Below are 112,014 nucleotides of genomic sequence, written 5' to 3' on the forward strand. Positions count from 1 at the left end.
TGCCACGTCTTTTTGATGCCGCGTTAACCGCGATGGCGTGGGGCGGATTTCTGTTTTTCCTGTATGCCAGGCTGTGGATGCAGTTAACCGAGGAGAGCGACCACCGGTGGAGCGTGATTATTGCCTCCTTTAATACGGTGTTGATCTATTTGCTGTTCGCTGCGCTCAACGGCTGGCTGCTGATTTTGTGGTATCAGTACAACCGCCGCCGCACGCACGCAAGGCGCCGCCAGCCGGGCTATTTTCGCCAGGAGGAGCTGGCCCGCAGCTTTAATGTCTCACCGCAGATCATCTCCGAGATGAGCCAGTACAACCTGCTGACGGTGTATCATGACCAGATTGGACGCATCATCGATCTGAAGACCAGCGAGCAGCAGGACGGGGAAGCGCAGTAACAAAAGGCCCCCACAGAGAATACTCTGCGGGGGCTTTTTTTGCCGCTGGATTTATCCAGCAGTTCGTCCTGAGCGCTGATGAGAGCGATATTGCTGCCGCAGCGACCAGCAACAGGTTTCACGACATAGCCGGTCTGTTTCAGCAGATCGCGCTCGCTCACTAATGGCGCCTGTTGTTCACCCATCCAATGATTTTTATCGAGTTCGTGATGCAGTACCTCTGAAAAATTTTTTAATTATCTGATTGGGCGCTTCTCTGAGGCTAAAATTAAAATAAGAAAAATTCCCATATATATATTTATACAAAGATGAATGTATAAATTATTTACTATAGCACGTTAAGTTTACTTTTGATGTGATAGAAATAATTTCAAAATAAACCAAGTGTCCAAATGAAGACAGTTCGGATGGTTTCAAATCGAAACACTAACTCTTAATATATACTAGCTCGCTTCTTAAAGAGCGATAGTAATAAAATCAACTTTATTGTATTTTTTAAGGGTTATTGAAATGAAAAAAATCATTCAGCTCGGAATTTTAGCTGCGGCTATCACTGCATCCTGTGGCGCTTTTGCTGCAGGCACTGAAGGCGTTGCTGTCGAGTTTGGCGGTACGCTGACAACATCTTCCTGTAACGTTTCCGTAAATGGTGGTCAGTCTATTGATATGGGTAGTGTTGATACCTCTGGTTTGAAAATCGGCGAAACAACGACAGCAGTTCCGTTCACCGTTGATATTAAAGATTGTCCGTCAAGTATTCAGACTGCTGCCCTGGATTTTGAGGGAAATGCATTTTCTGGCGACAACACTGCTTTCGCTTTGACCTCATCAGTTGGTAATGCTGCAGAGCAGGTTGCCCTGATGATTGAGAATACGGCCAGTGGTACTTACTTCAGTCCAAACGTTTCCGGCTCAACAGAAAGTTTAGATAGTGGTGCTGTATCCATCCCTCTGGCTGCTTTATTGAAAATGAAAAGCTCCTCTGTAGACGAAGGCCAATTTGCAGTATCGACTTCCCTTCATGTGATTTATAACTGATTATGAATAACGTAAAGCCGTGAATTATTTCACGGCTTTTTTTTTGAACAAAATTAAATCATGGATAAAGAATATGCAGATTTGCAGTGGCATTAAAAGCACCAGCTTGTGGTACTCCAGTACTCAATAGCTTTGCCAGGAATACGAAATTACCTGTTTGTGGGACGATTTTTATCCGCTTATTGACTGGCATTGGCGTGCCATTTTGCTGCTGTATGCTCAGCGCGATATTGTTTTTCCTCATCACCGAAGAAAGTAAATATCCATTCTTGTCTGATATTCCCTCCCAGCGCATAGCCAGATGGTCCTGAAGTGGGCATGAGTATGATAAGGAGAACTCCCGGGTCGCCAGAACGGTACCCACTTTTGCTTTGTCTGGAATATTCACATCGCCGAAGTTCACCGTTTTGCTTTCAATATGGCAAGATTCTCCGTGCACCCTAACTGGATGCTGTAATGAAATCAGCACCGATTTATTGCCGCCATCTGGGCGTATTACGCCATAAACTCCTGGTTTTATCGTATCTTGAATTTGAAGAACAGATGATGTCTGGACCAACTCGAAAGTAAGACGGGGCGTGACGGGCCAGGGCAGACGGCACCGAAAACCGCCACACCGCAGATTTGTTCTCCAGGGAAAGGGCTGAGTATCAAGATAGAGACGATAGCCAATCCCTGCTACCCCGGTTGCGTAAACCCCTTGGCCATTTTTACTCATGAATCCAGGAAATGCCGTAAGGTGCCCATTGCCATTGCAAATAAATGGCTGTTTATCAGAACCATCATTTAAGCTCATTGTTTTCTGAGAAAGAATGGTGCCGGGCCCTGATGATGAGGAAAGGGTTATGTCTGGCAATGAAAAATCTAGCTTCAGCGATTCAGCCAGGCGACATTCAGCATTCACAGATGCCACTGGGAATGACAGGATAAAAACTATGAATAACCTAATGAGCCATGATGCTTTATCGGCAGATAAGTGATAGTGCATAGAGATGCTTCCTTGATTGTTTTTGGATCTGATATGGCGCCTTGCACTCCTGGTTGGCATCACCCCATTTTGCTGTGATAGCACCCTTAGCAGGTGCGCCGATTAAATAGACATTCCCATTCTCATCAACGATACCTTCGTTACTTTCATCACCAGCAGTGACCGTTGCACCAAACGGTACGGGTGTTCCAGCAGGCGTTACCAGTGTCAGCAAAAGCTTTTGTCCAATATGAGGAGCGAATTCTGCGAGAACAATGGCACCTTCGGTCGGAACACGAAATACAGAGGTATTCCCTAACTCAATATCCGAATCGGTTTCTTTATCTTTACCGATTGCGATACGGTCCTGCCTGTAGGGTTGTAGGTAAGGTACGATGGTATAACCGCGGAAATCGGTGGTCACGCCCGTTTGATTTTCGATTTTCAGCCCAGGGGCATGTTCTGCTTTAATCAGGGCAACAGCATCATTCGGGTTGAAATATTGGCCAGCCGTCAAGCCATATGAAGAACCGACAAGAGAGCCTTTTATCTGGTAGCTTAGACTTTGCTGTTGGGAAGAGTGACTGTAGTTCGTGCGATACTCGCCATAGCTACCTTTATAATCAAGAGCCAAGCCTTGTGAGGTAGTTTGTGAATCACCATTCATCGCACTCAACTCCCAGCTTAATGCGTCGTTTTCTAAGGCATTGCCGTTAAGACCTACGGATTGTGTCGGCGAGCCAGGTTTCTGTAGTAAGTTAGAAAGTGAAATCCATGCATCATCAGAAAAAATTGAAAATGGTATTTGTACGTTAAGAGAGAGCTGCTGATCGGAGCTACCATCACTTTCCTGTGTCCATGCCCAACCGACGTTCAAGCTGGCGCTATTGATCGAAAAGTTATCCGTTAACGATACGCTTTCTTCCGTATTTTTATACCAGTACGCGGTACGAAGAAGCGAAAGTATAACCGTGTTGATTTCGCCAAGAGGCTGGTTAACCGACAGCTGCAGTTGATTCCTCTGGAACATAGAGCCTTCATCAACGTCTTTATCAGAATCGGTGATGGCATCAGGATAAGAAATAAAATTTGGTGCTGGCGAAAATGCCCATGACATCGATAAATCGGTATCCGAGCCGGGAACATTTTTCACATATTGCAGGCGATAATTCTGTCCTTGCGTATCCAGCGTTTCATATGGATGAGCCTGCATAAATTTCATGTCGGCCGAGATCGAACCAAACTGAGCTAAGCCAAGGGCGTAGCCGATATCGAATGCGTGATAGCTGTTTGTTAAAAATGAACCACCAAATACTGTCATATCGGCAGGAAGACCATAGAAAAAAGTCAATTGGCTAAAATTTTCATTTTTAGCGTTACTATTTTTAGTACGACCTGCGTTAAGGCTATATTTCAGAAAACCCTGACGCTGCATTGCTGAAACCGTCCCCCAGGATTGCGTGAAATGGTGCTCGCTTCCGTCCGCCTCGGTGATTTTAACCTTCAACTGTCCACCACCGGTTTGAGGATATAAATCATTAATCAGAAACTGACCAGCGGATACGTAACGCTTATAAATTACACTACCATTCTGACTAATTTCGACCAGTGCGTTTGATGTACGTGCTATCCCACGAATGACAGGCGCATAGCCTTGTGCTTTGTCATCGTACATTGAACTATCGGTAGCAAGAGAAAGACCTGAATAATCAATTCCATCAAAAAGGGAGGTATCGCTGCTGTTATCTCCGATGCTCAATAGCCCCCGAAGTGCGGGAATATCGCGCTGAAGCCAGGTCTTAGTGCTCTCCCAGGATACCGAGCCTTCCGCTGGCTTATCTGCAGTACCCATATTTCGTAAACGCCACGCCCCTATATTTAACCCGCTATTCAGTCGGATGTATTGGTCATCAGCGGTAAAGCTTTTTCCTGAGTCACTTTTCTGGGCACCATTAAAATCATAATTCAGACTTAATGCGGAGATACCGTTATCCCATTGATTTGATGGAACACTGAGATCATCATCAGGCCCGGCTTTCAAATAGGCCTGAGGGATATTGATATCCAGTAAAAGCTTCTTTTCATTAAATGAAAACGTCATCCCATTGAGTTCGCCAGGGAGGGCGTAAGCTTCATTACTGTTAATTTGCTGCTTAAGAAAATAAACACCTAACTCATGCATTTTTGCGACAGTAATCTCAGGTTGTAACTTACCGCTTTTATCTAGCACGAAATTAATGTCGCTGGTGGTTATGAGCTTTTGATTGACGCGAATGGAGACATGGTAAATCCCCCCCTGGCTGTCACTTTTATTGAACTGGCTAATATCAACGTTTTGTGCCGAAATCTGCCCGGTATTTTCGACAGCGGATGAATCAAAAACAAAATCATCAGCCTGTACCCCTAAAGAACAAAGCAGTAGCGTTAGGGCTGAAAATGATAAATGTTGGCTATGAGGCATTTCTTGTTGCAGGCCTTTTATAAGGTTGTTGATTTTTCCGAGGTTATGCCCCCTTGGTCGGTTAACGCGCTCCAGTTTACGGAATGTACAGATGTAGTGACTGGAATTGATTTTTCAGAAAATGGTGAGACCATCAAATTTTTAACGGAACTGTTGGCTTGACTATCAATAGACAATTTATGCAGGGTAACAAAATAGGGAGTTGGGTTTTTTATTGTGACCGATTTCCCATGTTTAGTGAATACTATTTTCTCCCATGCGCTGGCGGCCTCTTCATCAGTCAATTTCTCCGGGCGGTAAAACAATTTCATCGATGAACTGACTGAAACCATGAGGGAACTTGATGAACTTTTGGCTAGTCCGGGAATGGCTTTGAAATTGAAATAAAATATAGACTCCCTATCCTGAGGTAGGGTGCTGGTATCTGTTTTTACGATGTTTATCGTGTTCGTATCTCCAGGATTCATTCGAAACAACGGTGGAGTAACGACAAATGGAATTTTGGCTAAATTGCTGTTGATTTTCTTATCTGTTTTCTCGTTATATGGCGAGAACCAGGATTGAACCAAATAAGGAATATTGTCGCGGTCATATGCGGAGATAGAAAGGCTATCCTGTGATTCATGGTAAATAAACCTGGTGCCGCCCAATGTTACAGAGGCAACAGCTGTATTCAGACATAAGACGCTGGATGCAATAAGGAAAGAAAATGAAAGAATGTAATTTGATTTTAACATAACAAGAAAACCTAATTATAAAAAAACAATTACAACGTGAATTTAAGGTTCATTCAATGTCCTCAAAAGGACACCGACCGCCATTGTATTAACCTTCGATGAGTGGTGTTTCTTTTTTGCATAGAAAGGTGTATCAAAAAGGACACACCCTCCTGTTGTTCTTTCGTGATTAATTTAGCGATAATGCGAACACACCGAGTTTGTGCTGAATTAAAAGTTATTGAACAGGCTTGGATTGCTAATTCAACTTTCATTCGTGAAACGTTGTGTGTTTGAGAATTAATTATCTACTTTATTTTTTTGAGGTTTACATGAAAAAGCAACTGGCTGTAGCCGTAGCAATGTTATTTACTACTGGTATGGGTATGGTTCATGCAGCAGACGGTACAATTAACTTCACCGGGACCGTAACTGCGGATACCTGTACTGTTGCAATCAATGATCAAACTAATCCAACTCTGAACCTTGGCACTGTTAACACTGCAGACCTTGCTGCTTCAGGCGATACTGGCCCGGCGACTAATTTCACCCTGAATCTGACATCTTGCCCAGAAACAGTAACAGGAGCAAGCATTACGTTTAGCGGTAACGCAGACAGTACGCTGAATACCGCGTTCACCAACGAAGCGAACGCAAGCGATGCAGCTAAGAACGTTGGCGTTCAATTGTATGACTCATCTCTGAAAACGGTAACGCCTGACGCTGCCCTGGATGTGACCAGCTTCCTGACCGAGAACGCTGATCAGACTGCAAAATCTGCATCAATTCCATTTACTGCTCGTATGATCGCTGTTGCTGATGTTGCGACTGCTGGTTCTATTATTTCCCACGCTGACTACACCGTCAGCTACCAGTAATAAAATAAGCTTCCCATGGATGAATACAGGGTAAGGATGCCCTGGTTTTTCTATTTCTAATATTAAGAGAGTTTACGCATGAAAATGTCAGTAAAATATTGCTTGCTAACGGCATGTATGTCGTTTGCTGTATCTGCTAACGCTGGCGTTAATATTAATGGCACTCGTTTAATTTACCATGGGGAAAAGAAAGAGGCGTCGATTAATGTGAGAAGTGGAGCAGATGACAAATATCCATACCTCATTCAAAGCTTTGTTGATAATAAAGGACCAAAGGGTGACCAACCTGAAGGCACAGGTAAACAGCCATTTACCGTTACACCACCATTATTCCGCCTCGAACCTGGTGCACAAAATGCGGTACGCGTCATTCGTACTGGTGGTGATCTTCCTACTGATCGAGAAACCGTTTATTGGTTAGATGTTAAGGCTATTCCAGCGAATGATCCAAAGGATGATGGGAAAAATGTTCTGCGTTTTTCTCTTAAAAACAGGGTGAAAATATATTATCGTCCCGCAGGTCTGGCCGATCCAACTATTGATGATTACAAAGCAGTATCATTCAAGATATCGGGTAGCGATTTAGTTGTAACCAACCCAACACCATGGTTTTTGACATTCTATAAGTTAAATGTTGGTTCTAGCCTGGTGAATACTGAATTCACAATGGTTCCGCCACGCGGTACGCATACGTATAAAATCCCGGCGGGTGCATCAGGAAAAGTGACCTGGTCATATATTAATGACTATGGCGCAGCGTCTCCAGTCATGGGGGATGTTTCCAGATGAGTTTAGGTGCTGCAAGACGAAATCAAAATGCAAAAAAAAGATTATATCGATTCAGGCCATTAACCTGTTTGGTGTTAATGGCCTTACAAAGTACCCACTACGCATTTGCCCGGGATGAATTTGATATGGCCGCTCTGGAAACGAGCGGGCCAAAGGTCAACGTTAACCTCAGTCAGTTTGCTAATTCAGGCTCTCAGCTGCCAGGGAGTTATCACGTTGATGTTTATATTGATCATGCGCAGGTAGATACGCGATCGCTGGATTTCGTGCAGAACAAAGACGGTCTTTTGGTGGCGGAGTTGACTCCCGATCTATTAAAAGATTGGGGGGTGAATGTCGATGATATTGATGGCCTTGTCGAAGCGAAAAAAATCGAGGACTTACCAAAATTTATTCCTCAAGCCACTGAAAATCTTGATTATAGTCAGATGCGTTTAGACTTAACCATCCCTCAAGCTTATGTGAATAGTAATGCGCAGGGTTATGTTAGCCCCGAACTCTGGGATGAAGGTATACCCGCCTTATTGCTTGGATACGACTTCAATGGTTCAAACACCTGGCGCAACAATGATAATGCGTCAGGTACCGAAGATAACTATTTTCTGAGTTTACATAGCGGGTTGAATCTGGGGGCATGGCGTCTGCGTAATTACAGTACCTGGACGTATACCAAGACACCTGAAAGTTCAGTTGATGGGTACACCAACAGCGGGGATAGCCAAAACCATTGGGACTCGGTCAACACGTTTTTACAACGAGACCTTCCAGGAATAGATGGGATGCTGACCATGGGCGATGCAACAACGCCCTCTGATGTCTATGATGGGTTCTCGTTCCGTGGTGCACAAATAACATCTGACGATAATATGTTACCGGACAGCCTGCGTAACTTTGCGCCGACGGTGCATGGTATTGCGACCAGCAATGCAACGGTAACGATCCGCCAGAACAACACCGTTATTTATCAAAAACAAGTTCCGCCAGGAGCATTTGAAATTAAGGATTTATATCCTAACTCAACTAACGGTGATCTTGTTGTAACGGTGAAAGAATCAGATGGCCATGAGCATACATTTGTTCAGCCTTTCTCCAGCGTGGCAATTATGCAACGTGAAGGTCATCTGAAATATGCATTTACTGGCGGCGAATACCGCAGTAACTCGGAAGGTGACGAACCTAAGTTTGGCCAGCTTACTGCGGTTTATGGTCTTCCGCATGACATGACCATCTATGGCGGAACTCAATTATCCGACAATTATCAGAACGGATTGGCTGGTTTAGGCTTTACTCTGGGGGATATTGGTTCTCTTTCCGTGGATACGTCCTATTCCTCTGCAGATTTAAGTACTGGCGAACATAAAAATGGGGAATCTTACCGTGCGCAATACTCGAAAAGTGTGCTGAGTACGGGCTCCACCGTGACGCTTGCAGCATATCGGTATTCCACCAAAGGCTATTATAGTTTTCAGGATGCCGCCGATCTACAGGTAAATAATGACTTAACTGATGACGAAAACGAGAATAATGATTTTAACCTCACCAATAACAAACGCTCGCGCTGGCAGGCGTCTTTAAGCCAGGACCTTCCCGAAGATTGGGGACAAATTTATCTTAATGGCTACCAGCAAGATTACTGGAGCGATAATGGCTATGAAAGAAATCTAAGCGTTGGTTATAACAATACATGGTCCGGAATTAGCTATGGGGTTACCTACAACTTTACCAGCATGCCGGATATGGAAAACGATCATCAAATCGCAATGAATATTAGTGTTCCCCTGGATAAATGGCTACACGGTGCTTATGCCTCATACAATACGAATACGAACCGTCATGGTGATACCACACAGCAGGTAAGCCTGTATGGTTCAGCACTTGAAGATGGAAATCTTAACTATACCCTGATGGAAGGCTATCGAAATCATGAGGATTCTGGCTCGAATGGATCCGTTAACCTGGATTATACCGGCAGCATGGGTGAAGCTAACGTGGGTTATAACTACGATCCTGACAGCCATCAGGTTAACTATGGCTTACAGGGCGGAGTTGTTGTCCACCAGCATGGAGTGACACTCTCGCAGGCGCTTAACCAGGATATCCAGTCCATCGCGTTGGTCAGCGCACGAGGCAGTGATGGTACAAAAATCCTTAACGGCACGGATGTCAGAACTGACTGGCAGGGCTACGCCGTGGTTCCTTACCTTACGCCGTATAAAAGAACCATGGTCAATCTGGATACGGGTACCCTTGCAGAGAATGCTGATGTAGACAGCTCGTCTGTTAATGTTGTCCCAACGGAAGGGGCGGTAGTTCTGGCGAAATTTAATACCCATATTGGCGCCCATGCGTTAATTCGTTTGCAGCATCAGGGTTCAGCCATTCCTTTCGGTGCGACGGTAAGCCTGATTCAGGATGATAGCGTGACAGGTATTGTGGGTGATGGTGGCGATGTCTATTTGACCGGTGTTCCAATGGAAGGTGATTTACTGGTGCAGTGGGGTAAAGAGGCGAATACCCAATGTAAGGCAAAGTTCGCGTTACCAGAGAATCAATCTAATTCCAGCGTGATTAATGTCAGTGCCGTTTGTTATTAAAAATAAAACACCGCCACTGGCAAGCAAGATAAAGGTAAACAAATGAAAATTAAAAATAAACAGCGAAATTATATCCATGCGGGAAGAGGTTTATTTTGTCTGACCGCCATTGCTATTTATTTTTTAGCTGCACCCGCTTATGCGGCAAGCGCTGCAACCTGTACGGCTAATGAGGCGATGATACCAATGTTTTCTTTGAGCGGAACTGTCACTTTCCCTCCGGATATCGCCATAGGGGCTCCAGCTAGCTTCGGTTCATATACGACCAGTCAGGTGACTGGTCTGGTGACGTGTAAATATTCAGGTGATACCTCTGCTAACAGAGAACTTGATTATATGATCGGTTCGGATAACAGCATTGCTGGCACATACCAGGACAGGACCACGTTTGATACAAATCTTAAAGGCCTTGGTATACAACTCGGCGGTTCTTTTGGTTTAAATTCTACCTATTCTGCGGATACCCAGAACATACCTGGCACTTGGATTTCTGGGGGTGATACGAAGAGCGGAGGTATCGCCAAGATATCAAGTTCAAATGAAACGGTAACCATTGATACAACTGTGCAGATGTATTTCGTTAAGACAGCCGGAGACGTTGCGAGTGGCACTGCCTCAGGTCAAGTAGGTTATGTGAGAATTATGCCTGACCGCGTACCTGCTAATTTAATAACAGTACCTATTGTTCTTGCGGGAGTAACGGTTGCTGCCTCCGGCTGTGATGTGAGTAGCACTAAAGAGATCAATATTGTACTTGATGATGTACAGAAGAGTGATTTACCTGATGTGAATAGCACATGGGGCCAAAGCAGTCCGCAAAATATCCAGCTTGCCTGTAGTAAAGGCACCTCGGTAGGCATTACGTTTTCAGGCACCCAGTCTTCTGATTCAGCGGATGCAAGCGTATTGCAAAATAATGGTTCAGCCCAGGGTATTGGCGTTCAGCTGTTAAAATCTGATGGTACGCCCTATGTGCTAGGCACCCGAGTTGCAGTCAGTAGCTCCTCCGGCGAGACCGTTAACATTCCAGTATCGGCACGTTATATCCGAACGGGGGATATGGTCGCAGGGTCTGTCACATCAAGTGCGACTTATACCTTAGATTATGAGTAACATTAAGCGAAACTATGATGAAAAAAATCGGGTTTACTCTATTTGGTGTGTTGTCTATTTTAACTTTAGCCAGGGCTTATGCTGGCACGGGATATGAAACGGGAACGGTGAATGTTACCGGGAATCTCTTGCCATCTACGTGTAGTATATCGGGTGTAACGGATTTAACGTTCGCTCTAGGTAACGTTTCAGCGTCAGACCTGCCTGGAGTCAACTCTACCTTTGGTCGTACAGAGCAAAGTATTAATTTAACATGTACTACTGAGACGGGCGTGTATATGACCGTCAACGGAGATAGTATAGCCGATTCACCGACGGTTATAGAAAACAAAGGCACGGGGAAAGGTGTTGGGCTTCAATTGCTTGATGTATCTAACAGTGATAATCCCATTTCGCTAGGGCAGCGTTGGATGGTTATTCAAGCCTCTGAGGGAAGTGCAGTTATTCCTCTTGCCGCACAATATATTCGCACTGGGTCAATAAGCAGCGGTACGGTGACAGCGTCAGTCACTTACACTTTAGATTACCAATAGTATAAATATTACATAACATAGATATTTATATTTATTATTATCTTCCCAGAATAAAAAACCACCTCATCGCAGGTGGTTTTTTATTCTTCAATACGCACCCGGTAACTTAGATACTGAAGTCAATTTACCTGAATTGATTGTGATATATTCTCCTTTTTTAAGATCCATAAGGATTTTCATAATTCGGCTTCTGGAAAGCCCCGTTCTTTTTTGTATAAAAGAAGGTAGATTAATGTTAGTTCTATATTCTTCAGGATAAGACCATACCTCGAGTATTATGTTTTTAATTTTAAGGTAAGAATTGTTTTTTAAATTCTCAGATTCTCTATCTATCATGAGCATAAGACGATGTGCCAGAATTCTGGCCACATCGTGCCAAAGGTTTTGTGCATCTATTGCGGCAACAAAATCCTGAAGTTGTACAAAAAATAAAGTGATATCCGTTTCGGCACATAAATTAACCTCTTGAGATAATGTGTTTGGAATCTCATAAAATGAGGAATAACCATGAACAAGGCCCAGGATCGATGGCGGATAAACGGTAGAGGAATAAAGTCCGCTACTAGCATATGTCAGCGTAGCAATACCCTCAGCGAACAATATAACCCCTTTACTCCCTTTTTCTTCATTTAGCTTGTAATTTTTATTTTTTGGAATTATTATTTTTTGGCTGTATGGCAAAAGAGCCACGAATAATGAGTCAATTGATTTCATAGGTTTAGTTTTCATAACAAAACTATACTTATGATCAAATTCATTATTATCGCTTATATGAGTTGCCACTTTTAAAAATTCTCCTTGCCCTTGACACAAAGATAATAGTACACCAGTGATTGAGCAATAACATTGATTAAATCAAGGTTATGATGCAACTTTAGTACATTGTTTAATATTTTCCATTTTATTTTGCTTATGCATTAACATAATCTGAAATAAGGTTATGTATACAAAATACTGCTGATGTTAATTGTTTGTTGTAATTTGAAAATGCTATTCAACGCCTGGGGCGGTACTCGCGGTGAGCCACGCTGGCCGGTACATCTCAACAGTCTTACGGGCAACAACTCCCTGGAACGAATGACCGCACTATTTGCGGCTGCAGATAACACGCCCTGCGTAACCTGCTGGCGTGCGCATTGCACGTAATCAGGGCTCAGTTGTACTCTATCTGTGCTTAACAGCATGTATGCATCCCGCTGCTTGTATAGAAAAACCAGCCTACGGGCTGTTTTTTTGCTTTCTGGGGTTCCCTCCCCCTCTGCAACCTATTAATCCTTCACCACAATCAGCGGCTCGATATCGCTCTCTTTTTTCACCACCAGCGAATCGTCGCCGCGCAGGCAGGTCCCGCCGTAGTTTCCGCCCACGGTAAAAGTGCAGACCTGAATGTACTTGCCGTCGACGTTCGGCAGACACCACAGCTGCTGGTAGATGTTTTTACGGTCAACAAACTTGCCGCTGGATTTATCCAGCAGCTCGTCCTGGGCGCTGATGAGATCGATATTGCTGCCGCAGCGGCCGGCAATCGGCTTAACGGCGTATCCGGTCTGCTTCAGCAGGTCGTTAACCTCAAAATCGGTATCGAGCAGGTAGCGGTGGTTCGGGAACAGCTGCCACAGTACCGGAAGAATCGCTTTGTTACCGGGAATAACGGTCCACAGCGGTTCGAAGACCAGCACCTCCGGGCGCAGCAGAACATCAATCAGGCGCACCTCGCCCTCAGGATGTCCGGTGCGGATCGGCACGGCGGCGTATTCGGTTTCGCTCACCTCGCGGATCTGCTCTATCGCCGTTTCCCACGCCCAGGTTTTCCACACGCAGTTGACGTGGCGGCCCTCGTCGTCAATCAGCTGCCCGGCGGCATCCCAGCTCAGCGCGCCCAGCCCGTGCAGGATTTTAGTCTCGAACCCGGCCTGTATCAGCGAACGCTGAATAAAGAGCGCGTGATAGTCCTCTTCCACATCGTTGTCCTGCATGATGTGGACGAACGGCCGCGCGTGGCTGTGCTTCCATGCGCCGGTAAGCTCTTCCAGCAGCCCTTCTGCCGGGTTATGCCCGTTGCCGCGATAGCCGTTTTTCACCCACTCTTCAAGAATGAGCCCGCCTTCAGTGTGACAGGACGCGGAGTCGGCGTTGTATTCGTAAACCTTAATGCCGCGCTCATCCATACAGAAATCCATACGACCGGTGATCATATGGTGGCGACGCCACTGCCAGGAGAGGCGCAGGCGCGGCCAGAGGATTTTCGGGATGTCGAACAGCGCCAGCAGGCTGTCGTCTTTCAGCACTTTGTCGGTGGCGTGCAGGTACATCAGATGCAGTTCGTTGGTGGCCTTGATCAGCTCCTGCTCGGCGCTTTCGGTGATGGTGAAATACTGGCAGGGATCTTTGTTGATTACATGACCGTTCGCGCGGATATACGCCTGCTGAAGCGCATCGTCCTCGTTGAGCCATTTCCCGTCGAACTGACGTTTGTTTTTCAGCCGCGCGCCGCGGATTTTCAGCAGTTCGCCGTCAGGTTCAGGCTGGGGAATGCTGTGCTCCGTGTCATCCGTCTGGATCATCCAGCCGAGAATTTCGGTATCGCTGAAGGTGTCATGGAGGGTGTAGCAGCCGTTTTCCACGGTCATGCGCAGCTCCCGCGTCCACTGCTGCCCGAGCGGCAGTGGGGAGTGAATCACGTTCTGCTCCGCAATACGCACCTTATCGTCCAGAAGCTGGGTAATCACCGCCACGTGGCCGGTCTCGTGAAACTCTCCGCCCTTTTGCCAGATCAGCAGCGCGCCCGCGCGCGGCGCGCGTTTTGAGCCATTGGCAAAAGCCTGAAGGGGCAGAATGTTATCGTTCACCACCTGGCGTAAAAAGCGCAGGGAAAAGATCTCCCACGCCATGCCGACGTCGGTAAACACGAAGCCATAGTTGAGAAACAGGAAACGGCGGGCAAACTCAACACACTGCCACTTGTGGCCCATGTATTCGTTGCCGATATAGCTGCGAAAATCCGCGTCTTCGGGGTATTTGCGCGGATCCAGACTGCCGTAATTTGAAGAGTAAATCGCCACGCCACCGGGCGCATAGCCTAACAATGTCCCAAATGGCGCATCACTGCTTAACGTTCCTTTACGCATGTATCCAACCTAAAACAGGCAGGCGGCAATTTTTTAAGGGTTGTCGTCGTCTGCACGTTGTAATTAACCTGACAGAGGAGGATTTATCATACACCTACACTGACCGTTGCGCTCACATCGTTAAACGGTCGCTTCATCTCCTGCTAAACTCCCTCAACACATCACTCAAAAGGCAGGCCAACATGTCAGACAACACGTATCAGCCACCCAAAGTGTGGGAATGGAAAAAGAACGGCGGCGGCGCATTCGCCAACATTAACCGCCCAATTTCCGGTGCAACGCATGAGAAAGATCTGCCCGTGGGCTCCCACCCGCTGCAGCTTTACTCTCTCGGGACACCGAACGGCCAGAAGGTGACGATCATGCTCGAAGAGCTGCTTGCGCTGGGCGTGACGGGCGCGGAGTATGACGCGTGGTTGATCCGCATCGGTGAGGGCGATCAGTTCTCCAGCGGGTTTGTAGAGGTGAACCCGAACTCGAAAATTCCGGCGCTGCGTGACCACTCCACGAACCCGCCAACACGCGTCTTTGAATCCGGCAATATTCTGCTTTATCTGGCAGAGAAATTTGGTCACTTCCTGCCGAAAGACCCGGCGGGACGCACCGAAACCCTGAACTGGCTCTTCTGGCTGCAGGGTGCGGCGCCGTTCCTCGGCGGCGGCTTTGGCCACTTCTACAACTATGCGCCGGTAAAAATCGAGTACGCAATTGACCGCTTCACCATGGAAGCCAAGCGCCTGTTCGACGTGCTGGATAAACAGCTGGCGCGCGGTCGCTACGTCGCGGGTGAGGAGTACACCATCGCGGATATGGCGATCTGGCCGTGGTTCGGCTGCGTGGCGCTGGGCAGTGTCTATAACGCCGCCGAGTTCCTGGACGCCGAAAAGTATACCAACGTCCAGCGCTGGGCGAAGGACGTGGCGAACCGCCATGCGGTTAAGCGCGGTCGCATCGTTAACCGCACCAGCGGCGAGCTGAACGAGCAGCTCCACGAACGCCACGCGGCGAGCGACTTCGAAACCAATACGGAAGACAAGCGTCAGGCGTAACGTTCCGCCGGGCGGAGCCCCGCCCGGCAACCGGGATCCTTACCCAGGGCATGATTCGCCTAAAGGTTGAGTCGGTATTGCTGGCACTATCTGGACGTTTTTCTCCCCTCAGCGCGAGAAACGACGTATCAACCGACAGCAGTCACAAAGGATCTGTTATGAAACTTATTAAAACAACGCTGGTTATCAGCGCCCTCATGTTTTCCACCTCTGGAATGGCCATCGACAAAACCGCTGCCGGCGCGGTAGCAGGCGCTGCCATTGGCGCAGCCACGGGCAAAGATCTGAAATCGACCGTGGGCGGTGCCGTGGTGGGCGCAGGTACGGGGGCGATGTTCAAAAAAGGCGAAAAAGGCAAAGACGCACGTAAGGGCGGTGCCGTGGGTGCCGTCGTTGGCGCGGGTGCGGCTGCGGTGACGGGCAATAGCGTGCTGAAAGGTGCGGCCGTTGGTGCGGGCACGGGCGCGCTGATTGGTGAAGCGACGCACTGATAGGGTGTTCTACCTTGTGAACCAATATGAATAATAAACCCAGCGATCGCGCTGGGTTTTTTGTGTTGTCTGAATCAGATACGCGCACGTTCGAACAACCGACGCACGGCTGGCGTTAACCCAGTCATATGAATGCAGGCGTGCACCATGCCCGGCAGCCGTTCGCAGCGTACTGGTACCCCCGCCTCGTCAAGCCGCCGCGCATACGCTTCAGCCTCATCGCGCAGGGGATCGTATTCACAGCTCAGGATGGTTGCCGGCGGTAACCCCCTCAGCGAGGCCATATGCAGCGGTTCGGCACAGGGATGACGACGGTCTCCCAGATAATGTTCCCAGCAAAACGCCATCGCATCACGCGTTAAAAAATAACCTTCAGCAAATTCACAATAGCTTTCGGTCGACATCTCGCGACTTAACGCCGGGTAGAGCAGCAACTGATGCTCTATATGAGGTCCGCCGCGATCCCGGGCCAGCAGCGTTGCCGCGGCAGCAAGATTACCGCCTGCACTGTCACCGCCCACCGCCAGACGGGTCGCATCTATCCCCAGAGCTGCGGCCTGTTCACTGGCCCAGCACAGTGCCTGATAAACATCTTCTAACGGTCTTGGAAAGGGGAACTCCGGCGCCAGACGGTAATCCACGGAGAGTATTTTCCGGCCAGTAGCATTAGCCAGTGCCTGACAGGGCCGATCGTACAGCGACAGCGACCCCAGACACCATCCGCCGCCGTGAGCAAACAGCATTGCAGGCTGCGCGATATCTGCGTTTGAGGCAGCAGGCGTATAGGCGCGAAGGCCGATAGCGTAGCCATCATCGGCGATAACAACGTAATGTTGAATGGCGTCACCGGTTTCCTCCTCGCCCTGTAGCCGCAACAAACCCACGTCGGTGGCGACACGCAGGTCGGCTAACGACGCTGGCTGTGGCGCGCCCGATGATGCAGCCAGAAAGTCAGCAATGTGTTTATCAAGCGGCACGATCGGTGTCCTCTGAGAGAAAGGGTACAATCAGCCCAATAAACGCCTCATAGCACTCTTCGGTAATAAAATGCCCGCAGTCAGCCACCGTCTCGCCCCGTAGATCCAGGGCATTACCCTGCAGGGTTGTCAGCGGCGCATCGCGCGTCGCATGTTCCGCTCCCACCGTCAGTACCGGCATGGTTAAAGGCGTTTGCGCGCGGAGCTGGTTTTGCCTGATGGTTTCCGGGATCGCACGATAATAGTCAAAGCCTGCACGCAGTCCTCCCGGTGTCGAATAGGCGTCGATATACACCTGAGCAGCCACCCGCTCCCGGCGATGTGCCCAGCGGTCGAAAATAAAGCTGAGATAGTGTGATTCACGCCCGCAGGTCAGGGTTTCGGGTAAATCCGCCAGCTGATTAAACATGAAATGCCAAAGAAAAATGTTCTCTTCCGGTGCGACGAAAATCGGCGGCGGAGGAGCCAGGCCTGGGATAACCGCTTCGGTCAGCACAAGACGCTCCACCGCATCAGGAAAATCGCTTGCCATGGCGTAACCAACCCACATGCCAATATCGTGGCCCACTATGCGGTACTGTGAATGCCCCAGTTGCGCCATCAGTGTATGCAGGATGGCGCCAACGCGTCCGGTGTCATAGCCGTCGCGCGGTTTATCGGAATCCCCGATGCCGGGTGGATCAACCGCTATCGCCTGAAACCCCGCCTGCGCCAGCGCCTGCATGACGTAGCGCCACGTATACCAGGTTTGAGGCCAACCGGGTATCAGCAGGACCGGATGACCTTTGCCCGCTACGACGCAGTGAATACGTTGTCCATCCACTTTCGTATAGACATGTTCTGCCCTGAGATCCTGATTCAGGATCCCATCATATTGCTGTTCCATAAGAATTCCCTGTGATGTGACGGTTTAGCGAATGCCGAGTAATGCGTTGATTTGCTGAGCATTGACCGGAGCACCGGCGAAGTCATCGAAGACTTTATCGGTGATGTGTATAATGTGGTCGCGGATGAACGCTGCCCCTTCTCTGGCACCGTCCTGCGGGTTTTTCAGACAGCATTCCCACTCCAGGGTTGCCCAGCCAGCATAATCGTATTGGGTCAGCTTCGAGAAAATAGCCCTGAAATCAACCTGACCGTCGCCCAGTGAGCGAAAACGCCCTGCGCGTTCGAGCCATGACTGATACCCACCATAAATCCCCTGACGACCGGTTGGATTAAATTCAGCATCTTTGACGTGAAACATGCTGATAACGTCCTTATATATATCAATAAATTCCAGATAGTTAAGCTGCTGAAGCACCATGTGGCTCGGGTCAAAAAGTATCCGGCAGCGTGGATGCGCCTTCACCCGCTGATAAAACATTTCAAACGTCACGCCATCGTGCAGATCTTCACTCGGATGAATTTCATAGCACAGGTTAATGCCATGTTCGTCGCAGGCGTTGAGCACCGGCATCCAGCGTCTGGCCAGCTCGTCAAAAGCGGTTTCAATTAACCCTTCCGGGCGCTGCGGGAACGGGAACAGATAAGGCCATGCCAGCGAGCCTGAGAATGTCCCCAGATCGCTGAGACCAAGCCGGGCGGAAGCCTTCACCGCCATCAGCAGCTGTTGCCGTGCCCACTCGCCGCGTGCTTGCGGGTTGCCGTGTATTTCCGGCGGCGCGAAGCTGTCGCACAGGCTGTCATACGCCGGATGGACCGCCATTAGCTGGCCAAAGATATGGCTGGTCAGCTCACTCACGACCAGGCCATGTTCCGCCAGCATGCCGGTAAGATCGTCACAATAGGTCTGGCTTTCCGCCGCCGTCGAAACGTCGAACAGCCGACGGTCCCAGGCCGGGATTTGTAATGCCTTAAAACCGGTTTCCGCGGCCCACCGGGCTATTGTCGGTAAACTGTTAAACGGGGCAACCTCGTCACTGAACTGTGCGAGATGAAGAGAGGGTCCTTTGAGGGTTTTCATCGTAAACTCCTATTGTTTGTCGATTGACAAACAATAGGAGTAAAATCAGTTAACCGCAAGCAAAACTTATAAATTCATTGGTAATCCCAACGAATTAAGCGATCCTGTTTGCAGTGAACAGAAGACAAACCGGAGCAACAAAATGGCAGGAAGACCGCGCCAGTTCGATCGCGACCAGGCGCTTATCAAAGCGCGTAACCTGTTCTGGCGACAAGGGTACGAAGGGACCTCAATGTCAGATTTGGTGGCTGAGCTGGGCATCGCTTCGGCGCGCATTTACAAGGCGTTCGGTTCAAAAGAACAGCTCTTTCGGGAAGCGATTGCTCATTATGAAAACGAAGAAGGCAGCTTCGCGGATCGCGCATTAACCACCGAGGGTGATGTACGGCAGGCAATCAAAACGCTGCTGAGTGATGCCATTACGCTTTATAGCCAACCTGGCAAGCCGCATGGGTGCATGGTGGTTGCTACAGCCGCTAGCGTCAGTGCGGAAAATGACGGCATTAAATCCTGGCTGGCTGAGCATCGCCTGCAGCGCACGCAGCAGATCATTGACCGGCTGCGGCTGGCGGTGCAAAACGGTGAATTGCCCGAAACGACCGATCCTGACAGTCTGGGAGACTTTTTTGCCGTCTTTTTACATGGCTTATCCGTTCAGGCTCGTGACGGCGTGCCGTCATCACGATTGCTGGCGTCCGCTGAGCAGGCGATGAGCATCCTGCCGCCCAAAGAGTGAGATCCAACAGACGAAAAAGCAGAAAGGCCGCACGGAGCGGCCTTAGCAGAAGGCTCACGCCGTCAGGCGGAACTTTTGCACCGAGCGCTGAAGCTCTTCGGTCTGGCGCTCAAGCGCCGCCGCTGCCGCAGAAACCTCTTCAACCAGCGAGGCGTTCTGCTGAGTGACGCCGTCCATCTGGGTAATGGCAATCCCGACCTGCGAAATGCCCTTGCTTTGCTCCTCAGAAGCCGATGCGATTTGCTTCATAATGGTCGTCACTTCCGTCACGTCGCGCAAAATCGCATCCATAGTGGTGCCCGTGTCGCCCACCAGCTGCGCTCCCTGCTCGACGCGGGTAACGGAATCAGCGATCAGCCCCTCAATTTCTTTTGCCGCGTTGGCGCTGCGGCTTGCCAGGTTACGGACTTCACCCGCCACCACGGCGAAACCACGCCCCTGCTCGCCCGCGCGTGCGGCTTCTACGGCCGCATTGAGCGCCAGAATATTGGTCTGGAAGGCGATGCTGTTGATCACGTTGGTGATTTCAGCAATTTTCTTCGAGCTTTCCGAAATACCGCTCATGGTGGTGACTACCTCTTCCACCAGCGAGCCGCCGCGGCTGGCGGTGGTTGAGGCCACATCGGCAAGCTGGCTGGCCTGACGCGCGCTTTCCGCGTTCAGTTTCACGGTAGCGGTGAGCTGTTCCATGCTGGCAGCCGTCTCTTCCAGCGCGGCAGCCTGCTCTTCGGTGCGGGAAGAGAGGTCGTTGTTGCCGCTGGAAATTTCCGTCGCGCCGCGCCAGATATTTTCACTGCCGGAGCGGATGGTGCTGACGGCTTCACGCAGGCTGTCCTGCATAGCGCTCAATAGCGGCACCAGCTGTCCCACACAGTTGCGGCCGAAAGGCTCAATGGGCTGGCTGAGATCGCCCTGGGCAATCTGGCGGAACTGCTGGCGAATACGCTCCAGCGGTTTGACCAGCATCGCCACCAGGTAGCGGTCGGTAAAAAGCAGGATCAGCAGGCCGATAATGGTGGCGACAATAATGACCGTGCGGGTCATGCTGGTCAGGCCGTCGACCACCACGCGGGTGCTGTCGAGCGTCTTCGCCGCGGCATTGTTGAACTCCTCGGCGGCCGCACCGAACGCACGGCTCAGCGGCGGAGTGACGTTGTTGGCCTGCTGGCGGTAGCCGTCCAGGGTCGCCTGCTTCGCCTGCTCCATTTGCGGCGTCACGCCCTGCTCAAGCAGCGCCTGCCAGGCGCCGATCACCCGGGATGAGATCTGCTCATCCATCGGGCCTGGTGAGATCGCCTTCATCTCGACCAGTTTTTTACCCATGTTGTCCAGCGCCTGTTGGGCAGAGGACAAATCCGGCGTGCCGCCAGCGGCTTTGACCTCCATGGCGCGGCTCAGACGGGTGACAAAGCGGAAATACTGATCGTTGCCCTGGCTGAGCACCATCATCTGTTTGACCAGTTGGCGATCGACTTCATTACCATCTGATACCCGTGAAAGGGACCAGGTGCTGTACAGCCCGACGCCCGCCCACATTAAACAAAAGATTCCGAGGATCGTCAGCATGACGAAACGGATCGTGAAATTACGAAGCATATTCATAAGTCTTCCTTGCCGTGAGGGTGAATTCGCCCAGAGGCGAGTGCTACTCTCGTTATCGGCAGGGTGCAGGGAAATTATAACGTTTTGTGATTATTTTTAGTTAGCATGGCTTCACAGGTAACGCAGTCATGGTTAAGCATTACCTTTCCACATCACAGGGTTTGGGCATGTCGTCGCTTCTCTGCTTAATTTATGATTTGATAAACACAGAATAAAAACGCTGTTTCGAAAATCCATTAAATAAGAAAGGAGACATCATGTCCTGGTACCCTGACGCTACCCGCTACGAGAATATGCAGTACCGCTATTGCGGCAAGAGCGGCCTGCGCCTGCCTGCGCTGTCGCTGGGTCTGTGGCATAGCTTCGGCCACATCCAGCCTCTTGATTCCCAGCGCGCGCTGCTGCATAAAGCCTTCGACCTCGGTATTACCCATTTCGATCTTGCCAACAACTACGGCCCGCCAGCGGGTAGCGCGGAAGAGAACTTTGGCCGCCTGCTGCGTGAGGACTTTGCCGCGTACCGCGACGAGCTGATTATCTCCACCAAAGCCGGCTACGACATGTGGCCGGGGCCGTATGGTTCGGGGGGATCACGTAAATATCTGCTCGCCAGTCTCGACCAGAGCCTGAAACGCATGGGCGTTGAGTATGTGGATATTTTCTACTCCCACCGCGTGGATGAAAATACGCCGATGGAAGAGACAGCCTCCGCGCTGGCTCACGCGGTTCAGAGTGGAAAAGCGCTATACGTGGGCATTTCCTCCTACTCTACCGAGCGCACACAAAAAATGGCCGCGCTGCTTCACGAGTGGAAGATCCCGCTGCTGATCCACCAGCCGTCCTATAACCTGCTTAACCGCTGGGTCGATAAGACCGGCTTGCTGGATGCGCTGGAAGCAAACGGCACGGGGTGTATCGCCTTTACCCCGCTGGCGCAGGGTCTGCTGACCGGAAAATACCTGAACGGTATTCCTGAAGGTTCTCGCATGCAGCGCGAAGGGAACAAAGTGCGCGGCCTGACGCAGAAAATGCTGACTGAAGCTAACCTGAAAAGTCTTCGTCTGCTTAATGAGATGGCGCAGGCGCGCGGGCAGACGATGGCGCAGATGGCGCTAAGCTGGTTGTTGAAAGATGAACGCGTGACGTCAGTGCTGATAGGCGCGAGCCGTCCGGAACAGCTGGAGGAGAACGTTCAGGCGCTGGAAAATCTGCGCTTTACTGATGACGAACTCAAGCGGATTGACCAGCACGTTGCGGATGGAGAGTTGAATCTGTGGCAGGCGTCATCGGATAAATAGTGCGGTCTGACGCCCTCACCCTGCCCTCTCCCCAGAGGGGAGAGGGTATTCAAGTTCCCTCTCCCCTCTGGGGAGAGGGTTAGGGTGAGGGGTAAGGTGTCTCTACTTCTTACTGATCTTATCCAGATACCCCATCACAAACGCCGACAGCACAAACGTCAGATGGATAATCACATACCACATCAGCTTATTATCCGGCACGTTTTTCGCGTCCATAAACACGCGTAACAGGTGGATAGAGGAGATCGCCACTATAGATGCCGCAACTTTATTCTTCAGCGATGATGCGTCCATTTTTCCGAGCCAGCTGAGCTTTTCTTTATGCTCGGCGATATCAAGCTGAGAGACGAAGTTCTCATAACCGGAGAACATCACCATCACCAGTAAGCCGCCCACCAGCGTCATATCCACCAGCGACAGCAGAACCAGAATCAAATCTGCTTCCGCCACGGAGAAAATGTTAGGCAAGACGTGGAAAATCTCCTGGAAGAACTTGATCGTCAGGGCGACCAGCGCCAGGGAAAGACCGAAATAGACGGGTGCGAGCAGCCAGCGAGAGGCATACATTGCGTTTTCAAAGAAGCGTTCCATAAAATCCTGTCTGCAAACGAAACCAGCGCTCAGTATATCTCAACGGCGCTGACTGTTTGCAAGAACTAACCCGCACGTCACTCAGACGTTGTCCGGGTTGACCTCCGGACGCGCATACTCCGGCCAGACCAGCGCCACAAGCTCGGGGTAGGCTTCCAGACTGAACTCGCGAAAACACTGCCGCAAATTTAATACGTCCAGATCGGAACAGGAAACCTTCTCACCGTTAAGACAGCGCTTTTTGATATTGTCATAATATTTATAAACCGCCGAATTGAGGTCGCTACAGCGACGCTGAGCCTCAAACAGACCGGGGGTATCATTAATTTCCGACATTTTCATACGTTTAATTGTCGCGTGTAAGAAGTCGATATATTCATGATTCACCCGCCAGTACCAGACAGGCGTAACGGAGTTCATCAGAACAGAGAAATGGTCTTCTCCTTCCTCTTTTGTCATCAGCTCAGGCTGTGGCGGTTCACTGGTGTCTTTCGACACTTTCGTTTTATTGAACTCCTGCATCAATAAAAGCACACCAGCGGTCAGTAATAGTAATGTGATGACCGTAAAAAAAATGCTGTTCATGGGTTGGCTCCATTTTTTTTGATTTTAAAATTGCCTCATGATATTGTCAACGAATCTCACGCCTTTACCAACCCCACCCTGTTGAAAATAAAGGAAATTAAAATGCTGCCCGACTATCTCGTCCCGGCTAAGTACCACATTGCGCCTGTGGAACAGCAACCGATGGAAGAAGAAAAAAAGGCCAGTTTAACTCAGGGGAAAAGAAAGCTCTCTGATTTCGAGCCAGATATATTAATTGGCGTTTCCCACACTGGCAAATCCCGTAATATGTTGCTGGAAGAGCACGATCGCCATATAAAAGACCGCTTATTTCGCGCTATAAAAATTGAAGCCTTCGTCCACCTGCTGAATGACCTGCAGGCCGAAGGTGAAATAGATGCCCAGAAACTAAGTCAAATAATGGCTGAAAAAACAAAAGAAATAAATGATGCCGGCAATGAAATTTGGCTTAATCTAATTACGCGAGAAAAAAACAACCCTATTTTTTATACCCTGGGGGAAGATTAACGTGAAAGAAGTTAAAGACAATGACGTTTATTTGACTTTAGATGATAAAAAAAGTGATGAATTTATCTTAAAGCAAAATATCGAGGCACTGAGAAATGCAAAAAATGCCGAGATGACGCGTATTACACAAGACATGGTATCGATCCCGGCAACGCTGGTGCGTCTGAAATGGCAGAATCGCCGCGAGATTTATCCGTTACAGGTCAAAGAAGAAATTTACGGTGCTGTGATGAACGCCATCATCGAACAGCAACCAGAATTGAAAGAGAAACTGCTGGGACGTCTTGAGGCCAACTATCAGTATCTGCTTGCCAGAGAAGTCGCCACCCTGCGCCTGACGCGCAAACTGTCAGCCGGTGAATACCGTACGTCAAACGTCACCTGCGTTGCGCTCGATGAGGATGCGCTTGCAACCTCCTCTACCGCACCGACGGACGACAAAAACGCATAAACCGACAGGCATAAAAAAAGCCGGCTTTCGCCAGCTTCTGTATCACTTCGAGGCCGCTTTCTCTTCCCCGACCAGCCCAATCTTCAGATAACCCGCCTGATGCAGCGTGTCCATTACCTTCATCATGGTTTCGTAGTCGACGGTTTTGTCCGCCCGGAAGAAAACGGTGGTGTCTTTCTTGCCGCCGGTAAGCCGATCCAGCGCCGGAATAACGGAAGCATCCGTTACCGGGTCGTTACCCAGGAACATGGATTTATCCGCTTTCACCGACAGATAGATAGGCTTTTCCGGACGCGGCTGCGGCTGGCTGGAGGAGGCAGGCAGATTCACCTTCACGTCGACCGTCGCCAGCGGCGCAGCCACCATGAAGATAATCAGCAGCACCAGCATGACGTCGATAAACGGCGTCACGTTGATTTCGTGCATTTCGCCGTTATCGTCCAGATTTTCGTTGAGACGCATCGCCATACTATTAACCTACGCGCAGTTTAGACGCCGCATGGACCGGCTTCACGGCGCTGGCATTCAGGTCGAGATCGCGGCTTTGCAGCAGCAGAACCTGGGCGGCAACGTCTCCGAGAGTCGCTTTGTAGCTGCCAATCATACGCGCGAAGATGTTGTAGATAACCACCGCAGGGATAGCGGCAACCAGACCGATTGCCGTCGCCAGCAGCGCTTCCGCGATACCCGGCGCAACCACCGCGAGGTTAGTGGTTTGGGTCTGCGCAATACCGATAAAGCTGTTCATGATGCCCCAGACCGTACCGAACAGACCAATGAACGGCGAAATCGCGCCGATGGTCGCCAGATAACCATTGCCGCGTCCCATGTGTCGACCAACGGCCGCAACACGACGCTCCAGACGGAAACCGGTACGCTCTTTAATGCCTTCGTTATCTTCACTGCCGGCGGAGAGTTCCAGCTCGTTCTGAGCTTCATTCACTAACAGGGTGGTCAGGCTTTTCGCGTGGAAGGATGAGGTCATCTCAGAAGCCTGATCCAGAGAGCGGGCTTCTGCCAGCTGCTGCTGTTCCCGCTTGAGGCGACGCTTCTGCGAAAGCAGCTCGGCGCTTTTGCTGAAGAAGATAGCCCAGGTGACAACGGACGCCAGAATCAGGCCGATCATCACAATCTTAACCACGATGTCAGCATGATGATACATGCCCCAAACGGAGAGATCCGTCTGCATCAAATTATTACCCACTCTGTATCTCCAGGACGCAAATCACAAAATCTGAACGTAATAATATCAAAAAGTCGTCGAATTGATAGTCGTTCTCATTAGTATTTACATGGTGCCTTAATTTTCGCTCACTTTCCTTGCGCTTACGCAGTAAAAATTTCTTATGCGCTTTTTTGCTAATATTTTCTGCTTATTCGATAAGCATGCGGGTGCAGTTTTTTACAATCGTGGTAGTCTGGACGTCCAGACGTATAAAAACAGGGTTTGCAAATATGACGAAGAAGCATCTTGATACCACGCTGGTACAGGCTGGACGCAGCAAAAAATATACTCAGGGTTCGGTTAACAGCGTGATTCAACGCGCCTCTTCCCTGGTGTTTGACACCGTTGAGGAGAAAAAAATCGCCACGCGCAACCGCGCGAAAGGCGGGTTGTTCTATGGTCGTCGCGGCACCCTAACCCACTTTTCTCTGCAGGAGGCGATGTGCGAGCTGGAAGGCGGCGTGGGCTGCGCGCTGTTCCCGTGCGGGGCGGCGGCGGTTGCTAACACCATTCTGGCGTTTGTGGAACAGGGCGACCATATCCTGATGACCAACACGGCCTATGAACCCAGCCAGGATTTCTGCACCAAAATCCTCAGCAAGCTCGGCGTAACGACCGGCTGGTTTGACCCGCTGATTGGTGAAGGCATTGCTGAACTTATCCAGCCAAACACGCGCATTGTGTTCTTGGAATCTCCCGGTTCTATCACCATGGAAGTGCACGACGTGCCGGCTATCGTTAAGGCCGTACGCAGCAAAGCGCCAGAGGCGATTATCATGATCGACAACACCTGGGCGGCGGGCGTGCTGTTTAAGGCGCTGGAATTCGACATTGATATCTCGATTCAGGCGGCAACGAAATACCTGATTGGCCACTCTGACGGGATGATTGGCACCGCGGTATCCAACGCGCGCTGCTGGGACCAGCTGCGTGAAAATGCCTACCTGATGGGCCAGATGGTGGATGCAGACACGGCATACATGACCAGCCGTGGTATCCGCACGCTGGGGGTTCGCCTGCGTCAGCATCATGAAAGTAGTCTGAAAATCGCTGAGTGGCTGGCGCAGCATCCGCAGGTTGAGCGCGTGAACCATCCGGCACTGCCGGGCAGTAAGGGCCATGAGTTCTGGCAGCGTGACTTTACGGGCAGCAGCGGGCTGTTCTCGTTTGTGCTTAAAAAACGGCTCAATAATGACGAGCTGGCGAGCTATCTGGATAATTTTACCCTCTTCAGCATGGCCTACTCCTGGGGCGGTTTTGAATCCCTGATCCTGCCGAATCAGCCGGAGCAGATCGCGGCCCTGCGCCCCGGCGGTGAAGTGGACTTCAGCGGCACCCTCATTAGATTGCATATCGGTTTAGAAAACGTGGACGATTTAATTGCGGATTTATCTGCAGGGTTTGAACGTATCGTGTAGAGTGCGGGCTGAAAATGTACTCTCCGGACGCTTTTGTGAACACTGCAAGCAGAAAAGTCTGCATGAGTTGCGCCTGCGATCAATCCCGGCAGGTAAAATTGGGAGTACAATAGCGTTATCTCTGCTGTTCCACAGGAAAGTCCATGGCTGTTATTCAAGATATTATCGCGGCGCTCTGGCAACATGATTTTGCCGCCCTGGCGGATCCTCACGTCATAGGCGTCGTCTATTTTGTGATGTTCGCAACGCTGTTTCTGGAAAATGGATTACTGCCAGCCTCGTTTTTACCCGGTGACAGTTTGCTTTTACTTGCCGGGGCCTTGATTGGCAAAGGCGTCATGGACTTTACGCCCACGATGGTTATCCTCACCTCCGCCGCGAGCCTGGGCTGCTGGCTGAGCTATCTGCAGGGCCGCTGGCTTGGAAACACGCGCGTGGTAAAAAGCTGGCTGGCGCAGTTGCCCCATAAATACCATCAGCGTGCGACCTGTATGTTTGACCGACACGGCCTGCTGGCACTGCTGGCCGGGCGTTTTCTGGCGTTTGTTCGCACTCTTCTGCCCACCATGGCGGGTATTTCCGGGCTGTCTAACCGCCGGTTTCAGTTCTTCAACTGGCTGAGCGGCCTGCTGTGGGTCGGTGTCGTAACCACGTTCGGCTATGCGCTGAACATGATCCCGTTTGTGAAACATCACGAAGATCAGGTAATGACCTTCCTGATGATCCTGCCGATTTTCCTGCTGGTGGCAGGGCTGGTAGGGACGATTGCGGTGGTGATCAAGAAAAAGTATTGCAGTGCCTGATCCCCTCACCCTGACCCTCTCCCCATTGGGGAGAGGGAAAAAAGCCTAAGCTCCCTGCATGGTTCGGATGCGTGATGCATCTTCTCCCGGCGTGACGCCGAAATAGCGCTTAAACTCCCGACTGAACTGCGACGCGCTTTCGTAACCCACCCGCATGGCCGCCGCGCTGGCCTTCATGCCGTCGTGGATCATCAGCATGCGCGCCTTATGCAGCCGGTAGGTTTTGAGGTACTGCAGCGGCGAAGTGCTGGTCACCGACTTAAAGTTATGGTGAAACGCCGAGACGCTCATGTTCGCTTCCGCGGCCAGCTGGTCAACGCTGAGGTTTTCCGTGTACTGACTCTCAATACGCTTGAGCACGCGGCTGATCAGGCTGAAGTGGGTCTGTCGGCTCACCAGGGCGAGTAACGCCCCGCCGCCCGGGCCCAGCAGCACGTGGTAAAGAATTTCGCGAACGATCTGCTTGCCGAGAATACGCGCGTCCAGCGGCCTCTCCATGACATCCAGCAGGCGCTCAATGGCGCAGAGGATCTCTTCCGACAGCGTCGCCGAGTTAATCCCGCTGGAGGCCATCGACGGCTGGAAGAGCTCGTCTTCGCCAATCTCCATCAGCAGCTCCTGCAGCTGAAGAATATCAACGTTGACGCGAATACCCGCCAGCGGGACCTCCTCTGTCGCGAAGGTTTCACATTCGAAGGGTAAAGGTACCGTCAGGAGCAGATATTCATTGGTGTCGTAGCGGAACACGCGCTCGTTGATATAGCCAATTTTATGGCCAGAGAAGAGAAAAACGATGCCCGGCTGGTACATCACCGGCGTGCGCGTCCCGGGTTGCGTGCCGTAAAGCAGGCGAATGTCCGGCAGCAGGTCGCTGACGTTATTTTCTTTATCTATCAGTATTTTAATCTGCGCCGTGAGCTGGTGGCAGATCGCTTCGCGGTTCATTTTACGTTACTCCGGGTACGGTTTCCGACCCTTACAGTCTGCGCATTTTTCCGAAGTTTCTCCAGCGCTCTGTAGAAATGGGCAAGACATCGGCAGGAATGTGCATTGAGGGCCTGGTCCCGGACGGCCACAATGAGCAGCATCAGGTAGCCATCAGCGCCACCACGGTTTTTCACCCACTAAAGGGAACGAGCAATGAACAACTTTAATCTTCATACCCCAACCCGCATTCTGTTTGGTAAAGACGCTATCGCCGATCTGCGCGCGCAGATCCCTGCTGATGCTCGCGTGCTGATCACCTACGGTGGCGGCAGCGTGAAAAAAACCGGCGTGCTGGATCAGGTTTACAGCGCCCTGAGCGGCCTGGACGTGCGTGAGTTCGGCGGTATCGAGCCAAACCCGTCTTACGAAACGCTGATGAACGCGGTGAAAATCGCCCGCGAAGAAAATATCACCTTCCTGCTGGCGGTCGGCGGCGGCTCCGTGCTGGACGGCACTAAGTTCATCGCGGCGGCAGCGCACTACGCTGACGGCGTTGACCCATGGCACATCCTGGAAACCCGCGGCAGCGACATCAAAAGCGCGATCCCGATGGGCTCCGTGCTAACCCTCCCGGCCACCGGCTCTGAATCCAACAAGGGGGCGGTGATCTCCCGCAAAACCACCGGCGACAAGCAGGCCTTTATGAACGAACACGTTCAGCCTGTCTTCGCTATTCTGGATCCGGTGTACACCTACACCCTGCCCGCGCGTCAGGTGGCGAACGGCGTGGTCGATGCCTTTGTTCACACCGTGGAGCAGTACGTGACCTACCCGGTGAATGCAAAAATTCAGGATCGCTTCGCAGAAGGCATTCTGCTGACGCTGATTGAAGAGGGCCCGAAAGCGCTGAAAGAGCCGGAGAACTATGACGTTCGCGCCAACGTCATGTGGGCCGCAACGCAGGCGCTGAACGGCCTGATCGGCGCTGGCGTGCCTCAGGACTGGGCGACCCACATGCTCGGCCATGAGCTGACGGCGATGCACGGTCTGGACCACGCTCAGACCCTGGCCGTTGTGCTGCCCGCGCTGTGGAACGAAAAACGCGACACCAAGCGCGCCAAACTGCTGCAGTACGCCGAGCGCGTGTGGAACATCACCGAGGGTTCTGACGATGCGCGTATTGATGCTGCCATTGAAGCGACCCGCAGCTTCTTTGAAAGCCTGGGCGTGCCAACGCGTCTGTCCGGCTACGGCCTGGACGGCAGCTCCATCCCTGCCCTGCTGGCAAAACTCGAAGAGCACGGCATGACCCAGCTCGGCGAGCACGGGGACATTACGCTGGACGTGAGCCGTCGTATCTACGAAGCAGCACGCTAAGCGTTTTTGCCCTCCCGACTTTCGTTTTTTGACATTTCGTCCAGACTTAATGCACACCCCATCGTCGGAGTCCCCCTCCGACGATGCGCACCTGAAGGAGGAAAAATGGCAAACCAAACCGTAATCAAGCTGCAGGACGGCAACGTGATGCCCCAGCTGGGGCTAGGTGTATGGAAAGCCGGTAACGACGAGGTCGTCTCCGCCATTCATAAAGCACTGGAAGTCGGCTATCGGTCGATTGATACCGCCGCCGCGTACAAAAACGAGGACGGCGTGGGTACCGCGCTGGCCAGCGCCGGCGTACCCCGCGATGAGCTATTTATCACCACTAAACTGTGGAACGACGATCAAAAGCGCCCCCGTGAAGCGTTGCAGGAGAGCCTGGAGAAACTCCAGCTCGATTTCGTCGATCTGTACCTGATGCACTGGCCAGTTCCGGCCATCGACCATTACGTTGACGCCTGGAAAGGGATGATTGAACTGCAGAAAGAGGGGCTGGTGAAAAGCATCGGCGTCTGTAACTTCCAGGTACATCACCTGCAGCGTCTGATTGATGAAACGGGCGTCGCACCGGTGATTAACCAGATCGAGCTGCACCCGCTACTGCAGCAGCGTCAGCTTCATGCCTGGAACGCCACCCACAAGATCCAAACCGAATCCTGGAGCCCGCTGGCGCAGGGTGGTGAAGGCGTGTTCGATCAGAAAATTATCCGCGACCTGGCGGATAAATACGGTAAAACCCCGGCGCAAATCGTCATTCGCTGGCATCTGGACAACGGCCTGGTGGTCATTCCGAAATCGGTCACGCCGTCGCGCATCGCCGAGAACTTTGACGTCTGGGATTTCCGGCTGGACAAAGACGAGCTGGGTGAAATTGCGAAGCTTGATAAGGGCAAGCGTTTAGGGCCCGATCCGGATCAGTTTGGCGGGTAATCCCCCCACCCGGCCCTCGCCCCATTGGGGTGTGGGTGTTCATGTGCCGTCTCCCCTTTGGGGAGAGGGTTAGGGTGAGGGGTGAGGGGTGAGGACATCATCGTTATCCAATCTTACGCTTTGCGCTCTTCTTCGTCCCCGCACCACCGTTCGAACGCTGATGGACAATCGGCGTGTGCTTTGTCAGCGCGGGGCGCGTATTGCGGTTCTGGCGACGCGCTTCGCGCATCTCATCCAGCGTCGGGGCCGGTACCAGGCAGTCACGGCGCGAGCCAATCAGGTGTTTTTTACCCATCTCTTCCAGCGCCTGGCGGATCAGCGGCCAGTTTTTCGGATCGTGATAGCGCAGCAGCGCCTTATGCAGACGGCGCTGTTTATCCCCTTTCGGTACCACCACCTCTTCACTCTTGTAGCCAATCTTACTCAGCGGGTTCTTGCCGGTGTAATACATGGTCGTCGAGTTGGCGAGCGGCGACGGATAGAAGTTCTGCACCTGATCCAGACGGAAGCGACGCTGCTTCAGCCACAGCGCCAGGTTGACCATGTCTTCATCGCGCGTGCCCGGGTGCGCGGAGATGAAGTACGGGATCAGATACTGCTCTTTGCCCGCCTGTTTCGAGTAGGTGTCGAACAGCTGCTTAAAGCGATCGTAACTGCCCATGCCCGGCTTCATCATCTTCGACAGCGGGCCTTCTTCGGTGTGCTCCGGCGCAATCTTCAGATAGCCGCCAACGTGGTGCGTCGCCAGCTCTTTGATGTAGCGCGGATCTTCCACGGCAATGTCGTAACGTACTCCGGAGGCGATGAGGATCTTCTTGATGCCCTTCAGGTCGCGCGCGCGGCGGTAGAGGTTGATCGTCGGTTCGTGGTTGGTGTCCATGTGCTCGCAAATGCTCGGGTAGACGCACGAGAGACGACGGCAGGTCTGCTCCGCGCGCGGCGATTTGCAGCGCAGCATATACATGTTCGCGGTTGGGCCGCCGAGATCGGAGATCACCCCGGTAAAGCCCGGCACCGAGTCGCGAATGGCTTCGATCTCATTGATGATCGAATCTTCAGAGCGGCTCTGGATAATGCGCCCCTCGTGCTCGGTAATTGAGCAGAAGGAACAGCCGCCGAAGCAGCCGCGCATGATGTTGATCGAGAAGCGGATCATCTCATACGCCGGGATACGGGCGTTGCCGTACGCCGGGTGCGGCACGCGCTTGTAAGGCAGCGCAAAGACGCTGTCCATCTCTTCGGTGGAGAGCGGGATCGCCGGCGGGTTGATCCAGATAAAGCGCTCGCCGTGCTTCTGCATCAACGCGCGGGCGCAGCCCGGGTTGGTTTCGTGGTGCAGAATACGGGACGCGTGCGCGTAGAGCACCTTGTCGGCTTTTACCTTCTCGTAGGACGGCAGCAGCACATAGGTCTTTTCCCACGGCTTCGGACGCGGCGGCTGCACAACGATAGCCTTCGCTTCCGCTTTCTTCGGCTCAACCGGCTTGTTATCCGCACACGGCAGATCTTCACCATACGGGTGCGGGATCGGATCGATTTTGCCCGGCATATCGATGATACGGGAATCTACCCCGCTCCAGCCCGGCAGCGCCTCTTTCACCATGATCGCGGTGTTGCGCACGTCACGGATGCTGCTCACCGGCTCGCCCTGCGACAGACGGTGCGCAACTTCCACCAGCGGACGCTCGCCGTTACCGTAAATCAGCATGTCGGCCTTGGAGTCCACCAGCACCGAGCGGCGAACCGTATCCGACCAGTAGTCATAGTGCGCGGTGCGGCGCAGGCTCGCCTCGATGCCGCCCAGAATCACCGGCACGTCTTTCCAGGCTTCTTTGCAGCGCTGGGTATAGACCAGGGTCGCGCGATCCGGGCGTTTACCCGCCACGTTATCCGGCGTGTAGGCGTCGTCATGGCGCAGCTTGCGGTCGGCGGTATAGCGGTTGATCATCGAGTCCATGTTGCCGGCGGTGACACCGAAGAACAGGTTGGGTTTACCCAGACGCATAAAGTCGTCTTTACTGTTCCAGTCGGGCTGGGAGATGATCCCCACGCGGAAGCCCTGCGCTTCGAGCATACGGCCACAGATGGCCATGCCGAAGCTCGGATGGTCAACGTAGGCATCGCCCGTGACCAGAATGATATCGCAGCTGTCCCAGCCCAGCTGGTCCATCTCTTCCCGGGACATCGGCAGGAACGGCGCCGGTCCAAAGCAGGCCGCCCAGTACTGGGGCCAGGAGAAGAGGTCACGATCCGGCTGGATCAGGGAGATTGCGCTCATAATGCTTCCGAAGAAAAAATAGACAAAAGGAGCGGGATTATACGCTGTTCATCCGTCAGATTTGAAGAAAAGGATGCAGGAAGCAGGCAGATATTCGTGGAAGTCGTTAAAATACAGCGCCCTGTTAATTTTGCATCATAATTACCCCTGACTCTTCCGGTCTTCAGCCGCCGGGAGGAATTCTGGCGTGGAGTTGCTTTGTGAAGTTCAACGATTCGTTACATGTGTCTCAGCTGCGGGTTGTGCTCCACCTCTGCGGTTTTTTGGTTCTGCTGTACAGCCTGTCGATGCTGCCGCCGATGGTCATCGCCCTGCTCAATAAAGAGCGGACCTACTTTGCGTTCCTGACCACCTTTTTGACCTTTTTCAGCCTCGGAGGGTTAACCTGGCGGGCAACCCGCCACGCCGGCATACAGCTGCGCACCCGCGACGGTTTCGTGATCATCGTGCTGTTCTGGCTGCTGTTTTCATTGATAAGCGCCATGCCGCTATGGATGGATGATGGCCTGCACCTCTCCTTTGCGGACGCGCTCTTCGAAGGGGTTTCCGGGATCACCACCACCGGGGCGACGGTGATCGGGGACGTCAGCGCCCTGCCGAAGTCGTACCTTTATTATCGCGCTCAGCTCAATTTCATTGGCGGATTAGGCGTCATCGTGCTGGCTGTCGCGGTTCTGCCGCTGCTGGGCATTGGTGGCATGAAGCTCTATCAGTCAGAGATGCCGGGTCCGTTCAAGGAGGAGCGCCTGACGCCCCGCCTTGCCGATACCGCACGTACCCTGTGGGTGACCTACTTCGCGCTGGGCGTGGCCTGCACCCTGGCCTACTGGCTGGCGGGGATGTCCTTTTTTGACGCCCTCTGTCACGGGCTTTCGACGGTGTCACTGGGCGGGTTCTCCACCCGCAGCGAGAGCATCGGTTTTTATGACAGCCACGCGATTGAGCTGGTTGCCGGGGCGTTTTCACTGCTCTCCGCGTTTAACTTCACCCTCTGGTACGTCGCCATTGTCCGACGCACCCTGAAGCCGATTCGCCGCAGCCCTGAGGTGAGATTCTTTCTGAGCGCCGCCGCGGTGATTATCGTCATCACCGCCTGGCAGGTCTGGCACGCGGGAATGTACAACCCTGTCGATAGCCTGGTGCACGCCTTCTTCCTGGCCAGTTCGATGATGACCGATAACGGCCTTTCGACAGCTGACTATGCCCAATGGCCCGCCCACACCATCTTCCTGCTGTTGAGCGCCAGCTTTTTTGGCGGCTGCGTAGGCTCAACCTGCGGCGGGATCAAAGCCCTGCGTTTTCTCATTATGTTCAAGCAGAGTATTCAGGAGATGAACCAACTGGCCCATCCGCGCGCGCTGCTGAGCATAAAGGTGGGCAAAAGCGTGGTGAATGAACGCGTCCTGCGCTCGGTATGGAGCTTCTTTTTTCTCTACGTGATGATCACGGGCTTTTTTGTCTGGGCGCTTAATTTGATGGGCTACGACCTGTTTACGTCATTCGCCACGGTTGCCGCCTGTATCAACAACATGGGGCTGGGATTTGGCGAGACGGCATCAACGTTCGGCACGTTAACAGAGGGAGCGAAACTGCTGATGTGCGCGGCGATGATCTTAGGGCGTCTGGAAATTTACCCGGTACTGATTCTGTTCTCGCGCTTTTTCTGGCGGGCTTAAAACATTCCCGGCGAACCGGGAATGTCAGGGGGTTAAGGCGCGGGGTTAATCAGCATCTGCCCCACGGAGCCCCTGTCCATCATCTCCAGCGTCTGGCTGTGGAACAGGAACGGGAAGTGCGGCCAGGAAGGCTGGCCGTAGTAGACGAGCAGTTCAACCTGGCCGTCCACCCAGACGGTATCTTTCCATCCACGGTCTTCCGGGAACGGCATCGCACCGTTAACGTTGCGGATCAGGAAGCTTACCCCTTCAATATGGAACGACTGCGGCATATCTGAACGCACCGTCCAGCGCTCCCAGGTGCCCTGCTGGGCGGTGATATCAATACGGTTCACATCCCATAGCGCGCCGTTAATGCCTGGATCGTCGCCCAGGCTGATATCACGGCTGCGCACCGGCGAACCGCTCACGATCTCCTGCGGCAGCAGACGCATCGGCAGGCTGTCGGTGACCAACGGCAGCAGGCCGGTTGGGCGCAGGGTTAACACCAGCGTGGAGACCAGAATGCTCGACGGCTCAAAGAACCCGCGAATACGATCAACAATGCTCGCGGCTTCACCACAGGTGACGGAGACTTCATCCCCGTTGGTCATATCCACCAGAATTTCACGACGCTCTCCCGGCGCCAGCGCCAGCTGTTTTACGGAGACAGGCGCGGGTAAAAAGCCCTGGTCGCCGGAGATGACGTGCAGCGGGCGGCCATCGCTCATCTGCAGCTGATAACGGCGCGAGTTAGAGGCGTTGAGCAGACGCAGGCGCACCCAGCCACGGGACACTTCCACGTACGGGCTCTGCGCGCCGTTAACCAGCAGCGTATCGCCGACGAAGCCACCGCTGCCCGGCTCGCTGTACTCCGGCGTACCGAAGTTATCCAGACGTTTATCCTGAATGATGACCGGGAAATCATCCACGCCGTAGTGGTTCGGGATTGGCAGCGATTTGCTCATCTCATCTTCCACCAGCCACATGCCGGCCAGGCCGTTATAGACCTGCTGCGCCGTACGGTTAGGGGTATTGGCGTGATACCACAGGGTTGCCGCGCTCTGGCGGATCGGCAGGACGGGCGCCCAGTCGGCGTTGGGGGACATCATTCGCGCCGCGCCGCCAATCAGTGGGCCAGGAACCTGTAAGCCGCTGATGGTCATGGCGACGTTTTCAGCCGTACGGTTGCTGTAAATGAGCTTAACGTCATCGCCGTTCCACACGCGGACGGTCGGCCCGAGGTAGCGCCCGTTAATGCCCCACACCGGCGCGCGCGTGCCCTGGGTGAACGACCAGTGGCTGCGCTGAAGCGTGAGGAAAAGCGGCTGCCCGCGACGGGATTCAATCAACGGCGGAATGGGCAGCGGCTGTTGCTGCCCGGCGGCGCTGGCTGTCAGCGGCATCGCACCCGCACAAAGGGCAATCCCCGAAGCCTGAATAAACTGACGCCGACTGAGTGACATATAAGCTCCATCTGAAACGACTAACAACGCGGGAATTCGTTTTCCCTTTAACGCCGGATTAAACCTTACCGGCGGCTTCTCTTTCTGCGACTTCTTTGTCCAGCAGCGCAATATGCTGAGCCATCAGCTCGCGGCAGTGTGCTGCCAGTTCGCGCACCTGGTCTTTACCGTACTTGCTGGTATCGACGGGTGGCAGCATTTCGACAATCACCAGACCATTATTCAGGCGGTTAAGATTAATCTTATTAGAAGTATTGGAAACGCACACGGGAATAATTGGAACACCTGCCGCAATTGCGGCATGAAACGCACCGGTTTTAAACGGCAGCAGACCGCGACCGCGGCTGCGAGTTCCTTCCGGGAACATCCAGATGGATATTTTGCGCTTTTTAAAATGGTTCACCACTTCCGCAATGGTGCCGTGCGCTTTTGCGCGGTTATTACGGTCGATCAGCAGGTTACCGGTCAGCCAGTACAGCTGGCCAAAAAACGGGATCCACAGCAGGCTTTTTTTCCCCACCGTTACGGTCGGCGGCAGAACAATATTGGAGGCCGTCACCATATCGTAGTTGTTCTGATGGTTGGCGATATAGATGGCGTTACCGAAATTTTCCGCCCCTTCAGGCAGGCGTTTTTCAACCTTCAGGCCAAACAGCGGCGCAAGGCGGCCGAACATATGGCCAAAGGTGGCAACATGCTTCGGATTACGCGGGCTGAACAGGCAGTAAATAGAGCCGAAAATACAGACCAGAATGCAGTAGATAACGGTAAGAATAAGACGAACAATATATAGCATAGCGACCTCTGAAGCCCTGACAGCTGACAATTATACTTCACCTGTGGCCAGGTAAGGACTTTATTACGAGCGCGTATTGTTAATCGCAACGCACGAATTAACAACGATTTTACGGGAAATTTTATTGAAATACCCCCTCCGGACAGAGGGGGTGTCACGGCATTACTCTTCGCTGTCGCCCGCGCTGCTGCGCGCAGGGGAATCAATCTCCACGCGGTCGATACGCTGCAGGCCGCGCATCAGCGAACCGCGGCGGCCACGCTCGCCCACCACTTTCTGCAGCTCTTCCGGACGAAGCTTGATTTTACGCTTGCCGACGTGAATGGTCAGCGTGCTTTGCGGCGGCAGAAGGAAGAGATGCGCCAGGCCATCTTCACCTTTCGCGGCTTCCGCAGACGGTATGTTGATGATCTTGTTGCCCTTACCTTTCGACAGCTCCGGCAGGTCGCTGACCGGGAACATCAGCATGCGTCCGGCAGAGGTGATCGCCAGCAGCATGTCGCTCTCGTTCTCGATCACCAGCGGCGGCATCACGTGAGCGTTGTCCGGCAGGCTGATCAGCGCTTTACCGGCGCGGTTACGCGACACCAGGTCGTTAAAGGTACAGATAAAGCCATAGCCCGCATCGGACGCCAGCAGCAGCTTCTGGTCATCGGCCTCCATAAGCATGTGGTCAACCGTTGCGCCCGGCGGCAGCGTCAGCTTGCCGGTCAGCGGTTCGCCCTGGCCGCGCGCGGAAGGCAGCGTGATCGGGTCGATGGCGTAGCTGCGACCCGTGGAGTCGATAAACGCCACCGGCTGGTTGCTCTTACCTTTCACCGCCGCTTTAAAGCTGTCGCCCGCTTTGTAGCTCAGACCCGGCGCGTCGATATCGTGGCCTTTGGCGCTGCGCACCCAGCCGCTCTGCGACAGGACAATGGTCACCGGCTCGGACGGCTGCATGTCGTGCTCGTTCATCGCCTTCGCTTCTTCGCGCTCGTGCAGCGGAGAACGACGGTCATCGCCGAAGGCATCGGCATCCGCCTGCAGCTCTTTCTTCAGCAGGTTATTCATTTTGCGTTCTGACGCGAGGATCGCCTGCAGCTGATCGCGCTCTTTTTCCAGCTCGTTCTGCTCGCCGCGGATCTTCATCTCTTCCAGCTTAGCGAGATGGCGCAGCTTCAGTTCGAGGATCGCTTCGGCCTGGGTTTCGCTGATGCCGAAGCGCGACATCAGGGCCGGCTTCGGCTCGTCCTCGGTACGGATGATCTCGATCACCTCGTCGATATTGAGGAACGCCACCAGCAAACCTTCGAGGATGTGCAGGCGCTTAAGCACCTTCTCCAGACGATGGTTCAGACGACGGCGCACCGTATCGCGGCGGAACGTCAGCCATTCGGAGAGGATCTCCAGCAGGTTTTTCACCGCCGGGCGTCCGTCAAGGCCGATCATGTTCAGGTTGATGCGGTAGCTTTTTTCCAGATCGGTGGTGGCGAACAGGTGGTTCATCACCTGCTCCATGTCCACGCGGTTGGAGCGCGGCACGATCACCAGACGGGTAGGGTTCTCGTGGTCGGACTCGTCGCGCAGGTCATCCACCATCGGCAGCTTTTTATTGCGCATCTGGGAAGCGATCTGCTCCAGCACTTTCGCGCCGGAAACCTGGTGCGGCAGCGCGGTGATCACCACGGCGCCGTCCTCTTTATTCCACACCGCGCGCATGCGCACGGAGCCGCGACCGTTCTGGTAGATTTTGCGGATTTCCGCGCGCGAGGTGATGATCTCGGCTTCGGTCGGGTAGTCCGGCCCCTGGACGATATCCAGCAGATCGTCCAGCGAGGTTTTTGGCTGCTCAATCAGAGTGATGGCGGCTTTCGCCACTTCACGCAGGTTGTGCGGCGGAATGTCCGTCGCCATGCCGACCGCGATACCGGTGGTGCCGTTCAGCAGGATGTTCGGCAGACGCGCAGGCAGCATTTTCGGCTCCTGCATCGTACCGTCGAAGTTTGGCACCCAGTCAACGGTTCCCTGACCCAGCTCGCCCAGCAGCACTTCGGCATATTTGGACAGGCGGGATTCGGTATAACGCATCGCCGCGAAGGATTTCGGATCGTCCGGCGCACCCCAGTTCCCCTGCCCGTCCACCAGCGGGTAGCGGTAAGAGAACGGCTGCGCCATCAGCACCATCGCTTCATAACAGGCGCTGTCGCCGTGCGGATGGTATTTACCCAGTACGTCACCGACGGTACGGGCGGATTTCTTGAACTTGGCGGTGGCGTTCAGCCCCAGCTCGGACATCGCGTAGACGATGCGGCGCTGAACGGGCTTCAGGCCATCCCCGATAAACGGTAACGCCCTGTCCATGATGACGTACATGGAGTAGTTCAGGTAGGCGTTTTCCGTGAATTCATGTAGCGCGAGGCGCTCTGCCATATCGCTCATTACGTGTGATTCCTCAACTCAGAAACCGAAGGGTTTCAGGCAATATTGCCGCAGATACTACCTCATCTGATGAATTGAGTCACAAAGAAAAAGGGCCGCATAAGCGGCCCTTTTCGGGTTATTTGTTCAGCTTGATGACCTGCTTCACGTCGATTTCAAATTCGTTCCAGTCTTTGTCGACTTTACCCTGCAGTTCGACTTTATCCTGCGGGGTCACGGTCACGCCGTTCCAGCGCTTGTGATCAATCTCGACCACTACCGTGCCGGACTCATCGCGGAAGGTGTAGCGGTCATCGGACAGGCGCTCGGTAATGTTCCCGCGCAGCTTCACCCAGGCGTCGTCCTTCAGATCTTTGACTTTAGCCGCGGTGGTGAGGTTGGCGTTGTTATCGACAAAACCGCCTTGCTGGGTTTGCGTCTGGGTCTGTGTAGCGGATGGGCCAGTGAAACCGCCCTGAGCAGCAAAGACCGGCGCGGTGGTCATCATCATGATGGCAGCAATTGCAGCGAATTTTTTCATCGTAATCTCTCCCTTTAATGTCGTTTCACAATCCATTAAACAGGGTAAACCTTAACAACTTCTTAAGGGGAAAATTTATTTATTTTTACTGTACAGCAGGCGCTTGCAGAGGGTTTACTGACGGCATCAAGGAGGGAACATGCGCATTTTACTGGTAGAAGACGACAGGTTAATTGGTGATGGCATCAAAGCGGGCTTAAGCAAACTGGGCTTTAGCGTGGACTGGTTTACCGACGGGAAAACCGGACAGGCCGCGCTCGCCTCTGCGCCCTATGATGCCGTCGTGCTTGATCTGACCCTGCCGGAACTGGACGGTCTGGACATCCTGCGCGCCTGGCGCGAAAGCGGGCGCAGCGAGCCGGTACTGATCCTGACGGCGCGGGATGCGCTGAACCAGCGCGTCGAGGGGCTGCGCCTCGGGGCGGACGATTATCTCTGTAAGCCGTTCGCGCTGATCGAGGTGGCTGCCCGCCTGGAAGCGCTGGTGCGCCGCAGCCACGGCCAGACGCGCAGCGAGTTGCGCCACGGCAAGGTGACGCTCGACCCGGCAAGCCTCGTCGCGACGCTGGATGGCGAAACGCTGACGCTTAAACCGAAAGAGTTCGCCCTGCTGGAGCTGTTAATGCGTAACGCGGGCCGGGTGCTGCCGCGCAAGCACATCGAGGAAAAGCTTTATACCTGGGACGATGACGTCTCCAGCAACGCCGTGGAAGTCCATGTTCATCATTTACGCCGCAAGCTCGGGAGCGAGTTTATCCGCACCGTGCACGGCATCGGCTATACCCTGGGTGACGCATGAAGCTGAGCCTGAAGCTGCGCCTGACGCTCCTCTTTTTAGCGCTGTCCCTGACGGCCTGGTTTGCCGCCAGCCTGGTGGCGTGGCAGCAGACTACCCACAAGCTCGATAAGCTGTTCGATACGCAGCAGATGCTGTTTGCCAAACGGCTGCTGACAATGGATCTTGACGAGATCCGCGCGCCGGAGCGCATGCGCGAGGTGCCGAAAAAAGCCAAACACGGGCATCTGGACGATGACGCGCTGGCCTTTGCTATTTACGCTTCAGACGGCACGATGATCCTTAACGACGGCGAAAACGGACGCGATATTCCGTATCACTATCGTCGCGATGGCTTTGATGACGGACGGCTTCAGGATGACAACGACGAATGGCGCTTTTTATGGCTGACGTCGCCAGACGGAAAATACCGCGTGGTGATCGGCCAGGAGTGGGAGTACCGGCAGGATATGGCGCTGGACGTGGTCAGCTCGCAGCTGACGCCGTGGCTGGTGGCGCTGCCGGTGATGCTGCTGTTGCTTATTGTCCTGCTGAGCCGGGAGCTAAAGCCCCTGAAAAAGCTGGCCCAGACCCTGCGTTCCCGCTCGCCGGACGCCACCGACGCCCTGCCCACTCAGGACGTGCCTGCCGAAGTGCGCCCCCTGCTCGACTCGCTGAACCATCTTTTTGCGCGTACCCAGGAGATGATGGCCCGCGAGCGCCGCTTCACCTCCGACGCCGCCCACGAGCTGCGCAGCCCGCTGGCCGCGCTGAAGGTGCAAACCGACGTGGCGCAGCTTTCACAGGACGATCCGCAGGCGCAGGAAAAAGCACTGGCGCAGCTGCACACGGGTATCGACCGCGCCTCCCGGCTGGTGGATCAGCTCCTCACCCTGTCGCGCCTGGACTCGCTGGATAGCCTGGACGGCGTAGAACAGATAGCGATGGCCGACCTGCTGCAGTCTGCGGTGATGGATATCTACCCTTCGGCGCAGCAGGCGGGTATTGATATTCGTCTGAACATCAACGCGCCGGAGGTGACTCGCACGGGCCAACAGCTCCTTCTGAGCCTGCTGGCGCGTAACCTGCTGGATAACGCCACCCGTTACAGCCCGCGCGGCAGCGTGGTAGATGTGACGCTGAACACCCGTAGCTTCACCGTGCGCGACAACGGCCCGGGCATTTCACCCGATGCGCTGGCGCGTCTCGGCGAGCGGTTTTATCGTCCGCCGGGTCAGGACGCAACGGGCAGCGGGCTGGGATTATCCATTGTGAAACGCATTGCCGCGCTGCACGGCATGCGCGTCTCACTGGGCAATGCGCCTGAAGGCGGCTTTAACGTGAAGGTCAGCTGGTAAGGGATTATTGCACTACGCGCAAAAGACTTTGCACATTTTGCTCATTTTTCCGCTCCGCCCTCGCGCGTAGAATACCGGACATACTCTCAGCATCGAGGACAAAAAATGAGCAACATTCTGATTATCAACGGCGCAAAAGAATTTGCGCACTCTAAAGGCCAGCTTAATGACACCCTGACCGAGGTCGCGGACGGTTTCCTGCGCGACGCCGGGCATGATGTTAAGGTCGTACGTGCGGACAGCAACTATGACGTGAAGGCCGAAGTGCAGAACTTCCTGTGGGCCGACGTGGTTATCTGGCAGATGCCGGGCTGGTGGATGGGCGCACCGTGGACCGTGAAAAAGTACATGGACGACGTATTCACCGAAGGTCACGGTTCGCTGTATGCCAGCGACGGCCGCACCCGTTCAGACGCGTCTAAAAAATACGGCTCCGGCGGCCTGATTCAGGGGAAAAAATATATGCTCTCCCTCACCTGGAACGCTCCTCTGGAAGCCTTCACCGAAAAAGATCAGTTCTTCGAGGGCGTGGGCGTCGACGGCGCGTACCTGCCGTTCCACAAGGCGAATCAGTTCCTGGGCATGGATCCGCTGCCGACCTTTATCGTTAACGACGTGATTAAAATGCCGGACGTCCCGAGCTATATCGCAGAATATCGCAAGCATCTCGCGAAAATTTTTGCTTAACTGGTAGCCTGGAATTAAAGGAGTAGTAACCATGCTTACAGTAATCGCAGAAATCCGTACTCGTCCAGGTCAACATCACCGCCAGGCGGTGCTGGATCAGTTCGCGAAAATCATCCCAACCGTACTGAAAGAAGAAGGCTGCCACGGCTACGCGCCGATGGTCGATGCCGCTACCGACGCGAGCTTCCAGTCCACCGCGCCAGACTCCATTATCATGGTTGAGCAGTGGGAAACCGTCGCGCACCTTGAAGCGCACCTGCAGACCGCGCACATGAAAGCCTGGAGCGATGCGGTGAAGGGTGACGTGCTGGAGACCCACATCCGTATTCTGGAGCAAGGGGTTTAAAACCTGCCTTCCCTCTCCTTCCGGGGAGGGAAATCTCTCTGACCTGCTATGCTTATTCTGACTTCATGATTAACAGGAGGATGGAATGGGTCTTTTTAACTTCGTAAAAGAAGCAGGCGAAAAGCTATGGGATAACCTGACCGACCATAAAGGTCAGAGCGACAAAATCACCGAGCACCTCAAGAAACTCAACATTCCCGGTTCAGACAAAGTTCAGGTTAACGTTACCGACGGCAAAGCCAGCGTGACGGGCGACGGGCTGACCCAGGAGCAGAAGGAAAAAATCCAGGTTGCCGTCGGGAACATCGCGGGCGTCAGCGAGGTGGAGAACAACATCACCACGACCGATGCCAAAGATGAAGCCACCTACTACACGGTGAAATCCGGCGATACCCTGAGCGCTATCTCCAAAACCGTGTACGGCGATGCTAACCAGTACAATAAGATTTTTGAAGCTAACCGCCCGATGCTCTCCAGCCCGGATAAAATCTATCCTGGCCAGACGCTGCGTATTCCGAAAGCGTGATCCGCGAGCCGGGGAAATCAGCTGCTTTTCTTCCCCGGTTTTAACCCACGATGTAACTCGTTGATGCGCTTCATCGACTTGATGGTGCGCTGCGGTTCGGTGGAGGCCACGGATAAAATAATCATCTCCAGACACAGCAGCACCGTGCCGTGGAGCGGGATTTTACCTTTCTCGCCGCCGCGTGGGACGTGGATCACCACGCTGGCCTCTTTGCTGAATCGCGAGTCGATGGCATTGGTCAGCAAAATCGTGGGAATACCCAGCCGTTTTGCTTCGCGCAGCGTGGTTTGCCCTTCCCGGTGCGCGGATTTTTGCGCCATCATGATCAGCACATCTCCGCGCTGGAGCCCGATCAGCTGCTCGGCCAGCCCTATTCCGGTACGGTTAAGCGGCGTGGCGGGTAGCCCCATCCGGCTAAAGAGTCTGGCGGTGTATTCGGCCAAAATCCCGGACGCGCCAATTCCAAATATGGCAACCTGCCTCGCCTGCGCCAGCAGCGAGACCGCCTGCGCCATCGCGAAGCGGTTATGGGGTTCAGACAACACTTCACAGGTATGCTGATGCCCCTCCAGCACGAAATCAATGCTCGCATTGACGTCGCTGGTCAGCGTATTTACCGTGGTGGAGATCTTTTCGCTGGAGGTCACGACCGGGCCAAACCACTGCTCCAGCGTCTGCTTCAGATCGCGCAGCCCGGCAAAACCCAGCGCCTGGATGGCGCGAACGACGGTGGCATCCGACGTTTTCAGCAGCGTCGCGATCTCCATTGCCGTCTGTTCCATCACCGCTTCCCGATTTTCATTGATATAGCGCGCCACCTGTAGCAGCCGAGGCGTGAGCTGGTGCGATCGCGAGCGGAGGCGGTCCCCGAAGAGATCAACTTTACGGCTCATCGTGACGCCTCCGGCAGCGGACGTCCGGCAATGTGCGACTGCACCTGCGCGGTCATCAGCCCTAACGAGGCGAACGAGTTCGAGATGGCCTCTTCACGCGAGATCAGCACGTAATGTCCGGTCCGACAGGCATTCAGGAACTGGCACCAGCCCGGCATCACTGCATCCATCGCTGCCAGCTCATCCTGCGGTTTGCCGCCCGTATCCCCGCGCCAGGTGGCGAAAACGAAATCGGCATCCAGTTCCGGCAGCCGCTCGGCGCTGACGTCAATGCGCCCCCCTTCCGGGATGGACTCAATCAGCGGCGGGAAGGTAAACCCGGCATCACGCAGCACGCGCCCCAGCGAATGGTAGCTGTGCATGGCGTTGATTTTCCCCTGATTGGCCTGAATTACCGACACGCTCACCTTGCGGGTATCAATCGTCGCTTTCAGCGCCTTAATTTGCTCCTGATAGCGCCGCTCCAGAATCCTGAGCCGCGCCTGCGTTCCGGTCAGCTGCGCCAGCTTGCGGTAGATCTCCGGCGCGCCGCCGTCGAGATGATCGATGCTCACCGTCGGGGCAATTTTCTCCAGCTGTTCCACCGGGGTGTTGCGCGTCGGCTCGGTAACGATCAGGTCCGGTTTTGCGGCGGCAATGGCTTCGATATCGATATCCGCAGTGCCGATAAACTTGATGTCGGAATTATCGAAGTCGACGCCGGTCAACATGCCGCTGGAACGCAAGAAGTGGCTGCCGTCCGGCCGGGTACGGCCATGGCTCGCCACCGGCGGTACGCCAAGCTCAATTAACGGAATGGTAATGTCCAGGTCGTGTAACGAGACGATCCGTTTCGGATGCGCCGGTACCACCACCTTACGGTTCAGATCGTCAGTAAACGTCTGCGTCGGCTCGGCCGCGCTCGCCGCAAACCCCGCCAGCAACAGCATCGAAAACAGTATGCGCATGTTAATCCCCTAAAATCTGTCCCGACGCTGCCAGAGCAGCAGCAGGAAAAACGGTCCGCCAATCAGTGAAATCACAATTCCCGCCGGCAGCTGCAGCGGGAGGAATGCCAGCCGCCCGATGTTATCCGCCAGCAGCACCAGCAGCGCCCCCAGCACGGCGCTACCCGTCAGGAGCGCCGTTTGCCCGCCGCGGAGCAGCAGGCGCGCCATATGCGGCGCAATCAGACCGACAAAACCTATGCTGCCCACGCAGGAGACGCAGGCCGCCGTCAGCACTACCGGGGCGAGAACCCTTAGAAGCGCCAGCCGCTGTGCGCGCACGCCAAGGCCCGCGGCGGCGTGGTTGCCGAGCAGCGCCACGTCGGCAGCGCGGGCGGTAAGCAGCAGCAGCGCAAACGCCGGAAGCGTCCAGACAGCGGCAATGCAAACCAGCGTCCAGTTTGCGGCGTGCAGGCTGCCCGCCAGCCACAGCATTGCCGTCTGCACGTCGCGCACGTCCGCCGTGGTCATAAAAACGCCCATTGCGGCGGCAAAGACCCACGACACGCCGATGCCGATCAGGATGAATCGCGGACGTGAGATATCGCGCGCCAGGGCCATCACCAGCAGCGCGGTGAGCAGCCCCCCGGCCATGCCGACCAGCGGCCGCCAGGCCAGGCCCAGCGCCGGGAACTGAAATATCAGCAGCAGTACCGCCGCGCTACAGCCCTCTTTCACCCCGATAAGCCCCGGATCGGCCAGGCCATTTCGGGTAATAGACTGCATTGCCGCACCCGCCATGCCGAGCATCCCACCGCACAGCGCCGCCATCAGCAGGCGCGGCAGGCGGATATCCATCACGATGTAGCGCGCCTCCACCGTCAGGCTTTCTGGATAAAACAGCGCACGCCCGATGGCGGAAGTCGGGATGGGCAGAGAACCATGCGTCAGGCCAAAACCTACCAGCAAGCAGGCTGCCAGCGTCAGCACGGCCAGATACGCCAACGCCTTTGGACGGACCAGCGCCGAGAAGGCGCCAACCCGAAGCGCACGCAGTCCGGCACGGTTCATTTGAACATCCTCGAGGCCATGAAGATAAAGACGGGGGCGCCAACCAGCGCGGTCATGATGCCGGTTGCCAGCTCCCAGGGCGAAAACAGCGTGCGGGCAGCGATATCCGCCAGCAGCAGAACCAGCGCCCCGCACAGGGCGGACAGCGGCACCATCACGCGCAGATCGACCGACACCAGACGGCGGACGAGCTGCGGCACCACGAGCCCGATAAAGCCGATCGGCCCGGCAATGGAGACTGCCGCACCGCAGAGCAGCGCGATGGCCAGCAGAGCGAACAGCCGGGTTTTCAGCAGCGATACGCCAAGCCCCTGCGCCATTCTGTCGCCCAGCGCCAGCATGTTGAGCGAGGGCGACAGCCAGAGCGCCAGCGCAAAGCCCACGCCAGCCACCCACAGGGCAGCGGTAATCGTTTCACCGCTGACCCCCGCCAAATCCCCCGCCAGCCAGGTGCGCATGGCGAGCAGCGTCTGTTCATCCAGGATGAGCACCGTGGCGGTAATCGACGAGACAAACGCCGACATCGCCACGCCGCACAGCGTGACTTTCATCGGCGTAAGCCCGGTGCGTCCGGACGAGGAGAACGTGAGCACCAGCAGAAACAGCGCCGCGGCTCCGGCGGCGGCAATCAGCGGGCGCCCAAACGGCAGCGTCATCCCCAGCGCGCTCGTCAGCACCACAGCCAGTGATGCCCCGGCGTTGAGCCCCAAAATATGCGGTTCGCCGAGCGGGTTGCGGATCGTGGATTGCAGCAGCACGCCCGCCACGCCGAGCGCGGCGCCCGTCACCATCGCGGCGCAGAGGCGCAGCAGTCTGAGTTTGATAATGACGTTATGATCGAAATTACGCGGATCGAAGTGGAAGAGTGCTTCCACCACCGTTTGCGGGGCGATAAGGCGGGCGCCGATCCCCAGATGGGCAATCGCGCCCGTTGCCAGCAGCACGGCGAAAATCAGGAAAGCCAGAGAGGTGCGCATCATGGCTGTTTTGCGACCTGGCGAAACGGCATAAAGAACGGTTTACCGGTCAGCGGATTGATGGACATATGTACGTCGACATCAAACATCGCTTTAATAAGCTCAGGCGTGCAGGCGTCTCCCTCATGCAGTACGCCCTCGACTTTTCCCTGGCGTAAAAAGACCAGCGAATCGCCGTAGTTTACGGCGAAGTTAAGATCGTGCAGTACCACCACCACGGTACGTCCATGCTCGCGCGTCAGCGTATGCAGCAGTTCGAGGATCTCCACCTGATAGCGGAGATCGAGGAACGTGGTGGGTTCATCCAGCAGGATATACAGCGTTTGCTGCGCCAGCGCCATGGCGATCCAGCAGCGCTGACGCTGGCCGCCGGACAGGCTTTCCACGGGCATGTGGGCAAACTCTGCCGTACCGGTCAGGCGCAGGGCCTCTTCCACCGCCTGCTCGTCCTCGTCGCTCCACTGGCGCATAACGTTCTGCCAGGGAAAACGCCCGCGCGAGACCAGCTCAAAGACGGTTAACCCTTCCGGCAGCAGCGGAGACTGCGGCAGGATGCCAAGCTGGCGGGCGACGGCTTTCGTCGGCTGCGCGTGGATCGCCTTGCCGTCGAGAACCGCCGCGCCGCCAAGCGGCTGGAGCAAACGCGCGATGGTACTCAGCAGCGTGGATTTTCCGCAGCCGTTCGCCCCCACCAGAACGGTGATTTTCTGCTGGGGGATCGCAAGGGAAATATCATCAACGATGATTTTTTTCTGATAACCGGCAGAAAGATTCTCCAGAACCAGTCCCGGTTTTGTCGTGTTGTGAGCCACGTGCATGCCAACGTAATAAAAAAGGGAAACAAATATAAATAAAAATCATTCTCTTTTAAGAGTTTGAGGCCGAGCCATGTAGTAGTCAAGAGAAGAAACACCCTGAATAAACCAGGGGTAACGGAGCGTTACTACACTAACAAGCAAAACAACAAATTATTAATTTTCAATGAAATAATGAGTTATGGCTGTGCTTTCCCGTTACGTTTCATAGATGTAGCCGATTTTTATCTTTTTTCATTTACTACTACATTTCCGCATGATTGAATGATTCTCAATTACATGTTCGATGCCGGTTCTGGCTAACGAGCAGACCATAAAGGGCAATGACTCACACGTTCTTCCGTGAATATGCTTCACGGATATTTTGGGATAACAGATGTAATGGCTACGTTCACACCTTCACTCTCTGGGGTAAAAGGGCGCGCGCTCTTTTCACTGCTGTTTATGGCGCCGCTGGTGCAGGCAGCAGACACCACGGCTAAAGACGGCGAAACACTTACCGTCACCGCCGATCCAAACACTACGGCGGAGGCCACCAACGGCTACCAGCCGCTGAACACCTCCACCGCCACGCTGACCAACATGCCGATGCTGGATATCCCGCAGGTGGTGAATACCGTCAGCGATAAGGTGCTGGCGGATCAGCACGCCACCACGCTGGATGAAGCGCTCTATAACGTCAGCAACGTGGTGCAGACCAACACCCTGGGCGGTACGCAGGATGCCTTTGTACGCCGCGGGTTTGGCGCAAACCGCGACGGCTCGATCATGACCAACGGCCTGCGCACCGTCCTGCCGCGCAGCTTTAACGCCGCAACCGAACGCGTGGAGGTGCTCAAAGGCCCGGCCTCGACGCTTTACGGCATTCTCGATCCGGGCGGCCTGATTAACGTCGTCACGAAGCGCCCGGAGAAGACCTTCGGCGGCTCGATTTCTGCCACCTCTTCCAGCTTTGGCGGCGGCACCGGACAGGTCGATGTTACCGGCCCGATTGAGGGCACGCGCCTGGCGTATCGCCTCACGGGCGAGTATCAGGACGAGGACTACTGGCGCAACTTCGGCAACGAACGCAGCACGTTTATCGCCCCGTCGCTGACCTGGTTCGGCGACGATGCCACCGTGACCGTGCTCTATTCGCATCGCGACTATAAGACGCCGTTCGATCGCGGAACGATTTTCGATCTCAACACCAAACAGCCAGTGAATGTCGATCGCAAAACCCGCTTTGACGAGCCGTTTAACGTGACCGACGGGCAGTCCGATCTCGCTCAGCTTAACGCGGAGTATCGCCTCAACAGCCAGTGGACCGCGAAGTTCGACTACAGCTACAGCCAGGATAAATATAGCGACAACCAGGCCCGCGTTATGGCCTACGATTCAAAAACCGGCACCCTGACCCGCCGGGTGGATGCGACCCAGGGCTCGACCCAGCGCATGCACAGCACCCGTGCGGATCTGCAGGGCAACGTGGATATCGCGGGCTTTTATAATGAGATCCTCACCGGCGTGTCGTATGAAAATTACGATCTGCTGCGCACGGACATGATGCGCTGTAAGAACGTCAAAGGTTTCAATATCTATAATCCGGTTTACGGCAAACTCGACGAGTGTACAACCGTCTCCGCCGCTGACAGCGACCAGACGCTCAAGCAGGAGAGTTATTCGGCCTACGCGCAGGATGCCCTGTACCTGACGGATAAATGGATCGCCGTCGCCGGGCTACGCTACCAGTATTACACCCAGTACGCGGGTAAAGGTCGTCCGTTTAACGTCAATACCGACAGCCGCGACGAGCAGTGGACGCCAAAGCTGGGGCTGGTTTACAAACTGACGCCAGCAGTCTCGCTGTTTGCCAACTACTCGCAGACGTTTATGCCGCAGTCGTCCATTGCGAGCTACATTGGCGACCTGCCGCCGGAAACGTCGAATGCGTATGAAGTGGGCGCAAAGTTTGACCTGTTCGAAGGTGTTACCGCCAACATTGCGCTGTTTGATATTCACAAGCGCAACGTGCTGTACACTGAAAGCATTGGGGGCGAAACCATCGCCAAAACCGCGGGCCGCGTGCGCTCTCAGGGCGTAGAGGTGGATCTTGCGGGGTCGCTGACGGAGAACACCAACATTATCGCCAGTTACGGCTATACCGACGCGAAAGTGCTGGAGGACCCGGATTACGCGGGTAAACCGCTGCCGAACGTGCCGCGCCACACCGGCTCCCTGTTCCTGACCTACGATATTCACAATGCGTTTGCCGGGAATACCCTGACGCTCGGCGGCGGCGGGCACGGCGTAAGCCGTCGCTCGGCAACCAACGGTGCGGATTATTATCTGCCGGGCTATTTCGTAGCGGATGCGTTTGCGGCGTATAAGATGAAGCTGCAGTATCCGGTGACGCTGCAGGTGAACGTGAAGAACCTGTTTGATAAGACCTACTACACGTCGTCCATTGCGACCAACAACCTGGGCAACCAGATTGGCGATCCGCGCGAGGTGCAGTTTACGGTGAAGATGGAGTTTTGACGTAAAAAAGCCCGGTGGCGCTAGCGCTTACCGGGCCTACGATCCATTCCCTCTCCTTGGGGGAGAGGGTTAGGGTGAGGGCATCAGGCCTCGATATCCGCCATATCGCCTTTCTCCTGCAGCCAGTTACGTCGGTCTTCCGAACGTTTTTTGGCAAGGAGCATATCCATAACGGCGTTGGTTTGCTGTTCGTCTTCGTCGCTGATCGTCAGTTGCACCAGGCGACGCGTGTTCGGATCCAGGGTCGTTTCGCGCAGCTGCATCGGGTTCATTTCGCCCAGCCCTTTAAAGCGCTGCACGTTTGGTTTGCCCTTCTTACGCTTAAGCTGCTCCAGCACGCCCGCCTTCTCTTCTTCCGTCAGCGCGTAGTAAACCTCTTTGCCAAGGTCGATACGGTACAGCGGCGGCAGCGCAACGTGGACGTGGCCGTTTTTCACCAGCGTGCGGAAGTGCTTCACGAACAGCGCGCACAGCAGCGTGGCGATATGCAGACCATCGGAGTCCGCATCCGCGAGGATACAGATCTTTCCGTAGCGCAGCTGGCTCAGATCCTCGCTGTCCGGATCGATACCGATCGCAACGGAGATATCATGCACTTCCTGCGAGGCCAGCACTTCGTCTGAAGAGACTTCCCAGGTGTTCAGGATCTTACCCTTGAGTGGCATGATCGCCTGATATTCACGATCGCGCGCCTGCTTTGCCGACCCGCCCGCCGAGTCCCCTTCCACGAGGAACAGCTCGGTACGGTTGAGATCCTGTGCGGTACAGTCGGCCAGCTTGCCCGGCAGCGCAGGGCCGCTGGTCAGCTTTTTACGCACCACTTTTTTGGCGGCGCGCAGACGACGCTGGGCGCTGGAGATGGCCATTTCAGCCAGCATCTCAGCCGCCTGAACGTTCTGGTTCAGCCACAGGGTAAACGCATCTTTCACCACGCCGGAGACGAACGCCGCGCACTGACGTGAGGAGAGACGCTCTTTAGTCTGACCGGCAAACTGCGGATCCTGCATTTTCACGGAGAGCACGTAGGCGCAGCGATCCCAGATATCTTCCGCCGACAGCTTCACGCCGCGCGGCAGAATGTTGCGGTATTCGCAGAACTCGCGCATCGCGTCCAGCAGACCCTGACGCAGGCCGTTGACGTGCGTACCGCCGAGCATGGTCGGGATCAGGTTGACGTAGCTCTCAGTCAGCAGCTCGCCGCCTTCCGGCAGCCACAGCAGCGCCCAGTCCACGGCTTCGGTATCGCCGCTAAAGTTACCGACGAACGGTTTTTCCGGCAGCGTCGGCAGGCCGTTTACCGCTTCGCACAGGTAGTCGTTCAGACCATCGGCGTAGCACCAGGTCTGCTCGGTGTTGTTGACGTGGTCTTTAAAGGTGATTTCCACGCCCGGACAGAGCACTGCTTTGGCTTTCAGCAGGTGCGTCAGGCGAGAAACGGAAAAACGTGGGCTGTCGAAGAAGCTTTCGTCAGGCCAGAAGTGGACGCTGGTACCGGTGTTGCGTTTACCGCACGTGCCGACGACCTGCAGATCCTGCACCTTTTCACCGTTTTCAAACGCGATGTTGTACACCTGACCGTCGCGGCGGACGTTGACTTCCACGCGTTTGGACAGGGCGTTCACCACGGAAATCCCCACGCCGTGCAGGCCGCCAGAGAACTGATAGTTTTTGTTGGAGAACTTACCGCCCGCGTGCAAACGGCAGAGGATCAGCTCAACGGCGGGCACGCCCTCTTCCGGGTGGATATCCACCGGCATGCCGCGACCGTCGTCGATAACTTCCAGCGACTGATCGGCATGCAGGATGACGTCAACGCGTTTGGCATGGCCCGCCAGCGCTTCGTCCACACTGTTATCAATAACTTCCTGGCCCAGATGGTTTGGGCGCGTCGTATCGGTGTACATCCCCGGGCGGCGGCGAACCGGCTCAAGCCCGGTGAGGACCTCAATGGCATCAGCGTTATAGGTTTGCGTCATGATTTAAACTAGCAATTCGCATTGATTGTCAGTGGCTGTGCAGTCCAAGAAAATCGACAATCTGGGTGAAATGATTCTCAAAGCCCGTGAAAGCATGGTTTCCGCCCTCTTCTATAGTCTGGCGGCAGGAGGCGTAATACGCCACTGCCTGGCGGTAATCCAGCACTTCATCACCCGTCTGCTGCAGCAGCCAGATGAGATCCGGCGCTTCAAGCGGGTCGACCTGCATAACTTTGAGATCGTAAATATGGCGTGACTCTAGCACATATTGCTGTCCGGTGTAGGGGTTCTCGTTTTCACCAAGAAAGTCCCTCAGCAGCTCAAACGGCCGAACCGCCGGATTAACCACAACGGCCGGCAGCATAAAGCATTGTGAGAGCCAGGTGGCATAGTATCCGCCCAGCGATGAGCCGACCACGCCAAACGATTCACCGCCGTGTTCAAGCACGATCGATTCGAGCATTTCCGCCGCCTCTGCCGGGTATGGTGGCAGCTGCGGGATGATCATCTCAACATGGGGGTGATGTTCGCTCAGCCACTGGCGAAACTGCGTAGCTTTTGCGGAGCGCGGCGAGCTGTTGAATCCGTGCAGATAAAGGAGCGTAGACATCAGTAGCCTTCTGAAGCGGTATCCGGTCGGAACTCTGCGCCCGCCAGGCGGCAGACTTCCGTGGTCAGCGTGCCGTCGGCATGCAGTTCCAGCCAGCGCCAGCCCGGCGCGATGGTATCCAGCGTAAAGTTGGCGCAGTGCGGCTTAAACTGCACGCAGGTCGACGGCGTCGCCAGCATGCGGCGTCCGTTCCAGTCGAGATCCTGTTCCTGATGAATGTGCCCGCACAGCAGATTTTTCACCCGTGGGAATTTCGCCAGCACGCTATCCAGCGCCGCGGAGTTGCGCAGGCTGTGTTGATCCAGCCAGCTGCAGCCCGCCGGTAGCGGATGATGATGAAGTAACAGCAGGGTGTGACGTTCAGGCTCAGCAGCCAGTTTGGTCTCAAGCCAGTCGAGCTGAAACTCGCTTAACTCACCGTGCGGGACGCCAAACACCTGGCTGTCCAGCAGCAGGATCTGCCACTGTTCACCCGCAAAAACACATTTCGCCGGAGAAATTCCCGCATCCTGAAGGGCGCTGTACATCGCGGGCTGGAAGTCATGGTTTCCGGGCAGCCAGACGCAGGGCACGCTAAAGCTCGCGATGCCTTCAGCAAAATGCTGGTAGGCCGCGGAGGATTGGTCCTGCGCCAGATCGCCCGTTGCGACAATCAGGTCGCAGTCGCGATGTTCAGCGTGAATGGCGCTCAGTACCGCCTGATAACTCTCCCAGGTATTAACCCCAAGCAAAGTTTCATGCTTTTCGGCAAAAAGGTGGGTATCGGTGATTTGTAATATCCTGACTGGCGCCCCACCAGCAACAGTCAGGTTCAACAGGCTTTCCAAATGGTGTCCTTAGGTAGGTTTATGACGCTAACAAACCGGAATCGCCATTGCTCCATGTGCTAAACAATATCTTAGCCAGTCGGCTAAAAACTGGTTAATTTGATGCTTTTCGTCGCGTTGATGCAACTTTTTATTCGGATAATCATACCGCGCCTTGAAGCGAAAGATCTGCTGACTTGAACACACTTCAGCGACCATCGCGTCGTGATAGAGACGCACCGTCATAGACGGCAGGCTCCAGTAGCTGATGCTGGGTGCCGTTTGCTCAATGTCCACCAGCGTAGTGTAGCGCGTTGATTCTGTTATCGTTAACCGATACTGCGCGTTGCTCACCTGATAGCTTACCGTTTCGCCGGGTGCGTCGTTTCTCGGCAGCAGGCGGCGCAGCTGGGCGAAATTGGTTTCGCACAGGCGCATCATTTCTGGGAAGTCAGGCGTATAGCGCTTCATTTTTTCCACTCGTTTCGTAATGTCTGATAATGCAGCTGCAGCCATTGCAGGGCGATGACAGACGCTGCGTTGTCGATTAAACCCTCTTCTACCCACTGATAAGCCTGCTCCCGGCTCACCACATGAACCCGAATATCTTCGTTTTCATCAGCCAGACCGTGGATCCCTTCCGCCGTCGTGGCGTCCACTTCGCCCACCATAATGGACAAGCGCTCGCTGGTGCCCCCCGGGCTTGCCAGATAACTCAACACCGGTTTTGTGCGGCCAACCACCAGCCCGGCCTCTTCCAGCGCCTCGCGACGGGCGACGTCTTCAACTGACTCGCCCTCTTCGATCATCCCGGCCACCATCTCCAGCAGCCACGGGCTTTCGCTGGTGTCATACGCGGCAATGCGGATCTGCTCCACCAGCACGACTTCGTCACGCACTGGGTCAAAGGGTAGCAAGACAGCCGCATGCCCGCGCTCAAAAATTTCGCGTCTGATTTCGCCGCTCATTTCGCCGTTAAACAGGCGATGCCTGAAACGGTAAAGATCCATTGAAAAAAAACCGCTATAAAGCGTTTCTCGTGCAATAATTTCTACATCGTTTTTGGCGAATGTCACGGGCAACTTTTCTGGTTTTTGCATGAGTCGAGTCCTGGTAGCAATGGTGATGAAATTGTGAATTTCAAGGCTGTTTGGCTGCCGTTTGTAAGGCTATATGGTAGATTGGTGCAAATTACCGCCAGATGGCACGTAACGCCAACCTTTTGGTGTGGATGATTCTGTTAGAATCGGCAATTATTTTTTAATTAGATCAGCGCTAATACTGCTTCACAACAAGGAATGCAAATGAAGAAATTGCTCCCCATCCTTATCGGCCTGAGCCTGACGGGCTTCAGTGCAATGAGCCAGGCGGAAAACCTGTTACAGGTCTACCAGCAGGCACGTCTGGGCAACCCTGATTTACGTAAATCAGCGGCCGATCGTGATGCTGCGTTTGAAAAGATTAACGAAGCGCGTAGCCCACTGCTGCCGCAGTTAGGTTTAGGTGCAGATTATACCTACAGCAACGGTTTCCGCGACGCTAACGGCGTTAACTCCAATGCTACCAGCGCCTCACTGCAATTAACACAGACGCTGTTTGATATGTCCAAATGGCGCGCCCTGACCCTGCAGGAAAAGAGCGCGGGCATCCAGGATGTGACCTATCAGACCGACCAGCAGACGCTGATCCTGAACACTGCAACCGCGTACTTCAACGTGCTGAGCGCCATTGACGCGCTCTCCTACACCGAAGCGCAGAAACAGGCGATCTACCGCCAGTTAGATCAAACCACCCAGCGCTTCAACGTGGGTCTGGTGGCGATCACCGACGTGCAGAACGCCCGTTCACAGTACGACACCGTGCTGGCTAACGAAGTGACCGCGCGTAACAACCTCGACAACGCGCTGGAATCCCTGCGTCAGGTGACCGGAAATTACTACCCTGAGCTGGCGTCCCTGAACGTGGACAGCTTCAAAACGGATAAGCCGCAGGCCGTTAACGCCCTGCTGAAAGAGGCGGAAAACCGCAACCTGACGTTGCTGCAGGCGCGTCTGAGCCAGGACCTGGCCCGCGAGCAAATTCGTCAGGCGCAGGATGGCCATCTGCCAACCCTGAGCCTGAGCGCGTCGACCGGCGTCTCTGATACCACCTATAGCGGCTCTAAAACGAATGGTGCCAATTCACAGGCTTATGACGACAGCAATATGGGTCAGAACAAAGTGGGCCTGAGCTTCTCCCTGCCGCTGTATCAGGGCGGTATGGTTAACTCCCAGGTGAAACAGGCGCAGTACAACTTTGTTGGCGCGAGCGAGCAGCTGGAAAGCGCGCACCGCAACGTGGTGCAGACCGTTCGCTCCTCCTTCAACAACGTCAACGCCTCCATCAGCAGCATCAATGCCTATAAACAGGCCGTGGTGTCTGCACAGAGCTCCCTGGACGCGATGGAAGCCGGTTACTCTGTGGGTACCCGCACCATCGTTGACGTGCTCGACGCGACCACCACGCTGTACAACGCGAAGCAGCAACTCTCAAGCGCGCGTTACCAGTACCTGATTAACCAGCTGAACATCAAGCAGGCGCTCGGTACGCTGAACGAGCAGGATCTGCAGATGCTGAACAGTGCGCTGGGCAAACCGGTCTCCACCTCTCCGGAAAGCGTTGCGCCGGAGAACCCGGAGCAGGTTGCCGCCGTTGATAACTTCAACGCCGCTGGCAGCGCGCCTGCTGCGCAGCCAGCGGCAGCGCGTACTACTACGTCCGCCAGCAAAGGCTCTAACCCGTTCCGTAACTAAAGTTGTTATCACGCCCTCTCCCACCGGGAGAGGGCGCATCTGCATCCCCCCGAACGTAAGCCAACGTAAAGATCCCCCTGATTCCACCCCTCTTCGCTTCATTTTCAACCACTCATCCACTATCCTGAGCGTTATTACCACTGGGTCCTGGAAGACAAACATGAAACGGACAAAAACGATCAATCACGCGTCGTTCCGCAAAAGCTGGAACGCACGTCACCTCACCCCTGTTGCGCTGGCAGTAACCGCTGTCTTTATGCTGGCAGGCTGTGAGAAAAACGACGAAACGGTATCGCTGTATCAAAACGCGGACGACTGCTCTGCCGCAACCGGCCAGGCTGCAGAATGTAAAACCGCCTACACCAACGCGCTGAAAGAAGCGGAACGCACCGCGCCAAAATACGCCTCACGCGAAGACTGCGTGGCGGAATTTGGTGAAGGTCAGTGTCAGCAGACGCCGGCTCAGGCAGGTACTGCGCCGGAAAATCAGGCGCAGGCGCAGTCCAGCGGCAGCTTCTGGATGCCACTAATGGCAGGCTACATGATGGGCCGCCTGATGGGTGGCGGTGCAGGCTATCAGCAGCAACCGCTGTTTAGCTCGAAAAACCCGGCCAGTCCGGCTTATGGTCAATATACCGATGCCAGCGGCAAAGGCTACGGCGCAGCGACCCCGGGCCGCACCGTGACCGTCCCGAAAACCGCGATGGCGCCGAAGCCTGCAACCACCAGCACCATCACCCGCGGTGGGTTCGGTGAGTCTGTGGCAAAACAGACCAGCATGCAGCGTAGTGCAACAGGCACTTCTACTCGCTCAATGGGCGGCTGATCATGGAACGAGTCGGTATTACCGAGCGCCCGGACTGGCGCGAAAAAGCCACCGAATACGGTTTTAACTTTCACACCATGTACGGGGAGCCGTACTGGTGTGAAGATGCTTACTACAAACTGACGCTCGACCAGGTGGAAAAACTGGAAGAGGTGACGGCCGAGCTGCACCAGATGTGCCTGAAGGTTGTGGAAAAAGTCATCGACAGCGACGCGCTGATGACCAAATTCCGTATTCCGAAGCACACCTGGAGTTTCGTCCGGCAGTCGTGGAAAACAAATCAGCCCTCGCTTTACTCTCGCCTCGATCTGGCGTGGGACGGCGTGGGTGAACCGAAGCTGTTAGAAAACAACGCAGATACGCCAACCTCCCTTTATGAAGCGGCGTTCTTCCAGTGGATTTGGCTGGAAGATCAGATGAACGCCGGAAACCTGCCGGAAGGCAGCGACCAGTTCAACAGCCTGCAGGAAAAGCTGATTGAGCGTTTTGCCGAGCTGCGGGAGCAGTTTGGCTTCAACCTGCTGCATCTTGCCTGCTGCCGCGACACGGAAGAAGACCGTGGTACGGTTCAGTATCTGCAGGACTGCGCTGCTGAAGCTGAAGTGGCGACCGAGTTCCTCTATATCGAGGATATCGGCCTGGGGGAAAAAGGTCAGTTTACGGATATGCAGGATCAGGTGATCAGCAACCTGTTCAAGCTCTATCCGTGGGAATACATGCTGCGCGAAATGTTCTCCACCAAGCTGGAAGACGCGGGCGTGCGCTGGCTGGAACCGGCATGGAAGAGCATTATCTCTAATAAAGCCCTGCTGCCGATGCTGTGGGAGATGTTCCCGAACCATCCTAACCTGCTGCCAGCGTATTTTGCGGAAGATGATTTCCCGCCGATGGAAAAATACGTCGTTAAACCGATTTTTTCCCGCGAAGGGGCGAACGTCTCAATTATCGAAAACGGTAAAACGCTGGAAGCGGTTGAAGGACCGTACGGCGAAGAAGGAATGATCGTCCAGGAATTCTGGCAACTGCCGAAGTTTGGCGACAGCTATACGCTGATTGGCAGCTGGCTCATCAACGATCGGCCCGCCGGGATTGGCATTCGCGAAGACCGCGCGCTGATCACGCAGGATTTGTCACGGTTCTATCCGCATATTTTCGTAGAGTAAGATCTGCCGGGTGGCGGCTTCGCCTGGCCCGGCATGTTTTCACCCAACCTGCACCGACAGCATACTCAAACTACCCATCTCAATGCCGTCAACCGGAATAGTAACCGGCTCCTGACCGTCCCATGCGCCCAAAACATAAAGCAGCGGCAGGAAGTGTTCCGGCGTCGGGTTAGAAAGCGAACCGCCTTCGTGATCCAGATAGTTCACCAGCGGATGCTCCTCAACCGGGCCTTGCCAGGTCAGGTTCGCTTTGACGTAGTCGTTAAAAGCGGTCGCCCACGGGTAAGGCGTATTCTCACCGTGCCAGCGCGCGGTGCGCAAGTTATGCACCACGTTGCCGCTTGCCACCAGCATGATGCCTTCATCACGCAGGTTCGCCAGCTTGCGGCCCATCTCCAGATGCCAGGCAGCCGGTTTAGTGCTGTCGATGCTCAACTGCACCATCGGGATATCCGCATTGGGGTACATTTTTATCAGCACGCCCCACGAGCCGTGGTCAAAGCCCCAGGCTTCTTTATCCAGCGCGACCGGGGCAGGAGCCAGCAAATCCACCAGCTTTTGCGCCAGCTCAGGCGATCCTGGAGCCGGATAATGCGTGTCGTACAGCGCCTGCGGGAAGCCGCCGAAATCATGAATGGTCTTAGGCGCTTCCATGGCGGTCACGCCAGTGCCACGGGTGAACCAGTGCGCGGACACCACCACAATCGCCTTCGGTCGCGGCAACGTCTCGCCAAGATGGCGCCAGGCGCGGGTATAGACGTTGTCTTCCAGAACGTTCATTGGGCTACCGTGGCCTAAAAACAGGGCCGGCATACGAGAAGAAGACATGGTGGTATCCTTAGAGAAGGTGTCAATTTGATGGTTCTACATTACGCGCATTCAGATAAAGATGAACGCAGATAACCGTGAAGATCATCATCAGGAAATTTGAATATGAGGCTGCTTAACCACGTACAGCCCCCCTCATCAGACTATACTCACTGGCTGTAAAATAAAGATGACAATAATAAACCGCACCAATGCCAGTAAATATTAGAAAATTAATGTCAACATTTATATCGACCAAAAATACATTAAAAAAATTATATCATCATCGCTGCTAAGCCGCTAAATCAGGAGAGCAGGCCGGACCTTACAATCAACAGAAATTATATATAAAGGTTAACTTAAATTAGCTTTAAGCTACAGTAATCGCATTCTCTCTCCGTCCTCCCGTATACTCAAACTGCTTTCTGAAATTAATATTCAGAGTATGAATTCATTTGAAAAAGGATATTTTCATGTATATGGGTAAAAAAGTACTGTTAGCGGTTGCGATGGCTGCCATTGTATCGGGTTCTGCCTTCGCGGAAGAACAGGGTTCCGGCAAAATTAAATTTAAAGGCGTGGTTATTGATGCACCATGCAGCATTGCACCGGACAGCGTTGACAAAGAAGTTGACCTGGGTGAAGTGACCACTGCCGTTATTAATGCCAACAAAAAGTCTACTGCTGTTCCGGTTGATATCAACCTGGAAAACTGCCAGCTTGACGATCCTGCTGATGAGACCGACACGCCAATTACCAAAGTCGATGTCACCTTCACCAGCGCAGCAACAGACGCGACTGACACCAGTCTCATGACCAACACCTACGCCAGCGGCGCACAGAACGTGGGCGTTCGTTTGCTGGATAACGCCGAATCCAACATCACGCTGGGCGCGGCTAATGAAGTTGATCTGCTGGCAGGCTCCACTACTCAAACGCTGCACTTTAAAGCGTTAATGGAAGTGCCTGCAGGTAAAACCGCGACTGCCGGCCAGGTAGAAGCCACCGCCAACTATGTGCTGATGTACAAATAATACTACGCGACAAAACAGACCGGCTGGCTTAATGCGTCAGTCGGTCCGCAACATTATTTTGAGTAACAGGATGATGACATATAAATTACAAAAAACAATCATCATTGCGTCCCTGTTAATGACGAAATGCACCTGCGCCACTGAGTTTAATATCAATGCTATTGATAAAGACCAGCGAGGCAGCGTCGATCTTTCTCTTTTTAAAGATGAAATAGCCGTCATCCCCGGAAGCTATTTTGTTACCGTTTCTATTAATGACGTTCCACTGGCGAACGGATGGCAGCTTAACTGGAAAGCGTTTAATGATTCAGTACAGGTATGTATTCCGTCTGAACTGGCTGATACCTTTGCGCTAAAAGATGATATTCGTAACGCTTTACCCGAAAAAGACGGATGCATTGATTTCACCTCCCGGCCCGATATTACCTTTACGTTTGAGCAAGCAACCCAAACGTTAAAAGTTACCGTTCCGCAGGCATGGCTGCAGTACCGTGCCGCTGACTGGATGCCTCCCTCCACATGGGATAACGGCGTACCTGGCGTATTGCTGGATTACAACCTGTTCGCCAGCCATTACCAGCCCAAAAACGGATCGGCCTCGGATAACGCCAACACCTACGGGACCGCCGGTGCCAATATGGGTCCATGGCGGTTGCGCAGCGATTATCAGTACACACAAACGCATACCGACGCCGGCTCTGAACATGACGGACGTTTTTCCCGTGTTTACATGTTCCGCCCCTTGCCTTCACTCGGGGCGAAGTTGACCCTTGGCGAAACGGATTTTCAGTCTGCCATTTTTGATGCGTTTACCTATACCGGCGCCTCCCTGATCAGCGATGAACGCATGCTACCATGGTCCCTGCGGGGTTACGCGCCACAAATTACCGGGATTGCGCAAACCAACGCGACGGTCACGGTCAGCCTGGCCGATCGTGTGATCTATCAAAGTAAAGTTCCACCGGGACCGTTTGTTATTCAGGATCTTAACCAGTCGGTGCAGGGCACGCTGGACGTCAAGGTGACGGAAGAGGATGGGCGCGTCAGCACCTTCCAGGTCTCGGCAGAATCGGTGCCGTTTTTAACGCGTAAAGGTCAGGTTCGCTATAAGCTGGCGACCGGAAAAGCGCGAAAAGACGCGTCTCATGACGTTGAAGATAACGCCTTTATGAGCGGTGAATTCTCCTGGGGTATGCTGTCACAAACCTCCCTTTATGGCGGTTCGCTCGCCGATGGCGATCGTTACCGGTCCGTTGCCGCCGGGATCGGACAAAATATGGAGTACCTGGGCGCCCTCTCTTTTGACGTGACACAGGCGACCAGCCGGTTGCCCAATCAGAATAGCCAGACAGGTTACAGCTACCGCTTTAACTACAGTAAACGTTTCGATACCACCGGCAGCCAGCTTACGCTCGCCAGCTATCGCTACTCAGACCCGCAGTTTCTCAGCTACGCCCGTTTTCTGGATGATGACAATAATGACCGCCAGTCAGAAAAACAGACGCTCAGCGTGACGGCAAGCCAGTACATTTCAGCGCTATCGCTCAACCTCTATGTCAACATGCTGCGTCAAACCTGGTGGAATGACACCCCCTCCACAACGGGCAGCGTGACAGCAGGCTATAACTTTGACATCGGTCGCTGGAAAAACCTGGGCGTCACCATGTCGTGGAGTAAAACGCACTATGAAGACGAAGACGACGATACGCAGTTCTACCTCTCACTGAGCGTACCGCTCGACCCCGATCATCGTCTGAATTACGACCTGCGTAACGGCGACAGTTTGAGCCAGAACGTTTCGTGGTATGACACATCAGACCGCAACAATACCTGGGGTGTTTCCGCAGGTACCGAGAGCGAGAAATCAGATGCCGGCGCGCAGGTGAGCGGTAACTATCAACATTATTCTCCATATGGCGACCTGAATCTCTCCGGGAGTTATAAGGCTAATGAATACAATTCCCTGAGTGCCAGCTGGAATGGCTCCTTCACCTCAACGGCCAAAGGTGCTGCGCTGCATCGTCGCAGCTACGGTAACGAGCCGCGCGTGATGGTCAGTACCGACGGCGTAGGCAACATCCCGCTGAACATGTCGCGGGATGAAACCAACCGCTTTGGCATTGGCGTTTTACCGTCCATTTCCAGCTATTCGCCCTCCAGCGTGCAGGTCAATATGAACAATCTGCCCGACGGCGTAGACGTGGACACCCGCGTCGTGACTTCAACCTGGACAGAGGGCGCCATCGGGTACCGTCAAATTGCAACCCGCGCAGGCAACGATATTACAGGCATCTTACGTACGCCGTCCGGCACGCCGCCGCTGGGGGCGATTGTTCGCCTGCTGGATAACGATCGACAGATTGGAATGGTCGCCGATGATGGCCACGTCTGGCTGGGCGCCGTAGAGCCAGAACAGCAGTTCCGCGTAACGTGGGGGGACAATCAGCAGTGTCGCTTCGCGTTACCTTCACAACTCGAAAACAGTATGCAGTTGATACTGCCATGTCAGTAAGAAATCATGATGAAATTCACCCTACTTAAAAACCTGTGCCTGATGCTTATCGGCACCGCATTTGCCAGCCACGCAGCCGTTAACCTGGACCGCACGCGCATTGTCTTCCCGGAAAGCGACAAGGCCAGCAGCCTGAAGATAGAAAACCAGAGCAAAGCGCTGCCCTATCTGGCGCTCTCCTGGATTGAAGATGAGAAAGGCCGCAAGGAGGATACGCACTTCATGGCGCTGCCTCCGATTCAACGCATTGAAGCGGGCTCCGCGTCGCAGGTCAGGATCGTTAAGCAAGCGGCCACCGGCCAGTTGCCAAAAGACAGGGAATCCCTGTTCTATTTCAACCTGCGCGAAGTGCCGCCAAAAAGCACCAGCGCAAGCGAAGAGCGCAGCGTCATGCAGGTGGCGATGCAGAGCAGGATCAAACTGTTCTGGCGTCCTAAAGCAATTACCAAAAAGCCCGGCGAGCAGGCAGAAATGCGGATGGAAATTTCAGCCACCGCGAAAGGGCTGACTATACATAACCCGACGCCGTACTACATCACCCTGGCCTGGCTCAGTAAGAATGCCAAAACCATGCTGCCGGGCTTTGACAGCCTGATGCTTGCACCTTTCGCAACGGCAACAACCTCTACCGGTGACTACCACGGTAATTATTACAGCATCGGCTATATCGACGATTACGGTGCGTTGAAAAAAGTCGACGTGCAGTGCGCGGGTACAGCGCAGTGCAAACTTACCGAACGGAAGATCGAAAAAGATGCGAAATCTCGCTAATGTCCTGTTTATTTTGCTGGTTTCTGCACTGCCGTTAAAAGAGGCGCTGGCACTGGACTGCTATCTGGGCAGCTCCGGCGGTCCCGTTGAGGAGACCAAAACCATCTCGCCGTTCGCCATTCCCAGCAATGCGCAGGTGGGCGAAAAAATTTGGGAATCAGATGACATCAAAATTCCGGTGACGTGCAACCACAACGTTGTCGGCGGTTTTGAACAAGAAGATATCTTCGCCTGGGTAAACCCTTATCCTGCCGCATCGGATCCCTATTATGAACTGGGCGTGACCTATGAAGGGATGGATTACGATGCAACAGGCCAGCCTAACGGCGTCGATACCCGCCAGTGTCTGGACAACCAAAACATCACGATTTATACCCCGGCGCAGATCCGGCAGATGGGCTGGGAAAACCTGATCTGCTCCGGTAACCCGGACGATATCCATACCTCGCGCACCTTTGTTGCTCGCCTGCGCTTATACGTCAAAATCAAAGCGATGCCGCCCCACGGCTACGTCAGCTCCCTGGGCGATTACATCGTTGTCCAGTTTGACGGAAAAGGTGGCGTGAACCAGATGTCGGACGCGAAAAACCTCAAATATCACATCAACGGTCTGCAAAACATTACCGTGCTGGATTGTGGGGCGACGTTCAGTATTTTCCCGGAGAATCAGGAGATCGATTTTGGCACCTTCAGCGCGCGCGATATTGTGAATCAGCAGACGCGTAGACGAACCTTTTCGGTGAAGACGACGAAGGTGCAGGATGCACAATGTTCAGATGGGTTCAAAATGGATTCGTCGTTCTATACTACGGAATCGCTCACCGCTGAGGACACGGCATTACTTATTGGGAATGGCTTGCAGTTGAGAATACTCAACGGAACTCAGCCCTACACCTTTAACCACTATGAAGAATATGCCGATTTTACGGGCAGCACGCTGCAATATCAGCAGGATTACACCGCAGAGCTGTCTCCAGTAGAAGGAAAAGCTATCCAGTCCGGTCCTTTCGAAACCGTGGTGTTATTCAAAATTAACTATCACTAGCAACAAAAAAGCCGGGTTTCCCCGGCTTTTTCACATCAGCAACTTCAGCTGGCTTTGCGCTCGTGCGCCTGGCGGTACTCCACCAGATCTTCAATCGTCACCACCGGCATGTTGTGCAGACGTGCAAAGGTGATGCACTCCGGCGCGCGCGCCATGGTGCCGTCATCATTGGTGAGTTCGCACAGCACGCCAGCCGGTTTGAAGCCAGCCAGCGTCACCAGATCGATGGTCGCTTCGGTGTGGCCACCACGGGTCAGCACGCCGCCCGGCTGCGCACGCAGCGGGAAGACGTGGCCTGGACGGTGGAGATCGGATGGTTTTGCGTCATCGGCAATCGCTGCACGCACGGTCGTCAGACGGTCAGCCGCCGACACACCGGTAGTCACGCCATGGGCCGCTTCAATGGTCACGGTAAAACCGGTTCCGAAGGCGCTGGTGTTGTTTTCAACCATCATCGGCAGATCGAGCTGCTGGCGGCGGTCTTCGGTAATACACAGGCATACGATGCCGCTGCCGTGACGGATGGTCAGCGCCATCTGCTCAACGGTCATGTTTTCGGCGGCAAAAATCATGTCGCCTTCGTTTTCACGGTTTTCATCGTCAAGCACCATCACACCGCGGCCTTCGCGCAGTGCATCCAGTGCATGTTCAACACGTTGAATTGAAGTGCCAAAAGAGGAAAGTAGCGTCTGATTCATGGTAAAAAAACCTCATTAACTTTATGGTTACCAGAATCAGGGCAGTCTTAGGAGCGCCGTACAAGCGGCAAAAAAATAACGTGAGCGGGCCATGCCCGACTGGATCGTTACTCTCTCCCATCCGGACTCTAACCGTCGGCCCCGGAATTACACCGGATCTGCTGACCTTTGAGAATTCACTCAAAGCGCTCGCGGGCTTTCAGCATGACGCTGATTTACCGCCGGTGGGGAATTTCGCCCCGCCCTGAGAATAAGCGAGATAACTATAACGCTATTGATTAACCTGGGCAATGCATAAGCTTCAAACAAATCTGCTTTATCCTGGGTCATGACGCGCTACAATGTTCATCAACACCGACTTATCAAGGGAAGCCATTATGATTGACCCGAAAAAAATTGAGCAGATCGCGCGTCAGGTTCATGAGTCCATGCCGAAAGGCATTCGTGAATTTGGTGATGACGTAGAAAAGAAAATCCGCCAGACGCTGCAGGCGCAGCTGGTTCGCCTTGATTTAGTCAGCCGCGAAGAGTTTGACGTGCAGACCCAGGTTCTGCTGCGCACCCGCGAGAAGCTGGCGCTGCTGGAACAGCGTCTGACCGAGCTGGAAAACCGTAATGCACCGGAAGAAGTGAAGCCAGCACCGGCTATTCCACCGGTGGACGACCAGGAGTAAGTGCGGCCTAATGCCCTCACCCCAGCCCTCTCCCACAGGGAGAGGGTGAAAAACGAACGGGCCAACAGGCCCGTTTTTTACTGACTGTCTTTCTGGATCTTCTTGATGATGTTGGTGGTTGAGCACCCGTCCTCAAAGTTGAGCACCATCACTTCACCGCCGTTGGCCCAGACATCTTCGCTGCCCGCGATTTGCTCCGGCTTGTAATCCCCGCCTTTTACCAGCAGGTCCGGCAGAATGCCGGCAATCAGGCGCTGCGGGGTGTCTTCTTCAAACGACACGACCCAGTCCACCGCTTCCAGCGCGCCGAGCACGATCATACGCTGCTCCAGCGGGTTCACCGGACGCGTTTCGCCCTTCAGGCGCTTCGTCGACGCATCGCTGTTGACCGCCACAATCAGGCGGTCGCCCAGCTTGCGCGCGTTCGCCAGATACGACACGTGGCCCGCGTGCAGAATGTCAAACACGCCGTTGGTCATCACCACTTTTTCACCACGCTTGCGCGCGGCGGCAACGGCCACCTTCAGCTCGTCTTCGGTCATGACGCCAAAACCGGTGTCGGCGCGGCCGCGCACCGCGTTTTCCAGTTCGATTGGCGAAACGGTTGAGGTACCCAGTTTCCCCACCACCACGCCCGCCGCGGCGTTAGCGAAGTAGCATGCCTCTTCCAGGGAGTTACCCGCTGCCAGCGTCGCCGCCAGCACGCCGATCACCGTATCGCCGGCACCGGTCACGTCGTACACTTCCTGCGCCTGGGTTGGCATATGCAGCGGCGCCTTGCCCGGCTGCAGCAGCGTCATCCCCTGCTCGGAGCGGGTCACCAGCAGCGCAGAGAGCTCGAAGTCAGCAATGATCTTCATGCCGCGCTCAACCAGTTCGTCTTCCGTTTTACACTTGCCCGCCACCGCCTCAAACTCGGAGAGGTTTGGCGTCAGCAGCGTCGCGCCGCGATAGCGCTCAAAGTCGGTCCCTTTCGGGTCGATCAGCACCGGCACGCTGGCTTTACGCGCCAGCTGAATCATCGTCTGCACGCTCGCCAGCGCACCTTTGGCGTAGTCGGACAGCACCAGCGCGCCGATATTACCCAGCGCCTGGTTGATACGCTCGTGCAGCGGTTCAGGGTCGACGCCTTCAAAGCCTTCTTCAAAATCGAGTCGGATCAGCTGCTGGTTGCGCGACAGCACGCGCAGTTTCGTAATCGTTGGGTGGGTCGGAACAGAAACGAAGTCGCACTTCACGTTCACGTCCGCCAGCGACTTGCTCAGCGCGCGCGCCGCATCGTCGATGCCGGTCAGGCCCACCAGACGCGAGTGCGCGCCCAGAGAGGCAATGTTCATCGCCACGTTTGCCGCGCCGCCGGGACGTTCTTCAATGGTGTCGACCTTAACCACCGGCACCGGTGCTTCCGGGGATATGCGGCTGGTAGGCCCATACCAGTAGCGATCCAGCATCACATCCCCAACAACCATTACTCCAGCACGTTCAAACTCTGGCAGTGTTACTTTCATTCCTGACTCCAGAAAGATTCACAATTTGCGCGCGATAATATCACACTTGATTTGTTACGCACGGTTCCACCAGCCACTTCTGCCAGCTGGCCGTTACCTGAGCACGTTCATGAGCAAAACTGTCCAGCGCCACGTGCCCCGGCTGCTCCTGCAATGCCAGGTGATGAAGCTCATCGCGCAGCGTGGTGTAGGCACGGGTTAAGGCCTGGGCCTCCTGCTCGTCCATGATGTCGTTTTGCGCCAGCAGCTCCAGAATGCGCACATTATCGGACCAGCGCGTCAGCTTCGGCTTGTCGTGGGCGTGCAGCAGCACCAGGTACTGAGTGATAAACTCAATATCGGTAATCCCGCCCTCATCGGCTTTAATATCAAAGCGATCGCGGTGTTTATTCCCGAGGTGCGCGCGCATTTTCTCGCGCATTTCGCGCACTTCCGTTTGCAGCGTGCTGCCATCACGCATGGTGGTCATAACTTCCTTGCGGATGACGTCAAACTGCGTTTTGAGCTGCGGATCGCCATAGACCACGCGAGCGCGCACCAGCGCCTGATGCTCCCACGTCCAGGCTTCATTCTTCTGATAATCGGCAAACGCGTCCGTTGAGGTTACCAGCATACCCGCCGCGCCGGACGGGCGCAGGCGCGCATCCACTTCATACAGAATCCCCGACGAGGTGCGGGTGCTGAACAGGTGCATGATGCGCTGGGCCAGGCGCAGATAGAACTGACGCCCGTCAATCTCGCGCTCGCCGTCGGTCATCACGTCCGCCGGGCAGTCGTGCAGGAAAATTAAATCCAGATCGGAGCTATAGCCCAGCTCCCAGCCGCCCAGCTTGCCGTAACCAACCACCGCAAACCCTCGCCCCTTACGGTCAGCAAGGTGTTTCGGCTGGCCGTAGCGCGCCACCATCTGCACCCACGCCTGATGGACAACCGCATCAATAATCGCTTCCGCCAGCCAGGTTAAGTGATCGCTCACTTTCATCACCGGCAGCGTACCGGCGATGTCCGCCGCTGCAACGCGCAGCATCTGGGCCTGCTTAAACTGACGCAGCGCCTCCAGTTGTTGCTCTTCGTCCTCTTCCGGCACGCGCAGCAGATACTGGCGCAGCTCGTCCCGGTAGGCGTCCGTCGCCGTTGGCTGATACAGCGTGTTCGGGTCGAGCAGTTCATCCAGCAGCAGCGGGTAGCGCGCCAGCTTGTTGGCCACCATCGGCGACGCGGCGCAGAGGGAAATCAGATGCTTCAGCGCTCCCGGAAATTCGCTCAGCAGCTCAAGATAGGTGGTGCGCGTGATAATCCCGCTCAGCAGCGGCATCATGCGCGACAGCGGCACCGGCGCGTCCTCACGCGAGCAGACCTCGCTCAGCAGGTGCGGCATCAGATGATCCAGCACCTGACGACCGCGCGGGCCGATCGCGCGCTTGTTCAGCTCCAGACGGAAATCGGCAATTAAGGCCACCACGCGATGGCGGGCATCGTCGCTTAAGTGCGCCAGCACCGGCGTGGTGTCATCTTCCTGAAGCGCGTCCTGCCACAGTTCGCGCCAGTGCTCGGAGAGCGCATCGTCCGGCGATTCACTTTCGTCGTCGCCGATCAGATCGTTAAAGATGCGGCGCACGCCTGCCATATGGGCATCCAGCCGTTCGGTCAACGTTGACCAGTCGTCCACGCGCATACCCCAGGCCAGACGCGCCCGGTTAAGGTCATCGCCCGGCAGGGTCTGGGTCTGTTCGTCGTTGATGCTCTGCAGCAGGTTTTCCAGACGGCGCAGGAACAGATAGGCCTCGCGCAGGGTTTGCGCGTCGCCGTCCGGCAGCAGGTGCAGTTGCTCAATGGCGCTCAGCGTCGGCAGCAGCGAGCGGGACTGCAGCGACGGCTCGCGCCCGCCGCGGATCAGCTGGAAGACCTGAACGATAAATTCGATTTCGCGGATGCCGCCCGCGCCAAGCTTGATATTGTCCTTCAGCCCACGGCGGCGCACCTCGCGGGCGATCATCCCTTTCATATTTCGCAGAGACTGGATCACGCTGAAGTCGATGTAGCGGCGGAAAACAAACGGGCGCAGCATGGCACGCAGCTCGTTGGCGTAAGCGTCGTCGCTGTCGCCCATGATCCGCGCTTTGACCATCGCGTAACGTTCCCAGTCGCGTCCCTGCTCCTGGTAATAATCTTCCAGCGCGGCGAAGCTCAGCACCAGCGGACCGCTGTCGCCAAACGGGCGCAGGCGCATGTCCACACGGTAGACGAAGCCGTCCTGCGTCGGCTGGTCCAGCGCCTTAATCAGACGCTGACCAAGGCGGGTAAAGAACTGGGCGTTGTCCAGCTCGCGACGCCCGCCGCGCGTGGAGCCGTTCTCCGGCCAGGCAAAGATCAGATCGATGTCGGAGGAGAAGTTCAGCTCGCAGCCACCCAGCTTGCCCATTCCCAGAATTAACAGCGGTTGCGGCCCCCCTTCTTCGCTACACGGCGTGCCCCATTCTTTACAGCAGGCAGCGTAGAGCCAGTCCCGCGCGGCGACGATCAGCGTCTGCGCCAGCTCGCTCAGCTGCTGCAAGGTGCTCTCTTCGCTCACCAGCTCCAGCGCCTGCGCCCAGGCAATGCGCACCATTACCCGGCGGCGGAACTGACGCAGAAGGCGCATCAGCATGGCCTCATCCGTTACATCTGCCAGCGCGGTTTGCAGCCAGCTGGTATAATGCCGCCACTCGTCAGCCTGCGGCGGCGCGCTTTCAAGCTCCGCCAGCCATTCCGGGTTAGCGCTGACGCTTTCCTGCACAAAATCACTGAACGTGAGCACGCTTTTCGCCTGCTCGCTTAACGATGACGCGGGTAACGACTCGGGCAGACGTTCGCAAACGGTCTGCCAGTGCTGCTGTAACTGCGAAGAAAGCGGCATATCAGGGGTTCCTTGCCAGAATTAACGTTTTCCGCTGTGCAGCCAGTACGGATCCTGCGAAATGGCCTCGTTGCGGAAATGCTCGATCTCAATCTGCTGACGGGTCTCAATGGCATGCTTAAGTCCCTGCCAGTTCTCCAGCCAGGCCTGCGCCTTCACGCCCTCATACGCACCGGACAGCAGCAACATACTGTCGATGTTACGCGCCAGACGGGGAAGCTGATCGCCATACTGGTCGCCCAGCGGGTGTGCGAAGGTGGTTCTCAACTCGGCGGCGTGGCGGGAAAGATGGATATCCGCGAAGCGTTTGAAGTTATCCGCGATTTTGGTCTGCGCTTTTGCATCCAGGAAGGTGCGCCAGCCGCGCGTCACCAGAAATTCGGTCAACGCCAGTTTTGCCGCGGCATTTTGCGGGCTGTAAAGCGCGGTTTGCGCCGATACGTCGGAAAGCAGCAGCGTCTCGGTTTGGGTCAGCAGATCGCGTAAGTGAGCGCTTGCTTTACGCGGTACGATACCGCCAAACAGCGTCAGGGTATGACGCACCAGGCCAATAGCGGCCAGCACCTGTTTTTTGGCATTTTTCACGTTACGCGCCCACAGCTCCTCGTGGTACTGCCACTGATAGAGCGCCAGCTCCAGCGCCGCTTCCATGCCCTGTTCAATGCTGGCTTTCGGCACGACGCGCAGAATAGGGGTCTCTCGCAGCACGCGTGGCGCATTTCGGGCAGCCAGGTGGTAGCCGCGCGCCGCTTTGCTCAGGCTGCCCTGACGTAACCCCGGCTGACTTACCAGCTTACGCGCCAGCTTCAGCACGTCGCTCGCCTCCCCTTCCAGAAGTTCCAGCTCCAGCTCACAGATCGGTTCCAGGCTCTCACCCGCCTTCACCTCGCCTAAATCCAGCGCGATCTCAATGCGGCTCTTGCCTTCCGTCACCAGCCATTTCTCGCGAGCGAAATCGGTGCTGAACAGCGGCTGCACCTGTGTTGCCAGCGTGGCGGGCAGTTCGCCTTCCGGCCAGACTTCCGCCGGGAAACGTTCCAGCTCAAGTTCTGGCTTACTGATGTCGATATTATATTCCGGGCGCTGATGCAAACCGCCGACCACGCGGCCGGCGATTTTCATCGTCATCTCGTAGCGCCCGTGTGCGCCGCGGATGCGCAGCCCCATATCGTGGTTGCGCAGCCAGTTGTCCGGCGTTTCGTAGTAGATGTTGAGCAACTGTACGGGTTCATGGTGCTCGCCGGAGAGCGTATTCAGATGCTGACGGAGCGCGTCAACGCTGTCTTTTTCGACGATAAATTTTAATTCGATTTCCTGAGCCATAGCCTTGTACTTTTGCGGGCGTCACAGACGCGTCAATGAGGGCGAACTTCCTCGCCATTTGTTTGTCAGTACATAGTATTTTGCGCCAAATTGCCATGCAATGAGCAATTTGTCGGGCGTAAATGTGTAGAGTCGTGACACAGATGATTCTGATTGCTGACGAATGCTTTGCGTAGAGACACTGTTGCCACTACTATCGTTCCACTTTTTATGAAAATAACGACTAATGATGCTTAAATTACGCCTGATTGGACTTACTTTACTCGCTTTTAGCGCCGCAACCGCAGTGCACGCTGAAGAGAAGCGTTACGTTTCTGACGAACTGAACACCTGGGTACGCAGTGGCCCCGGAGATAATTATCGCCTCGTGGGTACGGTGAATGCCGGCGAGGAAGTCACCCTGTTACAGACCAACGCGGAGACCAATTACGGTCAGGTTCGCGACAGTTCCGGCCGTACCTCCTGGATCCCGATGAAAGAGCTGAGCACCGTGCCAAGCCTGCGCACCCGCGTGCCGGACCTGGAAAACCAGGTGAAGACGCTGACCGACAAGCTGAACAACATCGACGGGACCTGGAACCAGCGCACCGCCGAAATGCAGCAGAAAGTGGCGCAGAGCGACGGCGTGATCAACGGTCTTAAAGAAGAGAATCAAAAGCTCAAAAACGAGTTGATCGTCGCGCAGAAAAAAGTGAACGCCGCGAACCTGCAGCTTGATGACAAACAGCGCACCATTATCATGCAGTGGTTTATGTATGGCGGCGGCGTACTGGGCGTAGGTCTGGTGCTGGGCCTGGTCCTGCCGCATCTGATCCCAAGCCGTAAGCGTAAAGACCGCTGGATGAACTAATTCGTCTTCTCTGCCAGACTTACGTATTATCTTGCGAAAAGAGAAAACGGGAGTGTTGGGCGTGAAGAGTTATCTGGTCGGTGGTGCGGTACGTGATGCGTTGTTAGGTCTGCCGGTCAAAGATAAAGACTGGGTGGTGGTGGGTGCCACCCCGGAAGAGATGCTCGACGCGGGCTACCAGCAGGTAGGCCGCGATTTTCCCGTGTTTCTGCACCCGAAAAGCCGGGAAGAGTACGCCCTGGCGCGTACCGAGCGGAAATCCGGTTCCGGCTATACGGGCTTCACCTGCTACGCCGCGCCGGATGTGACGCTCGAGCAGGATTTGCTTCGCCGCGATCTCACCATTAACGCCCTGGCCCAGGACGAAAACGGCCATATCATTGACGCCTACGGCGGGCAGGATGACCTGCGCGACCGTCTTTTGCGTCACGTCTCCCCGGCATTTTCTGAAGATCCGCTCCGCGTTCTGCGCGTGGCGCGTTTTGCCGCGCGTTACGCCCATCTGAGCTTCCGTATTGCCGATGAGACGATGGCGTTGATGACGGCCATGACCGAGGCGGGAGAACTGGAACACCTGACGCCGGAGCGCGTCTGGAAAGAGACGGAAAATGCCCTCACCACCCGCAACCCGCAGGTCTTTTTCCAGGTCCTGCGCGACTGCGGCGCGCTGAAGGTGCTGTTCCCGGAAATCGACGCGCTGTTTGGCGTCCCCGCGCCGGCGAAATGGCACCCGGAAATTGATACCGGCGTGCACACGCTGATGACCCTGAGCATGGCCGCCATGCTCAGCCCTGACGTGGACGTGCGTTTTTCCACCCTGTGCCACGATCTCGGCAAAGGCTTAACGCCGAAAGAGTTCTGGCCACGCCACCATGGTCACGGCCCGGCAGGAGTGAAGCTGGTCGAGGGACTATGTCTGCGCCTGCGCGTGCCGAACGAGATCCGTGACCTGGCGAAACTGGTGGCCGAGTTCCATGACCTGATCCACACCTTCCCGATCCTGAAGCCCGCCACCATCGTGAAGCTTTTCGATAATATCGACGCCTGGCGCAAGCCGCAGCGCGTCGAGCAGATTGCGTTGACCAGTGAAGCCGACGTTCGCGGCCGTACCGGGTTTGAAGCGTCCGATTACCCGCAGGGGCGTTTGCTGCGCGAAGCGTGGGAAGTCGCAAAAGCGGTGCCAACGAAAAATGTGGTTGAGGCAGGGTTTAAAGGCCCGGAGATCCGCGAGGAGCTGACGAAACGCCGGATTGATGCAGTAGCGGCGTGGAAGGAAAAACGTTGCCCTCAGCCGAAAGAGTGAGGGCAACCCGTCATCAGAAGAAGACCACGTACACCGCAGCGGCGACGATAAAGCGGTAGATCGCGAACGGAATGAACGAGATACGCTTAATCAGCTGCAGGAAGGTTTTGATGGCGATCAGCGCCACGATAAACGCGGTGATAAAGCCGACGGCGAACATCGGAATGTCGCCAGCCGTCAGGAAGTGATAGCTTTTATAGACATCAAGCACGGTGGCGCCCATCATCATCGGCACCGCCAGCAGGAACGAAAACTCGGAAGCCGCGTAACGGCTTACGCCCATCAGCATCCCGCCTGAAATGGTCGCACCTGAACGGGAGAAGCCCGGCCACAGCGCCAGACACTGGAAGCAGCCAATCATAAACGCCTGGCGATAGGTCATATCGTCCAGACCTTCCGCACGCGGGGTTTTTGGCTTCAGCACTTCCGCGGCAATCAGCAGGAAGCCGCCCACCACCAGCGCGTACATGACGTTAATCGGGTTAAACAGCGATTTAATGATGTCGTGGAATACCAGCCCCAGCACCACCGCCGGGACCATCCCGAGCAGGATATGAATCAGCGTCAGGCGGCCTTTGCCCTCACCTTCGCGATGCGGCAGCCGGCCAAAATGAATGCCGATCAGGCCAAACAGACGGCGCCAGAACATCACCACCACCGCCAGAATCGAGCCCAGCTGAATCACCACCTCAAACGTCTTTGCGGTATCGCCTTCAAAGCCCAGCAGATGGCCAACGATAATCATATGGCCCGTACTGGAAACCGGCAAAAACTCCGTCAATCCTTCGACCACACCCAGTATTGCCGCCACCAGCAGCGAGTGCATATCGCTCATCTATAAACCCCTAAAAAAGATATAAAAAACGGTGTCCACGCGGACAACCGTGAAAGATACAGCCTTAAGACCGATATAACCTAAAATGGTTTAGCAATTATGACGTTAAATCTTCCCTTTCAGATTTGTGCCACGCTCGATAATCACGCCCACATTGGCCGCGCGCGCGACCGCACCCGGCTTGCTCAGCTTGATGCGTACCCACGGTGAGTTGAATTTGGTCAGCAGCAGTTCCGCCACCTCCTCCGCCACGCGTTCCACCAGCGCAAAACGTTGTCCTTCCACGTGGCCGATGACCGCTTCGCTGATGTCGGCATAGCTCAGACAGTCATTCACGTCATCGCTTTTTGCCGATTTGCGGTTATCCCATCCCATTTCGATATCGAACACCAGTTTCTGCTCGATGGTCTGTTCCCAGTCGTAAACACCAATTGTGGTGATTACCGAAAGTTGCTCTATAAATACAATATCCATCACGACCTGCCTGCTTTTTGGCTAAACCGGATACCACTTCCGGCGAATTATGCGTATTATCCACAGATGCTGAGAATACAGATACATTTTCAAAACGGAACAGCGTTATGAGTGCAATCGCGCCTGGAATGATCCTCCTCGCCTATCTTTGCGGCTCAATCTCCAGCGCCATTCTGGTCTGCCGCATTGCCGGGTTACCTGACCCGCGTGAAAGTGGTTCCGGGAATCCGGGAGCGACCAACGTGCTTCGAATTGGCGGCAAGGGAGCAGCCGTAGCGGTTTTGATTTTTGATGTTCTGAAAGGGATGCTACCCGTCTGGGGCGCCTATGCGCTGGGCGTTACGCCTTTCTGGCTCGGTCTTATCGCCATCGCCGCCTGCGTCGGCCATATCTGGCCCGTTTTCTTTGGTTTTAAAGGCGGAAAAGGCGTTGCGACGGCCTTCGGTGCGATTGCACCTATCGGCTGGGATCTCACCGGCGTAATGGCCGGGACGTGGCTGCTCACCATTCTTCTGAGCGGCTACTCGTCGCTGGGCGCTATCGTCAGCGCGCTGATCGCTCCGTTCTATGTCTGGTGGTTCAAACCCCAGTTCACCTTCCCGGTGTCAATGCTCTCCTGCCTGATCCTGCTGCGCCATCACGACAATATTCAGCGCCTGTGGCGTCGTCAGGAAACCAAGATCTGGACTAAGCTCAAGCGCAAGAAGAAAGACGCTAAATAAAGCGTTCGTTATGCCTTATAACCAAATGTGATTTTGGTCACCTTCTGCCTGTGGTAACTGTTAGAGACACAACACAACCACACAAAAAGAAAAATGGCAGAAATCACAGATTCAACTCCCCTTTCAACGGCAGGGATCCCCTCTGACGGCGACATTCAGTGGGTGCGCAGTGCATCGGATGTATCCCGTCTCGTTAATGACGGCTCACAGGGCCGGGCCAACGCCCGTATTGTGGTGGGTATCGCGCTGGGCGGGATTTTCCTCGACGCCTACGATCTGGGCGCGCTGGCGTTCGGCATTAAAGACATCACCCGCGAATTTAACCTGACGCCCGCCGGTACCGGTATGGTGGCTTCGGCCATTACCTTTGGCGCTATCGTCGGGGCGCTGCTCGGCGGTTACCTCACGGATAAAATCGGGCGCTACCGCGTTTTTATGGCTGATATGGTGTTCTTCGTAGTGGCAGCCATCGCCTGCGCGCTGGCCCCGAACGAATATGTGCTCGCGGGCGCCCGCTTCGTGATGGGGCTCGGCGTGGGGATCGATCTTCCCGTGGCGATGGCGTTCCTGAGTGAGTTCGCCAGGCTGAAAGGCCCGGGAAATAAGGCCTCCAGCGTCGCGATGTGGTGCCCCACCTGGTATGCCGCCATCAGCGTCTCCTACCTGTTGGTGCTGTTCTTCTACGCCGCGCTGCCGGAAAGCCACAGCGACTGGCTGTGGCGTTTGATTCTCGGCTTTGGCGCGGTGCCCGCGCTGGTGATTATCGCCATCCGCAGCCGCTATATGAGCGAATCTCCGGTCTGGGCGGCGAATCAGGGCAACCTGAAGGAGGCGGCGTCGATTTTACGCCAGTCCTATAACATCAATGCCCACGTGCCGCAGGATGCGCTCAGCCAGCCTGCACCTGTGGTGAATAAAGCGAAATGGTCGAACTATCTGAACCTGTTCCGCGGCATATACCTACGCCGCACGACGCTCGCCACGCTGCTTTCCGTCGTCTCGTCGTTTGCCTATAACGCCGTGGCGTTTGGCCTGCCGGTGATCATCTCCAGCTTCTTTGTGCAGTCGATGCTCACCACCATTCTCATTTCACTGGTGCTTAACCTGCTGTTTGCCTTCGTCGGCGGACTGCTGGCGGTACGCTACGTGCCGCGCTTCGGTGCCTGGCGGATGTCGCTGGCGGGTTACGCCTGCCAGCTTGTGGCGCTGCTGGGCCTGGCGCTGATTGGCCGCCCTGAAGGCGCTTCTGAAGGCGTGCTTGCCGTCGCGATGCTGGCGCTGTTCCTGTTCGGTCAGGGATTTGGCCCGGGCGCGCATACCATGACGTTCGCCTCGCTGAGCTACCCGACCTCGCTGCGCGGCGTGGGCGTAGGCCTCAACCAGACGCTGATGCGCAGCAGCTCCACGCTGTCGCTGTTCCTGTTCCCGCTGCTGGTTGCGTCTCTCGACACTGCCGTGTTCTGGGTGATTGCGCTGGCGCCGTTTATCGGCCTGGCGTCGCTGCTGGCGATCCGCTGGGAGCCGTCCAGCTATGACGTGGATGCGGAGGACTACCGGTAGCGACACATCGCTTCGGTGGGTTCACCCCCACCGAAGGGTTTTTATAAATCGTCGAGCAGCGTCCGGGAGAGTTTTTTTAGCATCTCAAGCTCATCATCACTCATCCGCATGCTGCAGCGAATCTGGTCCGGCAGCGCCATCACCCGTTTTTTTAGTTCTTTCGCCTTATCGGTCAGTACGACATTTTTCATCCTTTCATCCCCCACAACCGCGATACGGTTGAGGAATCCCTTTGCCTCAAGCTTCTGAACCAGCGGGGTCAATGTGCCTGAATCAAAATAGGTCTTATCGCTGAGATCGCGAAGCGGGATGTTGTCTTTCTCATAAAGCGCCATCAAAACAACAAATTGCGGATAGGTCAGATCCATCTCCTGCAGCAGGGGGCGGTACTGGCGCACGAAGGCATTGGTTACCGAGTACAGCGAGAAACACAGCAAATCATCTAATGTTTTGTTTTCTTTCATTTTTCTATCAACCTGAATCTGTTGTCTAAAAAAAATTATAAATAATGTTTGACCAAAAGTATCTTGTGCGCAAGTATTACATCAACAACTAAATAGCACACTACTTATATGTCTAATCAAATACGTTAAAAGAGGTATCACCATGAAAACATTAACCGCCATTCTCGTTTCTTCCGTCTTCGCGTCAGCAGCGGCATCCGCCCAAACCATCAATACTCCGGCCCCGACCGCAGGCGTACAGGCGTTTCTTAATGTCCTGAACTCTGGCAAAGGGAAACCGATGGAACAGATGACCCCGCAGGAGGCCCGCCAGGTACTGATCGGCGCACAACAAGGTGCCAAACTGCCGCCCGCTCAGGTTTCTGAGAAAACGATCCAGGTAAATGGCCAGGCCATAAAACTGAAAATAGTGAAACCTGAAAACGCCAGCGGCGCGCTCCCCGTCTTTATGTTCTTCCACGGTGGCGGTTGGGTGCTGGGTGATTACCCAACCCACGAACGCTTGATCCGCGATCTGGTTCGCGCATCAGGCGCCGCTGCGGTTTACGTCGATTACACTCCGTCACCTGAAGCCCATTTCCCGGTAGCAATCAATCAGGCCTATGAGGCGACAAAATGGGTAGCCGAGCACGGCCAGGAAATCGGCGTGGACGGTAGCCGTCTGGGTCTGGTGGGTAACAGCGTGGGCGGCAACATGGTGGCTTCCGTGGCGCTGCAGGCCAAACAGTTCAATGGGCCAAAGATTCGCTACAACGTGATGCTCTGGCCGGTTACCGATGCGAAATTTGATACTGCCTCGTATAACCAGTTCGAAAATGGCTATTTCCTGTCAAAAAACATGATGAAATGGTTCTGGGATAACTACACCACCAGCGCTGCCGATCGCAACAATATCCTTGCCTCTCCGCTTCGCGCCACGAGTGCACAGTTGAAAGGCTTCCCGGAAACGCTGATTCAGACAGCTGAGCTGGACGTTCTGCGGGATGAAGGTGAAGCATTCGGGCGTAAACTGGATGCAGCTGGCGTCCCGGTGACCGTCACGCGCTATAACGGCATGATCCACGACTACGGCCTGCTTAACCCGCTGAGCCAGGAGCCGACGGTTAAAGTCGCCCTTGAGCAGGCAGGTGCAGCATTGCATGACCACCTGAAATAGGATCGTCATGCTTCACGCTGAGCACGGCCCCGGGCCGTGCTTTTTTATTTCCTCTATCCATAAGCGACTCATATGACAGCCTTCATTTCCGCCAGGGCATACTGAAACGACCCCGATGGTGAGCAGATGGATGCAGCATGTTAGCAGCTCAGGTCACTGATAATACGTATAAAGGCTGGCAGGCGTCGCTTGCCCTGCAGTTTTGTCACGCCCCTGAGAAAACCCTCCTGCACTCCGCTCACCACGTCGGGCCGCTTACGGTTCAGCGGCCGTTTTACCCTGAAGGGGAAACGTGCCACCTTTACCTGCTGCACCCGCCCGGCGGCGTCGTGGGGGGCGATACGCTGGACATTTCCGTTCGGCTCGATGCCAAAAGCCACGCGCTTATCACCATGCCCGGCGCCAGCAAGTTCTACCGCAGCCGCGGCCCGCAGGCGCGTCTGAGCCAGCACTTTTACCTTGATAACGACGCCACGCTGGAGTGGCTGCCGCAGGACACCATTATCTTCCCCGGCGCGAACGCCGCGCTGCGCTCCGTTTTTCACCTGAAGGCCTCCAGCACGCTGCTGGCGTGGGAGCTGTACTGTCTGGGTCGCCCGGTTATCGGTGAGACCTTCAGCCACGGCACGATGGAGAGCCGCCTTGAAATCTGGGTCGACGACGAGCCGCGCCTGATTGAGCGCCAGCATCTTAGCAACGGCGATCTCACGCCCGTCGCAGGACATCCATGGATCGGCACGCTGCTGTTCTATCCGGCCCGGGAAGAACATCTCGACACGGTGCGCGCGCTGCTCGCCCCGCTGGAAAATTATGCCGGGGCAACGCTTACCGATGACCTGCTGTCGGTGCGTTTTCTCTCCCACGACAACCTGATTTGCCAGCGGGTGATGCGCGACATCTGGCAGTCGCTTCGCCCGCTTCTCACAACCAAAACCGCCTGTTCGCCGCGCATCTGGCAGACATAAGAGAAACGTTATGGAACTGACTCCCAGAGAAAAAGACAAGCTGTTGCTGTTCACCGCCGCGCTGGTTGCCGAACGCCGCCTCGCGCGCGGGGTAAAGCTCAACTATCCGGAATCGGTCGCGCTGATCAGCGCCTTCATTATGGAAGGCGCCCGCGATGGCGAAACCGTCGCCTCGCTGATGGAGGCGGGCCGCCACGTCCTGAGGCGCGATCAGGTGATGGAGGGCGTCCCGGAAATGATCCCGGATATTCAGGTGGAAGCCACCTTCCCGGACGGTTCCAAGCTCGTCACCGTCCACAACCCGATCGTCTAAGGAGCGCGTGATGATCCCAGGTGAATATCAGATCCAGCCCGGCACTATTGCGATCAATGTCGGGCGAGAAACCCAAAGCGTAATTGTTGAAAACCACGGCGACAGGCCGATCCAGGTCGGCTCGCACTACCACTTTTACGAGGTCAACCCGGCGCTGAAGTTTGACCGGGAAACCACCAGAGGCTATCGGCTGAACATCCCGGCGGGCACTGCCGTGCGCTTCGAACCCGGCCAGAAGCGGGAAGTGACGCTGGTTCAGGTGACGGGCGCGCAGCGCATTTTTGGCTTTCGCGGCGAGGTGATGGGCGAGGTGAAACATGGCTGACATTTCACGCCAGGCCTATGCCGACATGTTCGGCCCCACCACCGGCGATAAGGTCCGGCTTGCGGACAGCGAGCTGTGGATCGAAGTGGAGGACGATCTCACGATCTACGGCGAAGAGGTCAAATTCGGCGGCGGGAAGGTGATCCGCGACGGCATGGGCCAGGGACAGATGACCGCGGACGGCTGCGTGGATCTGGTTCTCACCAATGCGCTGATCGTCGATCACTGGGGGATCGTGAAGGCCGATATCGGCGTGAAGAACGGAAGGATCTTTGCCGTCGGTAAAGCCGGGAACCCGGACATTCAGCCTGGCGTGACGATCCCGATTGGCGCGGCAACGGAAGTGATTGCCGCCGAGGGGAAGATCGTCACTGCTGGCGGGATCGACACCCACATCCACTGGATCTGCCCACAGCAGGCGGAAGAGGCGCTGGTCTCCGGCGTCACCACCATGATCGGCGGCGGCACCGGACCGGCGGCGGGCACCAACGCCACCACCTGTACACCGGGGCCGTGGTATATCGCCCGCATGCTGCAGGCTGCCGATACGCTGCCGGTGAATATCGGCCTGCTCGGCAAAGGTAACGGCTCCAACCCGGATGCCCTGCGCGAGCAGATTGCCGCGGGCGCCATCGGGCTGAAGATCCACGAAGACTGGGGCGCGACGCCTGCGGCGATCAACTGCTCGCTGGAAGTCGCGGAAGAAATGGATATTCAGGTGGCGCTGCACAGCGACACGCTGAACGAGTCCGGGTTTGTCGAAGACACGCTGGCGGCTATCGCCGGGCGCACCATCCACACCTTCCACACCGAAGGCGCGGGCGGCGGTCACGCGCCGGATATTATCACCGCCTGCGCGCACCCGAATATTCTGCCCTCCTCCACCAACCCGACCCTGCCCTACACGGTGAACACCATCGACGAGCATCTCGACATGCTGATGGTCTGCCATCACCTCGATCCGGATATCGCCGAGGACGTGGCGTTTGCCGAATCGCGCATTCGCCGGGAAACCATCGCCGCTGAAGACGTGCTGCACGACATCGGCGCGTTCTCGCTCACCTCGTCAGATTCGCAGGCCATGGGCCGCGTCGGGGAAGTGATTATCCGCACCTGGCAGGTGGCGCACCGCATGAAGGTCCAGCGCGGCGCGCTGCCGGAAGAGACGGGCGAGAACGATAACTTCCGCGTGAAGCGCTATGTCGCCAAGTACACCATTAACCCGGCGCTCACCCACGGCATCGCCCACGAAGTCGGTTCGATTGAGGCGAGCAAGCTTGCGGATCTGGTGGTCTGGTCCCCGGCGTTCTTCGGCGTCAAGCCCGCCACCATCGTCAAGGGCGGGATGATCGCCTGTGCGCCAATGGGTGATATCAACGCCTCGATCCCTACGCCGCAGCCGGTGCATTACCGTCCGATGTTTGGATCGCTGGGCGCCGCGCGCCACGCCACACGGCTGACGTTTATCTCGCAGGCCGCCAGTGCGAACGGCATCCCGCAGCAGCTCAACCTGCAGAGCGCCACCGCGGTAGTGAAAGGCTGCCGGACGGTGAAAAAGGCGGACATGATCCACAACGGCCTGCAGCCGAACATCACCGTCGACTCGCAAACCTATGAGGTGCGCGTCGACGGCGAACTGATAACCAGCGAACCGGCCGACGTTCTGCCGATGGCGCAACGCTATTTCCTGTTTTGAGGAGTAATGATGATCTATTTAACCCAACGTCTGGACCATGCGCACCCGATCACCGCCAGCGTCACGCTGCCGATTGACGTGCGGGTGAAAAGCCGTGCACGCGTGTCGCTGAACGACGGCCGCGAAGCCGGGCTGATGCTGCCGCGCGGCCTGCTGCTGCGCGGGGGCGACCTGCTGACCACCGACGACGGCAGTGAGGTGATCGAAGTGATCGCAGCGGCTGAGTCCGTCTCCGTGGTGCGCTGCGCCGACCCGTTCCTGCTGGCCCGCGCCTGCTACCACCTGGGCAACCGCCACGTGCCGCTGCAGGTCATGCCCGGCGAGCTTCGCTATCACCACGACCACGTTCTCGACAACATGCTGCGCCAGTTCGGGCTGGACGTTACCTACGCCAGCCTGCCATTTGAACCGGAAGCGGGCGCGTACGCCAGCGATGCCCACAGCCACAGCCATTCTCACGCTCATTCACATTAAGGACTCCTCATGCGCAAGTATTTACCGCTGTTTCTGCTGGCCGTTTCCGTACCGGCGCTCGCCCATCCCGGCCACGGTGCCGACAGCTTTCAGGCCGGCTTTCTCCACCCGCTAACCGGGCTCGATCACCTGCTGATGCTGGCAGGCGCCGGCGTGCTCTCGGCGCTGAGCGGCCGCAAACTCCTGCTGCCGTTTGCCACCCTCGGCATGATGCTCGTTGGCGCCATTGCGGGCAGCCTGCTCGGCGGCTTCAGCGGCATGGAGATGCTGATTATCGCCTCGCTGGCGGTATCCGGCGTGATGATGTTTAAAACTGAAAACCGTCTGCTGCTGGCGGTGCCTGCCCTGGCGATGTTCCACGGCTGGGCGCACGGCGTGGAGATGTCCGGCCACAACTTCTGGCTCTTCACCAGCGGCTTTATGTTCGCCAGCGCCACGGTGCTGTGCGCCAGTTTCGCCGCAGGGCTGCTGCTTCGCCGTCACGACGGCCTGCGTAAAACCTTCGGCGGCGGGCTGATCGTCTCCGCCCTGCTGGCGCTGATGAGCTGATGGAGCATGCCCGCCAGAGGCTGCGCCTGATGCAGCTCTCCAGCAGCAGCCTGCCGGTCGGGTCGTTTACCTGGTCGCAGGGGCTGGAGTGGTCCGTTGAGGCGGGCTGGGTAACCGACGCCGGGGCCTTTAAATGCTGGCAAATTCAGCAGATGGAGCAGAACTTTTTCTGCGTCGATCTGCCGCTGTTTATCCGTCTTTATCAGGCCTGTGAGCGTAGCGATCTTACAAGTGCAAAACGCTGGACGGCATACCTTCTCGCCTGCCGGGAAACGCGCGAGCTGCGCGAAGAGGAGCGCAACCGCGGGGCGGCCTTTACCCGGCTGGTTAAAAGCTGGGAGCCGGACTGCCCGGCAGAGTGGCTGTCGCTGTTTGCGCAGAGCCAGCTCTGCGGCATGGCGTGGCTTGGCGTTCGCTGGGGCATTGGCGCGCATGAGCTGTCGCTGAGCCTCGGCTACAGCTGGATTGAGAGCGCGGTGATGGCGGGCGTCAAGCTGGTTCCCTTCGGACAGCAGGCCGCGCAGCAGCTGATTATCGAGCTGAGCGACCACTACGCCGCTGGTTTTGAACAGGCATTTTTACGTCGCGACGACGCACTGGGGGCAGCAACGCCGCTCTCCGCCATCGCCTCCGCGCGCCACGAAACCCAATATTCACGACTATTCCGTTCCTGAGGAGTCAACATGGCTGATTACAAACATCCCCTGCGCGTGGGCGTGGGTGGCCCGGTAGGGTCGGGAAAAACCGCGCTGCTGGAAGCGCTCTGCAAGGCAATGCGCGACACGTATCACCTGGCGGTGGTGACCAACGATATCTACACCAAAGAGGATCAGCGCATCCTCACCGAGGCGGGCGCGCTGGAGCCGGAGCGCATCGTGGGCGTAGAGACGGGCGGCTGTCCGCATACTGCCATCCGCGAAGATGCCTCAATGAACCTGGCGGCGGTGGAAGCGTTGAGCGAGAAGTTCGGCAATCTGGATCTGATCTTCGTTGAAAGCGGCGGCGATAATCTGAGCGCCACCTTCAGCCCGGAGCTGGCGGATCTGACCATCTATGTGATCGACGTTGCCGAAGGGGAAAAAATTCCGCGCAAGGGCGGACCGGGGATCACCAAATCCGACTTTTTGGTGATCAACAAAACCGACCTCGCGCCGTTCGTGGGGGCGTCGCTGGAGGTGATGGAGCGCGATACTAACCGCATGCGCGGCGAGCGTCCCTGGACGTTTACCAATCTTAAAGCGGGAGACGGTTTAGCGACGATTATTGCGTTTCTGGAAGAGAAAGGGATGCTGCGGGTGTAGTCGTAAATTTCCCTCTCCCCTGTGGGGAGAGGGTCAGGGTGAGGGGGATTACGCCTCCGGCAGTTCCGCCAGCGGCCAGCGCGGACGCACGGACACGCTCAGGTCGGACGTTGCCCCCGCATTCAGGCGCACCATTCCGGCGTAAGCGATCATCGCGCCGTTATCGGTACAGAATTCCGGACGCGCATAGAACACTTCCCCGCGGCGCTTTTGCATCATCTCGGCGAGCTTCGCGCGCAGCGTGCGGTTGGCGCTGACGCCGCCCGCCATTACCAGACGCTTAAAGCCGGTCTGATCCAGCGCGCGCTTGCACTTGATCATCAGCGTGTCCACCACCGCATCTTCAAACGCGCGGGCGATATCGGCGCGGGTCTGCTCGCTGTCGTCGTTGTTGCGGATGGTATTCGCCGCGAAGGTTTTCAGCCCGGAGAAGCTGAAATCCAGCCCCGGACGGTCGGTCATCGGACGCGGGAAGACAAAGCGCCCTTCCGTTCCCTGTGACGCCATTTTCGAGAGCATCGGGCCGCCCGGGTAATCGAGACCCAGCAGCTTGGCGGTTTTGTCGAAGGCTTCACCGGCGGCATCGTCGATCGACTCGCCCAGCAGCTCGTACTTGCCAATGCCCGTTACGCTAATCAGTTGGGTATGCCCACCCGAGACCAGCAGCGCCACAAACGGGAATTCAGGCGGATTTTCTTCCAGCATAGGTGCCAGAAGGTGCCCTTCCATATGGTGAACCGGAATGGCCGGAACATCCCACGCGAAGGCCAGCGACCGGCCAACCGTCGCGCCAACCAGCAGCGCGCCGACCAGGCCCGGCCCCGCGGTATAGGCCACGGCGTCAATATCGGTTGAGCTTAATCCGGCCTCTTTCAGCGCCGCCTGAATCAGGGGAACCGTTTTACGCACGTGGTCACGAGAGGCCAGTTCCGGCACGACGCCGCCGTAGTCAGCGTGCAATTTCACCTGACTATACAGCTGGTTGGCCAGAAGCCCTTTTTCGTCGTCGTAAATGGCGATGCCGGTTTCATCGCAGGATGTTTCAATACCCAGTACACGCATGACTTGTTTTACCTCGTTTCAATACCGCGCAGTGTAGAGCCTGGGCGGGTTGATGTAAAACTTTGTTCGCCCCAGGAGGAAGGCTCGTGTATACTCTTCACCCTTATTAAAGTCCCTTTCAAAATCGCATCGGTGCTTTACAAAGCAGCAGCATTTGCAGTAAAATTCCGCACCATTTTGAAATAAGCTGGCGTTGATGCCAGCGGCAAACCGAATTTATTAAAGGTGAGAGTTACATGCCGGTAATTAAAGTACGTGAAAACGAGCCGTTCGACGTAGCACTGCGTCGCTTCAAACGTTCATGCGAGAAAGCAGGTGTTCTGGCTGAAGTTCGTCGTCGTGAGTTTTATGAAAAACCAACGACCGAACGTAAGCGCGCTAAAGCTTCCGCTGTGAAACGTCACGCGAAGAAACTGGCTCGCGAAAACGCACGCCGTACTCGTCTGTACTAATCTCTTGAGGGTCAACGCCCTCAATTGACAGACAGAGTAGTAGTCGTAAGGCCGTGCTTCCGGAAGGAATGCGCGGCTTGTTTTCGTTTATAAGTCGCTTAAATTTTTGGGGCATATGGCCGGAAGAATCCCACGCGTTTTCATCAATGACCTGCTCGCCAGAACCGACATCGTCGATCTCATCGACGCGCGGGTAAAGCTGAAAAAGCAGGGCAAGAACTACCATGCGTGCTGTCCGTTCCATAACGAAAAAACCCCCTCCTTCACCGTAAACGGTGAAAAGCAGTTTTACCATTGCTTCGGCTGTGGCGCACACGGTAATGCCGTCGATTTTTTAATGAACTACGACAAGCTCGAGTTCGTTGAAACCGTCGAAGAGCTGGCGGCGATGCATAACCTTGAAGTGCCGTATGAAGCAGGCAGTGGGCCAAGTCAGATCGAGCGCCATCAACGGCAAACGCTGTATCAACTGATGGATGGCCTGAATTCGTTTTACCAACAGTCTCTTAAGCACTCTGCGGCTGAGCCTGCGCGTCAGTATCTGAACAAGCGCGGACTGAGCGACGATGTGATTGCGCGTTTCGCTATTGGTTACGCCCCGCCCGGCTGGGACAACGTGTTAAAGCGTTTTGGCGGCAATAGCGAAGATCGTAAATCTCTCATCGACGCAGGCATGCTGGTCACCAACGACCAGGGACGAAGCTACGACCGCTTCCGTGAACGGGTAATGTTCCCGATCCGCGACAAGCGTGGCCGGGTGATTGGTTTTGGTGGTCGCGTGCTGGGTGATGCCCTGCCGAAATACCTCAACTCTCCGGAAACCGATATTTTCCATAAGGGCCGTCAGCTTTACGGTCTTTATGAGGCGCAGCAGGATAACGCGGAACCTCAGCGTCTTCTGGTCGTCGAAGGCTATATGGACGTCGTTGCGCTGGCGCAGTACGACATCAACTACGCGGTTGCGTCGCTAGGTACGTCCACCACCGCCGATCATATTCAACTGCTGTTCAGGGTGACCAACAACGTCATCTGCTGTTACGACGGTGACCGCGCTGGACGCGACGCCGCCTGGCGAGCGCTGGAAACCGCGCTGCCGTATATGACCGACGGGCGTCAGCTACGCTTTATGTTCCTGCCCGACGGTGAAGACCCGGATACGCTGGTGCGTAAAGAGGGCAAAGCGGCGTTTGAAGCGCGGATGGAGCAGGCTCAGCCGCTCTCCACGTTTTTGTTTAACAGCCTGATGCCGCAGGTTGATTTGAGTACCCCTGACGGGCGCGCGCAGCTCAGTACGCTGGCGCTGCCGTTAATCAGCCAGGTGCCCGGCGAAACGCTGCGCATCTATCTGCGTCAGGAGTTAGGCAACAAGCTCGGCATTCTGGATGACAGCCAGCTTGAACGTTTAATGCCTAAACAGGCTGAAAACGGCACGGTTCGCCCCGCGCCTCAGCTAAAACGCACAACCATGCGTATACTGATAGGGTTGCTGGTACAAAACCCCGAGCTCGCGCCGCAGGTGCCGTCGCTGGCGGGTTTGAACCACGAAAAATTGCCCGGGCTTGGCTTATTTTCAGAACTGGTCAACACGTGTTTGTCTCAACCAGGTCTGACCACCGGACAACTTTTAGAACATTATCGCGGCACAAAAGAGGCCGCTACCCTTGAAAAATTGTCGATGTGGGACGATATAGCAGATAAGGATATTGCAGAAAAAACGTTCACCGACTCGCTCAACCATATGTTTGATTCGATGCTTGAGCTGCGCCAGGAAGAGTTGATAGCTCGCGAGCGCACGCACGGCTTAAGCAGCGAAGAACGCCGGGAGCTCTGGATGATTAACCAGGAACTGGCGAAGAAATAAGTCAAAGACAACAGTATTTAACGGCTTAAGTGCCGAATATCGATCGGGAAGCCCCCGGCAGCCGCACTGAGAGGCAGCGGCAAAAATATAAGTACGCCCTCGCTTTAAAGGTTGGCAGCCCCATCGCCGACACCAATCAAACGAATTAAGTGTGGATACCGTCTTATGGAGCAAAACCCGCAGTCACAGCTGAAACTTCTTGTCCAACGCGGTAAGGAGCAAGGCTATCTGACCTATGCCGAGGTCAATGACCATCTGCCGGAAGATATCGTCGATTCAGACCAGATCGAAGACATCATCCAAATGATCAATGACATGGGCATTCAGGTGATGGAAGAAGCACCGGATGCCGATGATCTGTTGCTGGCTGAAACCTCCAACAACACTGACGAAGATGCGGAAGAAGCTGCTGCACAGGTACTGTCCAGCGTGGAATCTGAAATCGGGCGTACCACTGACCCGGTCCGCATGTACATGCGCGAAATGGGTACCGTTGAACTGTTGACCCGCGAAGGCGAAATTGACATCGCAAAACGCATCGAAGACGGGATCAACCAGGTACAGTGCTCTGTTGCCGAATACCCGGAAGCGATCACCTATCTGCTGGAGCAGTACGATCGCGTTGAAGCGGAAGAAGCGCGCCTGTCTGACCTGATCACCGGTTTTGTCGACCCGAACGCTGAAGAAGATATGGCGCCTACCGCCACTCATGTCGGTTCTGAACTGTCTCAGGAAGAGATGGATGACGACGAAGACGAAGATGAGGAAGAAGACGACGACAGCGCGGACGATGACAACAGCATCGACCCGGAACTGGCGCGTGAGAAGTTTGCCGAGCTGCGCACCCAGTACGAAGTGACGCGTGACACCATCAAAGCGAAAGGCCGCAGCCATGCCGCCGCTCAGGAAGAGATCCTGAAGCTGTCTGAAGTATTCAAACAGTTCCGCCTGGTGCCAAAACAGTTCGACTACCTGGTTAACAGCATGCGCGTGATGATGGATCGCGTACGTACCCAGGAACGCATCATCATGAAGCTGTGCGTTGAGCAGTGCAAAATGCCGAAGAAGAACTTCATCACCCTCTTCACCGGCAACGAAACCAGCGAAACCTGGTTCAACGCGGCTATCGCGATGAACAAGCCGTGGTCTGAAAAACTGCACGACGTGAAGGACGATGTTTATCGTGGTCTGCAGAAGCTGCAGCAGATTGAAGAAGAGACCGGCTTGACCATCGAGCAGGTTAAAGACATCAACCGTCGCATGTCCATCGGTGAAGCGAAAGCCCGCCGGGCCAAGAAAGAGATGGTTGAGGCGAACTTACGTCTGGTTATCTCTATCGCCAAGAAATATACCAACCGCGGTCTGCAGTTCCTGGATCTGATTCAGGAAGGCAACATCGGTCTGATGAAAGCGGTAGATAAGTTTGAATACCGTCGTGGTTACAAGTTCTCTACTTACGCGACATGGTGGATCCGTCAGGCGATTACCCGCTCTATCGCAGACCAGGCGCGCACCATCCGTATTCCGGTGCATATGATTGAGACCATCAACAAGCTCAACCGTATCTCCCGTCAGATGCTGCAGGAGATGGGCCGCGAGCCGACGCCGGAAGAGCTGGCCGAGCGCATGCTGATGCCGGAAGACAAGATCCGTAAAGTGCTGAAGATCGCCAAAGAGCCAATCTCCATGGAAACGCCAATCGGTGACGATGAAGATTCGCATCTGGGTGATTTCATCGAGGATACCACCCTCGAGCTGCCGCTGGACTCTGCGACCACCGAGAGCCTGCGTGCCGCGACGCACGACGTTCTGGCTGGCCTGACCGCCCGTGAAGCAAAAGTTCTGCGTATGCGTTTCGGCATCGATATGAATACCGACCACACGCTGGAAGAAGTGGGTAAACAGTTCGACGTTACCCGCGAACGTATCCGTCAGATCGAAGCGAAGGCGCTGCGTAAGCTGCGTCATCCAAGCCGCTCTGAAGTGCTGCGTAGCTTCCTGGACGACTAATCTGTCCTGACAGTGAAAAAGCTCCCAATCGGGAGCTTTTTTTTGTTTATTCCCTCTCCCCGTGGGAGAGGGCCAGGGTGAGAGTATCAGGCCGCAGAGGAGCTAAAGCCCCCGCACCATCAGTGCCTCATCCAGTTCCCGATACGCCTCCACCAGCTTATCCAGCGTCGCCCTGTTGAGCCCGCTCGGGTTCGGCAGCACCCACACCTGCGTAACGCCAATCATGATGCTCTGCTTGCCCCACTTCGTTCCACGCTGGCTAAACGCCTGCTCGTAGGCCTGCTTGCCGAGGATCGCCAGCGCGGCCGGCTGGTAGTCTTCAATCTTCTTCACCAGCTCCCGCCCGCCGCTGCGCAGTTCATGCAGGTTGACCTCGCTTGCCTGTACCGTCGGCCGCTCGACCAACATGGTAATTCCGCAGCGCGTATCCAGCAAATGCAGCTCCTCTTCCGGCTTGAGTAACCTGTCGGTAAACCCGGCCTGGTAGATCACCTTCCAGAAGCGATTTCCCGGGTGGGCAAAGTGAAAGCCGGTGTGCGCCGAGGACTTTCCCGGGTTGATTCCGCAAAATACCACCCGCAGGCCAGGGGCCAGAATGTCGTTGATCATCTTTACTCCCACTGATACGTCGTTATGGAAGTATAAAGGATTGATAATGCGTTGTTTATAAAAACAGCAGGCAGGTGTGAATGGCTGGATTGCTGCGGGGAGTTACTTTATAATTCACCGCCACGGCCCCTTAGCTCAGTGGTTAGAGCAGGCGACTCATAATCGCTTGGTCGCTGGTTCAAGTCCAGCAGGGGCCACCAAATTTTAGCTGTAGAATCATAGAATTAAGCCACTCGATTGAGTGGCTTTTTTATTGGTTTTTTATGAGCCGGTGGTACCGCCGTTAACCGTGGCTCATCGAAGCCATTCGGACACGTTCAGAGGCGCCAGGAGTTGCAATCAGACGCTCCACGGATTCCATCGTCACGAACGTACAGCTGCAGTCCACATTGGTGCACTGATGATAGCGCTCTTTGGTGTTTTCACTTAAGTAGCGACTGGTACGCGCATGCGCAGAATGCTTGCACTTAGGACAATGAAACATATACCCTCCGTTTGATTCACTATTTGTGAATCAATAATACCCAAAATAAAACCAATAGCAACTGCATTACTCACTATCCACAGAAAATTTTTCGTCGATGACGTTCAGCTCAAGGTTCAGCTGCGTGGTAAATCCACTCCCGCTCAGGGTATGAACCACCTCGCTGATGATCCACGCCTGCTCGTCAATGACGCGTTTAAAACCGTTTACCCGCACCGGCGTTTCAGGGAACAGATCGGCGCGTCCCAGCGCAAGCTGGATGGAAAACTTCACGGTTCCCCGCTGAAGCGCGCGCCACTTCGCCTCCGCAGCCCTGAGCGCCTGCTCTTCAGAGGCATATACCGTAGTGAGCTCAAACACGTTCTCCGCCGATCCCACCAGCCTCTCTTGCGGCTTCTGCTCCGCGCCACCGGCTCCCGGCGCAGCGGCATCCGGGTGCTGCAGTGCTTCTGCCGGCTGTCCTCCGGGCTGACGAGAAATACTCAATTGAGGATTTTGTTGTTTGGGATCGCGCGTTTGCAGCCATTTGGCCGTTACGCCGGAATAATTTTCACGGTCAGCTACGGAAAAAAGGTGCTTATCGCCATCCCCACGCTCAATCACCATTAAGGAAAGCGGGGTGCCGCTGGCCGTCACGGCCTGGCCCGCTTTCATAAAGATAATCTTCCCGGCTTTGATTGAAACAAATGCACCATTACGTTCGGCAAGGCGAGAGAGAAACGCCGCGTCAGTCTCCTGAGACTGGTCAATATGAGAGATGGCGATGGATGCAAGCCCCGCCGCGACGCTGGCGGTCAACTGGTTACGCTGAGCGATGGTATCGACTATCGCGCCAATCGTCGTGTCATGCCACGACTGTTCGCGCCGCACGTTTAGCTTTCCACGAAAATCAGCGCTGCATCCCCGGATGGTCAGCGTGTCCGGCGCGCCACGGAATTCAATCGCATCTATCGTAAAGTCCCCTTTCTCCTCGAGCGGGGTTCCCTCCCATCCCAGCCATAAGGAGAGCCTTGCCCCCCGGGCTGGCAAGTCCAGCAGCCCGTCGGAATCATCCAGTTGAATATCCAGCTGATCGGCTTCCAGCCCACGTTTGTCGGTCATGGATAAACTGATAAGGCGGTGGCTGAAATTTTGTGTGATATCACGATCGTCAAGCTTAAGCATAAAATCAGGGGCGATTTTGCCGCCCGCCCGGATATTCATCTCGGCGATCATCCCACCAGCCCTCCAATGCTATTACGTGCGCTCGTCACCAGCTCTTCAGCCTGCGTTCTCAGATCGCCAAACATCTTCATCAGCGATTCGTCCACGCGTTTCAGCGAAAGGGAAAATTCAATTTTTCGCGCGGTACCATCGCTGTAGAAATCCGAATGCGTATGCGTGACTTTCTCAATGATAAACATGCCGTGAATGACGCCGGTACCATCTATCAACGGCCAGGCCCGTCCTTCATTCGCCATCAGCTCAACCGCCTTAAGAGAAAGCCGCCCTCCCGTGAGCTCCGGGTAAAGTACTCCGGTGAGGTTAAAGGATGTCTCACCTTCGCCAAGATATTGCCAGGCTTTGGGCTTCCCGATGCGAACGTTGGACGCCCAGCGGTAGTCCTTTGTAAACTGCATTGTCTGATACGGTAAGGTTCGTCGTTCAAAGACAAACAGACCCAGCACCATTAACATTTTCTCTCTCCTCAACCATACAAAAAGCTGGATTGCTGCCGTCTCGCTTTATCACGTTCACTGTTTTCTATTGCCTCCCGGATTTGACGCGTCAGATCCGTTCCGGAGGCCGTGCCCCCCTGCAGCGTGATGTTGTACTCGCTTTTACTCTGATCGACGTAAGAGCGTCCCCCTGTGGCGATGGTTGGCTGATACCCCTGATAGCCGCCATAGGTCCCCGTACCCGGAATATAAGAGCTGCCCGCAGGAGAGGAGGATGCCGCTTCTGCTTTTGCCGCAGCGGCGTCGAGATCGCCCGACTCGTTTTTGATAAGACCGAGCTTCTCCAGCAGCCAGCTGGCCTTGCCGCTCAGGCTGTTAAAGAGATCAAGCGGTGCCATTAACGCATCGCCCAGCGCCTGCCCAAATATCACGCCAGCATTTTTACAGCCATCCAACGTTTCCTGCGTCGCCTTGATAGGCGTAATCAAGTCGGTGAACCATTGCCAGATACCGCCCAGCTTCTCCGAGATAGCATCAAATACCGTTATCACCGGTGAGAACAGCGCCCCCAGCGGTGCGAAGGCCGTCGAAAGCCCTTCCATCACCCCGCCAAAGAAGGCGCTGATGGGCTCCCAGTATTTAAAAATCAGTAACGCACCGGCAGCAATCGCCGCGCTCAGGGCAATCACCGGCCAGCTAAGGGCACCCAGTACCGTCATGATGGCGCCGCCCACCACGCTGAATACCGTTCCCAACATCCCGGCCGCGGTAATAACCATATTGACGCCCGTCAGAACCGGGGCGATAACCGTTCCTACGCCGCCCAGTACGCCAGCAAACGCCTGCGCACCGACAACAATGCTGGCGAGGGTCTGCGTCAGCTCAGGGTTGGCATTCACCCAAAGGGAGGCCGTGCTGAGCCAGCCGGTTGCGGTTGTTATCAGGTTGCGCAGAGCGCCATCCGCTTTATCAAATACATCAATCTTCAACCCGTTCCACGCGGCCTGGAATCGGTTGATATCACCGTCAAGATTATCGGTCTGCACGGAAGCCGCGAGCGCGGTACTGCCCTTTGCCCCCTGCAACTGCCGGCGTTTTTCATCAAGCGATCCATCACCCGCAGCGGAAGCCAGCGCCCCCGCGGCTTTTATGGCACCCGGAGTCTGAACCTGGCGCAACATCGCGCTGAGCGCGTCCCCGGCGGCAGCACCGTACATCCCCTTTTCCGCCAAAACGCCAAGCTGCGCCGTTGTCTCTTCAAGCCCCATACCGGCGGCGTCCGCAGCTGGCGCAGCGGCGTTCAGGGCCGCCGCCATCTCAGCGAGGCTGGTATTTGAAGAGGTAGAACCGCGCGTAAGCACATCTGCGATGCGTCCCGCGTCCGCATCGGCCAGGCTGTACGCGGCCTGCGTGCTGCTGATAATATCGGCCGCTTTAGCCGCGTCGACACTCCCCGCCAGGCTGAGGTTGACCGTTGGCGCGGTGGCCGTAAGCAGCCCATCGGCATCATAGCCTGAACGAGTCAGTTCGGTTTGTGCCCGGAGGACCGTATCTGCAGGTACTCCGGTGCTGGCACTGACCTCCCGCGCCTGCTGGCGAATGGCCTCAAGCCGGGAATCCCCCTTCGCCAGACCAAGGTTTGCCTGAATGGCAGACATCTGCTTTTCAAAGCTGATGCCAGGCGCCATAAAGCGGGACGTCTGGTCAAAGCCCGCTTTTGCCATACCCACGCCCGCATTAGCCAGCTGCTGCACCCGCGCGACAGCGCGCTTGCCTGACTCGTAGCGGTTCTGAACGGTACTCAGCCGCTCCTGCTGCTGGTTGACGCGGGCCAGCGCATCCCGCTGCCGGTTAAGCTGCTGCGTTTTCTCGCCGATGTTGGTTCGTAGACGACGCTCGTCCGATGAGAGCGTGCGCGTGTTTATCCCCGCCCGCGCGAGCTCAGCACGCTGACGCTGTACCGAATAGCGTAAGCTGTTGTACTCAAGCTTAAGATCGGCTGCCGATTTTCGGGCCGCGGACAGCGCATCAGCCTGTGCCTGGGTGGGGTTTTGCGTGTTTTTAAACTGCACCGCCAGCGCTGCGGCCTGCTGTTTCGCCTGAGCAAGGGACTGCTCCGTCATGGCGAGCTGGCCGTTTGCTTTCCTGAAGCCGTTAATACGCCCCGCCTGCTCATCGAACGCCCCGAGCGCCGCCTGCGCATCGCGGATATCGTTCGCGAGAGTGAGGCTGGCGTTATGGAGAGCGTTAAGCGGTCGGGTTGCCCGGTCAACGGCCTTAAGCAGCTCCTGAAGTCTGACATTATTACTCATGGTGGTTTCCGCTTCGCTGCAGCGCTTTTTCGCGCCATAAGAGGAGTTCGGTCACGCTCAGGGTGTACAGCTCTGACGGCGGCCAGTGAAAGATCACCGCGATATCCGCCATCAGATCGTCGACCGATAGATTTTCAGGAAATTTCAGCGAGCCGAAGCCGGTGACAAAAAACCGATCACCTTGCCTGCAAAAGAGAGCAGATCGCAGGCATCCAGGCGCGCAACCTCGTGCTCGGTCAGGGCTGGCGAGGTCATTCGCGGCAGCACCTTGATCAGCGCATCCACGTCAGATTGCGCCAGCGACGCCAGCGATACACCTCGCAGGGTCCCGGCATTCGGTTTTGAAACGGTCACCTTTTCAATTTTTTGCTCACCGCGCTGAACGGGGCTATCAAGCGTGACGATATGTAGGTTTTCGTTCATGGCGATCTCGTTGATATTTTCCATTTCGTTACTCTTCAGAAAGTTAACTTACCGGCCGGCGATCCCGGCCGGTTAAAGGGTTACAGGCCGATGGCCCTACGGTGTTCTGCCAGGCGATCGACGCCGTCGACTTTCAGCACCATGTTGATGATGTCGATTTCAATGATCTCTTTGCCATCAATGGTCAGCTGGTAGTAGGCGCACTCGGTGGACATTTTGGTGGTGCCGCTCTCGCCCTGCTTGTTTTCACCGCCATCAAACTCTTTATGACGGCCACGCATGACGATTTCGACGGCGGAGATTTCGCCGGTGTCATCGCGCTGATAAGAGCCGGTAAAGCGCAGCGGCACGCTGTCCGCGCCCGGAGAGGCATACTGCGCCCACAGCGCGGCGTCCGGCAGCCCGCCAACGGTCCACTCCAGCGCCAGGGCATCATCGTCCAGGCCGAGGTCGACAGAGACCGAGCCAGGCATACCGCCACCGCGATACTTCTCCAGCTTGCGGGTAAGCTTCGGTAAGGTGACAGACTCAACAACGCCCATGTAGCTCAGGCCATCGTTGAACATATTCAGATATTTCAGTTTGCGTGGTAACGCCATGCTTCAGCTCCTTAGCTATTAACCGAATCTGACAGGTCTGCCAGATAGGTATCGGTGATGCGCTGGCGCAGGGTCAGATTTTCCAGCGGCGGGACAGGGGTGTAGTCGTAATCGATATACAGTTTCCCCGCTTTCAGGGTTGATGCGTCGTTCGACTCAGGGTCATACCAGCAGGAGCCGTCGACGATATAACCGTTGGTTTTCAGCTCGCGGAACTTGGCATTAATACCGGAGACGATGTCGCGGATAAGCGTTGGCGTGATGGGTTTATCCATCGCCCACGCATGCGCTTCTGCCATGGTATCGGCCAGCACCTGCGCGGTACGGGTGTAGTTTTCAAAGACGAATAACGGATCGTCTGAGCAGGTGCGGTTACCCCAGAATTTGAAGCCGTCATTGCGAATCAGCGTGGTGACGCCCGCCTGGTTGAGCAGGTTCGCGTCTGTGGCCTGTTCCTGCAGATCCCAGGAGACAGAAGCGCTTACGCCAGTGACGCCGTTAACGCCAACGTTTGACAGGGTTTTATGCCAGCCCATTGTCTGGTCGATTTTGGCGCGCAGGCCAAGCGCACGGGCGGTCGCCCAGGCCGTTGTCGTCGCGTTCGTGGTGGTATCCCACGCCAGAAAATCAGGGTGGATAACCATCAGCTCGCGCTGGCTGAAGTTTTTGCGGTAGTTGATCGTCTCAGAAATGGTTTTACAACCCCATGCGCTGACATAGCCGAACGCGCGCAGGCTCTGGCACGTGGCGGCCAGCGCGGTTGCCACTTCCTGAGAGTCCAGCCCCGGTACGCCGAGAATGCGTGGCTTAACGCCGGTCACCGTTTTCGCCGTAAGAAGCGCCTTCAGACCGGTGTATTTACCATTTTCATCGGTGGTACCGATGATGTTGGAAATGGTCTGTTTGTGTGCCTCTTCCGGGGTCTCTGCAGTGCCTTCAGCCACGCGAACAACCACGACAACCGGTTTACACTGGTCGGCGATCGCCTGCAGAGAAGCGAACAGCGTCCCCGCCTTGCCGGCTTTCGCAATCGCGCTTTGCACGTTGGTAATGAGCACAGGCTCGTTAAGAGGGAATGTCTGTTCGTCAGCATCGCTGGCCGTACAGACCATGCCGATGATTGCCGTCGAGACGGTGGAAATGGTGCGGGTGCCATCGTTGATTTCGATAACTTCCACGCCGTGGTGATAGTCGCCCATCCGGTTAACTCCTTCGTTTAGTGGTGAGGCTATTGTCTGCGGAGCGCGCAATTGATGCGACGTATTGGGGTTGGGGAAAGGATTGCACAACAAACGAAAAACCCTCCTGATGGAGGGTTTGGGGTCAGGCGGGGCGTTCGGGCCATTCAATCTCTGGTGAAACGCTGAGATCCAGCCGGTTTAGCATCACCCGATAGCGCTTCCAGAGTAACAACCTGGCAGCTTCCTCGTCTGTTGCAATGCCGAGCTCGAAGGCATCCTGGAGGGGAGCGATAGCCTCGGAAGCATCAGCAAGCAATTCAGTTTTTCTTGTTTGCGCCTGTTGAATTAACTCCTCATTGGTGAGCTGGCGTGGAATAATTTTAGTGCCATTCCATACCCACTCACCGTGTATATTCAGCCCTTCTGGCACGTCTGTTGGATCAACTTCGGAAACTGACATACCAAGAGGAAAGAGGCGATCAACCTGATTACTGAAAGAGCGAATAATGTTATTTTTGTCGTAGCAAATCTTTAAGGTGTCGGCCTGAAAGCGTGACATATGGTAATACCAGTCAAGCCCCTCATCTGACTGAAGAAATATAGCATTAAACAAGAAATCTTTAAATTCTGGTTCATACTGAACGAAATTTTTAAGTGTAATCATGCTGTATGACCTACAGTAATCCATCCGATATTAGACATATATTTCTGAATTGGGCGGTAAAAAATCGTATCGCCGCCAGGGTTATCACCTTCAAAGTTGTAGCCTGTCATAGCACATCCAGGAGGCACACGCTGCCAGGCATTTTTTACAATCGTAAATGCCCCCTCCGCACCCATGGCAACATCCCGGACAAAGTATTGCAGCGTCCAGTCCTGTCGTGCATAAGGGCTCAAATCCTGCTGGGGCGGTGGATTATTACTGGAATAAACCCTGACCAAACCGCCTGACTCAAACAACCCCTGACCAGCGACAATATTCCCCCCTGTCCCAATCTGGCCGGGAACATTTAAATTCCCATTAGCATTAAATGAATATATTGCCCCGGCTCCGCTATCACCCAAAATTTGAATAACAGCGGAACCAAAATCACCACTTCCTGAACGTAATATTCCAAAACTAACTGACGCACCAAATCCATATCCACTCGTCGCAGATGTTCCTTTTACAATTGGTAGATACATCGAAATATCTTTAGGAGTAGTATAACCAGGAACAAAAAATGGAGCCGAGGCATCAATATATTGATTTGCAAACGCCCCGCCGCCTTGCCAGTATTCAGGCTTTGTCGCGTAATAACATGCATTGTTTAAATACTCAACGCTTCCGCCGTAGTTTGTGATAACGTTCGTCCAGCTCCCCCAATAGCCATTATCCGCATTTAAGGTGCGGAATTTCAGCCGCTTTCCGCCGTCGCCATAGGACGCAGCATACTGCACACGATAGCCATCGCCTCCAAGGCCGCCCACATCAAGAATCGTCGCCTCATAACCCGGTGAATATGCTGCATCGGCATAACAGAAGCTCACTGAGTTAGCCGGGAGGGCGCTTGCATCGGCAATTGCCGTACCCGCTCTGGCGGCTACCGTTCTCAACGCCAGCGCACCACCGTTAACCAGCACGCGCCCCGGTGTGATGTCGTCGCGGCTTTCCTGAACATTTTTACCTGCGGCAGTACCCAAGCTGTTTTTGAGCTTTGTCACGTCATCATTGACGGTCTTCACAGCCTTAGGTGTAGCCGCAAGCGACTCAGACTCACTGTCGGTCACACTGCTTAGCTGAGTAAACCCTTTTTCCTTAAGCGTGGCATCAGGATGGCGACGAGACTGCTCATGCTCTTCAAGCTTTTCATCAATATACTCCTGGGTCGCCATTACTGTAGACGTATCTATCGCGAGCTCGACCGAGGCGATATCACTGACCATGATCACCATTCTCACAGTCTGCGCACGCCCAGATCCCTCATCTAACAACGGCTTATAACTTTCCGCCATGTTCCCGACTGCGATGAGTGTCCCCGTGTCATCATAGAGACCCATTTCACGCATCCAGAAACCGCCCGCTTCGGGAGGAATAAGAAGCTCCGCAATCACATAGTTACGCTTTTTATTGTCCTGGCTGATTTTATTCAGCGCATGGCGCCAGACTTCATTAACCAGCTTCGTCTGCCCGGCATCAGGCACCGGCAACATGCCACCACCGTCACCCACCGCCATCGCCGTAAAATTCACTTTCTTACCGTTCGGGACGGTCGCTGCAGCCAGTTTTTCGGCACCGGCTTTGGTGATAACCGTTTTATATTTCACTGTCATTGTGCTCTCACTTATCCGGGATAAACCGTAATGATGTCGCCGTCATAGCTCAGGGCGCCGGTATAGAGATAACCCGGAATGTCCTGGATGATATTCAGGCCAATAAGGTGGCGGCTGGCAGGCTTTGCATCAGCAATCAGCCTCTCCATTTCGTAATACATTTCCTCGGTGATACCGGTGTCCAGCACGCCAATATCAAGGCGGAAGGTGCCGGGCGGATCGTTGGTTTCCCACCACTCGGTGACGTTGATCAAATAGCCAAGCGGCTCCACCACGCGACGCACGGCGCCAATCGTCCCTTTGTGGGCATGGATAAACCACGCCGCGCGGATCACGTCCCGCTTAGTGGCTTCCGGCCAGCTCTCGTCCCAGCGGTCAACCGAAAACGCCCACGCCAGCCAGGGCAGCAGATTCGCCGGGCAGGTGTCCGCGCTCCAGAGATGACGCAGCGGAACGGGCGTATTTTCGATGTCCGCACAGGCGCGCGCTGCCGCCACCTCAAGCGGCGATGAGCCAACCGGTAAAAGACGGGTGTTACTCATCGTTGCCTCCCACGGTTACGCTGTAGTGGCTGCACCATGAGGCCTGGGTTTCATCAAGCACGATGTCAGCTGCGGGTGCGGTCAGTTCCACCCGCTGCACCCCTTCTACGTGAAGAGCGGCGTAAATGGCGGACTTGCGAATATCGCGTCCAAGCCGATGCTGAGCCGTGATATAGGCCTGTAACCGGGCTCTTGCCGCGTTGAGTACCGGCTCGCTTTCAGGGCCGGGAAAAAGGAAAAGCGATGCTTCAATGCTGTAGTCAACGATTTTGGCCGACTGGACGGTAACGCGGTCGGCAACGGGCCTGACGTCTTCATCGTTGAGGGCATTACGAACAATAGCGATCAGCTCTTCAGACGCTATGCCGTTATTCTCCCGGGAGAGCACGGAGATCGTGACGTTCGCCGGCTGCGGGCTGATGACGGAGATGTCCGCTACCCGGCCATCGGCACTGCGGCCATGGAACTGGTACGCGCCCGTCGAACCGGCCACGCTCAGCCCTTCCGGCGCCTGCTGGATGCGCAGACGAAAATCGGTATCGGACTCCATCACAGCCGGCGTGGGTGGGAACGTGGTGTCGTCGGCAGGGGCGATCACCAGACGCGCAAGGTTAGCGTTTGCCCCAATCTGGTCCAGATCGCTGCCCGCTGCATAGGCCAACATGACCGCACGCGCGGCCTCGTTAACCCGCTGACGCCACATGACTTCCCGGTAGGCATTCTCCTGCAGGAGCTTCACAATCGGCTCTGACTCCAGCGTCAGCGTCCGCGCAATCGCCTCTCGCTCCTCTTCGGGATAGAGCGAGACAAAGGTGGCCTTTCGTTCTGCCAACAGCGTTTCATAATCCACCTCCTCCACGACATCAGGCGCGGCGAGCTGGCTCAGATCAACAATAGCCATAGCGTTTAACTCAGTGAAATGGTGATAGAAAAGGATTGTCCGGAGGTCGGGCGCGTGCCGGTGATATCGACATACAACGTCCCGTCGTTCTCCGAACGCTCGAAAGTGATGGCCGTCAGGCTTATCCGCGGCTCCCATTTCTGGATGGCGGAATAGCATGCGGACATGATTTGCAGGCGCAGCGCCGGGCTCTGCGGCCTGTCGATCATCGCCGCCAGCAGCGAGCCGTAGTCCCGGCGCATAACCCGCGAGCCAATCGGCGTGACCAGAATGTCGCGCACGCTCTGCCGGATGTGTTCAGCCTCTGAAATGCTCAGCCCGGTCTGCCTGTTCATTCCCCTGTATCGCACCGTCATTGTGTCCCCTTAGTCCAGCTTCCGCCGCTTTGCACGCTGCCGTGCGCGTGGTTGTCCACCTGCACCCCGTTGGAGGTGAATTTACCGCCGGAATGCTCAATATTTCCGGTTATCACACCGCCCTGCTGCACTTCAAGAGAGGCGGTAATTAACTTGTTGGTACACACCACTTCAGGCGTATCCAGCGTGATGCGGGAAGTTGACGTCACCCGCACCTCCGGCACGGTGGCGGTCAGCGATTCCGAGGCGGTAATGTCGGCCGTTTTAATGCCTGTAACCGTCAGCGCCCCGCGTTCGGGTTCGTACTCGATCACCGCGCCGTCAGGAAACGAGACGTGGAACGCATCAGGCGACCCGGACGGCGCCGGATGGTCGTCCGAGAAAATGCCAGGCAGCACAAAGGCGGTATCAAGCTCGCCTCCGATGGCCAGCAGCAGCACCTGCTCGCCCTCGGAAGGCGCCCACCAGACGCGCGAACGTCCTGCACGACAGGTTAGCCAGTTCAGCCAGGTAGTTTTCATCCCGCCGGTCTGGACACGACAAAGCCCTCTGTTGAGGTCAACCTCGGTCACAACACCGATACGAATCAGATTGCGGATCGCGCGAGCGATACCGTTCATGGAAGTTAATGTATTCATGAGAAGAGAATGCCGTTCAGGAGGAACGGCAGCAACGAGACGGGGTTTTATGCGGGATGAAACAACACGGCGCGGGGGAAATTAAGCCTCCCACTGGCTGACCAGCTCACCGTTGATGTACAACGACGTCGGACGCGTGACGGGCTCCGGCAGCGGCGGTTCGGGGGAATACGTCGCGTGCAGAGCGCCCTGCTCCTGTGCAACAAGCATGCGCTCGGTTAATTGCAAACTGACGCTGATATCCATCGTATCGTCATCGTTTAAGACGATCGTGAAGGAACATCCGTTTTTACGGCCTTCATCAAGGGTAAAAATGTCCGGCTGGTTCTCCCGAAGCCAGGCCAGCAGGGGAACGAAAAATCCCTCGCTGTCGCCGGTGAAACCGCTGACCTTTGCAATCAGCTCATAGTGCTTTTCAAAGGAGAGCGAGGAGGCCAGGCGGGCGTCAATATGGCCGTTTCCGACCGACATCTGCAGGCGCTCCGGGCTGGCGTTCAGTTGGGGGATGGCGTCAATTAATGCCTGACGCAGGCTCTTGAGTTTGTGCATCGAGTTTATCCTGACAGTTTTTAAGGGTTTCAACCTGCAGCGCGCAGGCGATAAGGGCATACTCAAGCCTGCGAATATCCGCGCTGAGATCGCCGTTAGTGGCGGGTTCGCTGCCCGGCATCGGGCAGAGGCTCACTTTCGGGCAGGCGTGGTAAACAATGGGCTGCGGAGGCGCAGGCGGTGCGGGTGTGCAACCTGCGGACAGCATCAGGCAGCCGAGCGCTATACCAGCGGCGTAACGCTTCATTTTCATTAAGTAATCTCCCGATAGTGGCTTCCCGTCTCGCGCTCTCCTCACCCGCAGTGACAAGCGCCTCACGGAGCCTGACCTGGGCGTTTTCGTTTGATCGGGCTATCCGTTGTGACAGGGACAGCTGCTGGTTAAGCGTGGCGAGGGCCGTTTTTTGCTCGCTGGCGACCCGGTTAGCCGTGGCCAAGGAACGAGACAGGTTCAGGTTGTCATGACGAAGCCACAGCGTGATAGCCAGCAGCCCGGCCAGCGCCAGCATGAGGGCTCTCATTGCAGCCCCTTCATGCACCAGGCCTTCTCGCGGACGCGACGATTTTCCAGCCCGGCATTTTTGACGCCGTTGATGTACACCCAGCGGGTAAGCTGCTCGCACGCCTGCGACCACTGTTTACGCTTGATAAACGACACCAGCGTCGAACGACAGGCAGCGCCTGCGCCGACATTAAACGTGAAGCTCACCAGCGCGTCGTAGACCCGTGGCGGCATTTCTACCGGCGCGCACGCCGCCAGCCGCCGCTCCACGTTGAGCACATCAGCGACCAGGTTTGCCGCGGCCTCACGCTCCGTAATGTCCCGCGTGGGCACAACGTTTGCCGTGTGGCCAATGCCTGACGTCCATACGCCGGCGTTACACCTGTAGGGCGAGAGGCGGCATCCTTCGAGATCGGCAATCAACGCCAGCCCATCCGGGGAGGTTTTCAGTAACCGAAAGTCAGGCATCAGCACCGCCAGGGCCAGCACGCCGGCGATACTGCAACGCTTAATGATTGAGTTCACGAATGCTCTTCTTATCGAGGCCAAGAGATTTGAGATAGCGCCAGGTTTTTCGCTTAAACCAGTAATTCGTCAGCGCGGTAAAAATGGCGCAAAGACTTCCCACGTACAGCGCCACTTTTTCAGGAGACATCGCCCCGAACCAGGCCAGCGCCACGGCCAGCCAGTAGGCGATAAACGTGGTGATTTTCTCCAGGCTCAGTCCCATAGGTTTACGGATTCTTTTGTGGGGGCGGTATCCACCTCCGGCATCTCTACCGGCGTGCCGTGAGGCAAGATAACCCCTGACTCCGCGAGGCCAGAGTTGGCCTCCAGAACGGCTTCAACGACGCCAGCCGTGCGCCCATAAAAGCGGGCGCAAACGGCATCAAGCGTGTCCCCCTGCATTGCATAGATTTTCATCAGACGCTCCCAACATCCGGTTTCAAGGTACTGTAGAGTTTCCCGGGCCAGCAGGCTTTTCGCTATCGCTGACGGATGGACGCTCGCGGACACAACAGACCGTCCGCGAGAAGCGAAGCGCGGTTCAATAGGAGCGTAAAAATCTAATGAGGGTGTTCGGTCCGGGTAATAAAACCGGGGCTAGCGCCAGCTCTCGTCTTCCCAGACCTCCCGGAGAATAGTGTCCAGCGCCTCGCGATCGGCCTCTTTTTCAAGCCCCTGGAGCTCCACACCCGTCACCGAGCCTATTTTCACGGTCACCCGCGTTGATGGAAACAGGGATCCAATCCTGCGGGTCAGTTCGCTCTGAAAGGCTTCGGCGACGGACTGGCCAGCCAGCCGATCTTTATCGAGAGTAATGTTCACCCGAACGTTACTTTCTTTTTTAACTCGTTCCGGAACAGGCGATGCCGAGAAAACAACGGTAAAGGCGTTGTTCTTGATTAAATTTCCCCGCGCAATCTCGGCAATCAAATTCAGGGCAATCTCACGATCTCTTTCCTGACACGTTCCTTCTGTCGTCAGCCGAGCAATCATCTCGACTCGTTCAATCATGACCTGCTCGTTCAACTCTCTGTCCACACAACCTCCACCACGAGATACTGTATAAACATACAGTAGCATGTATTCATAAAAAGAGTGAAGCGAAAAATCAGAACACTTCACGGTATGTGCATGATATCGATGAAGATTAGCGTGCTCGCCGGGTTAACAGATCCGTTAAATACCCAATACGTTCAAGGATTTTCCGCGCCTTTTCCTGATAAGAACACGCCGCAGGAAATAGCGATCCGTCAGCTGCGCCCCTGCACCATTTGTCGTTAAAGCGGCTGACGCCTCCCGCCATAAGATGCAGGGCCTCGCCCCGGCTGATGGCTATCCCGGTTGAGAGCCGTATTTCGTCAATCACCTTCTCTGGTACCCCGTTCTGCGGGTCGCTCGCGAAGACTATGGGCGACGACGGGCCTGGGCGGATGAATTTGATGCGTTCGGTTAATGCCCGTCTCGCACGCCGGCTAAGGGGCTTAGACAGATCGTCCTGCGTACAGTTATTGACAGAACTCCGAGAGGGCTCAGGCGTATCCTTAACCTCCACGGCCCGCTTCGGCACAATTTTCCACTGGGTGTGCCGGGTTATAATCGAGCTACCCGCGCCGACGGCGGAATCGTACACGCCACGAATACGAACGGTTTCCTCGCCGTACTGGTTAAACCCGGCGCGCGGCTCATACAACGTACGCACCTGTAAATCGTCGCGCCGGACAAGCGGCCCGCCCTGCGCTGTGACATAACCCGCCCAATCACCGGCGTCGGCGGCATCATGGACGGCGGCAAACTCAATGCTCAAGCCGCGCGCGGCCTCGGCATCCGCCAGACGGCGCAGCTCGCGGTAGACCGTTACCGGCGCGCCGCCGATGAACTGAAACTGACGAATGTGCCAGCGTCCCGCCCAGGCCGAAACGGCGGACGCCATCTCCTTCAGAAGCCCGCCGCTTTCGCTATCGGTCTCGCCATCAAGCGCATAGCCGTCGATATTCTTTGAGATGTATTTGGCTATATAGCCCGTAGCACTGCCTTTCTGCGGATCGATCGCTTCCGCATGAAAACGCGCCCTTCTGGCGCTTTCGCTCTGCAGCTCAACGGCATCCTCCAGCCGTGCGTAATCCCCGATAATCTGGCGAACGCATTCGACATCTTCCGGCAGCATAAACATCAGCATGTGCCAGTGGGGCGTACCGTCGTGATGGGGTTCGGCGACGCGGATACCAAAAATACGGTGCCCGTCCCGGTGGAGTTTTGCCCGGATACGCGCCCAGAGACGGGTAAAGTAGCCTTGCGTATCCGCCGGGCTGGCCCCGTTCCACTTCGCGTTGGGGTAGCCCGACTTCACGGTCGCGTGATACTGCGCGGGCGCGGTTAAGGTATAGAATTCACCCACATAGCCCAGCGCCCCGCAGATATTTTCAAACCCGCGGACGCGGGTCATCAGTTCACAGCGGCGTATCGCCGGGTTAGCTACTGAACGATCATATTTTTCAATCAGGCTGATGCGGTTGCCCTCTTCATCTTCAAGCTCCATGCCCTTAAGGAATTCCCGGGTTCGGCGCTTCTGCTCGCGCCACTCGGTCACGCAGCGCCTGCTCGCATACGCTGTTCTCTTTTTGCTGACGTTGCCGAGCGCAATCTGCAAATGCTCGCGCCAGGCCGCCGCGATCCGACGCAGGCGCCCGCGCCACCACGCCTCGGAAAACATGCGGATCACCGCCGCGGCAACGTCATCTTTGTTGAAAAACGTCTTCGACACCCGCTCCCAGTGGGGAGGTGACACGTTGAACTGTCGGGCGATCAGTCCGGCGCGCTGGTACCAGACGTAAAGCGTCCGGTATTCGCCCATCTCAGCATCGTTAATATTCGCCAGCTCGCCACGAATAAAGCTGGCGATATCAGCGGCCAGCAGGTCGATATCCGCACGGGACATATCCGGAAGACGGTTATAGCGGGCAACCAGCTCGACCATCCGTGAGGCAAGGTATTGCAGAATCTGGGTGTCGAAATGGCCGTCAAACACGGCCCTGGAGACCGTGTTGTGGAGGCCCGCGCAGGAATAGCGTTCAGAGATCAGGCGCAGGCGGGGCAACATTCTTTTGCAGAAGCGGATCAAGAAAGCATTGGCCTGCAGGCTGCCCCGATGCTTTTCGAGGGTGTCAACCGTGCGCCAGACCTCGAAGCGCACGCAGTCAGGCTGCTGTGAGAGGGCCATTCTTGCCTGATGCAGCGCCGCGAAGAGGCGATCGCGACGCTGCTGTTGGGCGTGCGTGAGGTAAGGGCTGGCAATGGCCGACCGTGGAGCATTCCACGGATAAGCAAATGACGTCGCCAACTCATCCTCCCCGGACGTGTTTATTTTTCATCTCCGCGATCTCCTGGCAGGTGATGCACAAGGCCACCCCAGGCACCGCCTTTCGACGCGCCTCAGGTATCGGTGCATCGCAGTCCTCGCAGAGGAAACGCGAAGGCGATGCGGGCCGTCTGCGGGCACTGTTAATGTGGCGCTCTCTGTCTTCCTGCTCGCGCGCCTGCGCAAGATCGATATAATCGGCCATCAGTGCAGCTCCTGAGATTCACGTTCGTAGCGGGCCGCCTCGTGGCACAGCAGTTCGGCAACGTCTTCTCCGCTCATGCCGGTTTTGAAAATATGGCTCGCCAGCGCCTCCAGGCGCAGGGAGACCGCAAGGGCTCGCGCGCATCGTTCCTCTGTTTTTGCCTCCATCAGCAGGCGTTTTAGTTCTTCACTTCCGATCGGATTAGGGCGGTTTTCACCGTTTCGCATCACGCTTTCTCCTTAAATTCAGGCAATAGATTGCCCGGCGGGTTTACGCCAATAGGTTTCGGGTTGGGTTAGATCGGCAGGGTCAGCCGTTCAGGAAATAAACTCACGACAGCGCGAAAATGGTTCATGGCGATAATCAGCGCCCTTTTCTCCTCGGTCGTCAGCTCGCTGATATCGCACTCATGACGGGCGACGGGCAATCTCGCCAGGAAAAAGATGGCGGCCAGCGCCCTGCTGTTTTCTTCAAAACAGGGATCGCGCTTGTCGCGCATCTCGGCCATAAACCGCGCCAGCTCTTTTCCGCTGTCGCTCCAGTATCTGGCGCGCAGTTCCGCGACGTGGTTAAGTCCACTGAGGCGTGCCCCCACGCTGAGCGGAACCCTTGCTCGGGCAGCTTCTATTGCCATATACCCTCTCGCGTGAATCCGCGCAGGCCGAATGGCCAGCCGCTACCTTGCAGAAAACAGATATAGCCCGGCATTTTCCGCCGTTTGATGATTGCGATTTCACAAGCCATGCTGCAAAATTCCCATTTTGATAATGTCTGCAATCTTTAGCCTCTGTTTGCCAACGTCTGCCGCTGATTGCTCGAATTTGCAATGATATTAATACCCAGTTGAGTATTAGTAAACACCCAAAGGAATATATTTTGATCTTAGATTCTCAAGTGAATAATGAAGAGTTACTCGATAGAATCTGTCAGGTATATGGTTTCACGCAGAAAATCCAGCTGGCCCGGCACTTTAATATCGCCGCCAGCTCGCTTCAGAACCGCTACGCGCGCGGTACTGTCTCTTACGACTTCGCGGTTCAGTGCGCGCTGGACACCGGTGCCAGCCTGCGCTGGCTGATGACCGGGCAAGGCGCGCAGTTTGAAGGTAACCCCGCCTCGGGCGACCCCGTTTCAGTTTCCATGTTCACACTCAGTGATGGAAGACTGGAAGAAAATACTATTTTGAGTATCGATTCAGCTGTCTTTAGCAAACCGCTGGCTCGCGGCATTGCCGTCCGGGCGGAGGGGAAGCTGCACTTTATCGAAAAAGAGGCGTCGTTAACCGACGGCCTGTGGCTGGTTGAGATTGAAGGGACCACCAGCATCCGCGACTTAACGCTGCTACCGGGTAAAAAACTCCACGTGGCGGGCGGTAAAGTTCCCTTTGAGTGCGGTATCGACGAGATAAAAACGGTGGGCCGCGTGGTGGGGATCTACAGCGAGATGAGCTGATGAAAGCGTTCTGCGACAAGAACAAAAAAGCCAACGCCGCATTCACGCGGCGTTGGCCCTGTTTTAAAGACAGTAAAAACTTACAACAGGTTAAAAGACATAACGCATACCAAGGGTAAATTCATTAGAGACAATATGCGCTTTCATCTGTTCGTCTTTTAAGCCACGCGCGTTAGTAAAGTTGTTATACCCACTTTCGATCTTACCCATATCGATATAACGGTAGCCCAGATCAACATACAGACGCTCAACCGGCATGTAGCTTACGCCCGCCCCTAACGCATAAGTCAGATTGCTTTGTGTTGTCGAGGCATATTCACGTCCGGCGTTACCCTGCCAGCCGCCCGCTTTGATTTTACTCACGCCAAGCCCAGCAGTACCGTAAACAGACACACCGTAGCCCAATTCATAATCGCGATAGACATTCAGCATCAGACGTTCAGTTTCAGTCTGCAGGTGATTAAAGCTATTAGCGAATGTGCTGGAGCCGCTGGTGTACTCCGTCTTTTGTTTGAAGGTATATTCACCCTCTGTACGCCAGCCGTTGCCAAACTGATAGCCCGCAGCAATCGCCGCGCCGCCAAAGTGCTCTTTCTCTTTACCGCCCACAAACTGCCCTACCCCAGGACGTGCGCTGGTATCCATCTCCTTTGCACGTTGTTCAACCTGGAGATATTTTGCGGAACCGTAATACCCTTCTTCCGTATTTGCCGCCAGAACGGTAGCCGGGATCATCGCGATCGGCAGGGCGACTACAATAGCTTTCATCTTCATCTACACTCCGTTGAAAAATTATTCCGCACGGCGAACCATCGTCTGCCGAGGTCAGGAAAAAATGTCAGTGAGACGAAGCATAAGCACTCCCGAAAAGGCAAACTATTCGGAGGAATACGCGTTTTACCTGGTAATTTTACGTAGGGACTTGTCTTGCTTTAAAAACTATTGTTATTTATTTCAATGAATTAACGCTTACTATTAAAAGCAACCTGCTCATTTCATCTGTTACGCGCCCATCTTCACACTCTGTAAAATCTAAAGAAATCCCCCATCGCGCCGATCATCATCCGTGTGTATTATTTCCTGTAGCTTTTACAACAACTACCCTTAACTCAAATACTTAAGCGCCAAAGCGAAAGGCATCATGAGCACACCGATCAAACGGCTAGAAATCATTAAAAATGCCATTGAACTGGAAGATGACGACATCATCCAGAGCCAGCTGACACGCCTGAAAAATGAAGTGTTTGACGATGAGCTACAGGCAATCGTCGTGATGCTTGAGCAAAAGAACTACACCGCGGCGATGGCGGCCATTACCGCCTGGCTGCAGGGCCAGCGCGCCGTGACCCAATGGCGCGATCCGCAGGTGGCTGCCAGCAAGCTGGAGCTGAAGGCGCTGGAAGAGCGACTGCGCGATCTGATTGACCGCCGCAACGCACGCGTACAGCAGCTTGATGAGTTCAACGATTTGTATTTCTCACGGCTGGGCCCGCTGATGCAGCAGATCCTCGCCCTGCGTAAAACCCTGGCGGAGCTGAACCTGCGTCGTCAGCAGGCGGAGGCACGTCGTCGCGAGGAAGATTACCGTCGCTGCCAGCGGTATATGGCGCAGGCGGTAGAGGTGCTGGCTACGCTCACCCAGCGCTGGCGCGACCTTCCGGCCGACTCCGTGCAGGCCGCTGAGGCGCGCAAGCATCTTGAGCAGCAAAGTAATCTGATTGCCAACCTGCTGGCCGAAGCGCTTGAGCTGGAGAGCGGCTTAACGCGCGAAGAGGAGCCTGCCCGGCAGGCCCGCGACGAGGCCAACGAAGAGTACGAGAAGTATCGCGAACAGCATCACGATGCCGAAGTGCGTCTGCGTAAGGGGAAAGATCTCTCGGAAGAGGATCAAAACGAGCTCAAGCGCCTCTGGCGGCAGGCGAGCAAGCTCTGCCATCCGGATTTAGTCGCAGACGATCTAAAAGAGGAAGCCAACGCGATGATGGTGCAGCTCAACCAGGCGAAGCAGCGCGGCGACGTAAAAGCCATTCGCTCGCT

The 112,014-nt window shown here is 55.4% G+C and carries 114 protein-coding genes, 1 tRNA gene, 2 pseudogenes and 1 riboswitch (2 of these 118 running past the window's edge); of the genes and pseudogenes, 51 read left to right on the forward strand and 66 right to left on the reverse strand.

Going from position 1 to position 112,014, the window contains the following annotated elements:
- On the forward strand, positions 1-395 hold the 3' portion of the coding sequence (pgaD, locus tag URZ40_RS04510; protein ID WP_316379945.1) for a poly-beta-1,6-N-acetyl-D-glucosamine biosynthesis protein PgaD. Its footprint begins 40 nt before the window's first position; only the last 395 of its 435 coding nucleotides appear in the window; its start codon lies beyond the left edge, outside the window; it ends in the stop codon at positions 393-395.
- A gap of 38 nt (positions 396-433) precedes the next feature.
- Here the strand turns inward: pgaD and URZ40_RS04515 are convergent.
- A pseudogene (locus URZ40_RS04515) lies at positions 434-544 on the reverse strand (hypothetical protein); the annotation flags it as partial.
- A 361-nt stretch (positions 545-905) separates the two neighbouring features.
- Between URZ40_RS04515 and URZ40_RS04520 the strand changes: the two are divergent.
- Entirely contained in the window at positions 906-1,433 is a 528-nt protein-coding gene (locus URZ40_RS04520) for a fimbrial protein (RefSeq protein ID WP_316379944.1), read from the forward strand.
- A 58-nt stretch (positions 1,434-1,491) separates the two neighbouring features.
- Here URZ40_RS04520 and URZ40_RS04525 read toward each other — a convergent pair whose 3' ends face one another.
- From URZ40_RS04525 to URZ40_RS04535, 3 genes are read right to left on the reverse strand one after another with little or no spacing between them, the layout of a single operon-like run.
- On the reverse strand, positions 1,492-2,421 hold the full coding sequence (locus URZ40_RS04525; RefSeq protein ID WP_316379943.1) for a fimbrial protein: 930 nt from the start codon (positions 2,419-2,421) through the stop codon (positions 1,492-1,494).
- Positions 2,396-4,861 (reverse strand): fimbria/pilus outer membrane usher protein, encoded by a 2,466-nt coding sequence (locus URZ40_RS04530; RefSeq protein ID WP_316379942.1) that lies wholly within the window; start codon positions 4,859-4,861, stop codon positions 2,396-2,398. Before URZ40_RS04530 ends, URZ40_RS04525 begins: the two co-directional genes overlap by 26 nt.
- Positions 4,862-4,878: 17 nt before the next feature.
- Entirely contained in the window at positions 4,879-5,598 is a 720-nt protein-coding gene (locus URZ40_RS04535; RefSeq protein ID WP_316379941.1) for a molecular chaperone, read from the reverse strand.
- A 311-nt stretch (positions 5,599-5,909) separates the two neighbouring features.
- On the opposite strand from URZ40_RS04535, the gene URZ40_RS04540 reads away from it, so the two are divergent.
- The 5 genes from URZ40_RS04540 (at position 5,910) to URZ40_RS04560 (ending at position 11,484) form a co-directional block, all read left to right on the forward strand.
- A complete protein-coding gene (locus tag URZ40_RS04540) occupies positions 5,910-6,455 on the forward strand; it encodes a fimbrial protein (protein ID WP_316379940.1) in 546 nt (181 codons plus the stop codon).
- 78 nt (positions 6,456-6,533) lie between these two features.
- Positions 6,534-7,244, forward strand: a complete 711-nt coding sequence (locus URZ40_RS04545; protein ID WP_316379939.1) for a molecular chaperone — start codon at positions 6,534-6,536, stop codon at positions 7,242-7,244.
- Positions 7,241-9,838 (forward strand): fimbria/pilus outer membrane usher protein, encoded by a 2,598-nt coding sequence (locus tag URZ40_RS04550; RefSeq protein WP_320719866.1) that lies wholly within the window; start codon positions 7,241-7,243, stop codon positions 9,836-9,838. Before URZ40_RS04545 ends, URZ40_RS04550 begins: the two co-directional genes overlap by 4 nt.
- Positions 9,839-9,880: 42 nt before the next feature.
- Positions 9,881-10,951, forward strand: a complete 1,071-nt coding sequence (locus tag URZ40_RS04555; protein WP_316379937.1) for a fimbrial protein — start codon at positions 9,881-9,883, stop codon at positions 10,949-10,951.
- 14 nt (positions 10,952-10,965) lie between these two features.
- Positions 10,966-11,484 carry a fimbrial protein gene (locus URZ40_RS04560; RefSeq protein WP_316379936.1) on the forward strand — a complete coding sequence of 173 codons (519 nt, stop codon included), beginning with the start codon at positions 10,966-10,968 and terminating at the stop codon, positions 11,482-11,484.
- Positions 11,485-11,571: 87 nt separating this feature from the next.
- Here URZ40_RS04560 and URZ40_RS04565 read toward each other — a convergent pair whose 3' ends face one another.
- Positions 11,572-12,267, reverse strand: coding sequence for a helix-turn-helix domain-containing protein (locus URZ40_RS04565; RefSeq protein ID WP_316379935.1), 696 nt, complete (start codon positions 12,265-12,267; stop codon positions 11,572-11,574).
- 485 nt (positions 12,268-12,752) lie between these two features.
- A complete protein-coding gene (gss, locus tag URZ40_RS04570; protein WP_316379934.1) occupies positions 12,753-14,612 on the reverse strand; it encodes a bifunctional glutathionylspermidine amidase/synthase in 1,860 nt (619 codons plus the stop codon).
- A 182-nt stretch (positions 14,613-14,794) separates the two neighbouring features.
- Between gss and yghU the strand changes: the two genes are divergently transcribed.
- Both yghU and URZ40_RS04580 read left to right on the forward strand, forming a co-directional pair.
- Positions 14,795-15,661 (forward strand): glutathione-dependent disulfide-bond oxidoreductase, encoded by an 867-nt coding sequence (gene yghU / locus URZ40_RS04575; protein WP_045403966.1) that lies wholly within the window; start codon positions 14,795-14,797, stop codon positions 15,659-15,661.
- A gap of 158 nt (positions 15,662-15,819) precedes the next feature.
- Positions 15,820-16,152 (forward strand): YMGG-like glycine zipper-containing protein, encoded by a 333-nt coding sequence (locus URZ40_RS04580; protein ID WP_116342019.1) that lies wholly within the window; start codon positions 15,820-15,822, stop codon positions 16,150-16,152.
- 74 nt (positions 16,153-16,226) lie between these two features.
- Here the strand turns inward: URZ40_RS04580 and URZ40_RS04585 are convergent, their stop codons facing one another.
- From URZ40_RS04585 to URZ40_RS04595, 3 genes are read right to left on the reverse strand one after another with little or no spacing between them, the layout of a single operon-like run.
- Positions 16,227-17,129, reverse strand: a complete 903-nt coding sequence (locus URZ40_RS04585; RefSeq protein ID WP_320719869.1) for an alpha/beta hydrolase — start codon at positions 17,127-17,129, stop codon at positions 16,227-16,229.
- Entirely contained in the window at positions 17,119-18,015 is an 897-nt protein-coding gene (locus URZ40_RS04590) for an alpha/beta fold hydrolase (protein ID WP_116342022.1), read from the reverse strand. Before URZ40_RS04590 ends, URZ40_RS04585 begins: the two co-directional genes overlap by 11 nt.
- Positions 18,016-18,039: 24 nt before the next feature.
- Positions 18,040-19,095, reverse strand: coding sequence for a sugar phosphate isomerase/epimerase family protein (locus tag URZ40_RS04595; RefSeq protein WP_316379932.1), 1,056 nt, complete (start codon positions 19,093-19,095; stop codon positions 18,040-18,042).
- 142 nt (positions 19,096-19,237) lie between these two features.
- On the opposite strand from URZ40_RS04595, the gene URZ40_RS04600 reads away from it, so the two are divergent.
- Positions 19,238-19,831, forward strand: a complete 594-nt coding sequence (locus URZ40_RS04600; protein WP_116342028.1) for a TetR/AcrR family transcriptional regulator — start codon at positions 19,238-19,240, stop codon at positions 19,829-19,831.
- Between the two features lie 54 nt (positions 19,832-19,885).
- Here URZ40_RS04600 and URZ40_RS04605 read toward each other — a convergent pair whose 3' ends face one another.
- Positions 19,886-21,433: a methyl-accepting chemotaxis protein gene (locus URZ40_RS04605; RefSeq protein WP_163329677.1), complete on the reverse strand. Its 1,548-nt coding sequence runs from the start codon at positions 21,431-21,433 to the stop codon at positions 19,886-19,888.
- Between the two features lie 257 nt (positions 21,434-21,690).
- On the opposite strand from URZ40_RS04605, the gene URZ40_RS04610 reads away from it, so the two are divergent.
- Entirely contained in the window at positions 21,691-22,731 is a 1,041-nt protein-coding gene (locus URZ40_RS04610) for an aldo/keto reductase (protein WP_316379931.1), read from the forward strand.
- A gap of 102 nt (positions 22,732-22,833) precedes the next feature.
- Here the strand turns inward: URZ40_RS04610 and URZ40_RS04615 are convergent, their stop codons facing one another.
- Both URZ40_RS04615 and URZ40_RS04620 read right to left on the reverse strand, forming a co-directional pair.
- Complete coding sequence (locus URZ40_RS04615) at positions 22,834-23,322, reverse strand: TIGR00645 family protein (protein ID WP_003862473.1); 489 nt, start codon at positions 23,320-23,322, stop codon at positions 22,834-22,836.
- Between the two features lie 81 nt (positions 23,323-23,403).
- Entirely contained in the window at positions 23,404-23,907 is a 504-nt protein-coding gene (locus URZ40_RS04620) for an ESA_00282 family adhesion-associated protein (protein WP_116342034.1), read from the reverse strand.
- 102 nt (positions 23,908-24,009) lie between these two features.
- Between URZ40_RS04620 and URZ40_RS04625 the strand changes: the two genes are divergently transcribed.
- A complete protein-coding gene (locus URZ40_RS04625) occupies positions 24,010-24,414 on the forward strand; it encodes a hypothetical protein (RefSeq protein ID WP_320719871.1) in 405 nt (134 codons plus the stop codon).
- A 1-nt stretch (position 24,415) separates the two neighbouring features.
- The gene (locus tag URZ40_RS04630; protein ID WP_116342038.1) at positions 24,416-24,865 is read left to right on the forward strand and encodes a cytoplasmic protein; all 450 of its coding nucleotides are present in this window, start codon (positions 24,416-24,418) and stop codon (positions 24,863-24,865) included.
- A gap of 42 nt (positions 24,866-24,907) precedes the next feature.
- Here the strand turns inward: URZ40_RS04630 and exbD are convergent, their stop codons facing one another.
- Both exbD and exbB read right to left on the reverse strand, forming a co-directional pair.
- A complete protein-coding gene (gene exbD, locus URZ40_RS04635) occupies positions 24,908-25,333 on the reverse strand; it encodes a TonB system transport protein ExbD (protein ID WP_116342040.1) in 426 nt (141 codons plus the stop codon).
- Between the two features lie 4 nt (positions 25,334-25,337).
- Positions 25,338-26,069, reverse strand: a complete 732-nt coding sequence (gene exbB / locus URZ40_RS04640; protein ID WP_116342042.1) for a tol-pal system-associated acyl-CoA thioesterase — start codon at positions 26,067-26,069, stop codon at positions 25,338-25,340.
- 251 nt (positions 26,070-26,320) lie between these two features.
- Here exbB and metC point away from each other — a divergent pair, with 251 nt between their 5' ends.
- Together metC and yghB are read left to right on the forward strand one after the other, a co-directional pair.
- Complete coding sequence (metC, locus tag URZ40_RS04645) at positions 26,321-27,508, forward strand: cystathionine beta-lyase (RefSeq protein ID WP_116342044.1); 1,188 nt, start codon at positions 26,321-26,323, stop codon at positions 27,506-27,508.
- A gap of 143 nt (positions 27,509-27,651) precedes the next feature.
- Positions 27,652-28,311 carry a DedA family general envelope maintenance protein YghB gene (gene yghB / locus URZ40_RS04650; protein WP_163329680.1) on the forward strand — a complete coding sequence of 220 codons (660 nt, stop codon included), beginning with the start codon at positions 27,652-27,654 and terminating at the stop codon, positions 28,309-28,311.
- A 45-nt stretch (positions 28,312-28,356) separates the two neighbouring features.
- Here yghB and URZ40_RS04655 read toward each other — a convergent pair whose 3' ends face one another.
- Positions 28,357-29,256, reverse strand: coding sequence for an AraC family transcriptional regulator (locus URZ40_RS04655; protein WP_320719874.1), 900 nt, complete (start codon positions 29,254-29,256; stop codon positions 28,357-28,359).
- Positions 29,257-29,451: 195 nt separating this feature from the next.
- On the opposite strand from URZ40_RS04655, the gene yqhD reads away from it, so the two are divergent.
- Together yqhD and dkgA are read left to right on the forward strand one after the other, a co-directional pair.
- Complete coding sequence (gene yqhD, locus URZ40_RS04660; RefSeq protein WP_320719875.1) at positions 29,452-30,615, forward strand: alcohol dehydrogenase; 1,164 nt, start codon at positions 29,452-29,454, stop codon at positions 30,613-30,615.
- A 105-nt stretch (positions 30,616-30,720) separates the two neighbouring features.
- A complete protein-coding gene (gene dkgA, locus URZ40_RS04665; RefSeq protein WP_021242117.1) occupies positions 30,721-31,548 on the forward strand; it encodes a 2,5-didehydrogluconate reductase DkgA in 828 nt (275 codons plus the stop codon).
- 103 nt (positions 31,549-31,651) lie between these two features.
- Here dkgA and URZ40_RS04670 read toward each other — a convergent pair whose 3' ends face one another.
- On the reverse strand, positions 31,652-33,826 hold the full coding sequence (locus tag URZ40_RS04670; protein ID WP_320719876.1) for a YgiQ family radical SAM protein: 2,175 nt from the start codon (positions 33,824-33,826) through the stop codon (positions 31,652-31,654).
- Positions 33,827-34,026: 200 nt separating this feature from the next.
- Here URZ40_RS04670 and URZ40_RS04675 point away from each other — a divergent pair, with 200 nt between their 5' ends.
- Positions 34,027-35,502, forward strand: coding sequence for a TrkH family potassium uptake protein (locus URZ40_RS04675; RefSeq protein WP_116342054.1), 1,476 nt, complete (start codon positions 34,027-34,029; stop codon positions 35,500-35,502).
- A gap of 32 nt (positions 35,503-35,534) precedes the next feature.
- Here URZ40_RS04675 and ftsP read toward each other — a convergent pair whose 3' ends face one another.
- From ftsP to URZ40_RS04695, 4 genes are all read right to left on the reverse strand, one after another.
- On the reverse strand, positions 35,535-36,947 hold the full coding sequence (ftsP, locus tag URZ40_RS04680) for a cell division protein FtsP (RefSeq protein WP_116342056.1): 1,413 nt from the start codon (positions 36,945-36,947) through the stop codon (positions 35,535-35,537).
- 58 nt (positions 36,948-37,005) lie between these two features.
- Positions 37,006-37,743: a 1-acylglycerol-3-phosphate O-acyltransferase gene (plsC, locus tag URZ40_RS04685; protein ID WP_061097059.1), complete on the reverse strand. Its 738-nt coding sequence runs from the start codon at positions 37,741-37,743 to the stop codon at positions 37,006-37,008.
- Positions 37,744-37,905: 162 nt separating this feature from the next.
- Positions 37,906-40,164 (reverse strand): DNA topoisomerase IV subunit A, encoded by a 2,259-nt coding sequence (gene parC / locus URZ40_RS04690; protein WP_116342058.1) that lies wholly within the window; start codon positions 40,162-40,164, stop codon positions 37,906-37,908.
- 118 nt (positions 40,165-40,282) lie between these two features.
- Positions 40,283-40,684: a YgiW/YdeI family stress tolerance OB fold protein gene (locus tag URZ40_RS04695; protein ID WP_023309189.1), complete on the reverse strand. Its 402-nt coding sequence runs from the start codon at positions 40,682-40,684 to the stop codon at positions 40,283-40,285.
- Positions 40,685-40,823: 139 nt separating this feature from the next.
- Here URZ40_RS04695 and qseB point away from each other — a divergent pair, with 139 nt between their 5' ends.
- The 5 genes from qseB to lysM all read left to right on the forward strand — a co-directional run bounded on the left by qseB (position 40,824) and on the right by lysM (position 44,376).
- The gene (qseB, locus tag URZ40_RS04700; RefSeq protein ID WP_320719879.1) at positions 40,824-41,483 is read left to right on the forward strand and encodes a quorum sensing response regulator transcription factor QseB; all 660 of its coding nucleotides are present in this window, start codon (positions 40,824-40,826) and stop codon (positions 41,481-41,483) included.
- A complete protein-coding gene (qseC, locus tag URZ40_RS04705; protein WP_320719881.1) occupies positions 41,480-42,817 on the forward strand; it encodes a quorum sensing histidine kinase QseC in 1,338 nt (445 codons plus the stop codon). Before qseB ends, qseC begins: the two co-directional genes overlap by 4 nt.
- A gap of 105 nt (positions 42,818-42,922) precedes the next feature.
- The gene (locus URZ40_RS04710) at positions 42,923-43,504 is read left to right on the forward strand and encodes an NAD(P)H-dependent oxidoreductase (RefSeq protein WP_024906501.1); all 582 of its coding nucleotides are present in this window, start codon (positions 42,923-42,925) and stop codon (positions 43,502-43,504) included.
- 31 nt (positions 43,505-43,535) lie between these two features.
- On the forward strand, positions 43,536-43,850 hold the full coding sequence (locus tag URZ40_RS04715) for a putative quinol monooxygenase (protein WP_116342064.1): 315 nt from the start codon (positions 43,536-43,538) through the stop codon (positions 43,848-43,850).
- 85 nt (positions 43,851-43,935) lie between these two features.
- Positions 43,936-44,376, forward strand: a complete 441-nt coding sequence (gene lysM, locus URZ40_RS04720) for a peptidoglycan-binding protein LysM (RefSeq protein WP_028014428.1) — start codon at positions 43,936-43,938, stop codon at positions 44,374-44,376.
- 17 nt (positions 44,377-44,393) lie between these two features.
- Here the strand turns inward: lysM and URZ40_RS04725 are convergent, their stop codons facing one another.
- The 5 genes from URZ40_RS04725 to URZ40_RS04745 are packed head-to-tail and all read right to left on the reverse strand — an operon-like array spanning position 44,394 to position 49,055.
- Complete coding sequence (locus URZ40_RS04725; protein ID WP_163329689.1) at positions 44,394-45,269, reverse strand: MurR/RpiR family transcriptional regulator; 876 nt, start codon at positions 45,267-45,269, stop codon at positions 44,394-44,396.
- The gene (locus tag URZ40_RS04730; RefSeq protein WP_320719884.1) at positions 45,266-46,216 is read right to left on the reverse strand and encodes an iron-siderophore ABC transporter substrate-binding protein; all 951 of its coding nucleotides are present in this window, start codon (positions 46,214-46,216) and stop codon (positions 45,266-45,268) included. Before URZ40_RS04730 ends, URZ40_RS04725 begins: the two co-directional genes overlap by 4 nt.
- A gap of 9 nt (positions 46,217-46,225) precedes the next feature.
- The gene (locus URZ40_RS04735; RefSeq protein ID WP_320719886.1) at positions 46,226-47,266 is read right to left on the reverse strand and encodes an iron ABC transporter permease; all 1,041 of its coding nucleotides are present in this window, start codon (positions 47,264-47,266) and stop codon (positions 46,226-46,228) included.
- Positions 47,263-48,246: an iron ABC transporter permease gene (locus URZ40_RS04740; RefSeq protein ID WP_320719887.1), complete on the reverse strand. Its 984-nt coding sequence runs from the start codon at positions 48,244-48,246 to the stop codon at positions 47,263-47,265. The genes URZ40_RS04735 and URZ40_RS04740 overlap by 4 nt, the downstream gene beginning before the upstream one ends.
- On the reverse strand, positions 48,243-49,055 hold the full coding sequence (locus tag URZ40_RS04745) for an ABC transporter ATP-binding protein (protein ID WP_320719889.1): 813 nt from the start codon (positions 49,053-49,055) through the stop codon (positions 48,243-48,245). The genes URZ40_RS04740 and URZ40_RS04745 overlap by 4 nt, the downstream gene beginning before the upstream one ends.
- 384 nt (positions 49,056-49,439) lie before the next feature.
- On the opposite strand from URZ40_RS04745, the gene URZ40_RS04750 reads away from it, so the two are divergent.
- Positions 49,440-51,578 carry a TonB-dependent siderophore receptor gene (locus URZ40_RS04750; RefSeq protein ID WP_163329694.1) on the forward strand — a complete coding sequence of 713 codons (2,139 nt, stop codon included), beginning with the start codon at positions 49,440-49,442 and terminating at the stop codon, positions 51,576-51,578.
- A gap of 83 nt (positions 51,579-51,661) precedes the next feature.
- Here the strand turns inward: URZ40_RS04750 and parE are convergent, their stop codons facing one another.
- The 5 genes from parE to nudF are packed head-to-tail and all read right to left on the reverse strand — an operon-like array spanning position 51,662 to position 56,070.
- Positions 51,662-53,554 carry a DNA topoisomerase IV subunit B gene (gene parE, locus URZ40_RS04755; protein ID WP_080328221.1) on the reverse strand — a complete coding sequence of 631 codons (1,893 nt, stop codon included), beginning with the start codon at positions 53,552-53,554 and terminating at the stop codon, positions 51,662-51,664.
- Between the two features lie 28 nt (positions 53,555-53,582).
- The gene (gene yqiA / locus URZ40_RS04760) at positions 53,583-54,164 is read right to left on the reverse strand and encodes an esterase YqiA (protein WP_023331317.1); all 582 of its coding nucleotides are present in this window, start codon (positions 54,162-54,164) and stop codon (positions 53,583-53,585) included.
- Complete coding sequence (gene cpdA, locus URZ40_RS04765) at positions 54,164-54,991, reverse strand: 3',5'-cyclic-AMP phosphodiesterase (protein ID WP_116342076.1); 828 nt, start codon at positions 54,989-54,991, stop codon at positions 54,164-54,166. The genes yqiA and cpdA overlap by 1 nt, the downstream gene beginning before the upstream one ends.
- A 27-nt stretch (positions 54,992-55,018) precedes the next feature.
- Positions 55,019-55,441 carry a DUF1249 family protein gene (locus URZ40_RS04770; protein ID WP_061097042.1) on the reverse strand — a complete coding sequence of 141 codons (423 nt, stop codon included), beginning with the start codon at positions 55,439-55,441 and terminating at the stop codon, positions 55,019-55,021.
- Positions 55,438-56,070: an ADP-ribose diphosphatase gene (gene nudF, locus URZ40_RS04775; protein WP_116342078.1), complete on the reverse strand. Its 633-nt coding sequence runs from the start codon at positions 56,068-56,070 to the stop codon at positions 55,438-55,440. The genes URZ40_RS04770 and nudF overlap by 4 nt, the downstream gene beginning before the upstream one ends.
- A 204-nt stretch (positions 56,071-56,274) precedes the next feature.
- Between nudF and tolC the strand changes: the two genes are divergently transcribed.
- The 3 genes from tolC (at position 56,275) to URZ40_RS04790 (ending at position 59,751) form a co-directional block, all read left to right on the forward strand.
- Positions 56,275-57,762 carry an outer membrane channel protein TolC gene (tolC, locus tag URZ40_RS04780; RefSeq protein WP_316379922.1) on the forward strand — a complete coding sequence of 496 codons (1,488 nt, stop codon included), beginning with the start codon at positions 56,275-56,277 and terminating at the stop codon, positions 57,760-57,762.
- Positions 57,763-57,922: 160 nt separating this feature from the next.
- On the forward strand, positions 57,923-58,588 hold the full coding sequence (locus tag URZ40_RS04785) for a DUF1190 family protein (protein ID WP_028014445.1): 666 nt from the start codon (positions 57,923-57,925) through the stop codon (positions 58,586-58,588).
- A 2-nt stretch (positions 58,589-58,590) separates the two neighbouring features.
- Positions 58,591-59,751, forward strand: coding sequence for a glutathionylspermidine synthase family protein (locus URZ40_RS04790; protein ID WP_233002800.1), 1,161 nt, complete (start codon positions 58,591-58,593; stop codon positions 59,749-59,751).
- Positions 59,752-59,790: 39 nt separating this feature from the next.
- Here URZ40_RS04790 and ygiD read toward each other — a convergent pair whose 3' ends face one another.
- On the reverse strand, positions 59,791-60,579 hold the full coding sequence (ygiD, locus tag URZ40_RS04795) for a 4,5-DOPA dioxygenase extradiol (protein ID WP_320719894.1): 789 nt from the start codon (positions 60,577-60,579) through the stop codon (positions 59,791-59,793).
- Between the two features lie 452 nt (positions 60,580-61,031).
- Between ygiD and URZ40_RS04800 the strand changes: the two genes are divergently transcribed.
- The 4 genes from URZ40_RS04800 to URZ40_RS04815 all read left to right on the forward strand — a co-directional run bounded on the left by URZ40_RS04800 (position 61,032) and on the right by URZ40_RS04815 (position 65,920).
- Positions 61,032-61,592, forward strand: coding sequence for a fimbrial protein (locus tag URZ40_RS04800; protein WP_116342088.1), 561 nt, complete (start codon positions 61,032-61,034; stop codon positions 61,590-61,592).
- 70 nt (positions 61,593-61,662) lie between these two features.
- The gene (locus tag URZ40_RS04805) at positions 61,663-64,104 is read left to right on the forward strand and encodes a fimbria/pilus outer membrane usher protein (protein ID WP_407065508.1); all 2,442 of its coding nucleotides are present in this window, start codon (positions 61,663-61,665) and stop codon (positions 64,102-64,104) included.
- 9 nt (positions 64,105-64,113) lie between these two features.
- On the forward strand, positions 64,114-64,875 hold the full coding sequence (locus URZ40_RS04810) for a molecular chaperone (protein ID WP_320719949.1): 762 nt from the start codon (positions 64,114-64,116) through the stop codon (positions 64,873-64,875).
- A complete protein-coding gene (locus URZ40_RS04815) occupies positions 64,859-65,920 on the forward strand; it encodes a fimbrial protein (RefSeq protein ID WP_302220309.1) in 1,062 nt (353 codons plus the stop codon). The genes URZ40_RS04810 and URZ40_RS04815 overlap by 17 nt, the downstream gene beginning before the upstream one ends.
- Positions 65,921-65,964: 44 nt before the next feature.
- Here URZ40_RS04815 and ribB read toward each other — a convergent pair whose 3' ends face one another.
- Positions 65,965-66,618, reverse strand: coding sequence for a 3,4-dihydroxy-2-butanone-4-phosphate synthase (gene ribB, locus URZ40_RS04820; protein WP_116342096.1), 654 nt, complete (start codon positions 66,616-66,618; stop codon positions 65,965-65,967).
- Between the two features lie 105 nt (positions 66,619-66,723).
- Positions 66,724-66,874, reverse strand: a riboswitch (FMN riboswitch).
- Positions 66,875-66,995: 121 nt separating this feature from the next.
- Between ribB and ubiK the strand changes: the two genes are divergently transcribed.
- Positions 66,996-67,292 (forward strand): ubiquinone biosynthesis accessory factor UbiK, encoded by a 297-nt coding sequence (gene ubiK, locus URZ40_RS04825; RefSeq protein ID WP_014071796.1) that lies wholly within the window; start codon positions 66,996-66,998, stop codon positions 67,290-67,292.
- Between the two features lie 77 nt (positions 67,293-67,369).
- Here the strand turns inward: ubiK and hldE are convergent, their stop codons facing one another.
- Genes hldE through URZ40_RS04840 form a run of 3 tightly spaced genes read right to left on the reverse strand, consistent with a single transcriptional unit; the run spans position 67,370 to position 73,019 of the window.
- On the reverse strand, positions 67,370-68,800 hold the full coding sequence (hldE, locus tag URZ40_RS04830; RefSeq protein WP_320719899.1) for a bifunctional D-glycero-beta-D-manno-heptose-7-phosphate kinase/D-glycero-beta-D-manno-heptose 1-phosphate adenylyltransferase HldE: 1,431 nt from the start codon (positions 68,798-68,800) through the stop codon (positions 67,370-67,372).
- 40 nt (positions 68,801-68,840) lie between these two features.
- Positions 68,841-71,696 carry a bifunctional [glutamate--ammonia ligase]-adenylyl-L-tyrosine phosphorylase/[glutamate--ammonia-ligase] adenylyltransferase gene (glnE, locus tag URZ40_RS04835; protein ID WP_320719901.1) on the reverse strand — a complete coding sequence of 952 codons (2,856 nt, stop codon included), beginning with the start codon at positions 71,694-71,696 and terminating at the stop codon, positions 68,841-68,843.
- Positions 71,697-71,717: 21 nt separating this feature from the next.
- Entirely contained in the window at positions 71,718-73,019 is a 1,302-nt protein-coding gene (locus URZ40_RS04840) for an inorganic triphosphatase (RefSeq protein ID WP_320719902.1), read from the reverse strand.
- Positions 73,020-73,248: 229 nt separating this feature from the next.
- On the opposite strand from URZ40_RS04840, the gene URZ40_RS04845 reads away from it, so the two are divergent.
- Together URZ40_RS04845 and URZ40_RS04850 are read left to right on the forward strand one after the other, a co-directional pair.
- Positions 73,249-73,869, forward strand: a complete 621-nt coding sequence (locus tag URZ40_RS04845; protein ID WP_028014457.1) for a TIGR04211 family SH3 domain-containing protein — start codon at positions 73,249-73,251, stop codon at positions 73,867-73,869.
- Positions 73,870-73,930: 61 nt separating this feature from the next.
- The gene (locus tag URZ40_RS04850) at positions 73,931-75,172 is read left to right on the forward strand and encodes a multifunctional CCA addition/repair protein (protein WP_320719904.1); all 1,242 of its coding nucleotides are present in this window, start codon (positions 73,931-73,933) and stop codon (positions 75,170-75,172) included.
- Between the two features lie 13 nt (positions 75,173-75,185).
- On the opposite strand, the gene bacA is transcribed toward URZ40_RS04850, so the two are convergent.
- Complete coding sequence (gene bacA / locus URZ40_RS04855; RefSeq protein ID WP_320719906.1) at positions 75,186-76,007, reverse strand: undecaprenyl-diphosphate phosphatase; 822 nt, start codon at positions 76,005-76,007, stop codon at positions 75,186-75,188.
- Positions 76,008-76,112: 105 nt separating this feature from the next.
- The gene (gene folB, locus URZ40_RS04860; RefSeq protein ID WP_116342110.1) at positions 76,113-76,481 is read right to left on the reverse strand and encodes a bifunctional dihydroneopterin aldolase/7,8-dihydroneopterin epimerase; all 369 of its coding nucleotides are present in this window, start codon (positions 76,479-76,481) and stop codon (positions 76,113-76,115) included.
- 107 nt (positions 76,482-76,588) lie between these two features.
- On the opposite strand from folB, the gene plsY reads away from it, so the two are divergent.
- Together plsY and URZ40_RS04870 are read left to right on the forward strand one after the other, a co-directional pair.
- Positions 76,589-77,203, forward strand: a complete 615-nt coding sequence (gene plsY, locus URZ40_RS04865; RefSeq protein ID WP_061097029.1) for a glycerol-3-phosphate 1-O-acyltransferase PlsY — start codon at positions 76,589-76,591, stop codon at positions 77,201-77,203.
- Between the two features lie 93 nt (positions 77,204-77,296).
- The gene (locus URZ40_RS04870; RefSeq protein WP_320719909.1) at positions 77,297-78,763 is read left to right on the forward strand and encodes an MFS transporter; all 1,467 of its coding nucleotides are present in this window, start codon (positions 77,297-77,299) and stop codon (positions 78,761-78,763) included.
- A gap of 41 nt (positions 78,764-78,804) precedes the next feature.
- Here URZ40_RS04870 and URZ40_RS04875 read toward each other — a convergent pair whose 3' ends face one another.
- The gene (locus URZ40_RS04875; protein WP_320719910.1) at positions 78,805-79,227 is read right to left on the reverse strand and encodes a transcriptional regulator, SarA/Rot family; all 423 of its coding nucleotides are present in this window, start codon (positions 79,225-79,227) and stop codon (positions 78,805-78,807) included.
- 142 nt (positions 79,228-79,369) lie between these two features.
- On the opposite strand from URZ40_RS04875, the gene URZ40_RS04880 reads away from it, so the two are divergent.
- The 9 genes from URZ40_RS04880 to ureG all read left to right on the forward strand — a co-directional run bounded on the left by URZ40_RS04880 (position 79,370) and on the right by ureG (position 86,006).
- The gene (locus URZ40_RS04880) at positions 79,370-80,383 is read left to right on the forward strand and encodes an alpha/beta hydrolase (protein ID WP_320719911.1); all 1,014 of its coding nucleotides are present in this window, start codon (positions 79,370-79,372) and stop codon (positions 80,381-80,383) included.
- 137 nt (positions 80,384-80,520) lie between these two features.
- Complete coding sequence (locus tag URZ40_RS04885) at positions 80,521-81,348, forward strand: urease accessory protein UreD (RefSeq protein WP_320719912.1); 828 nt, start codon at positions 80,521-80,523, stop codon at positions 81,346-81,348.
- A gap of 10 nt (positions 81,349-81,358) precedes the next feature.
- Complete coding sequence (locus URZ40_RS04890) at positions 81,359-81,661, forward strand: urease subunit gamma (RefSeq protein WP_006811999.1); 303 nt, start codon at positions 81,359-81,361, stop codon at positions 81,659-81,661.
- Positions 81,662-81,671: 10 nt separating this feature from the next.
- Positions 81,672-81,986: an urease subunit beta gene (locus URZ40_RS04895; RefSeq protein WP_320719913.1), complete on the forward strand. Its 315-nt coding sequence runs from the start codon at positions 81,672-81,674 to the stop codon at positions 81,984-81,986.
- Positions 81,979-83,682, forward strand: coding sequence for an urease subunit alpha (gene ureC, locus URZ40_RS04900; RefSeq protein WP_320719914.1), 1,704 nt, complete (start codon positions 81,979-81,981; stop codon positions 83,680-83,682). Before URZ40_RS04895 ends, ureC begins: the two co-directional genes overlap by 8 nt.
- Positions 83,683-83,691: 9 nt before the next feature.
- Positions 83,692-84,156 (forward strand): urease accessory protein UreE, encoded by a 465-nt coding sequence (gene ureE / locus URZ40_RS04905; RefSeq protein WP_116342125.1) that lies wholly within the window; start codon positions 83,692-83,694, stop codon positions 84,154-84,156.
- A 9-nt stretch (positions 84,157-84,165) separates the two neighbouring features.
- A complete protein-coding gene (locus URZ40_RS04910) occupies positions 84,166-84,705 on the forward strand; it encodes a HupE/UreJ family protein (RefSeq protein ID WP_320719915.1) in 540 nt (179 codons plus the stop codon).
- The gene (locus URZ40_RS04915) at positions 84,705-85,379 is read left to right on the forward strand and encodes an urease accessory protein UreF (RefSeq protein ID WP_320719916.1); all 675 of its coding nucleotides are present in this window, start codon (positions 84,705-84,707) and stop codon (positions 85,377-85,379) included. The genes URZ40_RS04910 and URZ40_RS04915 overlap by 1 nt, the downstream gene beginning before the upstream one ends.
- A 9-nt stretch (positions 85,380-85,388) precedes the next feature.
- Positions 85,389-86,006, forward strand: coding sequence for an urease accessory protein UreG (ureG, locus tag URZ40_RS04920; RefSeq protein ID WP_320719917.1), 618 nt, complete (start codon positions 85,389-85,391; stop codon positions 86,004-86,006).
- Positions 86,007-86,054: 48 nt separating this feature from the next.
- Here the strand turns inward: ureG and tsaD are convergent, their stop codons facing one another.
- Entirely contained in the window at positions 86,055-87,068 is a 1,014-nt protein-coding gene (gene tsaD / locus URZ40_RS04925) for a tRNA (adenosine(37)-N6)-threonylcarbamoyltransferase complex transferase subunit TsaD (RefSeq protein ID WP_024906472.1), read from the reverse strand.
- 236 nt (positions 87,069-87,304) lie between these two features.
- Between tsaD and rpsU the strand changes: the two genes are divergently transcribed.
- From rpsU to rpoD, 3 genes are all read left to right on the forward strand, one after another.
- Positions 87,305-87,520 carry a 30S ribosomal protein S21 gene (rpsU, locus tag URZ40_RS04930; RefSeq protein ID WP_001144069.1) on the forward strand — a complete coding sequence of 72 codons (216 nt, stop codon included), beginning with the start codon at positions 87,305-87,307 and terminating at the stop codon, positions 87,518-87,520.
- A 115-nt stretch (positions 87,521-87,635) separates the two neighbouring features.
- Positions 87,636-89,381 carry a DNA primase gene (dnaG, locus tag URZ40_RS04935; protein WP_192982747.1) on the forward strand — a complete coding sequence of 582 codons (1,746 nt, stop codon included), beginning with the start codon at positions 87,636-87,638 and terminating at the stop codon, positions 89,379-89,381.
- 165 nt (positions 89,382-89,546) lie between these two features.
- On the forward strand, positions 89,547-91,391 hold the full coding sequence (rpoD, locus tag URZ40_RS04940) for an RNA polymerase sigma factor RpoD (protein WP_028014473.1): 1,845 nt from the start codon (positions 89,547-89,549) through the stop codon (positions 91,389-91,391).
- A 102-nt stretch (positions 91,392-91,493) separates the two neighbouring features.
- Here the strand turns inward: rpoD and mug are convergent, their stop codons facing one another.
- A complete protein-coding gene (gene mug / locus URZ40_RS04945) occupies positions 91,494-92,000 on the reverse strand; it encodes a G/U mismatch-specific DNA glycosylase (RefSeq protein ID WP_316379907.1) in 507 nt (168 codons plus the stop codon).
- 124 nt (positions 92,001-92,124) lie between these two features.
- On the opposite strand from mug, the gene URZ40_RS04950 reads away from it, so the two are divergent.
- A tRNA-Ile gene (locus URZ40_RS04950) sits at positions 92,125-92,200 on the forward strand.
- A gap of 83 nt (positions 92,201-92,283) precedes the next feature.
- On the opposite strand, the gene URZ40_RS04955 is transcribed toward URZ40_RS04950, so the two are convergent.
- The 25 genes and pseudogenes from URZ40_RS04955 to URZ40_RS05075 all read right to left on the reverse strand — a co-directional run bounded on the left by URZ40_RS04955 (position 92,284) and on the right by URZ40_RS05075 (position 109,159).
- Positions 92,284-92,484, reverse strand: a complete 201-nt coding sequence (locus URZ40_RS04955) for an ogr/Delta-like zinc finger family protein (protein WP_316379906.1) — start codon at positions 92,482-92,484, stop codon at positions 92,284-92,286.
- A 66-nt stretch (positions 92,485-92,550) separates the two neighbouring features.
- Positions 92,551-93,699, reverse strand: coding sequence for a phage late control D family protein (locus URZ40_RS04960; RefSeq protein ID WP_320719919.1), 1,149 nt, complete (start codon positions 93,697-93,699; stop codon positions 92,551-92,553).
- A complete protein-coding gene (locus tag URZ40_RS04965; protein ID WP_320719920.1) occupies positions 93,696-94,160 on the reverse strand; it encodes a phage tail protein in 465 nt (154 codons plus the stop codon). The genes URZ40_RS04960 and URZ40_RS04965 overlap by 4 nt, the downstream gene beginning before the upstream one ends.
- An 11-nt stretch (positions 94,161-94,171) precedes the next feature.
- Positions 94,172-96,454, reverse strand: a complete 2,283-nt coding sequence (locus URZ40_RS04970; protein ID WP_316379903.1) for a phage tail tape measure protein — start codon at positions 96,452-96,454, stop codon at positions 94,172-94,174.
- Positions 96,447-96,566: a GpE family phage tail protein gene (locus URZ40_RS04975; protein ID WP_041908052.1), complete on the reverse strand. Its 120-nt coding sequence runs from the start codon at positions 96,564-96,566 to the stop codon at positions 96,447-96,449. The genes URZ40_RS04970 and URZ40_RS04975 overlap by 8 nt, the downstream gene beginning before the upstream one ends.
- A gap of 32 nt (positions 96,567-96,598) precedes the next feature.
- The gene (locus tag URZ40_RS04980) at positions 96,599-96,901 is read right to left on the reverse strand and encodes a phage tail assembly protein (protein WP_316379902.1); all 303 of its coding nucleotides are present in this window, start codon (positions 96,899-96,901) and stop codon (positions 96,599-96,601) included.
- Between the two features lie 56 nt (positions 96,902-96,957).
- Positions 96,958-97,476, reverse strand: coding sequence for a phage major tail tube protein (locus URZ40_RS04985; RefSeq protein ID WP_233002778.1), 519 nt, complete (start codon positions 97,474-97,476; stop codon positions 96,958-96,960).
- A gap of 11 nt (positions 97,477-97,487) precedes the next feature.
- Positions 97,488-98,675 carry a phage tail sheath protein gene (locus URZ40_RS04990; protein ID WP_320719922.1) on the reverse strand — a complete coding sequence of 396 codons (1,188 nt, stop codon included), beginning with the start codon at positions 98,673-98,675 and terminating at the stop codon, positions 97,488-97,490.
- A 124-nt stretch (positions 98,676-98,799) separates the two neighbouring features.
- The gene (locus URZ40_RS04995; RefSeq protein ID WP_316379900.1) at positions 98,800-99,321 is read right to left on the reverse strand and encodes a tail fiber assembly protein; all 522 of its coding nucleotides are present in this window, start codon (positions 99,319-99,321) and stop codon (positions 98,800-98,802) included.
- A 1,040-nt stretch (positions 99,322-100,361) separates the two neighbouring features.
- Positions 100,362-100,970 (reverse strand): annotated as a pseudogene (locus URZ40_RS05000) (phage tail protein); the annotation flags it as partial.
- An 11-nt stretch (positions 100,971-100,981) separates the two neighbouring features.
- Positions 100,982-101,512, reverse strand: coding sequence for a phage tail protein I (locus tag URZ40_RS05005; RefSeq protein ID WP_233002774.1), 531 nt, complete (start codon positions 101,510-101,512; stop codon positions 100,982-100,984).
- Positions 101,505-102,413 (reverse strand): baseplate assembly protein, encoded by a 909-nt coding sequence (locus tag URZ40_RS05010; RefSeq protein ID WP_136343796.1) that lies wholly within the window; start codon positions 102,411-102,413, stop codon positions 101,505-101,507. The genes URZ40_RS05005 and URZ40_RS05010 overlap by 8 nt, the downstream gene beginning before the upstream one ends.
- 5 nt (positions 102,414-102,418) lie before the next feature.
- Positions 102,419-102,769, reverse strand: coding sequence for a GPW/gp25 family protein (locus URZ40_RS05015; protein WP_041908038.1), 351 nt, complete (start codon positions 102,767-102,769; stop codon positions 102,419-102,421).
- Positions 102,766-103,407: a phage baseplate assembly protein V gene (locus tag URZ40_RS05020; RefSeq protein WP_320719924.1), complete on the reverse strand. Its 642-nt coding sequence runs from the start codon at positions 103,405-103,407 to the stop codon at positions 102,766-102,768. The genes URZ40_RS05015 and URZ40_RS05020 overlap by 4 nt, the downstream gene beginning before the upstream one ends.
- Before the next feature lie 81 nt (positions 103,408-103,488).
- Positions 103,489-103,956, reverse strand: coding sequence for a phage tail protein (locus tag URZ40_RS05025; protein ID WP_320719925.1), 468 nt, complete (start codon positions 103,954-103,956; stop codon positions 103,489-103,491).
- On the reverse strand, positions 103,919-104,164 hold the full coding sequence (gene lysC / locus URZ40_RS05030; RefSeq protein WP_233002771.1) for an Rz1-like lysis system protein LysC: 246 nt from the start codon (positions 104,162-104,164) through the stop codon (positions 103,919-103,921). Before lysC ends, URZ40_RS05025 begins: the two co-directional genes overlap by 38 nt.
- A complete protein-coding gene (lysB, locus tag URZ40_RS05035; RefSeq protein ID WP_316379897.1) occupies positions 104,052-104,477 on the reverse strand; it encodes an Rz-like lysis system protein LysB in 426 nt (141 codons plus the stop codon). Before lysB ends, lysC begins: the two co-directional genes overlap by 113 nt.
- On the reverse strand, positions 104,474-104,983 hold the full coding sequence (locus URZ40_RS05040; protein WP_316379896.1) for a lysozyme: 510 nt from the start codon (positions 104,981-104,983) through the stop codon (positions 104,474-104,476). Before URZ40_RS05040 ends, lysB begins: the two co-directional genes overlap by 4 nt.
- The gene (locus URZ40_RS05045; RefSeq protein WP_006178624.1) at positions 104,967-105,188 is read right to left on the reverse strand and encodes an HP1 family phage holin; all 222 of its coding nucleotides are present in this window, start codon (positions 105,186-105,188) and stop codon (positions 104,967-104,969) included. Before URZ40_RS05045 ends, URZ40_RS05040 begins: the two co-directional genes overlap by 17 nt.
- Positions 105,179-105,382, reverse strand: coding sequence for a tail protein X (locus URZ40_RS05050; protein ID WP_069732677.1), 204 nt, complete (start codon positions 105,380-105,382; stop codon positions 105,179-105,181). The genes URZ40_RS05045 and URZ40_RS05050 overlap by 10 nt, the downstream gene beginning before the upstream one ends.
- A 180-nt stretch (positions 105,383-105,562) precedes the next feature.
- Complete coding sequence (locus tag URZ40_RS05055) at positions 105,563-106,003, reverse strand: DinI-like family protein (protein ID WP_320719927.1); 441 nt, start codon at positions 106,001-106,003, stop codon at positions 105,563-105,565.
- A gap of 109 nt (positions 106,004-106,112) precedes the next feature.
- A complete protein-coding gene (locus URZ40_RS05060; RefSeq protein WP_320719928.1) occupies positions 106,113-108,302 on the reverse strand; it encodes a replication endonuclease in 2,190 nt (729 codons plus the stop codon).
- A 1-nt stretch (position 108,303) separates the two neighbouring features.
- A complete protein-coding gene (locus tag URZ40_RS05065) occupies positions 108,304-108,525 on the reverse strand; it encodes a TraR/DksA family transcriptional regulator (RefSeq protein ID WP_233002766.1) in 222 nt (73 codons plus the stop codon).
- The gene (locus URZ40_RS05070; protein ID WP_233002877.1) at positions 108,525-108,752 is read right to left on the reverse strand and encodes a DUF2732 family protein; all 228 of its coding nucleotides are present in this window, start codon (positions 108,750-108,752) and stop codon (positions 108,525-108,527) included. The genes URZ40_RS05065 and URZ40_RS05070 overlap by 1 nt, the downstream gene beginning before the upstream one ends.
- A 68-nt stretch (positions 108,753-108,820) precedes the next feature.
- Positions 108,821-109,159: a DUF5347 domain-containing protein gene (locus URZ40_RS05075; protein ID WP_316379893.1), complete on the reverse strand. Its 339-nt coding sequence runs from the start codon at positions 109,157-109,159 to the stop codon at positions 108,821-108,823.
- A gap of 242 nt (positions 109,160-109,401) precedes the next feature.
- On the opposite strand from URZ40_RS05075, the gene URZ40_RS05080 reads away from it, so the two are divergent.
- Complete coding sequence (locus URZ40_RS05080; protein WP_320719930.1) at positions 109,402-109,977, forward strand: phage repressor protein CI; 576 nt, start codon at positions 109,402-109,404, stop codon at positions 109,975-109,977.
- Between the two features lie 90 nt (positions 109,978-110,067).
- On the opposite strand, the gene URZ40_RS05085 is transcribed toward URZ40_RS05080, so the two are convergent.
- Positions 110,068-110,751, reverse strand: coding sequence for an outer membrane protein (locus URZ40_RS05085; RefSeq protein ID WP_163329713.1), 684 nt, complete (start codon positions 110,749-110,751; stop codon positions 110,068-110,070).
- Positions 110,752-111,118: 367 nt separating this feature from the next.
- Between URZ40_RS05085 and URZ40_RS05090 the strand changes: the two genes are divergently transcribed.
- Positions 111,119-112,014, forward strand: partial view of a DNA repair protein gene (locus URZ40_RS05090; protein WP_320719931.1) — the 5' portion only. Its footprint extends 274 nt past the window's final position; the window shows 896 of its 1,170 coding nt (coding positions 1-896); its start codon is at positions 111,119-111,121; the stop codon falls past the right edge of the window.

This window comes from Enterobacter sp. 296B2 (assembly GCF_034106185.1).
Taxonomy (GTDB): Bacteria; Pseudomonadota; Gammaproteobacteria; order Enterobacterales; family Enterobacteriaceae; genus Enterobacter; species Enterobacter cloacae_N.

Bases quoted from the DNA above. Each gene is read 5' to 3' on its own strand.
- URZ40_RS04520 (WP_316379944.1), top strand. From the start codon at position 906: ATGAAAAAAATCATTCAGCTCGGAATTTTAGCTGCGGCTATCACTGCA.
- URZ40_RS04525 (WP_316379943.1), bottom strand. From the start codon at position 2,421: ATGCACTATCACTTATCTGCCGATAAAGCATCATGGCTCATTAGGTTA.
- URZ40_RS04530 (WP_316379942.1), bottom strand. From the start codon at position 4,861: ATGCCTCATAGCCAACATTTATCATTTTCAGCCCTAACGCTACTGCTT.
- URZ40_RS04535 (WP_316379941.1), bottom strand. From the start codon at position 5,598: ATGTTAAAATCAAATTACATTCTTTCATTTTCTTTCCTTATTGCATCC.
- URZ40_RS04540 (WP_316379940.1), top strand. From the start codon at position 5,910: ATGAAAAAGCAACTGGCTGTAGCCGTAGCAATGTTATTTACTACTGGT.
- URZ40_RS04545 (WP_316379939.1), top strand. From the start codon at position 6,534: ATGAAAATGTCAGTAAAATATTGCTTGCTAACGGCATGTATGTCGTTT.
- URZ40_RS04550 (WP_320719866.1), top strand. From the start codon at position 7,241: ATGAGTTTAGGTGCTGCAAGACGAAATCAAAATGCAAAAAAAAGATTA.
- URZ40_RS04555 (WP_316379937.1), top strand. From the start codon at position 9,881: ATGAAAATTAAAAATAAACAGCGAAATTATATCCATGCGGGAAGAGGT.
- URZ40_RS04560 (WP_316379936.1), top strand. From the start codon at position 10,966: ATGATGAAAAAAATCGGGTTTACTCTATTTGGTGTGTTGTCTATTTTA.
- gss (WP_316379934.1), bottom strand. From the start codon at position 14,612: ATGCGTAAAGGAACGTTAAGCAGTGATGCGCCATTTGGGACATTGTTA.
- yghU (WP_045403966.1), top strand. From the start codon at position 14,795: ATGTCAGACAACACGTATCAGCCACCCAAAGTGTGGGAATGGAAAAAG.
- URZ40_RS04580 (WP_116342019.1), top strand. From the start codon at position 15,820: ATGAAACTTATTAAAACAACGCTGGTTATCAGCGCCCTCATGTTTTCC.
- URZ40_RS04590 (WP_116342022.1), bottom strand. From the start codon at position 18,015: ATGGAACAGCAATATGATGGGATCCTGAATCAGGATCTCAGGGCAGAA.
- URZ40_RS04595 (WP_316379932.1), bottom strand. From the start codon at position 19,095: ATGAAAACCCTCAAAGGACCCTCTCTTCATCTCGCACAGTTCAGTGAC.
- URZ40_RS04600 (WP_116342028.1), top strand. From the start codon at position 19,238: ATGGCAGGAAGACCGCGCCAGTTCGATCGCGACCAGGCGCTTATCAAA.
- URZ40_RS04605 (WP_163329677.1), bottom strand. From the start codon at position 21,433: ATGAATATGCTTCGTAATTTCACGATCCGTTTCGTCATGCTGACGATC.
- URZ40_RS04610 (WP_316379931.1), top strand. From the start codon at position 21,691: ATGTCCTGGTACCCTGACGCTACCCGCTACGAGAATATGCAGTACCGC.
- URZ40_RS04615 (WP_003862473.1), bottom strand. From the start codon at position 23,322: ATGGAACGCTTCTTTGAAAACGCAATGTATGCCTCTCGCTGGCTGCTC.
- URZ40_RS04620 (WP_116342034.1), bottom strand. From the start codon at position 23,907: ATGAACAGCATTTTTTTTACGGTCATCACATTACTATTACTGACCGCT.
- URZ40_RS04625 (WP_320719871.1), top strand. From the start codon at position 24,010: ATGCTGCCCGACTATCTCGTCCCGGCTAAGTACCACATTGCGCCTGTG.
- exbD (WP_116342040.1), bottom strand. From the start codon at position 25,333: ATGGCGATGCGTCTCAACGAAAATCTGGACGATAACGGCGAAATGCAC.
- metC (WP_116342044.1), top strand. From the start codon at position 26,321: ATGACGAAGAAGCATCTTGATACCACGCTGGTACAGGCTGGACGCAGC.
- yghB (WP_163329680.1), top strand. From the start codon at position 27,652: ATGGCTGTTATTCAAGATATTATCGCGGCGCTCTGGCAACATGATTTT.
- URZ40_RS04655 (WP_320719874.1), bottom strand. From the start codon at position 29,256: ATGAACCGCGAAGCGATCTGCCACCAGCTCACGGCGCAGATTAAAATA.
- yqhD (WP_320719875.1), top strand. From the start codon at position 29,452: ATGAACAACTTTAATCTTCATACCCCAACCCGCATTCTGTTTGGTAAA.
- dkgA (WP_021242117.1), top strand. From the start codon at position 30,721: ATGGCAAACCAAACCGTAATCAAGCTGCAGGACGGCAACGTGATGCCC.
- URZ40_RS04670 (WP_320719876.1), bottom strand. From the start codon at position 33,826: ATGAGCGCAATCTCCCTGATCCAGCCGGATCGTGACCTCTTCTCCTGG.
- ftsP (WP_116342056.1), bottom strand. From the start codon at position 36,947: ATGTCACTCAGTCGGCGTCAGTTTATTCAGGCTTCGGGGATTGCCCTT.
- plsC (WP_061097059.1), bottom strand. From the start codon at position 37,743: ATGCTATATATTGTTCGTCTTATTCTTACCGTTATCTACTGCATTCTG.
- parC (WP_116342058.1), bottom strand. From the start codon at position 40,164: ATGAGCGATATGGCAGAGCGCCTCGCGCTACATGAATTCACGGAAAAC.
- URZ40_RS04695 (WP_023309189.1), bottom strand. From the start codon at position 40,684: ATGAAAAAATTCGCTGCAATTGCTGCCATCATGATGATGACCACCGCG.
- qseB (WP_320719879.1), top strand. From the start codon at position 40,824: ATGCGCATTTTACTGGTAGAAGACGACAGGTTAATTGGTGATGGCATC.
- qseC (WP_320719881.1), top strand. From the start codon at position 41,480: ATGAAGCTGAGCCTGAAGCTGCGCCTGACGCTCCTCTTTTTAGCGCTG.
- URZ40_RS04710 (WP_024906501.1), top strand. From the start codon at position 42,923: ATGAGCAACATTCTGATTATCAACGGCGCAAAAGAATTTGCGCACTCT.
- URZ40_RS04715 (WP_116342064.1), top strand. From the start codon at position 43,536: ATGCTTACAGTAATCGCAGAAATCCGTACTCGTCCAGGTCAACATCAC.
- lysM (WP_028014428.1), top strand. From the start codon at position 43,936: ATGGGTCTTTTTAACTTCGTAAAAGAAGCAGGCGAAAAGCTATGGGAT.
- URZ40_RS04725 (WP_163329689.1), bottom strand. From the start codon at position 45,269: ATGAGCCGTAAAGTTGATCTCTTCGGGGACCGCCTCCGCTCGCGATCG.
- URZ40_RS04730 (WP_320719884.1), bottom strand. From the start codon at position 46,216: ATGCGCATACTGTTTTCGATGCTGTTGCTGGCGGGGTTTGCGGCGAGC.
- URZ40_RS04735 (WP_320719886.1), bottom strand. From the start codon at position 47,266: ATGAACCGTGCCGGACTGCGTGCGCTTCGGGTTGGCGCCTTCTCGGCG.
- URZ40_RS04740 (WP_320719887.1), bottom strand. From the start codon at position 48,246: ATGATGCGCACCTCTCTGGCTTTCCTGATTTTCGCCGTGCTGCTGGCA.
- URZ40_RS04750 (WP_163329694.1), top strand. From the start codon at position 49,440: ATGGCTACGTTCACACCTTCACTCTCTGGGGTAAAAGGGCGCGCGCTC.
- parE (WP_080328221.1), bottom strand. From the start codon at position 53,554: ATGACGCAAACCTATAACGCTGATGCCATTGAGGTCCTCACCGGGCTT.
- yqiA (WP_023331317.1), bottom strand. From the start codon at position 54,164: ATGTCTACGCTCCTTTATCTGCACGGATTCAACAGCTCGCCGCGCTCC.
- URZ40_RS04770 (WP_061097042.1), bottom strand. From the start codon at position 55,441: ATGAAGCGCTATACGCCTGACTTCCCAGAAATGATGCGCCTGTGCGAA.
- nudF (WP_116342078.1), bottom strand. From the start codon at position 56,070: ATGCAAAAACCAGAAAAGTTGCCCGTGACATTCGCCAAAAACGATGTA.
- tolC (WP_316379922.1), top strand. From the start codon at position 56,275: ATGAAGAAATTGCTCCCCATCCTTATCGGCCTGAGCCTGACGGGCTTC.
- URZ40_RS04785 (WP_028014445.1), top strand. From the start codon at position 57,923: ATGAAACGGACAAAAACGATCAATCACGCGTCGTTCCGCAAAAGCTGG.
- URZ40_RS04790 (WP_233002800.1), top strand. From the start codon at position 58,591: ATGGAACGAGTCGGTATTACCGAGCGCCCGGACTGGCGCGAAAAAGCC.
- ygiD (WP_320719894.1), bottom strand. From the start codon at position 60,579: ATGTCTTCTTCTCGTATGCCGGCCCTGTTTTTAGGCCACGGTAGCCCA.
- URZ40_RS04800 (WP_116342088.1), top strand. From the start codon at position 61,032: ATGTATATGGGTAAAAAAGTACTGTTAGCGGTTGCGATGGCTGCCATT.
- URZ40_RS04805 (WP_407065508.1), top strand. From the start codon at position 61,663: ATGATGACATATAAATTACAAAAAACAATCATCATTGCGTCCCTGTTA.
- URZ40_RS04810 (WP_320719949.1), top strand. From the start codon at position 64,114: ATGAAATTCACCCTACTTAAAAACCTGTGCCTGATGCTTATCGGCACC.
- URZ40_RS04815 (WP_302220309.1), top strand. From the start codon at position 64,859: ATGCGAAATCTCGCTAATGTCCTGTTTATTTTGCTGGTTTCTGCACTG.
- ribB (WP_116342096.1), bottom strand. From the start codon at position 66,618: ATGAATCAGACGCTACTTTCCTCTTTTGGCACTTCAATTCAACGTGTT.
- ubiK (WP_014071796.1), top strand. From the start codon at position 66,996: ATGATTGACCCGAAAAAAATTGAGCAGATCGCGCGTCAGGTTCATGAG.
- hldE (WP_320719899.1), bottom strand. From the start codon at position 68,800: ATGAAAGTAACACTGCCAGAGTTTGAACGTGCTGGAGTAATGGTTGTT.
- glnE (WP_320719901.1), bottom strand. From the start codon at position 71,696: ATGCCGCTTTCTTCGCAGTTACAGCAGCACTGGCAGACCGTTTGCGAA.
- URZ40_RS04840 (WP_320719902.1), bottom strand. From the start codon at position 73,019: ATGGCTCAGGAAATCGAATTAAAATTTATCGTCGAAAAAGACAGCGTT.
- URZ40_RS04845 (WP_028014457.1), top strand. From the start codon at position 73,249: ATGCTTAAATTACGCCTGATTGGACTTACTTTACTCGCTTTTAGCGCC.
- bacA (WP_320719906.1), bottom strand. From the start codon at position 76,007: ATGAGCGATATGCACTCGCTGCTGGTGGCGGCAATACTGGGTGTGGTC.
- folB (WP_116342110.1), bottom strand. From the start codon at position 76,481: ATGGATATTGTATTTATAGAGCAACTTTCGGTAATCACCACAATTGGT.
- plsY (WP_061097029.1), top strand. From the start codon at position 76,589: ATGAGTGCAATCGCGCCTGGAATGATCCTCCTCGCCTATCTTTGCGGC.
- URZ40_RS04870 (WP_320719909.1), top strand. From the start codon at position 77,297: ATGGCAGAAATCACAGATTCAACTCCCCTTTCAACGGCAGGGATCCCC.
- URZ40_RS04875 (WP_320719910.1), bottom strand. From the start codon at position 79,227: ATGAAAGAAAACAAAACATTAGATGATTTGCTGTGTTTCTCGCTGTAC.
- URZ40_RS04880 (WP_320719911.1), top strand. From the start codon at position 79,370: ATGAAAACATTAACCGCCATTCTCGTTTCTTCCGTCTTCGCGTCAGCA.
- URZ40_RS04885 (WP_320719912.1), top strand. From the start codon at position 80,521: ATGTTAGCAGCTCAGGTCACTGATAATACGTATAAAGGCTGGCAGGCG.
- URZ40_RS04890 (WP_006811999.1), top strand. From the start codon at position 81,359: ATGGAACTGACTCCCAGAGAAAAAGACAAGCTGTTGCTGTTCACCGCC.
- URZ40_RS04895 (WP_320719913.1), top strand. From the start codon at position 81,672: ATGATCCCAGGTGAATATCAGATCCAGCCCGGCACTATTGCGATCAAT.
- ureC (WP_320719914.1), top strand. From the start codon at position 81,979: ATGGCTGACATTTCACGCCAGGCCTATGCCGACATGTTCGGCCCCACC.
- ureE (WP_116342125.1), top strand. From the start codon at position 83,692: ATGATCTATTTAACCCAACGTCTGGACCATGCGCACCCGATCACCGCC.
- URZ40_RS04910 (WP_320719915.1), top strand. From the start codon at position 84,166: ATGCGCAAGTATTTACCGCTGTTTCTGCTGGCCGTTTCCGTACCGGCG.
- URZ40_RS04915 (WP_320719916.1), top strand. From the start codon at position 84,705: ATGGAGCATGCCCGCCAGAGGCTGCGCCTGATGCAGCTCTCCAGCAGC.
- ureG (WP_320719917.1), top strand. From the start codon at position 85,389: ATGGCTGATTACAAACATCCCCTGCGCGTGGGCGTGGGTGGCCCGGTA.
- tsaD (WP_024906472.1), bottom strand. From the start codon at position 87,068: ATGCGTGTACTGGGTATTGAAACATCCTGCGATGAAACCGGCATCGCC.
- rpsU (WP_001144069.1), top strand. From the start codon at position 87,305: ATGCCGGTAATTAAAGTACGTGAAAACGAGCCGTTCGACGTAGCACTG.
- dnaG (WP_192982747.1), top strand. From the start codon at position 87,636: ATGGCCGGAAGAATCCCACGCGTTTTCATCAATGACCTGCTCGCCAGA.
- rpoD (WP_028014473.1), top strand. From the start codon at position 89,547: ATGGAGCAAAACCCGCAGTCACAGCTGAAACTTCTTGTCCAACGCGGT.
- mug (WP_316379907.1), bottom strand. From the start codon at position 92,000: ATGATCAACGACATTCTGGCCCCTGGCCTGCGGGTGGTATTTTGCGGA.
- URZ40_RS04955 (WP_316379906.1), bottom strand. From the start codon at position 92,484: ATGTTTCATTGTCCTAAGTGCAAGCATTCTGCGCATGCGCGTACCAGT.
- URZ40_RS04960 (WP_320719919.1), bottom strand. From the start codon at position 93,699: ATGATCGCCGAGATGAATATCCGGGCGGGCGGCAAAATCGCCCCTGAT.
- URZ40_RS04965 (WP_320719920.1), bottom strand. From the start codon at position 94,160: ATGTTAATGGTGCTGGGTCTGTTTGTCTTTGAACGACGAACCTTACCG.
- URZ40_RS04970 (WP_316379903.1), bottom strand. From the start codon at position 96,454: ATGAGTAATAATGTCAGACTTCAGGAGCTGCTTAAGGCCGTTGACCGG.
- URZ40_RS04975 (WP_041908052.1), bottom strand. From the start codon at position 96,566: ATGGCGGATATCGCGGTGATCTTTCACTGGCCGCCGTCAGAGCTGTAC.
- URZ40_RS04980 (WP_316379902.1), bottom strand. From the start codon at position 96,901: ATGGAAAATATCAACGAGATCGCCATGAACGAAAACCTACATATCGTC.
- URZ40_RS04985 (WP_233002778.1), bottom strand. From the start codon at position 97,476: ATGGCGTTACCACGCAAACTGAAATATCTGAATATGTTCAACGATGGC.
- URZ40_RS04990 (WP_320719922.1), bottom strand. From the start codon at position 98,675: ATGGGCGACTATCACCACGGCGTGGAAGTTATCGAAATCAACGATGGC.
- URZ40_RS04995 (WP_316379900.1), bottom strand. From the start codon at position 99,321: ATGATTACACTTAAAAATTTCGTTCAGTATGAACCAGAATTTAAAGAT.
- URZ40_RS05005 (WP_233002774.1), bottom strand. From the start codon at position 101,512: ATGAGTAACACCCGTCTTTTACCGGTTGGCTCATCGCCGCTTGAGGTG.
- URZ40_RS05010 (WP_136343796.1), bottom strand. From the start codon at position 102,413: ATGGCTATTGTTGATCTGAGCCAGCTCGCCGCGCCTGATGTCGTGGAG.
- URZ40_RS05015 (WP_041908038.1), bottom strand. From the start codon at position 102,769: ATGACGGTGCGATACAGGGGAATGAACAGGCAGACCGGGCTGAGCATT.
- URZ40_RS05020 (WP_320719924.1), bottom strand. From the start codon at position 103,407: ATGAATACATTAACTTCCATGAACGGTATCGCTCGCGCGATCCGCAAT.
- URZ40_RS05025 (WP_320719925.1), bottom strand. From the start codon at position 103,956: ATGCACAAACTCAAGAGCCTGCGTCAGGCATTAATTGACGCCATCCCC.
- lysC (WP_233002771.1), bottom strand. From the start codon at position 104,164: ATGCTGTCCGCAGGTTGCACACCCGCACCGCCTGCGCCTCCGCAGCCC.
- lysB (WP_316379897.1), bottom strand. From the start codon at position 104,477: ATGAGAGCCCTCATGCTGGCGCTGGCCGGGCTGCTGGCTATCACGCTG.
- URZ40_RS05045 (WP_006178624.1), bottom strand. From the start codon at position 105,188: ATGGGACTGAGCCTGGAGAAAATCACCACGTTTATCGCCTACTGGCTG.
- URZ40_RS05050 (WP_069732677.1), bottom strand. From the start codon at position 105,382: ATGAAAATCTATGCAATGCAGGGGGACACGCTTGATGCCGTTTGCGCC.
- URZ40_RS05065 (WP_233002766.1), bottom strand. From the start codon at position 108,525: ATGGCCGATTATATCGATCTTGCGCAGGCGCGCGAGCAGGAAGACAGA.
- URZ40_RS05070 (WP_233002877.1), bottom strand. From the start codon at position 108,752: ATGCGAAACGGTGAAAACCGCCCTAATCCGATCGGAAGTGAAGAACTA.
- URZ40_RS05075 (WP_316379893.1), bottom strand. From the start codon at position 109,159: ATGGCAATAGAAGCTGCCCGAGCAAGGGTTCCGCTCAGCGTGGGGGCA.
- URZ40_RS05085 (WP_163329713.1), bottom strand. From the start codon at position 110,751: ATGAAGATGAAAGCTATTGTAGTCGCCCTGCCGATCGCGATGATCCCG.